106 protein-coding genes and 5 tRNA genes (2 of these 111 cut by a window edge) are annotated in these 114,299 nt (G+C 60.2%); 79 read left to right on the forward strand and 32 right to left on the reverse strand.

Annotated elements, in window-relative coordinates:
• The 3 genes from ilvI to cra all read left to right on the forward strand — a co-directional run.
• On the forward strand, positions 1-1,484 hold the 3' portion of the coding sequence (ilvI, locus tag J9788_RS16435) for an acetolactate synthase 3 large subunit (protein WP_046898121.1). The gene continues 235 nt to the left of window position 1, outside the view; 1,484 of the gene's 1,719 nt are visible here — the last part of the coding sequence; its start codon lies beyond the left edge, outside the window; the stop codon is at positions 1,482-1,484.
• 2 nt (positions 1,485-1,486) lie between these two features.
• A complete protein-coding gene (gene ilvN, locus J9788_RS16440; RefSeq protein ID WP_004932806.1) occupies positions 1,487-1,978 on the forward strand; it encodes an acetolactate synthase small subunit in 492 nt (163 codons plus the stop codon).
• 218 nt (positions 1,979-2,196) lie between these two features.
• A complete protein-coding gene (cra, locus tag J9788_RS16445; protein ID WP_004932801.1) occupies positions 2,197-3,201 on the forward strand; it encodes a catabolite repressor/activator in 1,005 nt (334 codons plus the stop codon).
• A 34-nt stretch (positions 3,202-3,235) separates the two neighbouring features.
• Here the strand turns inward: cra and J9788_RS16450 are convergent, their stop codons facing one another.
• Complete coding sequence (locus J9788_RS16450) at positions 3,236-3,676, reverse strand: L-alanine exporter AlaE (RefSeq protein WP_182265286.1); 441 nt, start codon at positions 3,674-3,676, stop codon at positions 3,236-3,238.
• A gap of 863 nt (positions 3,677-4,539) precedes the next feature.
• On the opposite strand from J9788_RS16450, the gene mraZ reads away from it, so the two are divergent.
• From mraZ to lpxC, 16 genes are all read left to right on the forward strand, one after another.
• Positions 4,540-4,998 (forward strand): division/cell wall cluster transcriptional repressor MraZ, encoded by a 459-nt coding sequence (gene mraZ, locus J9788_RS16455; protein WP_004932796.1) that lies wholly within the window; start codon positions 4,540-4,542, stop codon positions 4,996-4,998.
• A 2-nt stretch (positions 4,999-5,000) separates the two neighbouring features.
• Positions 5,001-5,942, forward strand: coding sequence for a 16S rRNA (cytosine(1402)-N(4))-methyltransferase RsmH (gene rsmH / locus J9788_RS16460; protein WP_004932794.1), 942 nt, complete (start codon positions 5,001-5,003; stop codon positions 5,940-5,942).
• Complete coding sequence (gene ftsL / locus J9788_RS16465) at positions 5,939-6,259, forward strand: cell division protein FtsL (RefSeq protein ID WP_033651674.1); 321 nt, start codon at positions 5,939-5,941, stop codon at positions 6,257-6,259. The genes rsmH and ftsL overlap by 4 nt, the downstream gene beginning before the upstream one ends.
• A gap of 42 nt (positions 6,260-6,301) precedes the next feature.
• Entirely contained in the window at positions 6,302-8,065 is a 1,764-nt protein-coding gene (locus J9788_RS16470) for a peptidoglycan glycosyltransferase FtsI (protein ID WP_004932790.1), read from the forward strand.
• Positions 8,052-9,539, forward strand: a complete 1,488-nt coding sequence (gene murE / locus J9788_RS16475; protein WP_038873471.1) for a UDP-N-acetylmuramoyl-L-alanyl-D-glutamate--2,6-diaminopimelate ligase — start codon at positions 8,052-8,054, stop codon at positions 9,537-9,539. Before J9788_RS16470 ends, murE begins: the two co-directional genes overlap by 14 nt.
• Entirely contained in the window at positions 9,536-10,897 is a 1,362-nt protein-coding gene (gene murF / locus J9788_RS16480; protein ID WP_182265287.1) for a UDP-N-acetylmuramoyl-tripeptide--D-alanyl-D-alanine ligase, read from the forward strand. Before murE ends, murF begins: the two co-directional genes overlap by 4 nt.
• Positions 10,891-11,973, forward strand: a complete 1,083-nt coding sequence (gene mraY / locus J9788_RS16485) for a phospho-N-acetylmuramoyl-pentapeptide-transferase (protein WP_004932782.1) — start codon at positions 10,891-10,893, stop codon at positions 11,971-11,973. The genes murF and mraY overlap by 7 nt, the downstream gene beginning before the upstream one ends.
• Before the next feature lie 2 nt (positions 11,974-11,975).
• Positions 11,976-13,295, forward strand: coding sequence for a UDP-N-acetylmuramoyl-L-alanine--D-glutamate ligase (murD, locus tag J9788_RS16490; protein ID WP_182265288.1), 1,320 nt, complete (start codon positions 11,976-11,978; stop codon positions 13,293-13,295).
• Complete coding sequence (ftsW, locus tag J9788_RS16495; protein WP_015376649.1) at positions 13,292-14,494, forward strand: cell division protein FtsW; 1,203 nt, start codon at positions 13,292-13,294, stop codon at positions 14,492-14,494. The genes murD and ftsW overlap by 4 nt, the downstream gene beginning before the upstream one ends.
• 3 nt (positions 14,495-14,497) lie before the next feature.
• The gene (gene murG, locus J9788_RS16500) at positions 14,498-15,562 is read left to right on the forward strand and encodes an undecaprenyldiphospho-muramoylpentapeptide beta-N-acetylglucosaminyltransferase (RefSeq protein ID WP_004932773.1); all 1,065 of its coding nucleotides are present in this window, start codon (positions 14,498-14,500) and stop codon (positions 15,560-15,562) included.
• Positions 15,563-15,646: 84 nt separating this feature from the next.
• The gene (murC, locus tag J9788_RS16505) at positions 15,647-17,122 is read left to right on the forward strand and encodes a UDP-N-acetylmuramate--L-alanine ligase (RefSeq protein ID WP_046898124.1); all 1,476 of its coding nucleotides are present in this window, start codon (positions 15,647-15,649) and stop codon (positions 17,120-17,122) included.
• Complete coding sequence (locus J9788_RS16510; protein ID WP_182265289.1) at positions 17,115-18,035, forward strand: D-alanine--D-alanine ligase; 921 nt, start codon at positions 17,115-17,117, stop codon at positions 18,033-18,035. The genes murC and J9788_RS16510 overlap by 8 nt, the downstream gene beginning before the upstream one ends.
• Position 18,036: 1 nt before the next feature.
• On the forward strand, positions 18,037-18,888 hold the full coding sequence (gene ftsQ / locus J9788_RS16515; RefSeq protein ID WP_004932761.1) for a cell division protein FtsQ: 852 nt from the start codon (positions 18,037-18,039) through the stop codon (positions 18,886-18,888).
• On the forward strand, positions 18,885-20,141 hold the full coding sequence (gene ftsA / locus J9788_RS16520; RefSeq protein WP_004932758.1) for a cell division protein FtsA: 1,257 nt from the start codon (positions 18,885-18,887) through the stop codon (positions 20,139-20,141). The genes ftsQ and ftsA overlap by 4 nt, the downstream gene beginning before the upstream one ends.
• Positions 20,142-20,215: 74 nt before the next feature.
• Positions 20,216-21,370 (forward strand): cell division protein FtsZ, encoded by a 1,155-nt coding sequence (gene ftsZ / locus J9788_RS16525; RefSeq protein ID WP_004932757.1) that lies wholly within the window; start codon positions 20,216-20,218, stop codon positions 21,368-21,370.
• 103 nt (positions 21,371-21,473) lie between these two features.
• The gene (gene lpxC, locus J9788_RS16530; RefSeq protein WP_025159644.1) at positions 21,474-22,391 is read left to right on the forward strand and encodes a UDP-3-O-acyl-N-acetylglucosamine deacetylase; all 918 of its coding nucleotides are present in this window, start codon (positions 21,474-21,476) and stop codon (positions 22,389-22,391) included.
• Positions 22,392-22,504: 113 nt separating this feature from the next.
• Here lpxC and J9788_RS16535 read toward each other — a convergent pair whose 3' ends face one another.
• A complete protein-coding gene (locus J9788_RS16535; RefSeq protein ID WP_046898125.1) occupies positions 22,505-23,020 on the reverse strand; it encodes a DUF721 domain-containing protein in 516 nt (171 codons plus the stop codon).
• 26 nt (positions 23,021-23,046) lie between these two features.
• Between J9788_RS16535 and secM the strand changes: the two genes are divergently transcribed.
• The 3 genes from secM to mutT all read left to right on the forward strand — a co-directional run bounded on the left by secM (position 23,047) and on the right by mutT (position 26,853).
• Positions 23,047-23,577, forward strand: a complete 531-nt coding sequence (gene secM / locus J9788_RS16540) for a secA translation cis-regulator SecM (RefSeq protein ID WP_033641856.1) — start codon at positions 23,047-23,049, stop codon at positions 23,575-23,577.
• Between the two features lie 82 nt (positions 23,578-23,659).
• Positions 23,660-26,368, forward strand: coding sequence for a preprotein translocase subunit SecA (gene secA, locus J9788_RS16545; protein ID WP_046898126.1), 2,709 nt, complete (start codon positions 23,660-23,662; stop codon positions 26,366-26,368).
• 80 nt (positions 26,369-26,448) lie between these two features.
• Positions 26,449-26,853 carry an 8-oxo-dGTP diphosphatase MutT gene (gene mutT / locus J9788_RS16550; RefSeq protein WP_046898127.1) on the forward strand — a complete coding sequence of 135 codons (405 nt, stop codon included), beginning with the start codon at positions 26,449-26,451 and terminating at the stop codon, positions 26,851-26,853.
• Between the two features lie 39 nt (positions 26,854-26,892).
• Here the strand turns inward: mutT and yacG are convergent, their stop codons facing one another.
• From yacG to coaE, 3 genes are read right to left on the reverse strand one after another with little or no spacing between them, the layout of a single operon-like run.
• Positions 26,893-27,084 carry a DNA gyrase inhibitor YacG gene (yacG, locus tag J9788_RS16555; protein ID WP_025301578.1) on the reverse strand — a complete coding sequence of 64 codons (192 nt, stop codon included), beginning with the start codon at positions 27,082-27,084 and terminating at the stop codon, positions 26,893-26,895.
• Positions 27,085-27,135: 51 nt separating this feature from the next.
• A complete protein-coding gene (gene zapD / locus J9788_RS16560; protein ID WP_033641859.1) occupies positions 27,136-27,888 on the reverse strand; it encodes a cell division protein ZapD in 753 nt (250 codons plus the stop codon).
• A gap of 5 nt (positions 27,889-27,893) precedes the next feature.
• Positions 27,894-28,508, reverse strand: a complete 615-nt coding sequence (gene coaE, locus J9788_RS16565) for a dephospho-CoA kinase (protein WP_046898128.1) — start codon at positions 28,506-28,508, stop codon at positions 27,894-27,896.
• Between the two features lie 362 nt (positions 28,509-28,870).
• On the opposite strand from coaE, the gene J9788_RS16570 reads away from it, so the two are divergent.
• A complete protein-coding gene (locus J9788_RS16570; protein ID WP_015376656.1) occupies positions 28,871-29,914 on the forward strand; it encodes a GMP reductase in 1,044 nt (347 codons plus the stop codon).
• A gap of 54 nt (positions 29,915-29,968) precedes the next feature.
• On the opposite strand, the gene hofC is transcribed toward J9788_RS16570, so the two are convergent.
• From hofC to nadC, 4 genes are all read right to left on the reverse strand, one after another.
• Positions 29,969-31,168, reverse strand: coding sequence for a protein transport protein HofC (hofC, locus tag J9788_RS16575; RefSeq protein WP_033651666.1), 1,200 nt, complete (start codon positions 31,166-31,168; stop codon positions 29,969-29,971).
• The gene (gspE, locus tag J9788_RS16580; RefSeq protein WP_046898129.1) at positions 31,165-32,607 is read right to left on the reverse strand and encodes a type II secretion system protein GspE; all 1,443 of its coding nucleotides are present in this window, start codon (positions 32,605-32,607) and stop codon (positions 31,165-31,167) included. Before gspE ends, hofC begins: the two co-directional genes overlap by 4 nt.
• Before the next feature lie 5 nt (positions 32,608-32,612).
• Positions 32,613-33,050, reverse strand: a complete 438-nt coding sequence (gene ppdD, locus J9788_RS16585; RefSeq protein WP_046898130.1) for a prepilin peptidase-dependent pilin — start codon at positions 33,048-33,050, stop codon at positions 32,613-32,615.
• A 189-nt stretch (positions 33,051-33,239) separates the two neighbouring features.
• Complete coding sequence (gene nadC, locus J9788_RS16590; protein ID WP_046898131.1) at positions 33,240-34,130, reverse strand: carboxylating nicotinate-nucleotide diphosphorylase; 891 nt, start codon at positions 34,128-34,130, stop codon at positions 33,240-33,242.
• 84 nt (positions 34,131-34,214) lie between these two features.
• Here nadC and ampD point away from each other — a divergent pair, with 84 nt between their 5' ends.
• On the forward strand, positions 34,215-34,811 hold the full coding sequence (gene ampD / locus J9788_RS16595; RefSeq protein WP_025301585.1) for a 1,6-anhydro-N-acetylmuramyl-L-alanine amidase AmpD: 597 nt from the start codon (positions 34,215-34,217) through the stop codon (positions 34,809-34,811).
• Complete coding sequence (gene ampE / locus J9788_RS16600) at positions 34,811-35,665, forward strand: beta-lactamase regulator AmpE (protein ID WP_046898132.1); 855 nt, start codon at positions 34,811-34,813, stop codon at positions 35,663-35,665. Before ampD ends, ampE begins: the two co-directional genes overlap by 1 nt.
• A gap of 62 nt (positions 35,666-35,727) precedes the next feature.
• On the opposite strand, the gene hemL is transcribed toward ampE, so the two are convergent.
• Positions 35,728-37,017, reverse strand: a complete 1,290-nt coding sequence (gene hemL / locus J9788_RS16605; RefSeq protein ID WP_015376661.1) for a glutamate-1-semialdehyde 2,1-aminomutase — start codon at positions 37,015-37,017, stop codon at positions 35,728-35,730.
• A gap of 174 nt (positions 37,018-37,191) precedes the next feature.
• On the opposite strand from hemL, the gene clcA reads away from it, so the two are divergent.
• Positions 37,192-38,631: a H(+)/Cl(-) exchange transporter ClcA gene (gene clcA / locus J9788_RS16610; RefSeq protein ID WP_046898133.1), complete on the forward strand. Its 1,440-nt coding sequence runs from the start codon at positions 37,192-37,194 to the stop codon at positions 38,629-38,631.
• Between the two features lie 89 nt (positions 38,632-38,720).
• Positions 38,721-39,065 carry an iron-sulfur cluster insertion protein ErpA gene (erpA, locus tag J9788_RS16615; protein WP_033641865.1) on the forward strand — a complete coding sequence of 115 codons (345 nt, stop codon included), beginning with the start codon at positions 38,721-38,723 and terminating at the stop codon, positions 39,063-39,065.
• 56 nt (positions 39,066-39,121) lie between these two features.
• Here the strand turns inward: erpA and J9788_RS16620 are convergent, their stop codons facing one another.
• The 4 genes from J9788_RS16620 to mtnN all read right to left on the reverse strand — a co-directional run bounded on the left by J9788_RS16620 (position 39,122) and on the right by mtnN (position 41,680).
• Positions 39,122-39,355: a hypothetical protein gene (locus tag J9788_RS16620; protein ID WP_052759944.1), complete on the reverse strand. Its 234-nt coding sequence runs from the start codon at positions 39,353-39,355 to the stop codon at positions 39,122-39,124.
• Between the two features lie 201 nt (positions 39,356-39,556).
• Positions 39,557-40,171 carry a TRIC cation channel family protein gene (locus J9788_RS16625; RefSeq protein ID WP_033641866.1) on the reverse strand — a complete coding sequence of 205 codons (615 nt, stop codon included), beginning with the start codon at positions 40,169-40,171 and terminating at the stop codon, positions 39,557-39,559.
• A complete protein-coding gene (gene btuF, locus J9788_RS16630; RefSeq protein ID WP_046898135.1) occupies positions 40,171-40,977 on the reverse strand; it encodes a vitamin B12 ABC transporter substrate-binding protein BtuF in 807 nt (268 codons plus the stop codon). Before btuF ends, J9788_RS16625 begins: the two co-directional genes overlap by 1 nt.
• Position 40,978: 1 nt before the next feature.
• A complete protein-coding gene (gene mtnN / locus J9788_RS16635; RefSeq protein WP_046898136.1) occupies positions 40,979-41,680 on the reverse strand; it encodes a 5'-methylthioadenosine/S-adenosylhomocysteine nucleosidase in 702 nt (233 codons plus the stop codon).
• Between the two features lie 129 nt (positions 41,681-41,809).
• On the opposite strand from mtnN, the gene dgt reads away from it, so the two are divergent.
• Together dgt and degP are read left to right on the forward strand one after the other, a co-directional pair.
• The gene (gene dgt / locus J9788_RS16640; RefSeq protein WP_046898137.1) at positions 41,810-43,327 is read left to right on the forward strand and encodes a dGTPase; all 1,518 of its coding nucleotides are present in this window, start codon (positions 41,810-41,812) and stop codon (positions 43,325-43,327) included.
• A 181-nt stretch (positions 43,328-43,508) separates the two neighbouring features.
• Positions 43,509-44,951, forward strand: coding sequence for a serine endoprotease DegP (gene degP, locus J9788_RS16645; RefSeq protein WP_033651660.1), 1,443 nt, complete (start codon positions 43,509-43,511; stop codon positions 44,949-44,951).
• Positions 44,952-45,019: 68 nt separating this feature from the next.
• Here the strand turns inward: degP and barA are convergent, their stop codons facing one another.
• Positions 45,020-47,746: a two-component sensor histidine kinase BarA gene (gene barA / locus J9788_RS16650; protein ID WP_046898138.1), complete on the reverse strand. Its 2,727-nt coding sequence runs from the start codon at positions 47,744-47,746 to the stop codon at positions 45,020-45,022.
• 66 nt (positions 47,747-47,812) lie between these two features.
• Between barA and rlmD the strand changes: the two genes are divergently transcribed.
• The 8 genes from rlmD to J9788_RS16690 all read left to right on the forward strand — a co-directional run bounded on the left by rlmD (position 47,813) and on the right by J9788_RS16690 (position 58,767).
• The gene (rlmD, locus tag J9788_RS16655; protein ID WP_094143829.1) at positions 47,813-49,162 is read left to right on the forward strand and encodes a 23S rRNA (uracil(1939)-C(5))-methyltransferase RlmD; all 1,350 of its coding nucleotides are present in this window, start codon (positions 47,813-47,815) and stop codon (positions 49,160-49,162) included.
• 9 nt (positions 49,163-49,171) lie between these two features.
• Positions 49,172-51,403 carry a GTP diphosphokinase gene (gene relA, locus J9788_RS16660; RefSeq protein WP_182265290.1) on the forward strand — a complete coding sequence of 744 codons (2,232 nt, stop codon included), beginning with the start codon at positions 49,172-49,174 and terminating at the stop codon, positions 51,401-51,403.
• A 99-nt stretch (positions 51,404-51,502) separates the two neighbouring features.
• Positions 51,503-52,297 carry a nucleoside triphosphate pyrophosphohydrolase gene (mazG, locus tag J9788_RS16665; RefSeq protein WP_116286807.1) on the forward strand — a complete coding sequence of 265 codons (795 nt, stop codon included), beginning with the start codon at positions 51,503-51,505 and terminating at the stop codon, positions 52,295-52,297.
• A 351-nt stretch (positions 52,298-52,648) separates the two neighbouring features.
• The gene (gene pyrG / locus J9788_RS16670; protein ID WP_004932674.1) at positions 52,649-54,286 is read left to right on the forward strand and encodes a glutamine hydrolyzing CTP synthase; all 1,638 of its coding nucleotides are present in this window, start codon (positions 52,649-52,651) and stop codon (positions 54,284-54,286) included.
• Positions 54,287-54,367: 81 nt separating this feature from the next.
• Positions 54,368-55,663: a phosphopyruvate hydratase gene (eno, locus tag J9788_RS16675; RefSeq protein ID WP_004932670.1), complete on the forward strand. Its 1,296-nt coding sequence runs from the start codon at positions 54,368-54,370 to the stop codon at positions 55,661-55,663.
• A 285-nt stretch (positions 55,664-55,948) separates the two neighbouring features.
• Positions 55,949-57,139: an FAD/NAD(P)-binding oxidoreductase gene (locus J9788_RS16680; RefSeq protein ID WP_182265291.1), complete on the forward strand. Its 1,191-nt coding sequence runs from the start codon at positions 55,949-55,951 to the stop codon at positions 57,137-57,139.
• On the forward strand, positions 57,136-57,540 hold the full coding sequence (locus J9788_RS16685; RefSeq protein WP_080350208.1) for a hypothetical protein: 405 nt from the start codon (positions 57,136-57,138) through the stop codon (positions 57,538-57,540). The genes J9788_RS16680 and J9788_RS16685 overlap by 4 nt, the downstream gene beginning before the upstream one ends.
• 30 nt (positions 57,541-57,570) lie before the next feature.
• Complete coding sequence (locus J9788_RS16690; RefSeq protein WP_182265292.1) at positions 57,571-58,767, forward strand: methionine gamma-lyase; 1,197 nt, start codon at positions 57,571-57,573, stop codon at positions 58,765-58,767.
• Positions 58,768-58,803: 36 nt separating this feature from the next.
• On the opposite strand, the gene J9788_RS16695 is transcribed toward J9788_RS16690, so the two are convergent.
• The 4 genes from J9788_RS16695 to J9788_RS16710 all read right to left on the reverse strand — a co-directional run bounded on the left by J9788_RS16695 (position 58,804) and on the right by J9788_RS16710 (position 65,240).
• Positions 58,804-60,198 carry an amino acid permease gene (locus J9788_RS16695; RefSeq protein ID WP_033652933.1) on the reverse strand — a complete coding sequence of 465 codons (1,395 nt, stop codon included), beginning with the start codon at positions 60,196-60,198 and terminating at the stop codon, positions 58,804-58,806.
• A gap of 102 nt (positions 60,199-60,300) precedes the next feature.
• Positions 60,301-61,836, reverse strand: coding sequence for a histidine ammonia-lyase (gene hutH / locus J9788_RS16700; protein ID WP_025301604.1), 1,536 nt, complete (start codon positions 61,834-61,836; stop codon positions 60,301-60,303).
• Complete coding sequence (gene hutU, locus J9788_RS16705) at positions 61,833-63,524, reverse strand: urocanate hydratase (RefSeq protein WP_015376677.1); 1,692 nt, start codon at positions 63,522-63,524, stop codon at positions 61,833-61,835. Before hutU ends, hutH begins: the two co-directional genes overlap by 4 nt.
• A gap of 375 nt (positions 63,525-63,899) precedes the next feature.
• Entirely contained in the window at positions 63,900-65,240 is a 1,341-nt protein-coding gene (locus tag J9788_RS16710) for an aromatic acid/H+ symport family MFS transporter (RefSeq protein WP_033641877.1), read from the reverse strand.
• Positions 65,241-65,567: 327 nt separating this feature from the next.
• On the opposite strand from J9788_RS16710, the gene queE reads away from it, so the two are divergent.
• Positions 65,568-66,239, forward strand: a complete 672-nt coding sequence (queE, locus tag J9788_RS16715; RefSeq protein ID WP_033641878.1) for a 7-carboxy-7-deazaguanine synthase QueE — start codon at positions 65,568-65,570, stop codon at positions 66,237-66,239.
• Positions 66,240-66,282: 43 nt separating this feature from the next.
• Complete coding sequence (locus tag J9788_RS16720; RefSeq protein WP_052759946.1) at positions 66,283-66,792, forward strand: GNAT family N-acetyltransferase; 510 nt, start codon at positions 66,283-66,285, stop codon at positions 66,790-66,792.
• Between the two features lie 26 nt (positions 66,793-66,818).
• Here J9788_RS16720 and queD read toward each other — a convergent pair whose 3' ends face one another.
• Positions 66,819-67,178, reverse strand: coding sequence for a 6-carboxytetrahydropterin synthase QueD (gene queD, locus J9788_RS16725; protein WP_004932638.1), 360 nt, complete (start codon positions 67,176-67,178; stop codon positions 66,819-66,821).
• Between the two features lie 436 nt (positions 67,179-67,614).
• Between queD and cysJ the strand changes: the two genes are divergently transcribed.
• The 3 genes from cysJ to J9788_RS16740 all read left to right on the forward strand — a co-directional run bounded on the left by cysJ (position 67,615) and on the right by J9788_RS16740 (position 71,925).
• Positions 67,615-69,414 (forward strand): NADPH-dependent assimilatory sulfite reductase flavoprotein subunit, encoded by a 1,800-nt coding sequence (gene cysJ / locus J9788_RS16730; protein ID WP_182265293.1) that lies wholly within the window; start codon positions 67,615-67,617, stop codon positions 69,412-69,414.
• Positions 69,414-71,129 (forward strand): assimilatory sulfite reductase (NADPH) hemoprotein subunit, encoded by a 1,716-nt coding sequence (gene cysI, locus J9788_RS16735; protein ID WP_182265294.1) that lies wholly within the window; start codon positions 69,414-69,416, stop codon positions 71,127-71,129. Before cysJ ends, cysI begins: the two co-directional genes overlap by 1 nt.
• A 61-nt stretch (positions 71,130-71,190) precedes the next feature.
• The gene (locus tag J9788_RS16740; RefSeq protein WP_046898150.1) at positions 71,191-71,925 is read left to right on the forward strand and encodes a phosphoadenylyl-sulfate reductase; all 735 of its coding nucleotides are present in this window, start codon (positions 71,191-71,193) and stop codon (positions 71,923-71,925) included.
• Positions 71,926-71,980: 55 nt separating this feature from the next.
• Here J9788_RS16740 and J9788_RS16745 read toward each other — a convergent pair whose 3' ends face one another.
• A complete protein-coding gene (locus J9788_RS16745) occupies positions 71,981-73,051 on the reverse strand; it encodes an aminopeptidase (protein WP_046898199.1) in 1,071 nt (356 codons plus the stop codon).
• A gap of 261 nt (positions 73,052-73,312) precedes the next feature.
• Between J9788_RS16745 and cysG the strand changes: the two genes are divergently transcribed.
• The 5 genes from cysG to J9788_RS16770 all read left to right on the forward strand — a co-directional run bounded on the left by cysG (position 73,313) and on the right by J9788_RS16770 (position 78,152).
• The gene (cysG, locus tag J9788_RS16750; protein ID WP_046898151.1) at positions 73,313-74,743 is read left to right on the forward strand and encodes a siroheme synthase CysG; all 1,431 of its coding nucleotides are present in this window, start codon (positions 73,313-73,315) and stop codon (positions 74,741-74,743) included.
• 22 nt (positions 74,744-74,765) lie between these two features.
• Positions 74,766-75,674, forward strand: coding sequence for a sulfate adenylyltransferase subunit CysD (gene cysD, locus J9788_RS16755; protein WP_033641883.1), 909 nt, complete (start codon positions 74,766-74,768; stop codon positions 75,672-75,674).
• A gap of 11 nt (positions 75,675-75,685) precedes the next feature.
• A complete protein-coding gene (gene cysN / locus J9788_RS16760; RefSeq protein ID WP_182265295.1) occupies positions 75,686-77,113 on the forward strand; it encodes a sulfate adenylyltransferase subunit CysN in 1,428 nt (475 codons plus the stop codon).
• On the forward strand, positions 77,052-77,741 hold the full coding sequence (cysC, locus tag J9788_RS16765) for an adenylyl-sulfate kinase (RefSeq protein WP_182265296.1): 690 nt from the start codon (positions 77,052-77,054) through the stop codon (positions 77,739-77,741). The genes cysN and cysC overlap by 62 nt, the downstream gene beginning before the upstream one ends.
• A gap of 84 nt (positions 77,742-77,825) precedes the next feature.
• Positions 77,826-78,152 (forward strand): DUF3561 family protein, encoded by a 327-nt coding sequence (locus J9788_RS16770; protein WP_033641885.1) that lies wholly within the window; start codon positions 77,826-77,828, stop codon positions 78,150-78,152.
• Between the two features lie 52 nt (positions 78,153-78,204).
• Here the strand turns inward: J9788_RS16770 and J9788_RS16775 are convergent, their stop codons facing one another.
• From J9788_RS16775 to J9788_RS16785, 3 genes are all read right to left on the reverse strand, one after another.
• Complete coding sequence (locus J9788_RS16775; protein WP_046898200.1) at positions 78,205-78,927, reverse strand: amino acid ABC transporter ATP-binding protein; 723 nt, start codon at positions 78,925-78,927, stop codon at positions 78,205-78,207.
• The gene (locus tag J9788_RS16780; RefSeq protein ID WP_042706788.1) at positions 78,911-79,630 is read right to left on the reverse strand and encodes an amino acid ABC transporter permease; all 720 of its coding nucleotides are present in this window, start codon (positions 79,628-79,630) and stop codon (positions 78,911-78,913) included. Before J9788_RS16780 ends, J9788_RS16775 begins: the two co-directional genes overlap by 17 nt.
• Before the next feature lie 114 nt (positions 79,631-79,744).
• Positions 79,745-80,515 carry a basic amino acid ABC transporter substrate-binding protein gene (locus J9788_RS16785; RefSeq protein WP_182265297.1) on the reverse strand — a complete coding sequence of 257 codons (771 nt, stop codon included), beginning with the start codon at positions 80,513-80,515 and terminating at the stop codon, positions 79,745-79,747.
• 403 nt (positions 80,516-80,918) lie between these two features.
• Between J9788_RS16785 and ftsB the strand changes: the two genes are divergently transcribed.
• The 8 genes from ftsB (at position 80,919) to rpoS (ending at position 87,221) form a co-directional block, all read left to right on the forward strand.
• Positions 80,919-81,239, forward strand: a complete 321-nt coding sequence (ftsB, locus tag J9788_RS16790) for a cell division protein FtsB (protein ID WP_016929043.1) — start codon at positions 80,919-80,921, stop codon at positions 81,237-81,239.
• Between the two features lie 3 nt (positions 81,240-81,242).
• Positions 81,243-81,950, forward strand: a complete 708-nt coding sequence (gene ispD / locus J9788_RS16795) for a 2-C-methyl-D-erythritol 4-phosphate cytidylyltransferase (protein WP_004932598.1) — start codon at positions 81,243-81,245, stop codon at positions 81,948-81,950.
• A gap of 10 nt (positions 81,951-81,960) precedes the next feature.
• The gene (gene ispF / locus J9788_RS16800; protein WP_004932594.1) at positions 81,961-82,434 is read left to right on the forward strand and encodes a 2-C-methyl-D-erythritol 2,4-cyclodiphosphate synthase; all 474 of its coding nucleotides are present in this window, start codon (positions 81,961-81,963) and stop codon (positions 82,432-82,434) included.
• 4 nt (positions 82,435-82,438) lie between these two features.
• Positions 82,439-83,485: a tRNA pseudouridine(13) synthase TruD gene (gene truD, locus J9788_RS16805; RefSeq protein WP_182265298.1), complete on the forward strand. Its 1,047-nt coding sequence runs from the start codon at positions 82,439-82,441 to the stop codon at positions 83,483-83,485.
• Entirely contained in the window at positions 83,466-84,227 is a 762-nt protein-coding gene (gene surE, locus J9788_RS16810) for a 5'/3'-nucleotidase SurE (protein WP_019455116.1), read from the forward strand. The genes truD and surE overlap by 20 nt, the downstream gene beginning before the upstream one ends.
• Positions 84,221-84,847, forward strand: a complete 627-nt coding sequence (locus tag J9788_RS16815) for a protein-L-isoaspartate(D-aspartate) O-methyltransferase (RefSeq protein ID WP_182265299.1) — start codon at positions 84,221-84,223, stop codon at positions 84,845-84,847. The genes surE and J9788_RS16815 overlap by 7 nt, the downstream gene beginning before the upstream one ends.
• Before the next feature lie 325 nt (positions 84,848-85,172).
• Positions 85,173-86,168 carry a murein hydrolase activator NlpD gene (gene nlpD / locus J9788_RS16820; RefSeq protein ID WP_176445967.1) on the forward strand — a complete coding sequence of 332 codons (996 nt, stop codon included), beginning with the start codon at positions 85,173-85,175 and terminating at the stop codon, positions 86,166-86,168.
• Positions 86,169-86,222: 54 nt separating this feature from the next.
• On the forward strand, positions 86,223-87,221 hold the full coding sequence (gene rpoS / locus J9788_RS16825; protein WP_019455119.1) for an RNA polymerase sigma factor RpoS: 999 nt from the start codon (positions 86,223-86,225) through the stop codon (positions 87,219-87,221).
• Between the two features lie 79 nt (positions 87,222-87,300).
• On the opposite strand, the gene mutS is transcribed toward rpoS, so the two are convergent.
• Positions 87,301-89,856: a DNA mismatch repair protein MutS gene (gene mutS, locus J9788_RS16830; RefSeq protein ID WP_182265300.1), complete on the reverse strand. Its 2,556-nt coding sequence runs from the start codon at positions 89,854-89,856 to the stop codon at positions 87,301-87,303.
• Between the two features lie 828 nt (positions 89,857-90,684).
• Between mutS and J9788_RS16835 the strand changes: the two genes are divergently transcribed.
• The 5 genes from J9788_RS16835 (at position 90,685) to chbG (ending at position 95,579) form a co-directional block, all read left to right on the forward strand.
• Positions 90,685-91,002: a PTS sugar transporter subunit IIB gene (locus J9788_RS16835; protein WP_182265301.1), complete on the forward strand. Its 318-nt coding sequence runs from the start codon at positions 90,685-90,687 to the stop codon at positions 91,000-91,002.
• A 12-nt stretch (positions 91,003-91,014) separates the two neighbouring features.
• A complete protein-coding gene (gene chbC / locus J9788_RS16840) occupies positions 91,015-92,376 on the forward strand; it encodes a PTS N,N'-diacetylchitobiose transporter subunit IIC (RefSeq protein WP_063918187.1) in 1,362 nt (453 codons plus the stop codon).
• Positions 92,377-92,419: 43 nt separating this feature from the next.
• The gene (locus J9788_RS16845) at positions 92,420-93,805 is read left to right on the forward strand and encodes a glycoside hydrolase family 1 protein (protein ID WP_182265302.1); all 1,386 of its coding nucleotides are present in this window, start codon (positions 92,420-92,422) and stop codon (positions 93,803-93,805) included.
• 15 nt (positions 93,806-93,820) lie between these two features.
• Positions 93,821-94,669, forward strand: coding sequence for a transcriptional regulator ChbR (gene chbR / locus J9788_RS16850; protein WP_046898162.1), 849 nt, complete (start codon positions 93,821-93,823; stop codon positions 94,667-94,669).
• A gap of 148 nt (positions 94,670-94,817) precedes the next feature.
• Positions 94,818-95,579 carry a chitin disaccharide deacetylase gene (chbG, locus tag J9788_RS16855; RefSeq protein ID WP_182265303.1) on the forward strand — a complete coding sequence of 254 codons (762 nt, stop codon included), beginning with the start codon at positions 94,818-94,820 and terminating at the stop codon, positions 95,577-95,579.
• Positions 95,580-95,588: 9 nt separating this feature from the next.
• Here chbG and J9788_RS16860 read toward each other — a convergent pair whose 3' ends face one another.
• The gene (locus tag J9788_RS16860; RefSeq protein ID WP_182265304.1) at positions 95,589-96,968 is read right to left on the reverse strand and encodes an MFS transporter; all 1,380 of its coding nucleotides are present in this window, start codon (positions 96,966-96,968) and stop codon (positions 95,589-95,591) included.
• A gap of 243 nt (positions 96,969-97,211) precedes the next feature.
• On the opposite strand from J9788_RS16860, the gene pncC reads away from it, so the two are divergent.
• The 3 genes from pncC (at position 97,212) to recX (ending at position 99,452) form a co-directional block, all read left to right on the forward strand.
• Positions 97,212-97,700, forward strand: a complete 489-nt coding sequence (gene pncC, locus J9788_RS16865; RefSeq protein WP_046898165.1) for a nicotinamide-nucleotide amidase — start codon at positions 97,212-97,214, stop codon at positions 97,698-97,700.
• Positions 97,701-97,811: 111 nt separating this feature from the next.
• A complete protein-coding gene (recA, locus tag J9788_RS16870; RefSeq protein ID WP_004932541.1) occupies positions 97,812-98,876 on the forward strand; it encodes a recombinase RecA in 1,065 nt (354 codons plus the stop codon).
• 60 nt (positions 98,877-98,936) lie between these two features.
• Positions 98,937-99,452 (forward strand): recombination regulator RecX, encoded by a 516-nt coding sequence (gene recX, locus J9788_RS16875; RefSeq protein ID WP_033651636.1) that lies wholly within the window; start codon positions 98,937-98,939, stop codon positions 99,450-99,452.
• A gap of 40 nt (positions 99,453-99,492) precedes the next feature.
• Here recX and J9788_RS16880 read toward each other — a convergent pair whose 3' ends face one another.
• The gene (locus J9788_RS16880) at positions 99,493-99,636 is read right to left on the reverse strand and encodes a hypothetical protein (RefSeq protein WP_162180460.1); all 144 of its coding nucleotides are present in this window, start codon (positions 99,634-99,636) and stop codon (positions 99,493-99,495) included.
• On the opposite strand from J9788_RS16880, the gene alaS reads away from it, so the two are divergent.
• The 11 genes from alaS (at position 99,586) to luxS (ending at position 107,326) form a co-directional block, all read left to right on the forward strand.
• Positions 99,586-102,213, forward strand: a complete 2,628-nt coding sequence (gene alaS / locus J9788_RS16885; RefSeq protein WP_046898166.1) for an alanine--tRNA ligase — start codon at positions 99,586-99,588, stop codon at positions 102,211-102,213. The genes J9788_RS16880 and alaS overlap by 51 nt on opposite strands.
• A 252-nt stretch (positions 102,214-102,465) precedes the next feature.
• The gene (csrA, locus tag J9788_RS16890; protein ID WP_004091602.1) at positions 102,466-102,651 is read left to right on the forward strand and encodes a carbon storage regulator CsrA; all 186 of its coding nucleotides are present in this window, start codon (positions 102,466-102,468) and stop codon (positions 102,649-102,651) included.
• 310 nt (positions 102,652-102,961) lie between these two features.
• Positions 102,962-103,054: transfer RNA gene (locus tag J9788_RS16895), tRNA-Ser, on the forward strand.
• A gap of 3 nt (positions 103,055-103,057) precedes the next feature.
• Positions 103,058-103,134: transfer RNA gene (locus tag J9788_RS16900), tRNA-Arg, on the forward strand.
• A gap of 61 nt (positions 103,135-103,195) precedes the next feature.
• Positions 103,196-103,272, forward strand: a tRNA-Arg gene (locus tag J9788_RS16905).
• A 190-nt stretch (positions 103,273-103,462) separates the two neighbouring features.
• Positions 103,463-103,539, forward strand: a tRNA-Arg gene (locus J9788_RS16910).
• 75 nt (positions 103,540-103,614) lie between these two features.
• Positions 103,615-103,691 (forward strand) — tRNA-Arg (locus J9788_RS16915).
• Between the two features lie 316 nt (positions 103,692-104,007).
• Positions 104,008-104,574: a fructose-1-phosphate/6-phosphogluconate phosphatase gene (yqaB, locus tag J9788_RS16920; protein WP_033641908.1), complete on the forward strand. Its 567-nt coding sequence runs from the start codon at positions 104,008-104,010 to the stop codon at positions 104,572-104,574.
• Positions 104,571-104,999, forward strand: coding sequence for a YqaA family protein (locus tag J9788_RS16925; protein ID WP_046898167.1), 429 nt, complete (start codon positions 104,571-104,573; stop codon positions 104,997-104,999). Before yqaB ends, J9788_RS16925 begins: the two co-directional genes overlap by 4 nt.
• A gap of 82 nt (positions 105,000-105,081) precedes the next feature.
• Entirely contained in the window at positions 105,082-106,644 is a 1,563-nt protein-coding gene (gene gshA, locus J9788_RS16930) for a glutamate--cysteine ligase (protein WP_046898168.1), read from the forward strand.
• A gap of 166 nt (positions 106,645-106,810) precedes the next feature.
• A complete protein-coding gene (gene luxS, locus J9788_RS16935; RefSeq protein ID WP_004932513.1) occupies positions 106,811-107,326 on the forward strand; it encodes an S-ribosylhomocysteine lyase in 516 nt (171 codons plus the stop codon).
• Positions 107,327-107,392: 66 nt separating this feature from the next.
• On the opposite strand, the gene J9788_RS16940 is transcribed toward luxS, so the two are convergent.
• Positions 107,393-108,682 (reverse strand): HlyC/CorC family transporter, encoded by a 1,290-nt coding sequence (locus J9788_RS16940; protein WP_046898169.1) that lies wholly within the window; start codon positions 108,680-108,682, stop codon positions 107,393-107,395.
• 42 nt (positions 108,683-108,724) lie between these two features.
• Positions 108,725-109,516: an inner membrane protein YpjD gene (locus J9788_RS16945; RefSeq protein ID WP_004932506.1), complete on the reverse strand. Its 792-nt coding sequence runs from the start codon at positions 109,514-109,516 to the stop codon at positions 108,725-108,727.
• A 169-nt stretch (positions 109,517-109,685) separates the two neighbouring features.
• Here J9788_RS16945 and ffh point away from each other — a divergent pair, with 169 nt between their 5' ends.
• From ffh to rplS, 5 genes are all read left to right on the forward strand, one after another.
• The gene (gene ffh / locus J9788_RS16950; RefSeq protein ID WP_004932504.1) at positions 109,686-111,047 is read left to right on the forward strand and encodes a signal recognition particle protein; all 1,362 of its coding nucleotides are present in this window, start codon (positions 109,686-109,688) and stop codon (positions 111,045-111,047) included.
• Positions 111,048-111,261: 214 nt separating this feature from the next.
• On the forward strand, positions 111,262-111,510 hold the full coding sequence (gene rpsP, locus J9788_RS16955; RefSeq protein WP_004932501.1) for a 30S ribosomal protein S16: 249 nt from the start codon (positions 111,262-111,264) through the stop codon (positions 111,508-111,510).
• A gap of 18 nt (positions 111,511-111,528) precedes the next feature.
• Positions 111,529-112,077, forward strand: a complete 549-nt coding sequence (gene rimM, locus J9788_RS16960; protein ID WP_004932489.1) for a ribosome maturation factor RimM — start codon at positions 111,529-111,531, stop codon at positions 112,075-112,077.
• Positions 112,078-112,129: 52 nt separating this feature from the next.
• A complete protein-coding gene (gene trmD / locus J9788_RS16965) occupies positions 112,130-112,897 on the forward strand; it encodes a tRNA (guanosine(37)-N1)-methyltransferase TrmD (RefSeq protein ID WP_004932485.1) in 768 nt (255 codons plus the stop codon).
• Positions 112,898-112,945: 48 nt separating this feature from the next.
• Positions 112,946-113,302, forward strand: coding sequence for a 50S ribosomal protein L19 (rplS, locus tag J9788_RS16970; protein ID WP_015376707.1), 357 nt, complete (start codon positions 112,946-112,948; stop codon positions 113,300-113,302).
• Between the two features lie 142 nt (positions 113,303-113,444).
• Here rplS and J9788_RS16975 read toward each other — a convergent pair whose 3' ends face one another.
• The 3 genes from J9788_RS16975 to J9788_RS16985 all read right to left on the reverse strand — a co-directional run.
• A complete protein-coding gene (locus J9788_RS16975) occupies positions 113,445-113,672 on the reverse strand; it encodes an ogr/Delta-like zinc finger family protein (protein WP_182265305.1) in 228 nt (75 codons plus the stop codon).
• A 64-nt stretch (positions 113,673-113,736) separates the two neighbouring features.
• A complete protein-coding gene (locus J9788_RS16980; protein ID WP_182265306.1) occupies positions 113,737-114,252 on the reverse strand; it encodes a lysozyme in 516 nt (171 codons plus the stop codon).
• A protein-coding gene (locus J9788_RS16985) for a holin (RefSeq protein ID WP_033652732.1) crosses the window boundary here: on the reverse strand, positions 114,236-114,299 show its final stretch. It continues 158 nt past the right edge of the window; only the last 64 of its 222 coding nucleotides appear in the window; its start codon lies off the right edge, out of view — the gene reads right to left on this strand; its stop codon occupies positions 114,236-114,238. The genes J9788_RS16980 and J9788_RS16985 overlap by 17 nt, the downstream gene beginning before the upstream one ends.

Raw genomic sequence — 114,299 nt, forward strand, 5'->3', positions numbered from 1 at the left:
CCACCAACGCCATTACCGGTATCGCTACCGCTTATATGGACTCGATCCCGATGGTCGTCCTGTCGGGGCAGGTGCCCAGCTCGCTGATCGGCTACGACGCCTTCCAGGAGTGCGATATGGTGGGGATTTCTCGGCCGGTGGTGAAACACAGCTTCCTGGTGAAACGTACCGAAGACATTCCGGCGGTGTTGAAAAAGGCCTTTTACCTGGCCTCCAGCGGCCGCCCCGGCCCGGTGGTGATCGACCTGCCGAAAGACATCGTCGGCCCGGCGGTGCGGATGCCTTATGCCTATCCGCAGGACGTGAGCATGCGTTCTTATAACCCGACGGTGCAGGGCCACCGCGGGCAAATCAAACGCGCGCTGCAAACCATTCTGGCGGCCAAAAAGCCGGTGATGTACGTCGGCGGCGGCGCGATCAACGCCGGCTGCGAAGCCGAACTGTTGGCGTTGGCGGAGCAGCTGAATCTGCCGGTGACCAGCAGCCTGATGGGGTTGGGGGCCTTCCCCGGCACCCATCGCCAGAGCGTCGGCATGCTCGGCATGCACGGCACCTATGAAGCCAATAAAACCATGCATCATGCCGACGTGATCTTCGCCGTCGGCGTGCGTTTCGACGATCGTACGACCAACAATCTGGCCAAATACTGTCCGGACGCCACCGTGCTGCACATCGATATCGATCCGACCTCGATCTCCAAAACGGTGGACGCTGATATCCCGATCGTCGGCGATGCCAGGCAGGTGCTGGTGCAGATGCTGGAACTGCTGGCGCAGGACGAGAAAGCGCAGGATCACGATGCGCTGCGCGATTGGTGGCAGTCTATCGAGCAGTGGCGCGCCCGCGACTGCCTGGGCTACGACAAAAACAGCGGCACCATCAAGCCGCAGGCGGTGATTGAAACCCTGCATCGCCTGACCAAAGGCGACGCCTATGTGACCTCGGACGTGGGCCAACACCAGATGTTCGCCGCGCTCTATTATCCGTTCGACAAACCGCGCCGTTGGATCAACTCCGGCGGCCTCGGCACCATGGGCTTCGGCCTGCCGGCGGCATTGGGCGTCAAGCTGGCGCTGCCGGAGGAAACCGTGGTGTGCGTGACCGGCGACGGCAGCATTCAGATGAATATTCAGGAGCTGTCCACCGCGCTGCAATATAACCTGCCGGTGGTGGTGGTGAACCTCAACAACCGCTATCTGGGCATGGTCAAGCAGTGGCAGGACATGATTTATTCCGGCCGTCATTCGCAGTCTTACATGGATTCGCTGCCGGACTTCGTCAAGCTGGCCGAGGCTTACGGCCATGTCGGCATCGCCATCCGCACGCCGGATGAGCTGGAAAGCAAGCTGGCGCAGGCGCTGGCGGAAAAAGAGCGGCTGGTGTTTGTCGACGTGACCGTCGATGAAACCGAACATGTCTACCCGATGCAGATCCGCGGCGGAAGCATGGACGAAATGTGGCTTAGCAAAACGGAGAGGACCTGATCATGCGCCGTATTTTATCTGTCTTGCTGGAAAACGAATCCGGCGCCCTGTCACGCGTGGTGGGGTTGTTCTCCCAGCGCGGTTACAACATCGAGAGCCTGACGGTGGCGCCGACCGACGATCCGACGCTGTCGCGCATGACTATCCAGACCGTCGGCGACGAGAAAGTGCTGGAGCAGATTGAGAAGCAGTTGCACAAGCTGGTGGACGTGTTGCGCGTCAGCGAGCTGGTGCAGGGCGCTCACGTTGAACGCGAGATCATGCTGGTGAAGCTGCAGGCCAGCGGCTACGGCCGTGAAGAGGTGAAGCGCTGCGCCGACATTTTCCGTGGCCAGATCGTCGATGTGACGGCGACGCTGTATACGGTGCAGTTGGCCGGCACCAGCGACAAGCTGGACGCCTTCCTGAGCGCGGTGCGTGAAGTGGCGGAGATTGTGGAAGTGGCGCGTTCCGGCGTGGTCGGCGTGTCGCGCGGCGATAAAATCATGCGCTGAGCGCGGTCTGGCGGCGAATAATCGGGGGCGCGGCGTGGCTGCGCCCTTTGTTTTTCGGCCTTTTTTGCCCGATTGCCGGCACCTTTCGGCAAAAGCGGTTGCTAGGCAGTGTTTTCTGCTGTTAGATCGCAGAGGCTGGATTGAATAACCGCACGGGATGCCATGGTTAATCCGAGCACAGCCTTCACTTCTATTTTCAGCGTCATTAAGGGGTTAATGTGAAACTGGATGAAATCGCGCGTCTCGCGGGCGTTTCGCGCACGACGGCCAGTTATGTCATCAACGGCAAGGCGAAGCAGTATCGTGTCAGCGATAAAACCGTCGAGAAAGTGATGGCCGTGGTCAGGGAGCATAACTATCACCCGAATGCCGTCGCGGCGGGGCTGCGCGCCGGGCGCACCCGTTCTATCGGCCTGGTGATCCCGGATCTGGAAAATACCAGCTATACCCGCATCGCCAACTACCTGGAGCGCCAGGCGCGCCAGCGGGGTTACCAATTGCTGATCGCCTGTTCCGAAGATCAGCCGGACAACGAAATGCGCTGCATTGAGCACCTGCTGCAGCGTCAGGTGGACGCCATCATCGTATCCACCGCCTTGCCGCCGGAGCATCCTTTCTATCAACGCTGGGCCAACGATCCGCTGCCGATCATCGCGCTGGACCGCGCGCTGGATCGCGAGCATTTCATCAGCGTTGTGGGCGCCGATCAGGAAGACGCTTTTGCATTGGCGCAGGAGCTGCGCACCTTCCCGGCGGAGTCGGTGCTGTACCTGGGCGCCTTGCCGGAGCTTTCGGTCAGCTTCCTGCGTGAGCAGGGCTTCCGCCAGGCCTGGCAAGAGGATCCCCGCCACGTCGATTACCTGTACGCCAACAGCTACGAACGCGAAGCCGCCGGCGCGCTGTTTGCCGAATGGCTGAAAACGCACCCGATGCCGCAGGCGCTGTTTACCACGTCGTTCTCTTTATTGCAGGGCGTGATGGACGTGACGCTGAAGCAACGCGGCCGCTTGCCGACCGATCTGGCGATCGCCACCTTCGGCGATCATGAACTGTTGGATTTCCTTGAGTGCCCGGTATTGGCGGTAGCGCAGCGCCACCGCGACGTGGCCGAGCGCGTGCTGGAACTGGTGCTGGCCAGCCTGGACGAACCGCGTAAACCCAAACCGGGGCTGACGCGCATTCGCCGCAATCTGTTCCGCCGCGGCAGTCTGAGCCGCAAGTAGTTTGCCTGACAGGGGCCCGCGTTGGCGGGCCCCTTTAGACGTAACCCACCACCCGAAACAGCCGCCGGCAGTATTCCAGGAAGTAACCATACACCACGCCCATCGCCATGGAGACCAGCGCATTGCTGGTTACCGCCGCCAGCATTTGTTGGCCGTCGGCGCCCACGCTCCATAAAATTGCAGCATAAACCGGCGACTGGAAGCTGACATAGGCCAGCAGATCGGCGAGATTGCGCAGCAGGAACTGGCCGTGCGGGCAACGGCGCGCAGTGCGGATAAACAGATCGCGATAGCGGCCATAAGGCCAGGCGATCAGAATGTTGACCGGGATCGACAACAGGCGTGAAGAGAGGGATTGCTGGAAGCTCATGCCGGAGATCAACACTTCAATCGCCATACCGGCGATAAAGCAGTACACCACCAGTGCAAACGTATCGGCAGCGGCGCTGCGCCAGTGTGCGGCGGGCGAAAGCATGCACTTCTCCTTTTGTGTTAATGTGTTGTTGATTTGTTTGTGTTTGGTTGTTAATTCTGGTTTTTTGCTTTTTATATAGTTTACTAATCTAGTTTGTGTTTTTTAACTAGATTTATATTTTTATTTTTAACATTTGTTCGGTTTTTGTCCCGCTGAACCGGGGCACAGGAAGGGGCGGAGAGATTAAAATCGGTGTTTTTAAATAAACCTATTAAAAACATGCTGTTGCGATTTTTTGTGTCCGCAGGGGGATTTTTCCGGCAAAAATTGTGGAAATAAAGGTGTAAGAAAATGAAACCATAATTGTAAACAGGTGTTTTGGGAATAATCTTACCAAATTGATTTAAATCGAAATTACTTCTGCTCGTAATATCCGAGCCATTTATTTTCGCCGTGCTCTCATCACGGCGGTGAAAATTGAAGTAAAATAGCGCGCAGTTTCACGGTGAATAACGATTGAGCGTTATTAACTCAAGGAGTTATGGCCTTATTCTGCGGTCGACTCGTCAGGCGCCGAGCCTTGGCGCGCGCGGGGCGGCAGCGGTTACAGCCCTGAGATTGCCGAGCTGAAAAATGAGACATGGCTTGCAGAAGGAAGTAATGAGTTAATTAATCGCCAGTTCGTCAGGTTTTTAATCAGATTCTTTCCGCTTAGAAAATTCTCTCCGTTTATCATGGTGTTAATTTTTAATCGTCGAATAATCAGAGTTTCTTTCGCGAGTCAGCTCCCAAAATGACCAGAGAAATATTGCCAAAGCGCTGGCGCTCTGGCTTGACAAGGTTTTCATACCCTCCGTAAACTCCATTGTGTGGGAATTTGTGGGGTAAAGTGGTGAAAACGGTCACTAAGGGGTAGCTCAGGAATGTTCCGTGGAGCGACGATGGTCAACCTCGACAGCAAAGGGCGGCTCGCCGTACCTACCCGATATCGGGAATTGCTCAACGAGGAATCGCAAGGCCAAATGGTCTGTACCATTGACCTCCATCAGCCCTGCCTGCTGCTTTATCCTTTGCCCGAATGGGAAATTATTGAACAAAAATTATCACGTCTGTCGAGCATGAATCCCGCCGAGCGCCGCGTTCAGCGCCTGCTGTTGGGACATGCCAGTGAGTGTCAGATGGATAGTGCCGGTCGTTTGCTGTTAGCCAGTACGCTGCGGCAACACGCCGGGCTCACGAAAGAAGTGATGCTGGTCGGTCAGTTCAACAAGTTTGAACTGTGGGATGAACAGACCTGGTATCAACAAGTCAAGGATGATATTGACGCTGAACAGTCGACTCAGGAACCGTTGTCTGAGCGGCTACAGGACTTGTCGCTATAAGCATGTTGGAAAACTATAAACACACCACCGTCCTGCTGGACGAAGCCGTCAACGGCCTCAATATCCGCAGCAACGGCATATATATCGACGGTACTTTTGGTCGCGGTGGCCATTCTCGTCTGATTCTGTCCCAGCTGGGGCCGGAAGGGCGCTTGCTGGCAATTGACCGTGACCCTCAGGCGATTGCAGCCGCCAAATCTATTGAAGATCCTCGTTTTACCATCGTACACGGCCCATTTTCCGAGTTGTCGCACTATGTGCGGGAGCGCGAGCTGGTGGGCAAGATCGACGGCGTTCTGCTCGATCTGGGCGTTTCCTCGCCGCAGCTTGACGACGCGGAGCGCGGGTTCTCCTTTATGCGCGACGGTCCGCTGGACATGCGCATGGATCCGTCCACCGGCCTGTCCGCCGCGGAATGGCTGATGAAGGCCGAAGCGGACGACATCGCCTGGGTGCTGAAAACCTTCGGCGAAGAGCGTTTCGCCAAGCGCATCGCGCGCGCCATCGTCGAAAGAAACCGCGTGGAGCCGATGACGCGCACCAAAGAGCTGGCGGATCTGATCGCCGATGCCAGCCCGTTCCGTGAAAAGCACAAGCATCCGGCGACGCGCAGCTTCCAGGCGATCCGCATTTATATCAACAGCGAGCTGGAAGAGATCGAGCGTGCGCTCGACGGCGCGCTGGAAGTGCTGGCCCCGCAGGGCCGTTTGTCGATCATCAGCTTCCACTCGCTGGAAGACCGCATCGTCAAACGCTTTATGCGACACCACAGCCGCGGCGCCCAGGTGCCGGCCGGCATTCCGTTGACCGAGGAGCAACTGCGCGGCATGGGCGGGCGAACGCTGAAAGCGCTGGGCAAAATGATGCCGTCGGAAGCGGAAGTAGCGGACAACCCGCGTGCGCGCAGCTCGGTGCTGCGCATTGCTGAGAGGATGCCCGCGTGATTGGCAACGAACGTCACGGCCTGGTCGGGGTGATTGGCGGCGATCTGCTGCGCAACGCCAAGATCCCCATGATTTTACTGATTGCGTCACTGGTCTCCGCGATTTTCGTGGTGACCACCGCGCACCGCACCCGCCTGCTGACCGCCGAACGCGAGCAGCTGGTTCTGGAGCGCGATGCGCTGGATATCGAGTGGCGCAACCTGATTTTAGAAGAGAACGCCCTCGGCGATCACAGCCGGGTTGAACGTATCGCGACAGAAAAACTGCAGATGCAACACGTTGATCCATCGCAGGAAAATATCATCGTTAAACAATGAATGGTTTAACCGGAATAATGACACGGAGTAGAAAGGAAACGCATGAAAGCAGCGCGCCCCGGTAAGTTGAGACGCCAGGAAGATCAGGCCAGCTTTGTCAGCTGGCGTTTTGCGTTGCTGTGCGGCTGCATTTTGCTGGCGATGGTTGGCCTGATGCTGCGCGTCGCGTACCTGCAGGTCATCAACCCCGATCGTCTGGTGAAAGAAGGCGACATGCGTTCGCTGCGCGTGCAGGAAGTGCCGACCGCGCGCGGCATGATCAGCGATCGCGCTGGCCGTCCGTTGGCGGTCAGCGTGCCGGTGAATGCGGTGTGGGCCGATCCGAAAGAGCTGAACGAACGCGGCGGCATCACGCTGGACAGCCGTTGGAAAGCGCTTTCCGATGCGCTCAACATCCCGCTGGACCAGCTTTCCAACCGCATCAACGCCAACCCGAAAGGGCGCTTCGTTTATCTGGCGCGCCAGGTTAACCCGGCGATCGGCGATTACATCCACAAACTCAAGCTGCCGGGGATCTACCTGCGGCAGGAGTCGCGCCGTTACTACCCGGCGGGGCAGGTGACGTCGCACATCATCGGCGTGACCAACATCGACGGGCAAGGCATCGAAGGCGTCGAGAAGAGCTTCGATCGCTGGCTGACCGGGCAACCGGGCGAGAGAACGGTGCGCAAGGACCGCTTCGGCCGAGTGATTGAAGATATCTCCTCCGTCGACAGCCAGGCGGCGCATAACCTGGTGCTGAGCGTCGATGAGCGCCTGCAGGCGCTGGTGTATCGCGAGCTGAACAACGCCGTGGCGTTCAACAAGGCCGAATCGGGCACTGCGGTGCTGATCGACGTGAACACCGGCGAAGTGCTGGCGATGGCCAACAGCCCGTCTTACAACCCGAACAACATGGCCGGTACGCCGAAAGAAACCATGCGTAACCGCGCTATCACCGATATTTTTGAACCCGGTTCAACCGTGAAGCCAATGGTGGTGATGACCGCGCTGCAAAACGGCGTGGTGCGAGAAAACAGCGTGCTGAACACCATCCCGTACCGCATTCAGGGCCACGAGATCAAAGACGTGGCGCGGTACTCGGAGCTGTCATTGACCGGGATCTTGCAGAAGTCGAGTAACGTCGGTGTTTCAAAGCTGGCGTTAGCGATGCCGTCCTCAGCGTTAGTAGATACTTACTCTCGTTTTGGGCTGGGAAAAGCGACCAATTTGGGGCTGGTCGGAGAAAGCAGTGGCATATACCCAAAAAAACAACGGTGGTCTGACATAGAGAGGGCCACCTTCTCTTTCGGCTACGGGCTGATGGTAACTCCGTTACAGTTGGCGCGAGTCTATGCAACGATCGGCAGTCTGGGCGTGTATCGCCCATTGTCGATCACCAAGGTTGACCCTCCGGTCGCCGGCGAACGCGTTTTCCCTGAACCTCTGGTGCGCACCGTGGTGCACATGATGGAAAGCGTGGCCTTGCCGGGCGGCGGCGGCGTGAAAGCCGCCATCAAGGGATACCGTATCGCCATCAAAACCGGTACCGCGAAAAAAGTGGGCCCGGACGGCAAATACGTCAACCGATACATCGCTTATACCGCCGGCGTCGCGCCGGCAAGTAACCCCCGTTTTGCCCTGGTGGTCGTCATCAACGACCCGCAGGGTGGGAAATACTATGGTGGCGCAATCTCCGCGCCGGTGTTCGGCGCCATCATGGGCGGCGTCTTGCGCACCATGAACGTCGAGCCTGACGCGTTGCCCACCGGTGACAAAAGCGAATTAGTGATTAACAAGAAAGAGGGTTCAGGTGGCAGATCGTAATTTGCGCGACTTACTCGCCCCGTGGGTGCCGACGGCGCCCGGGCGCGCGCTGCGGGAAATGACATTAGACAGCCGTGTGGCGGCTGCCGGGGATCTGTTTGTCGCCGTGGTCGGCCATCAAACGGATGGACGCCGCTATATTCCGCAGGCCATTGCGCAGGGCGTCGCCGCCGTGATCGCCGAAGCTGACGGTCAGGCCGAAGACGGCGCCATCGTTGAGATGCACGGCGTGCCGGTGATCTACCTGAGCCAACTGAACCAGCGCCTTTCCGCGCTGGCCGGGCGTTTTTACCATCAGCCGGGCGAGCGTCTGCGCTTGGTCGGCGTGACCGGCACCAACGGCAAAACCACCACCACACAGTTGTTGGCGCAGTGGAGCCAACTGCTGGGCGAAACCAGCGCGGTGATGGGCACTGTCGGCAACGGTCTGCTGGGCCAGGTCTGCCCGACCGAGAATACCACCGGTTCTGCGGTGGATGTTCAACACGTATTAAACGACTTGGCGGAACAGGGCGCGACCTTCGCCGCGATGGAAGTCTCATCCCACGGTTTGGTGCAACACCGGGTGGCGGCGCTGCCGTTCGCTGCCGCGGTCTTCACCAACCTGAGCCGCGATCACCTGGATTACCACGGTGACATGGCCAATTACGAAGCGGCCAAATGGTCGCTGTTCGCCGCCCACAATGTGGGGCAGGCGATCATCAACGCCGACGATGAAGTCGGCCAGCGCTGGCTGAGCAAGCTGCCGGATGCGGTGGCGGTGACGATGCAGGGCAACCTGCAGCCGGGCTGTCACGGCCGCTGGCTGAAAACCACGGCGGTCGATTATCACGACAACGGCGCCACGGTTCGGTTCAGCTCCAGCTGGGGCGACGGCGAGATCGAAAGCCGCCTGATGGGCGCTTTCAACGTCAGCAATCTGCTGTTGGCATTGGCGACGCTGCTGTCGCTGGGCTACCCGCTGGAGGCGCTGGTGGAAACCGGCAACCGTCTGCAGCCGGTCTGCGGCCGCATGGAAGTGTTCAACGCGCCGGGCAAACCGACGGTCGTGGTGGATTACGCCCACACGCCGGATGCGCTGGAGAAAGCGCTGGAAGCGGCGCGCCTGCACTGCCAGGGGCAGCTGTGGTGCGTCTTCGGCTGCGGCGGCGATCGCGACAAGGGCAAGCGTCCGCTGATGGGCGGCATCGCCGAGCAGTTCGCCGATCGCGTGGTGATCACCGATGACAACCCGCGTACCGAAGAGCCGCGCGCGATTATCAACGATATCCTGACCGGATTGCTGGACGCCGGGCAGGCGCTGGTGATCCACGGCCGCGCCGAAGCGGTGACCAGCGCCATCATGCAGGCGCAGGAGCAGGATGTGGTGTTGGTGGCGGGCAAAGGCCATGAAGATTATCAGCTGGTGGGCAACCGCCGCCTGGATTACTCCGACCGCACGACGGTCGCCCGACTGCTGGGGGTGTTGGCATGATCCCTGTCTCTCTTCAGACACTGGCTGAGGTATTGAGCGCTGAACCGATCGGCGCCGATTGCCAAATTGTCGAGGTGACGACAGACACCCGCAAGGTGACCGCCGGTTGCCTGTTTGTGGCGCTGAAAGGCGAGCGTTTCGACGCGCACGACTTCGCGGCGGATGCCGTAGCCGCAGGCGCCGGGGCGTTGCTGGTCAGTAAGCGCTTATTGGTGGACGTGCCGCAGCTGGTGGTGAAAGACACCCGTCTGGCGCTGGGGCAGCTTGGCGCCTGGGTGCGTCAGCAGGTGCCGGCGCGCGTGGTGGCGCTGACCGGTTCCTCGGGCAAGACATCGGTGAAAGAAATGACCGCCGCCATTCTGCGTGAATGCGGCGAAGTGCTGTATACCGCCGGCAACTTCAATAACGACATCGGCGTGCCGTTGACGCTGTTGCGTCTGGAGCCGCAGCATGATTTTGCCGTGATAGAGCTGGGCGCTAACCACATTGGCGAAATTGCTTACACCACCGCATTGACGCGTCCGCAGACCGCTTTGGTGAACAACCTGGCGGCGGCGCACCTGGAAGGCTTCGGCTCGCTGGCCGGCGTCGCCCAGGCGAAAGGTGAAATCTTTACCGGCCTGCCGGCCGACGGCGTGGCGATCATCAACGCCGATAACAACGACTGGCCGCACTGGCAGAGCATGCTGGGCGGCAAAACCGTCTGGCGCTTCTCGCCGCAGGCGGCCAAAGGCGTGGACTTCTTCGCGGACGACGTGCGGGTGAACGGCGCAGGCACGCAGTTTACGCTGCACAGCCCGTTCGGCACCGCCGAGATCGCACTGCCGCTGCCGGGGCGCCACAACGTGGCCAACGCGCTGGCGGCCACGGCGCTGGCGATGTCGGTGGGCGCCACCCTGGAAGCGGTGCGTCAGGGGTTAAAACAATTGCAGGCGGTGCCGGGGCGTTTGTTCCCGGTGGCGCTGGCCGAAGGCAAGCTGCTGCTGGACGACAGCTACAACGCCAACGTCGGGTCGATGACCGCGGCGGCGCAGGTGCTGGCGGAGATGCCGGGCTACCGCGTGATGGTGGTCGGCGATATGGCCGAGCTGGGCGCAGAAGCGGAAGAGTGCCACCGTCAGGTGGGTGAAGCCGCCCGCCAGGCCGGGGTCGATAAAGTGATCAGCGTCGGCGGGTTGAGCCGCGTGCTGAGCGAGGCTTCCGGCAACGGCGAACATTATCAGGACAAGACAGCAGTGATCGCGCGCGTGGCGGAATTACTGTCGGAACATGCGGTCATCACCGTGTTAATCAAAGGTTCACGTAGTGCCGCAATGGAGCAGGTAGTACGCGCGTTACAGGAGAAAGCACCATGTTAGTTTGGCTGGCCGAGCATTTGGTCAAGTATTACTCAGGCTTCAACGTCTTTTCTTATCTGACGTTCCGAGCCATTGTCAGCCTGCTGACCGCGCTGTTCCTGTCGCTGTGGATGGGCCCGCGGGTGATCAAGCGTCTGCAAGAAATGTCCTTCGGCCAGGTGGTGCGTAACGACGGCCCCGAGTCGCACTTCAGCAAACGCGGCACGCCGACCATGGGCGGCATCATGATCCTGACCTCCATCACCATTTCGGTGCTGATGTGGGCCTATCCGTCCAACCCGTATGTCTGGTGCGTGCTGTTTGTGCTGGTGGGTTACGGCATTGTCGGTTTCGTCGATGACTACCGCAAGGTGGTGCGTAAGGACACCAAAGGACTGATCGCCCGCTGGAAGTATTTCTGGCAGTCGGTGATTGCGCTGATTGTCGCATTCGCCATGTACGCCGTAGGAAAAGACACGCCAGCCACCGAGCTGGTTGTGCCGTTCTTTAAGGACGTGATGCCGCAGTTGGGCTTGCTGTACATCCTGCTGGCCTATTTCGTCATCGTCGGCACCAGCAACGCGGTCAACCTGACCGACGGTCTGGACGGCCTGGCGATTATGCCGACGGTATTCGTGGCGGCCGGTTTCGCGCTGGTGGCCTGGGCGACCGGTAACATGAACTTCGCCAACTACCTGCATATTCCGTATCTGCGTCATGCCGGTGAGTTGGTGATCGTCTGCACCGCCATCGTCGGCGCCGGCCTCGGGTTCCTGTGGTTCAACACCTACCCGGCTCAGGTGTTTATGGGCGACGTCGGTTCGCTGGCGCTGGGCGGCGCGCTGGGCACCATCGCGGTGCTGCTGCGCCAGGAGTTCTTGTTGGTGATCATGGGCGGCGTGTTCGTGGTAGAGACGCTGTCGGTGATCCTGCAGGTGGGATCGTTCAAGCTGCGCGGACAACGCATTTTCCGCATGGCGCCGATTCACCACCACTATGAATTGAAAGGCTGGCCGGAGCCGCGCGTGATCGTGCGCTTCTGGATCATTTCGCTGATGCTGGTGCTGATTGGCCTGGCAACGCTGAAGGTGCGTTAATCATGGCAGACTATCAGGGTAGAAAAGTCGTCATCATCGGGTTGGGCCTCACCGGCCTGTCCTGTGTCGATTTCTTCATGGCGCGCGGCGTGACGCCGCGCGTGATGGATACCCGTATCGCGCCGCCAGGGTTGGACAAACTGCCTGAAAGCGTGGAGCGCCATCTGGGCGATCTGAACCAGGACTGGCTGCTGGCGGCGGATCTGATCGTCGCCAGCCCGGGCGTCGCGCTGGCGACCCCGGCATTGAGCGCCGCGGCGGAAGCCGGCGTGGAAATCGTCGGCGACGTCGAACTGTTCTGCCGCGAGGCGCAGGCGCCGATCGTGGCGATTACCGGCTCCAACGGCAAGAGCACCGTCACCACCCTGGTGGGCGAGATGGCGAAAGCCGCCGGTTGGGCGGTGGGCGTGGGCGGCAATATCGGCCTGCCGGCGCTGAGCCTGTTGCGTCAGGAATGTCAGCTGTATGTGCTGGAGCTGTCCAGCTTCCAGCTGGAAACGACGTATAGCCTGCGGGCGGCGGCGGCGACCATCCTGAACGTGACCGAAGATCATATGGATCGCTATCCGTTCGGCCTGCAGCAGTATCGCGGCGCCAAGCTGCGCGTGTATGAAAACGCCGCGGTGTGCGTGGTGAACGCGGACGATGCGCTGACCATGCCGGTGCGCGGCGCCGACGAACGCTGCGTCAGCTTCGGGGCGGACGTGGGCGACTATCACCTGAACCGTCAGCAGGGGGAAACCTGGCTGCGGGTGCGCGGTGAGAAGGTGCTGAACACGCGCGAGATGAAGCTGACCGGCCGCCACAATTACACCAACGCTCTGGCGGCGCTGGCGCTGGCGGATGCGGTCAATATCCCGCGTGCCTCCAGCCTGAAGGCGCTGACCACCTTCACCGGCCTGGCGCACCGCTTCCAGCTGGCCTGGGAGAACAACGGCGTGCGTTGGATCAACGATTCCAAAGCCACCAACGTCGGCAGCACCGAAGCGGCGCTGAACGGCCTGCAGGTGGACGGCACGCTGCATCTGCTGCTGGGCGGCGACGGCAAGTCCGCCGATTTCTCGCCGCTGGCGCGCTATCTGCAGGGCGACAACGTGCGTTTGTATTGCTTTGGCCGCGACGGCGCCCAGCTGGCGCAGCTGCGGCCGGAAGTGGCGACGCTGACCGAGACCATGGAGCAGGCGATGCGCACCATCGCCGGCCGCGTACAGCCCGGCGATATGGTGCTGTTGTCGCCGGCCTGCGCCAGTCTCGATCAGTTCCGTAATTTTGAAGTGCGCGGCGATGAGTTCGCCCGCCTGGCGCAGGAGCTTGGCGGATGAAACTACGCTTGCCGAACTTCGGGCTGACAGAACGGCTGAAAGACTGGGTGACCGGCGCGCGCGACAACGACGCGGTCAACATGGTGCTGTACGATCGCACCCTGCTGTGGCTGACCTTCGGGTTGGCGATCATCGGCTTCGTGATGGTGACCTCGGCGTCGATGCCGATCGGCCAACGCCTGGCGGACGATCCGTTCCTGTTCGCCAAACGCGATGCGCTGTACCTCGGCCTGGCGTTCGGCCTGTCGCTGGTGACGCTGCGCATCCCGATGGAAGTTTGGCAGCGCTACAGCAACGTGATGCTGCTGATGTCGATCGTGATGCTGCTGATCGTCCTGGTGGTGGGGAGCTCGGTGAACGGGGCCTCGCGCTGGATCGCGCTCGGCCCGCTGCGTATTCAGCCAGCGGAGCTGTCCAAGCTGTCGCTGTTCTGCTACCTGGCGAGCTATCTGGTGCGCAAGGTGGAAGAGGTGCGCAGCAACTTCTGGGGCTTCTGCAAGCCGATGGGCGTCATGGTGGTGCTGGCGGTGCTGCTGCTGGCGCAGCCGGACCTCGGCACCGTGGTGGTGCTGTTCATCACCACGCTGGCGATGCTGTTCCTGGCCGGTGCGAAAATGTGGCAGTTCCTGGCGATCATCGGCTCCGGCGTGTTCGCCGTGGTGCTGCTGATTATCGCGGAACCGTACCGTATGCGCCGCGTGACCTCGTTCTGGAACCCGTGGGCCGACCCGTTCGGCAGCGGCTACCAGTTGACCCAGTCGCTGATGGCGTTCGGTCGCGGCGAGTTCTGGGGGCAGGGGCTCGGCAACTCGGTGCAGAAACTGGAGTATTTGCCGGAAGCGCACACCGACTTCATCTTCTCCATTTTGGGTGAAGAACTGGGCTATATCGGTGTGGTTTTAGCCCTGTTAATGGTATTCTTCGTCGCTTTTCGCGCGATGTCCATCGGGCGCCGCGCGCTGGAGATCGACCAACGCTTCTCCGGCTTCTTGGCCTGCGCGATCGGCGTGTGGTTCAGCTTCCAGGCGCTGGTTAACGTCGGCGCCGCCGCAGGCATGCTGCCGACCAAAGGTCTGACGCTGCCGCTGATCAGTTACGGCGGCTCGAGCTTGCTGATTATGTCGACGGCGATCGTGCTGTTGCTGCGAATTGATTATGAAACGCGCCTGACCAAGGCTCAGGCGTTTGTGAAGAGGTAAGGGATGAGCGGGAAACCTAAGCGTTTAATGGTGATGGCAGGCGGTACCGGCGGGCACGTGTTCCCGGGGCTGGCGGTCGCGCATCATCTGATGGCGCAGGGCTGGCAGGTGCGTTGGCTCGGAACCGCAGACCGTATGGAAGCCGATCTGGTGCCGAAGCATGGGATCGAGATTGATTTTATCCGCATCTCCGGCCTGCGCGGCAAGGGCCTGAAGGCCCAGCTGACCGCGCCATTGCGCATCTGGCAGGCGGTGCGCCAGGCGAAAGCCATCATGCGCAGTTATCAACCGGATGTGGTGCTGGGGATGGGCGGTTACGTTTCCGGCCCCGGCGGCCTGGCGGCCTGGCAGTGCGGCATCCCGGTGGTGTTGCATGAGCAGAATGGCATCGCCGGCCTGACCAACCGCTGGCTGGCGCGCATCGCCGCCAAAGTGATGCAGGCCTTCCCCGGCGCGTTCCCGAACGCCGAGGTGGTGGGCAACCCGGTGCGTACCGACGTGCTGGCGCTGCCGTTGCCGGCGGAGCGGTTGCAAGGGCGCGAAGGCCCGATCCGCGTGCTGGTGATTGGCGGAAGTCAGGGCGCCCGCGTGCTGAATCAGACTGTTCCTGAAGTCGCGGCGCGTTTGGGCGATAGAATTACGCTCTGGCATCAGGTGGGCAAGGGCGCGCTGGAAACGGTGCTGCGCGACTACGAGAGGGTAGGGCAGACGCAGCACAAGGTGACCGAGTTCATCGACGACATGGCCGCCGCCTATGCCTGGGCCGACGTGGTGGTCTGCCGCTCCGGCGCGTTGACCGTCAGCGAAATCGCGGCGGCGGGGCTGCCGGCGATCTTCGTGCCGTTCATGCACAAGGATCGTCAACAGTACTGGAACGCACGCCCGCTGGAAGAAGCCGGCGCGGCGAAGATTATCGAACAGCCGCAGTTCAACGCCGATGTGGTGGCCGAACTGCTGGCGAGCTGGGATCGCAAGACGCTGCTGGCCATGGCCGAGAAAGCGCGCGCGGTCGCCATTCCGGACGCCACCGAGCGCGTGGCGGCGGAGCTGGTGCGGCTCGCCAAGTAACGAGTGCAGGGGTTCGGCGCGCCGAACCTGAATAAAAGCAATGTGATGTAGGGCCGGGGTACCGGATCCGGATTAGAGAGAGTGATGAATACACAACAACTGGCGAAACTACGTACTATCGTGCCTGAGATGCGTCGCGTCCGGCACATTCACTTTGTCGGCATCGGTGGCGCCGGCATGGGTGGTATCGCCGAAGTGTTGGCAAACGAAGGGTATCAGATCAGCGGCTCCGACCTGGCGCCGAATCCGGTGACCCAGCAGTTGAGCGCGCTCGGGGCGACGATTTATTTCAATCACCGTCCGGAAAACGTGCTGGATGCGAGCGTGGTGGTGGTTTCTACCGCCATCTCCGCCGACAACCCGGAGATCGTCGCCGCCCGTGAAGCGCGCATCCCGGTGATCCGCCGCGCTGAAATGCTGGCGGAGCTGATGCGTTTTCGCCACGGCATCGCTATCGCCGGCACGCACGGCAAAACCACCACCACGGCGATGGTCTCGAGCATTTACGCCGAAGCCCGCCTGGACCCGACCTTCGTTAACGGCGGGCTGGTGAAGGCGGCGGGCACCCACGCACGACTGGGGTCCAGCCGTTATCTGATCGCGGAAGCGGATGAGAGCGATGCGTCGTTCCTGCATCTGCAGCCGATGGTGGCCGTGGTCACCAACATCGAAGCCGACCACATGGACACCTACCAGGGTGACTTCGAGAACCTGAAGCAGACGTTTATCAATTTCTTGCACAACCTGCCGTTCTACGGTCGCGCGGTGATGTGCATCGACGATCCGGTGGTGCGTGAGCTGCTGCCGCGCGTGGGTCGCCATATCACCACCTACGGCTTCAGTGAAGATGCCGACGTGCGCATCGAAGACTACCGGCAGATTGGGCCGCAGGGGCACTTTACCCTGAGCCGTCAGGACAAACCGTTGCTGACGGTGACGCTGAACGCGCCGGGCCGCCACAATGCGTTGAACGCAGCGGCGGCGGTGGCGGTAGCGACCGAAGAAGGCATCGACGACGAAGATATCCTGCGCGCGCTGGCGGGCTTCCAGGGCACCGGGCGCCGCTTCGATTTTCTCGGCGAGTTTCCGCTGGAGCCGGTCAACGGCAAAACGGGCAGCGCGATGCTGGTGGACGATTACGGCCACCATCCGACCGAAGTGGACGCCACGCTGAAGGCGGCGCGCGCCGGTTGGCCGGACAAGCGTCTGGTGATGATCTTCCAGCCGCACCGCTACACGCGCACCCGCGATCTGTACGACGATTTCGCCAACGTGCTGTCGCAGGTGGATGTGCTGCTGATGCTCGACGTGTACGCCGCCGGCGAAGCGCCGATCCCGGGCGCGGACAGCCGCTCGCTGTGCCGCACCATCCGCAGCCGCGGCAAGCTGGATCCGATCCTGGTTTCCGATGCCGATACCGTGCCGGAAACCCTGGCGCAGCTGCTGCAGGATGACGATTTGGTGCTGGTGCAAGGCGCCGGCAACGTGGGCAAAATCGCCCGTAAATTGGCCGAGCTGAAGCTGCAGCCGCCGAAGAAAGAGGAGGAGCACCATGGCTGATAAAGTTGCAGTTCTGCTGGGCGGCACCTCCGCTGAACGTGACGTTTCTCTGCAGTCCGGCGCCGCGGTGCTGGCCGGGTTGCGCGAAGCCGGTATCGATGCGCACGGCGTCGATACCCGCGATTTCCCGGTGACCCAGCTGAAAGAGCAGGGGTTCACCAAAGTGTTTATCGCGCTGCACGGCCGCGGCGGCGAGGACGGCACCCTGCAGGGGCTGCTGGAGTTCCTCGAGCTGCCTTATACCGGCAGCGGCGTGATGGCCTCGGCGCTGACCATGGACAAATGGCGCACCAAGATGGTGTGGCAGTCGATGGGCTTGCCGGTGGCGCCTTACGTGGCGCTGAATCGCCAGCTCTATCTCGGCGCCGAAAAAGCGGCGCTGCTGGCGCGCGTGGCGGATCTCGGCCTGCCGCTGATCGTCAAGCCGAGCCGTGAAGGCTCCAGCGTCGGCATGAGCAAGGTCACCGAAAGCGCGGCGTTGGCAGCGGCGCTGGAAGAAGCCTTCCGCCATGACGACGACGTGCTGGTGGAGAAGTGGTTGAGCGGCCCGGAATACACCGTGGCGATGCTGGGTGACCAGGTGTTGCCGTCGATCCGCATCCAGCCGGCCGGCGTGTTTTACGACTACCAGGCCAAGTACATTTCGGACGATACGCAGTACTTCTGCCCGAGCGGTTTGAGCGCCGAGCAGGAAGCCGAGATGGCGGCGTTGGCGCTGCGCGCCTACCGCGGTCTGGACTGCAGCGGCTGGGGCCGCGTCGACGTGATGCAAGACAGCGATGGCAGCTTCTATCTGCTTGAGGTGAACACCTCTCCGGGCATGACCAGTCATAGCCTGGTGCCGATGGCGGCGCGCCAGTTTGGATTAAGCTTCTCGCAGCTAGTGGCGAGAATTTTGGAGTTGGCCGACTGATATGTCGCAAGCTGCCCTGAATGCGCGCGATCGCGAGGTGGATAACGGCCCGCGCCGCAGCAATGGAACCCAGTTGGCGGGAATGATTTTCCTGCTGATGGTGTTGGGAACGGTCGTGTGGAGCGGTTGGGCGGTGCTTGGCTGGATGAAAGACGCCAGTCGCCTGCCGCTCTCAAGGCTGGTGGTGACCGGCGAGCGCCATTACACCACCAACGATGATATTCGTCAGGCGATCCTGGCGCTGGGCGCGCCCGGCACCTTTATGACGCAGGATGTGGACGTTATCCAGCAGCAGATCGAACGTCTGCCGTGGATCAAGCAGGCCAGCGTGCGCAAACAATGGCCGGATGAGCTGAAGATCCATCTGGTGGAGTATGTCCCGGTGGCACGCTGGAACGATTTGCACATGGTGGACGCCGAGGGCAAAGCGTTCAGCGTGCCGGCGGAGCGGGCGGGCAAGCAGAAGTTGCCGCTGCTCTACGGGCCGGAAGGGAGCGAGCAGGATGTGCTGGAAGGCTATCGGGCGATGAGCGCCACGTTGGCGGCCAGCAAATATACGCTGAAAATGGCGGCGATGACCGCGCGCCATTCCTGGCAGCTGGCGCTGGACAACGATGTCCGGCTTGAGCTGGGGCGCGATGACCGCAACGGGCGTTTGCAGCGGTTTATCGAGCTTTACCCGGTATTGCAGCAGCAGGGCCAGGCGGAGAGCAAGCGTGTCAGCTATGTCGATCTGCGCTACGAGTCCGGCGCTTCGGTAGGGTGGGCTCCGGTGTTGGTCGATCCGCAGGCGCTTGGCGGTCAGCAAAACAGTAATCAGCAACAGAATCAGGCACAGGCAAAACAACAATGATCAAGTCGACGGACAGAAAACTGGTAGTTGGACTGGAGATCGGTACTGCAAAAGTCTCCGCGTTGGTAGGGGAAGTTCTGCCCGATGGCATGGTCAACATTATCGGGGTGGGCAGCTGCCCGTCTCGCGGCATGGATAAGGGCGGCGTAAACGACCTGGAGTCGGTGGTGAAGTGCGTACAGCGCGCCATCGATCAGGCCGAGCTGATGGCGGACTGCCAGATCTCGTCGGTGTACCTGGCGCTGTCGGGCAAACACATCAGCTGCCAGAACGAAATCGGCATGGTGCCTATCTCGGAAGAGGAAGTGACGCAGGACGACGTGGAGAACGTGGTGCACACCGCCAAATCGGTGCGCGTGCGCGACGAACACCGCATCCTGCACGTGATTCCTCAGGAATACGCCATCGATTATCAGGAAGGCATCAAAAACCCGGTTGGGCTGTCCGGCGTGCGCATGCAGGCCAAGGTGCATCTGATTACCTGCCATAACGATATGGCGAAGAACATCGTCAAGGCCGTGGAACGTTGCGGCCTGAAAGTTGACCAACTTATTTTCGCCGGTCTGGCCGCGAGCTACGCGGTGCTGACCGAAGATGAACGCGAACTCGGCGTTTGCGTGGTGGATATCGGCGGCGGCACCATGGATATGGCGGTGTACACCGGCGGTGCGCTGCGCCACACCAAAGTGATCCCTTACGCCGGGAACGTGGTCACCAGCGATATCGCTTACGCCTTCGGCACGCCGCCGACCGACGCGGAAGCGATTAAAGTTCGACACGGTTGTGCGCTTGGGTCGATTGTTAGCAAGGATGAGAATGTAGAGGTGCCTAGCGTCGGGGGACGTCCTCCGCGCAGTCTGCAAAGACAGACGCTGGCTGAAGTCATTGAGCCACGCTACACCGAACTGTTGAATCTGGTTAACGATGAAATTTTGCAATTGCAGGAGCAACTGCGTCAGCAAGGGGTGAAGCATCATCTGGCGGCCGGTATCGTGCTGACCGGTGGCGCCGCCCAGATTGATGGCCTGGCAGCCTGTGCGCAACGGGTGTTCCACACCCAGGTACGCATCGGCCAACCCTTGAACATCACGGGTCTGACGGATTATGCGCAGGAGCCTTACTACTCGACGGCGGTAGGTCTGCTGCACTATGGAAAAGAGTCTCACCTGAGCGGTGAGACAGAAGTAGAAAAACGCGCCTCGGTGGGCAATTGGTTTAAACGCATCAATAGCTGGCTGAGAAAAGAGTTTTAATGTTTCAACAAAGAGATCATGCTGAGTAATCTTTTTATGATCTCGCAGCGACAGGCACAAAACGGAGAGAAACTATGTTTGAACCAATGGAACTAACCAATGACGCGGTGATTAAAGTCATCGGCGTCGGCGGCGGCGGTGGCAACGCCGTTGAACACATGGTGCGCGAGCGCATCGAAGGTGTTGAATTCTTCGCTGTGAACACGGACGCCCAGGCGCTCCGCAAAACGGCGGTTGGCCAAACCATCCAGATTGGTAGCGGTATTACCAAAGGTCTGGGTGCGGGCGCGAACCCGGAAGTGGGTCGCAATTCAGCGGAAGAAGACCGCGAAGCCCTGCGCGCAGCGCTGGACGGCGCAGACATGGTCTTCATCGCGGCCGGCATGGGCGGCGGTACCGGTACCGGTGCGGCGCCAGTGGTGGCTGAAGTGGCTAAAGATTTGGGTATTCTGACCGTGGCCGTGGTGACCAAGCCTTTCAACTTCGAAGGCAAAAAGCGCATGGCATTCGCGGAGCAGGGTATCGCTGAACTGTCCAAACACGTGGACTCGCTGATCACTATCCCGAACGACAAGCTGTTGAAAGTTCTGGGTCGCGGCATCTCCCTGCTGGACGCGTTCGGCGCGGCCAACGACGTGCTCAAAGGCGCGGTGCAGGGTATCGCCGAGCTGATCACCCGTCCGGGCCTGATGAACGTCGACTTCGCCGACGTGCGCACCGTGATGTCCGAAATGGGCTACGCGATGATGGGTTCCGGCGTGGCTTGCGGTGAAGACCGCGCCGAAGAAGCGGCCGAAATGGCGATCTCCAGCCCACTGCTGGAAGACATCGACCTGTCCGGCGCGCGCGGCGTCCTGGTCAACATCACCGCCGGCTTCGACCTGCGTCTGGATGAGTTCGAAACCGTGGGTAACACCATCCGTGCGTTCGCTTCCGACAACGCCACCGTGGTTATCGGTACCTCGCTGGATCCGGAAATGAACGACGAACTGCGCGTCACCGTGGTGGCAACCGGTATCGGTATGGACAAGCGTCCTGAAATCACCCTGGTGACCAATAAGCAGGCCAGCCAGCCGGTGATGGATCACCGTTACCAGCAGCACGGCATGTCGCCTCTGCCGCAGGAAGTGAAACCTGCCGCCAAGGTGGTCAACGACCAAGCTGCGCAGCCGAATAAAGAGCCCGACTATCTTGATATTCCAGCCTTCCTGCGTAAACAGGCAGACTAAGAATATCCTGAGAATTTGGAATCTCCGCTCTTTGTGCTAAACTGTCCCGCCAGCCTTGCTGTATGCTTGGCTGGTAGGATGGATAACATTGCGAGATAAAACGATGATCAAACAAAGGACATTAAAACGTATTGTTCAGGCGACTGGTGTCGGTTTGCATACCGGCAAGAAAGTCACGCTGACAATGCGCCCAGCGCCGGCTAATACCGGGGTCATCTATCGTCGCACTGACTTGAATCCACCGGTTGATTTTCCGGCTGATGCAAAATCCGTGCGTGATACCATGCTCTGTACTTGCCTGGTGAATGAGCATGACGTGCGTATTTCGACCGTTGAGCATCTTAACGCCGCGCTGGCTGGGCTGGGCATCGACAACATCGTCATCGAAGTCGACGCCGCTGAAATCCCAATCATGGACGGCAGCGCCAGTCCGTTCGTGTTCTTACTGCTGGATGCCGGCATCGAAGAACTGAACTCGGCGAAGAAATTCCTGCGTCTGAAAGAGACCGTACGCGTTGAAGATGGCGACAAGTGGGCCGAGCTGTCCCCGCATAACGGGTTCCGCCTGGACTTCACCATCGACTTCAACCACCCGGCCATCGACGCCAGCTCTCAGCGCTATCGTCTTGATTTCTCGGCTGAGTCTTTTGTGCGTCAAATCAGCCGTGCGCGCACCTTCGGGTTCATGCGTGATATCGAATACCTGCAGTCCCGCGGCCTGGCCCTGGGCGGCAGCTTCGACTGCGCCATCGTGGTAGACGACTACCGCGTGCTGAACGAAGACGGTCTGCGTTTCGAAGACGAATTCGTACGTCACAAAATGCTGGACGCCATCGGCGACCTGTTCATGTGCGGCCACAACATCATTGGCGCGTTCACCGCGTACAAGTCTGGTCACGCGTTGAACAACAAACTGCTGCAGGCCGTACTGGCCAAGCAGGAAGCGTGGGAATACGTGACCTTCCAGGACGAAGCCGAAATGCCATTGGCATTCAAGGCACCGTCTACCGTATTGGCGTAAGGTCTGCTTTCCTCGCCTGCGAATAACGGCAGGCGCATCCCCTGAGAGCCTGAGAATTCAGGCTCACGATGGTGTGATGTCGGCTGCCAGATGTTTTGCAGTTGTGTCGCTGATTACTTATCACGACTGGTTGTATTGGTACCCTCTCCGGCCAATGCAGCCAGCCGTTCCAATATCTTGCGCAGTTTCTCCGGGCTACGGCTCGCTAATCCTCTCAGCTCTTCCGCACTCTCCAGACTCAAATGCCGCATCGGCACGGGTTTTTCCGGCGCTTTTTCGGCGTTTTGCACCTGGTTGTTGCCTTTCGCCATCAAGGCCGGATTAATCCTGATGTCGATCGACGACAATGATGGTAGAATTTGCGCTCGTAGTGCAGACAGCAAAGCGGGTTGTTCGTAGCGCAAGCGCATCATCCAACTGGCATTTGCCGTTTCGAGCACTAAAATACCCTGTCGGAAATTCGCGACGCGGCACCAGGGATGCAGGGGAGCGGGCAACAGGCCCTTCACTGCACGGTTAAGCTTGAGCAGCGCCACCGCGCGTTGCTGGACGTTATGCAGCGGCCCTTTGCTGCCGGCAGACGCGTCGTCGAACAGGACATCTAATAATTGTGGACGGCTATCGCGCATAATGGGCTCCGGCGGATTATAAACTCGTGATCGGTATTCTAAATCGTTGGCGACAATTTGGCAGACGTTATTTCTGGCCCCATCTCCTGTTAGGGATGGTTGCGGCCACGCTTGGCGCGCCTTCCAATTTGTCCGGCGCACCCGATCAGGCCGCATTGCCGAGCACATCGTCCAGCCTTAACCGGCAAAATTCGGCCAACGGCACCTTCAACAGCCTGGCCCTGCTGCAGGACGCGCATCGCCGTCCTACCTTCAGCGTAGATTATTGGCAGCAACATGCGCTGCGCACCGTCATTCGTCACCTCTCTTTCGCGCTGGCGCCGCAGGCGGTTTATGCGCGGGTGCAGGAGAGCGAAGCCGAAGCGGAACCCCCTTTGCAGGTAGCGCAACTGGCGCTGCTTTCTACTCTCAACGCGCTGCTGACGCACGAGCCGAAGCCGCCGACCATCATTCGCCACACCCACCTTGAGGTGCTGCCAACGCTGGCGCGGCACCAGACCGGCCTGTGGGTGGCGCAGGTGCAGGGCATTCGCGCCGGGCCCGTCGCCCTCGTCTGATCTCGCCCTTTGGGCACAAAAACCATAAATAATAGCAAGTTGACTGCCGCGCTCGGCGGTCATGACAGAGATATCAAACATCATGTTAGTGAAATTATTAACCAAAGTTTTTGGCAGCCGTAACGATCGTACCCTGCGCCGCATGCGCAAAGTGGTTGAGCAGATCAACCGCATGGAACCGGACATGGAAAAGCTGTCCGATGACGAGCTGAAAGCGAAAACCAACGAATTCCGCGCGCGCCTGGAGAAGGGCGAATCGCTGGAAAGCCTGATCCCGGAAGCCTTCGCCGTGGTGCGTGAGGCGAGCAAGCGCGTGTTCGGCATGCGTCACTTTGACGTGCAGCTGCTGGGCGGCATGGTACTGAACGACCGCTGCATCGCCGAGATGCGCACCGGTGAAGGTAAAACCCTGACCGCGACGCTGCCGGCCTACCTGAACGCCCTGAGCGGCCGCGGCGTGCACGTCGTGACCGTCAACGACTATCTGGCGCAGCGCGACGCCGAAAACAACCGTCCGCTGTTCGAGTTCCTCGGTCTGAGCATCGGCATCAACCTGCCGGGCATGCCGGCGCCGGCCAAGCGCGAAGCTTACGCTGCCGACATCACCTACGGCACCAACAACGAGTACGGCTTCGACTACCTGCGCGACAACATGGCGTTCAGCCCGGAAGAGCGTGTGCAGCGCAAACTGCACTATGCGCTGGTGGATGAGGTGGACTCCATCCTGATCGATGAAGCGCGTACGCCGCTGATCATCTCCGGCCCGGCAGAAGACAGCTCCGAGATGTACATCAAGGTCAACAAGCTGATCCCTAAACTGATCCGCCAGGAAAAAGAAGACTCCGACACCTTCAAAGGTGAAGGGCACTTCTCGGTGGACGAGAAGGCGCGTCAGGTACACCTGACCGAACGCGGTCTGATCCTGATTGAAGAGATGCTGGTGGAAGCCGGCATCATGGATGAAGGCGAATCGCTGTACTCGCCGACCAACATCATGCTGATGCACCACGTTACCGCCGCGCTGCGCGCTCACGTGCTGTTCACCCGCGACGTGGATTACATCGTGAAAGACGGCGAAGTGATCATCGTCGATGAGCACACCGGCCGTACCATGCAGGGCCGCCGCTGGTCCGACGGTCTGCACCAGGCGGTGGAAGCCAAAGAAGGCGTGGAGATCCAGAACGAGAACCAGACGCTGGCTTCGATCACCTTCCAGAACTACTTCCGTCTGTATGAGAAGCTGGCCGGGATGACCGGTACCGCCGATACCGAAGCCTTCGAATTCAGCTCGATCTACAAGCTGGACACGATCGTGGTGCCAACCAACCGTCCGATGATCCGTAAAGACATGCCGGATCTGGTGTACATGACCGAGAAAGAGAAGATCGGCGCCATCATTGAAGACATCCGCGAGCGTACCGCCAAAGGCCAGCCGGTGCTGGTGGGGACTATCTCGATCGAGAAATCCGAAGTGGTGTCCCGAGAGCTGACCAAAGCGGGCATCGACCACAAGGTGTTGAACGCCAAATTCCACGCCATGGAAGCGGACATCGTCGCCCAGGCCGGCCAGAGCGGTGCGGTGACCATCGCCACCAACATGGCGGGCCGTGGTACCGATATCGTGCTGGGCGGCAGCTGGCAGGCCGAAGTGGCGCTGCTGGAAGAACCGACCGAAGAGCAGATCGAAGCCATCAAAGCCGCCTGGAAAGAGCGCCACGACGCGGTGCTGGCGGCGGGCGGCCTGCATATCATCGGCACCGAGCGCCATGAATCGCGCCGTATCGATAACCAGCTGCGCGGCCGTTCCGGTCGTCAGGGCGACGCCGGTTCATCCCGCTTCTACCTGTCGATGGAAGATGCCCTGATGCGTATCTTCGCCTCGGATCGCGTGTCCGGCATGATGCGTAAACTGGGCATGAAAGAAGGCGAAGCAATTGAGCACCCGTGGGTGACCAAGGCGATCGCCAACGCGCAGCGCAAAGTGGAAAGCCGCAACTTCGATATCCGTAAGCAACTGCTGGAATACGACGACGTCGCCAACGATCAGCGCCGCGCCATCTACAGCCAGCGTAATGAATTGCTGGACGTGTCCGACGTGAGCGAAACCATCGCCAGCATCCGCGAGGACGTGTTCAAGAGCACCATCGACAACTACATCACGCCGCAGTCGCTGGAAGAAGAGTGGGACATTCAGGGGCTGGAAGAGCGTCTGAAGAACGACTTCGATCTGGAGATGCCGATCGCCCAGTGGCTGGACAAAGAGCCGGAGCTGCACGAAGAGACGCTGCGCGAACGTATTCTGGAGAACGCCAAAGAGCAGTATCAGCGTAAGGAAGAAGTGGTCGGCAGCGAGATGATGCGCAACTTCGAGAAGGGCGTGATGCTGCAGACGCTGGATTCCCTGTGGAAAGAGCACCTGGCGGCGATGGACTACCTGCGTCAGGGCATCCACCTGCGCGGCTATGCGCAGAAGGATCCGAAGCAGGAGTACAAGCGCGAATCCTTCAACATGTTCGCCACCATGCTGGAATCGCTGAAATATGAAGTGATCAGCGTGCTGAGCAAGGTACAGGTGCGGATGCCGGAAGAGGTGGAAGCGCTGGAACAGCAGCGCCGTGAAGAGGCCGAGCGCCTGGCGCAGCAGCAACAGCTGAGCCACCACGACGAGAACGCGCTGGTGACCGAAGATCCGAACGCGCCGGCGACCGCCGAGCGCAAAGTGGGCCGCAACGATCCTTGCCCATGCGGTTCCGGCAAGAAATACAAGCAGTGCCACGGCCGCCTGCAGTAATGCCGGCCGCGGTTGACCGATAATACCCAGGGGTTCAGCTTGCTGAGCCCCTGTTTTTTGGCACCCATCAGGAGGGTGAGATGAAACATCTGAATATTGCCGTGGGCATCATCCGCAATGCTCAACGGGAGATCTTTATTACGCGCCGCGCCGCTGACGCGCACATGGCCGGATTCTGGGAGTTTCCTGGCGGCAAGATCGAGCAGGGTGAGACGCCGGAACAGGCGCTGAGCCGCGAGTTGCGCGAAGAGACCGGTATCGAAGCCGAGCGGGCCGAACTGCTGGAGGTGGTGGAACATCGTTTCAGCGATCGCATCGTGACGCTGAATTTTTATCTGGTGGAGCGTTGGGCGGGCGAGCCGTTTGGCCGTGAGGGGCAGCCGATGCGCTGGGTAAAACAGGCGGAGCTGCGTGAAGACGAGTTCCCGGAAGCCAACGCCGGCATTATCCAACTGCTGGTGGCGCAGGCTGGTGCCGCGCAATAGCACTATCGGCCTGGCGCGCGCCAGGCCTGCAAACGGCGACTAGCGGTCGTCGAGTTCGCTCCAGTCCTCACTTTCCGACAGATCGCTGTTGCTCGGAATGCGCTTCTCTTCATCGGCCCACTCGCCAAGATCGATCAGCTGGCAGCGCTTGCTGCAAAATGGCCGGAACGGGCTGACTTCGCCCCAAACCACGCCGGTGCCACAGGTTGGGCATTTCACTACGGTCGTCATAACGGTTCCTTACGCCTTCTGGCGGTGCTGAGAAGGCTTGCTTTCATGAGTTCAACAACAGGCCAGTTCGAACGTCAGGCGTTCAGGCACCATGCCATGTTCGCTGTCCAACGGCAGGAAACGAATGGCATAACGCGTCTTGTGGCCGGAAATTTGCGGATAAAGCTGCGGTGCCAGATGGAGGCGCAGGCGCAGCAGATCCGCCCCTTCGGCGTTGTCCTGGAAAAAACCGTTCAGGCTGATTTGATTGCGGAACGGCCCCGACTGACGGATCAGATCCAGCACCATGATCAGCGCCTGGTTCAGCGGATCCAGCGACTGCAGCCAGGCGGCGACGTCGGCATCGCGATCCTGCTGCGGCGCGTGCATCCACATGTGCAGGGTCGGCAGATCGAAGCTGCAGCAGCCGCCGGGAATGTTCAGACGCTGGCGCACCAGGCCGATCAGCCGGTCTTCACGCAGTGCCTGACCGAGGCGCGGTGCCGCCATCAGCGCCGATGAACGCGACTTCAACTGGCCGCGCAACTGCTCGATCAATGCCATATCCACGCCCGGCACATCGGCCCAGGCCAACAGTTTTTGCTGTTGACGCTCCAGCTCTTTGAGCAGTTCGGTGCGTACCTCGCCGCGCTCCAGCACGTCCAGCAAATCGGAGACGGTGCGGAAAAAGGTAAGGGCGATGGCGGTTTCGCTCAGGGCGCGCTGGCCGTGCAGCTGTTGCAGTAAAAACTCGATGCGCAGCCAGGTGCGCATTTTTTCGTTCAGCGGGTGTTCAAAGAGAACGGTTGGGGAAACATCACTCATGCAGTTTAATCCTGTTGGGGCGCTGTTGCCGCCAGTTCAAGGTAGCGACGATGCAGTGCGGCGACCCGTGGCTCTATCCCCTGAGCGGCGCCGCTGTTGTCAATAATGTCATCCGCAACGGCGAGGCGCTGCTGGCGCGTGGCCTGGGCGGCGAGAATGCTCTGCGCTTGCTCGCGGCTGATGCCGTCGCGCGCGATGGTGCGAGCCAACTGGGTTTCGGTGTCGACGTCGATCACCAGCACCCGATCGGCGCAATCCTGCAGGCCGTTTTCCACCAGCAGCGGCACGACCCACAGCGCGTACGGGCTGGTGGCCTGCGCCAGTTGGCGCTGGGTCTCGCGGTGTATCAGCGGATGCAGCAGCTGGTTCAGCCAGGTTTTGTCATCGGGATGGCTGAAGATGCGCTGACGCAGCGCAGCGCGGTTGAGCGCGCCGTCCGGCAGCAACATTTCATGACCAAATCGCTCGGCGATCGCGGCCAAGGCAGGGGTGCCCGGCTCAACGACCTGACGGGCGATCACGTCGGCATCGACAATGGCTGCGCCGTGGCGCGCAAAGGCGTTCGCAACGGTCGTTTTGCCGCTGCCTATGCCCCCGGTCAACGCAACAATGTAGGCCATGGTGTTAGGTGCATCCGATGTTCATAAAAAAATAATAGACGAATCATAAAGCGATCGCGCAGAAGTGCAAGTCGGCAGGCGGCGCTTGCGCCTCGGCCCCGTTTGGGCGGCGAGAAAAAGCGCAGCGGCACGGCAGAAATGAGCGGGCAATCACACTGCGATTATGCAGGTAAATTTGTCGGATTGTAGCGTAAATAAAGGCGAATTCGCAGTCTTGTTCGGCGATTATTAGCGCGTATTATAACGTCACTGGAACTGGCATTAATCTCGCCGTCATCTTTCCGCGCCACGGGAAAGCCGTCGGGCAGAGGTTCGAATATCCTCCTTGCGATCCGTCGCCATTAACCAGGAAATCATAAGTCATGCGTATTGAAGAAGATTTGAAGTTAGGCTTTAAAGACGTGTTGATCCGCCCTAAGCGTTCCACGTTGAAAAGCCGTTCCGAGGTTGAACTGGAACGTCAGTTTACCTTCAAGCATTCAGGTTGCAGCTGGTCCGGCGTGCCGATTATCGCCGCCAACATGGACACGGTGGGCACCTTCCGCATGGCCGAGGCCCTGGCTTCTTTCGACGTTCTCACCGCGGTACACAAACATTACAGTGTCGAGCAATGGGCTGACTTCGTGCAGCGCATGCCGGAATCGGTGCTGCGCCACGTGATGGTGTCCACCGGCACCTCCGAAGCCGACTTCGCCAAAATGCAGCAGATCCTGGCCCTGTCTCCGGCGCTGAAATTCATCTGTATCGATGTGGCCAACGGCTACTCTGAACACTTCGTCGCCTTCCTGCAGAAAGCGCGCGAAGCCTGCCCGAATCACGTCATCTGCGCCGGCAACGTAGTGACCGGCGAGATGGTGGAAGAGTTGATCCTCTCCGGCGCCGACATCGTTAAAGTCGGCATCGGGCCGGGATCGGTATGCACCACCCGCGTGAAGACCGGCGTGGGCTATCCGCAGCTGTCGGCGGTGATCGAATGCGCCGATGCGGCCCACGGGCTGGGCGGCCAAATCGTCAGCGACGGCGGTTGCTCGGTGCCGGGCGATGTCGCCAAAGCCTTCGGCGGCGGCGCGGACTTCGTGATGCTGGGCGGCATGCTGGCCGGCCACGACGAGTGCGAAGGCACCGTGGTGGAAGAGAACGGCGAGAAATTCATGCTGTTCTACGGCATGAGCTCCGAGTCAGCGATGAAGCGCCACGTCGGCGGCGTGGCGGAGTATCGCGCGGCCGAAGGCAAAACTGTCAAGCTGCCGCTGCGGGGCGAGGTGGAGTTCACCGTGCGCGATATCCTCGGCGGCCTGCGTTCTGCCTGCACCTACGTCGGCGCCGAGCGTTTGAAAGAGCTGACCAAGCGCACCACCTTTATCCGCGTGGCGGAGCAGGAAAACCGCGTCTTCGGCAGCAAATAAGCCGCACCTTGCATTCGGGCGCAGTGCATCGCAGCGCCCGCTATCCTTTTACCCTTATCCCAACACGCTGCCCAGTTGAAAGATAGGCAGGTACATGGCGATCACCAAAGCGCCGACAATCCCACCTACCACCAGCATCAGCAGCGGCTCCAGCGTTTGCGCCAGCGTATCGGCCAGCTCGTGCGTCTGCCGTTCATACCACTGCGCCAATTTATCCAGCAAGGCGTCCAGCGAACCGGACTCTTCGCCCACCCGCACCAACTGCCGGCACAGCGGCGGAAACAGCGGTTGCAGGCCCAGGGCATGATGAAAGGCTTCGCCTTCGGCGATCTGCCGTTGCACCTGCTCCAGCGCCTGTTTGTACAGCAGATGGTCAGCCGCCAGCGCCGCCGCGTTCAACCCTTCCACCAGCGTCAGCCCGGCGCGTTGGGTCATGGTCAGGATGCGAAATGTTTGGCTCAGCGCGCCGCCGCTCACCAGCCGGGCGATCAGCGGCAGGCGCAGCAAGAGTGCCTGTTCACGTCTGCGCCACGGCGGGCGCGGGTGCAGCCAGCGGCCATAGCCGAACAGCGACGCGCCCAGCAGCAACGCCAGATAGGGGCCGGTGGCGATCAACTGCGCAGACAATGCCAGCAACCCTTGGGTAAACCAGGGCAGCGGCGCATCGAACGATTGATAAACCTTGGCGAATTCCGGCAGCACCATCACCAGCATCAACACGCTGACCATCAGCGCCACCGCGCAGATGAAGAGGGGATAACGCAGCGCTTTGGTCACCTTGCGGCGCAGCAGCAACTGGGCCTCCTGTTGTTGCGCCAGCTGCAGGCAGCAGCGATCGAGGTTGCCGGTCAGTTCACCGATGGCGATCAGCTGGCGATAGATCAGGGGAAAAATCCCCGGTTGTTCGGCGAGGGTTTCGGAAAGCGGTTGCCCTTCGCGCACCTGGTCGGCCAGCTGGCGCAGCAGGCAGCGCCAGGCTGCCGAAGGATGCTCTGCTGCCAGCAACTGCAGCGCATTGACCAGCGGCAACCCCGCCTGCAGCAGAGTGGCGAGCTGGCGGGTGAAGTGGATTAACGGTTCTCCACGCCATTGGCCGGGCGTAACGCGTTTGCCGTGCCCGATTCGGCACGGTTGCAGGCCTTGTTCGATCAGCAACCGGCTCACCTGCCGTTTTTCCTCGCTCATCAGTTCGCCGCGGCGTAAGGCGCCCTGTGCGTCGAAAGCCTGCCAAAGAAACAACCGGCGCGCTTTCATGGTGCGGCTATGCCAGGCTGGACGACGTCGATCACGCGGTACAGTTCTTCCAGCGAGGTCGTGCCTTCGGCGGCCAGCGCCAGGCCCGCCTGCAGCAGCGAAAGCTGCCCCTGTTCGCGGGCGATATCCGCCAGCAGACTGGGAGCGGCGTTCGCCAGCAATGCCGCCTGTATTTCCGGCGTAATGGCCAACAGTTCATACACGCCGATGCGCCCATAGTAACCGCCGAAGCAATGCTCGCAGCCATCGGCGCGCCAGACGGTCAGCGGTTCCGGCCAGATCGCGCTGGGAAAATGCGTCGGCTGGCTGTGCGGATAGCGGCAGTGGCGGCACAGTCTGCGCACCAACCGCTGCGCGACGACCAGCTTCAGGCAGCCGGCGAGCAGGTAGCCGGGGATCCCCATGTGCATCAGCCGCGTCAGGGTTTCGCCGGTGGAGTTGGTATGCAGCGTCGACAGCACCAGGTGGCCGGTTTGCGCGGCCTTGACCGCGATCTCGGCGGTTTCCGCATCGCGGATCTCGCCGATCATGATGACGTCTGGATCCTGGCGCAGCAGGGCGCGCAGCACCCGGGCGAAGCTCAGCTCGGTTTTGGCGTTGATCTGAGTCTGATTAACGCCGAACAGCGGGATCTCGACCGGATCCTCGACGCTGCACAGGTTGCTCTGCGCATCGTTCAACTGGCGCAGACCGCTGTACAGCGTCACCGTTTTGCCGCTGCCGGTCGGGCCGGTCACCAGGATCAACCCTTGCGGGCAGGCCAGCGCCGTCGCATAGCGCGCCAGATCCGCCCGGCTCATGCCTAACTGATCCAGCGGCAGTTCTTGTTGCTCGCCCTGCTGAACGCGCAGCACCACCTTTTCGCCGTGCAGCGTCGGCAGGGTGGCGATACGCATGGCATAGCGCGCGCTGTCCAGCGTCAGGCTGAGCTGCCCGTCCTGAGGCTGACGGCGCTCGGCGATATCCAGCTGGCCGAGGATCTTCAGCCGGGCGATGAGGCGCGCGGCCAGCTGCGGCGGCGGTGAGGCGAGGGTTTGCAGCACGCCGTCGATGCGCAGACGAATACGAAAATGCTGCCGAAAGGGCTCGAAGTGGATGTCCGAGGCGCGGCGCTGGATGGCCAGGCGCAGCGTCTGGTTGATGAATTGCACCACCGGCGCATCGCCGTCGTCGGGGTAGGCGATATCGGTCGTGTCCTCTTCGGCCGCCAGCGGCGCCGAGAGCGGTTCGTGGCGCTGGTTAAGCGCCAGCTCCAACCTGGCCGCCGGCCATTGTTCCAGATGGATGCGTTTGCCGGTGGCGAAACGCAGCGCCGCCAGCAGCCCCTGCGGCGCTTCTTCGCTGAGCGCGACCGTCAGTGTGGTCGGGTCTTCGCTCAGCGCCAGCGCCTGATAGCGCCGACACAGGGTGTGAACCTCTTCGCTGATTTGCGCGTTCATCGCCGTTACTCCGCCGCGTCGTCGAAGCGGAAGACTTCCCGGCATACCTCAACCAGCGTCGCGTTTTCGCTGCTGCACAGCCGGGTCCAGCGGGTCAGCCCATCGGCGTTCGACTTGGGGGTTAACGCCACCGCCAGCCCCTGCAGCGTTTGGGCGCCGGTCAGCGTGATTACGCCTTTAACGACTTTCACCCCGCTGACATAACGCGACGCGCCGCTGGTGGGAATGCCTTTGCTGCCGGCTTCACAGCCGGCGGGCGCGCCTTCATCCAGCACGCACAGCTCGACCGCCAGCTTATACGGCGCCATGGTTTGCAGCATGTCGGTCATCGCCGCTTTCTGGATGTAGCGCTGATAGGCGGGAATGCCGATGGCGCTGAGGATGGCGATGATGGCGATCACCACCATCAGTTCGATCAGGCTAAAGCCGCGTTGCGTTTCCATGCGTTGTTTCCTCCATAAGGGTGTGGAAAACAACGGTAGCGGTTTGCGCGGGGGAACGGCGAGCGGGTTTTACGCGTTTCTCGGCGAACTTCCATCAGTATTGATGTCGTTTGCAGCGGAGGGAAAAACGGTGCGAGGGGCTTCGCAAATCTGCGGTAACGCCCCCGGCGGCGGCCGGGGGCGAGGGGATCATTTGAAGCGCATCGACAGATCGAGCGCGGTCACATGCTTGGTCAGCGCGCCGACCGAAATGTAATCCACGCCGGTCTCGGCGAAGGTGCGCAGCGTCTCGCTGGTGACGTTGCCGGACACTTCCAGCTGGGCGCGGCCCTGGGTTTGGGCGACCGCCTGACGCATCATCTCGACGCTGAAGTTGTCCAGCATGATGATGTCGGCGCCGGCGTCCAGCGCCTGCTGCAGTTCATCGAGCGACTCGACTTCCACTTCCACCGGCACGTCGGCGTGCAGCCAGAAGGCTTTTTCCACCGCGTTTTTGATCGAGCCGGAGGCGATGATGTGGTTTTCCTTGATCAGGAAGGCATCGGACAGCCCCAGCCGATGGTTGCTGCCGCCCCCACACAGCACGGCGTATTTCAGCGCGGTGCGCAGGCCGGGCAAGGTCTTGCGGGTATCGAGCAGGCGAGTCTGGGTGCCTTCCAGCAGAGCCACGTAGCGGCTGACCTCGGTCGCCACGCCGGAGAGCATCTGCACGAAGTTCAGCGCGGTGCGCTCGCCGGTCAACAGCACCCGCGCAGGGCCGCGCAGCCGGCAAAGCGGTTGGTTCGGTATCAGACGGTCGCCGTCTGCCACCAGCCACTCCACCTGCACCTGGTTGCCCAACTGAATAAAGACTTCGTTCAGCCAGCGGCGGCCGCAGAACACGCCGGCTTCGCGGGTAATGACGGTGGCTTCGGCCTGCTTGTCCGCCGATAACAATTGCGCGGTAATATCGCGCCCGGCGTTAACTTCACCTCCCAGGTCTTCGCGCAGCGCCTGGGCGACGGCATAGGGAATATCACTTTCAATACGTTCAAGAAGCTCGGTGCGGCGACGGTCGGCACTGTAGCGGCGTGTCGGCATGGAAAACTCCGAAATGGACGGTTAGTTCGTAGGGGAACATGCTACTCTGTTGCAGGAATAAGTACCACCGCAGAGAGGTGTCTGATGCAGTTGGAAAATGGCTGGATTGTCGGGGTGACGCGAGTGGTTTCGCCGCACTGCGATCGGCGCCCGGATGACGAGCCGCCCTCGCTGCTGGTCATCCATAACATCAGCCTGCCGCCCGGCGAATTCGGTGGCCCCTATATCGACCAGCTGTTCACCGGCACGCTAGATCCCGCGCAGCACCCTTATTTCGCCGAGATCCATCAGCTGCGAGTGTCTGCGCACTGCCTGATCCGCCGCGACGGGGAGATCGTGCAGTATGTGCCCTTCGACCAGCGCGCGTGGCACGCGGGCGTTTCTCTGTATCAGGGGCGCGAACGGTGCAACGATTTCTCCATCGGCATCGAGCTGGAAGGCACCGACCAGTTAGCCTACACCGAGGCGCAATATCGCACGCTGCAGGCGGTCACCGCACTGCTGGCCGAACATTATCCGCCGTTGGCGGCGCATATCGCCGGGCATTGCGATATCGCCCCCGGCCGCAAAACCGATCCCGGGCCGGCGTTCGATTGGGATCGCTATCTGGCATCTCTGGAACAACGCGGCGCGCCCGCCGACGCTATGCTTGAGACAAGAAAAAGGGAGAGGAATCGCTAATGACGCTGTTTACGCTGTTGCTGGTTTTGGCCTGGGAGCGCCTGTTCAAGCTGGGGGAACACTGGCAGCTGGATCACCGTCTTGAAGTGGTGTTTCAGCGGCTGCATCGGGTTTCGCTGGCGCAGACGCTGGCGATGACCGCCGCCTGGATGGTGATCGTCTGGGGCGTTCTGTGGTTGTCGCACGGGTTATTCTTCGGCGTGGTGACGCTGCTGCTGTGGATCGTCATCGATCTGCTGTGCGTCGGCGCCGGCATCAAGCGCAAACACTATCGCGCCTACCTGAAAGCGGCGCGGCAGGGGGATACCCATGCCAGCGATCAGATGGCGGAAGAGCTGGCGTTGATCCACGGTTTGCCGGTGGACTGCAGTGAAGAGCTGCGCCTGCGCGAGCTGCAAAACGCGCTGCTGTGGATCAACTTCCGTTATTACCTGGCGCCGCTGTTCTGGTTCGTGGTCTTTGGGCCGTACGGGCCGATCGCGCTGGCGGGATATGCCTTCCTGCGCGCCTATCAAACCTGGCTGGCGCGCCACAATACGCCGCTGGAGCGTTCGCAGTCGGGCATCGATCAGCTGCTGAACTGGCTGGACTGGATCCCGGTGCGTTTGGCCGGGGTGGCCTATGCGTTGTTCGGCCACGGCGAGCGCGCGCTGCCGGCCTGGTTCGCCTCGCTCGGGGATCGGCATTCGTCGTCGTATCAGGTGTTGACGCGGCTGGCGCAGTTCTCGCTGGCGCGCGATCCGCATATGGACCCGGTGCAAACGCCGCGGGCGGCGGTGACGCTGGCGCGCAAGGTGACGATGATCATCGTGGTGGTGGTGGCGCTGTTGACCATTTACGGCACGCTGCTGTAAACCGCCGTGAAAAACAAAACGGGCGCCTCGGCGCCCGTTTCTTTTTTGCCATCCGGCCGGGATTACAGCTTGGCGAAGCAGCGACGCGCGGCGTCGATGGTGCGCTGGATGTCTTCCTTGCTGTGCGCCACGGACATGAAGCCCGCTTCGAAGGCGGACGGCGCGAGATACACCCCCTCTTCCAGCATCAGGTGGAAGAAGCGCTTGAAGCGTTCCACGTCGCACTGCATCACGTCCTGGTAGCAGGTGACCGCCGGCGCGTCGGTGAAGAACAGGCCGAACATGCCGCCGACGTTGTTGACCACCAACGGAATATTCTCTTCCTGCGCCGCGTGCAGCAGGCCAGCGGCCAGCATCTCGGTCAGTTCGGTCAGCGTCTGATGCACGCCGACCTGCGACACTTCGGTCAGGCAAGCGTAGCCCGCCGCCATGGCGATCGGGTTGCCGGACAGGGTGCCCGCCTGGTAGACCGGGCCGGTCGGTGCCAGCGCGTCCATCACCTCGCGACGGCCGCCGAAGGCGCCCACCGGCATGCCGCCGCCGATGATTTTGCCGAGGCAGGTCAGATCCGGCTCGACGCCGTAATAGGATTGCGCGCCGGCCAGCGCGACGCGGAAGCCGGTCATCACTTCGTCGATGATCAAGAGCGCGCCGTACTTGTCGCACAGGGCGCGCAGGCCCGGCAGGAATTCCGGCAGCGGCGGCACGCAGTTCATGTTGCCGGCGACCGGCTCGACGATGATACAGGCGATCTCGGACGGGTACTGTTCGAAGGCGGCGCGCACCGAATCCAGATCGTTATAGGTGCAGGTCAGGGTGTGTTTGGCGAAGTCGGCCGGCACGCCCGGTGAGTTCGGCTGGCCGAGGGTCAGTGCGCCGGAGCCGGCTTTCACCAGCAGGCAGTCGGCGTGGCCGTGGTAGCAGCCTTCGAACTTGATGATTTTATCGCGGTTGGTGTAGCCGCGCGCCAGGCGGATGGCGCTCATGGTGGCTTCGGTGCCCGAGTTCACCATGCGCACCATATCCATCGTCGGCACCAGCTCGGTGACCAGCTGCGCCATTTTGACTTCCATCTCGGTCGGCGCGCCGAAGCTCAGGCCGCGCTGCGCCGCTTCGATCACCGCGTCGCGGATCGCCGGGTGGTTATGCCCCAGCACCATCGGCCCCCAGGAACCGACATAGTCGATATAGGCCTTGCCGTCGGCATCGAACAGGTAAGCCCCGTCTGCGCGCTCGATAAACAGCGGCACACCGCCCACGCCGGTGAATGCACGCACCGGAGAGTTTACCCCGCCGGGGATCAACTGTTGCGCCTGGGCGTACAGACTTTCGGACTTGCTGTGTAGGCTCATAAATCGGCTCCTGGATTCTCTTTTGAATGATTTGACCGCGCTATTCTAGAGGAGAGCGCCGCGTTATGAAACGATCACAGTCAGATACCATTAACGGCAGCGCCCGCCGCCGGGTTGGGGTAGAATAACCGCCTTGCCTATTTGTATTACAAATTACCTGACGAATCACTCGCGATGACAGAATCACAATCACAGCCAGTCGGGACGTTGAGCCCGCGTCTTAGCCGCAGCGATGCGGTGCGCCAGTTTATCCGCCGCGATAAAACGCCGGTGGCGATCCTGTTGATGGCCGCGCTGGTGGGGACGCTGGCCGGTTTGCTCGGCGTGGCCTTCGATAAAGCGGTGGCGTGGGTGCAGCAGCAGCGGCTGGCTTCGCTGGCGCAGGTCGCCGACTTCTGGATCCTGGTGTGGCCGCTGGCGTTTATCTTGTCCGCCGCGCTGGCGGCGCTGGGTTATTACCTGGTGCGGCGCTTTGCGCCTGAGGCGGGCGGTTCGGGCATTCCTGAGATCGAAGGCGCGCTGGAGGAGCTGCGGCCGGTGCGCTGGTGGCGCGTGATACCGGTGAAATTCATCGGCGGCATGGGAACGCTGGGGGCGGGCATGGTGCTGGGGCGCGAAGGGCCTACGGTGCAGATGGGCGGCAACGTCGGGCGCATGGTATTGGACGTGCTGCGCATTCGCGGCGCCGAGGCGCGCCATTCGCTGCTGGCGACCGGGGCCGCCGCCGGGCTGTCCGCCGCGTTCAACGCGCCGCTGGCCGGCATTCTGTTTATCATCGAAGAGATGCGGCCGCAGTTTCGCTACAACCTGATCTCGATTAAAGCGGTGTTTATCGGCGTTATCATGTCGAGCGTGGTGTTCCAGCTGTTCAACGGCCAAGGCTCGGTGATCGCGGTCGGCAAACTCGCCTCGGCGCCCATCAACACCTTGTGGCTCTATCTGGTGTTGGGCGCGATATTCGGCGCGGTGGGCGTGGGATTCAACGCGCTGATCTTTCGCACTCAGGACATGTTCGCGCGCCTGCACGGCGGCAGAATGCGCAATGTGCTGCTGATGGGCGGGCTGCTCGGCGGCGTGTGCGGCATTCTGGGGCTGATCCAGCCGGAGGCGGCGGGCGGCGGCTTTGGGCTGATCCCGATCGCTGCGGCGGGCAATTACAGCGTCGGCATGTTGATGTTCATTTTCATTACCCGCATCTTCACCACGCTGCTGTGCTTCGGTTCCGGCGCGCCGGGCGGCATCTTTGCGCCGATGTTGGCGCTGGGCACGCTGTTCGGCACCGCCTTCGGGCTGGCGGGGGCGCATTTGTTCCCGCAGTACGGCATCGAGGCGGGCACTTTCGCCATCGCCGGCATGGGGGCGTTGTTCGCCGCCACGGTGCGCGCCCCGCTGACCGGCATCGTGTTGGTGCTGGAAATGACCGACAACTACCAGCTGATTTTACCGATGATCATCACCTGCCTCGGCGCTACGGTGGTGGCGCAGCTGCTCGGTGGCAAGCCGTTGTATTCGTCGATCCTGGCGCGCACCCTGCAACGACAGGAGGCGCAGTTGGCGCGGGAAGCGGCGGAGAAAACAAGTAAAGAAAATACAACAAATGCGGTGAATACTTGAACGCAACACTCAGGTATCGGATAATCGTTAATATTAATCAGGCAGCCCTGGTCGCGATCTGATGCTGAACAATGTTGGGAGTAAAGAGTATGAGTGATGAAACGGCACTGCCCCTGCAATTTACCGAGGCAGCAGCAAACAAGGTCAAGTACCTGATTGCTGACGAAGAAAATCCGAACCTGAAGTTGCGGGTTTACATTACCGGCGGCGGCTGCAGCGGATTCCAGTACGGCTTCACTTTTGACGACAAGGTCAACGATGGCGACATGACCATCGAGAAGCAGGGCGTGGCGCTGGTGGTCGATCCGATGAGCCTGCAGTATCTGGTTGGCGGTTCGGTGGACTACACCGAAGGGCTGGAAGGATCGCGCTTCGTGGTGACCAACCCAAATGCCAAAACCACCTGCGGTTGCGGTTCGTCGTTCAGCATCTGAGTTTGCCTGTCAGAATATCAACCCGCTCGCTTTCCGGCCGGCGGGTTTTTTTATGTCTACCATTCCACCAGGATCACTTCCGCGCCGCTCTCCTGCGTCGGTGGGGTGCGGATGACCTTCGGTTGAGCCGCCGCATGGCTGCATTCGGCCTGTGGCGCAGCGGCTTCGAGGCGCACGGCGCATTGCGGTTCAATGGTCAGGGTAACGCCGATCTGGCCGCTGACGGCATCGGCATAGACGGCGCCACTCAGCAGGGCGCCACAGCAGGCAAGCAGAATTTTTTTCATCATTGCGGGAATAGCCATCCGTAAGCCATCTTGTGATGACTTATCGGCAAAAAGTTAAAAAGTTTTAACAGCGCGGGGAAAGCATTAACCTGAGGGTTACAGAATTTTACATCGTCACTACGCTATTTTTCGGGTGAAAATAATACCACCGAACCCGTTTTTAGTCTAATAAATCACCAGGTCGCCGCCCCGCAGGGCGGCGGCTCAGCGTTCGAGAATAAAGGCGGGCAGCTTGAGGTGCCAGCGGATGGCCGCCAGCCGAATGGCCAGCGTGATGACCATACCCAGCATCATGGCCTGTTGCAGCGGCATGTTGAAGGTGTAAAACGCCGTGGCGTGCGCGATGCCGCCGATGATGCAGGCGGTGGCGTAAATTTCGGTGCGCAGGATCATCGGGATCTCGCGCGCCAGCACGTCGCGGATAATGCCGCCGCCGACGCCGGTGATCACCCCCATGCAGATCGCCACCAGCGGGCCGGTGCCGGCCGCGAAAGCCTTGTTGACGCCGATGCCGACGAACACCGCCAGCCCGACGGCGTCGAGCACCGGCAGCACCCATTTCGGCAGGCGGCGCGGCTGGCGCACCAGCAACAGCGTCAAGACGCAGGTGATCATCGCCACCACCAGATCGGTGGGATCCTTGACCCAGAACACCGGGCCGTTGGCCAGCGCCATATCGCGGATGGTGCCGCCGCCAACCGCGGTGACCACGCCCAACACCAACACGCCGAACGGATCCATGCGCAGCTTGCCGGCCAGCAGTACGCCGGAGACAGCGAACACCGCCGTGCCGAGAATATCCAGCCAGAACACCAGCATCAGCGGATCTCCGCCAGCTGGCGGCACAGCTGCTGCGCCGCCAACAGCAGCCGCGGCCCACCGCGATTGAACCAGTCTTCGTTCAGCGCGATCACCGGTACCTGCAGCTGAGGCGCCCAGAAGGCTTTCACATTGGCGGCCTCTTTCGCGCCGCCGGTGATGACGATGGCCTGGGGTTGGCGCGCCAGCACCTGCTCGCGGCTGATCTGCGGCCAAGGCGTGCGGCTGTCGGCGAAGACGTTCTGCGCGCCGCACAGCGCCAACACCTGGCTCTGCAGCGTGGCGCTGGAGCTGGTGAACAACGGCTGGGTGCCGAACTGCAGCAACACGCGTCGCGGAGGATTATCGGCGTACTGTTGCCTGAGAGCAGCGAACTGACGGCGAAGGCCGGCGGCGGCCTGATGCGCCTGGTCCGGGTGCGGGCTGTATTGCGCCAGCTTATCCAGCAAGCCGGCGATCCCTTCGAGATTATCGGCGTCCGCATAGAAGATCGGAATGCCGAATGCGGCGAGCTGATCCAGCACGCGCTGCGGATTACCGCCGCGCCAGGCGAGGATCAGATCCGGCTTGAGCGCCAGCACCCGCTCCAGGTTGATGCCCTGCCAGGAGGCCACCTGCTCCAGCCTGGCGGCCTGCGGCGGATAATCGGAATAGGCGCTCGCCGCCACCAGCACCTCGCCCATGCCGGCGGCATAGGCGAGTTCGGTCGCATTGGGCGCCAGGCTGATCACTCGCTGGGCGGCCCCGGCCGGCAGGGCCAGCCAGAACGCCAGCAGCCAGAGCGCCGAGGTGAAGCGCCGCCTCACATCAACCGCGCTTGGCCAGGGTTTGCAGCATGGCGTTGACCATCAGCGTAGACTGCTTGGCCGCTACCACCAGGAACTCGTCAAAGCTCATGTGCGACTCGCTGTCGGCGACGTCGGAAATGGCGCGCACCACCACGAACGGCGTGCCGAACAGATGGCAGACGTGGGCGATCGCCGCGGCTTCCATTTCCACGGCGGCGACGCGCGGGAAGGTGGCGCGGATGCGCGCCAGCGGCTCGGCGCCGTTGATGAAGGCGTCACCGCTGCAGATCAGGCCGCGCACCGCGTGCAGCTCCAGCTGTTTGATGCAGCTTTCCGCCAGCGCGATCAGCGCGTCGTCGGCGACGAACGCCGCCGGGCAGCCGGCCATCTGGCCCGGCTCGTAGCCGAAGGCGGTGACGTCGGCGTCGTGGTAGCGCACTTCTTCCGACACTACGATGTCGCCCACGCGCAGCGTGCTGGCCAGGCCGCCGGCGGAGCCGGTATTGATCACCACGTCCGGGCTGCAGTGCTCCAGCAGCAGGGTGGTGCCCATGGCTGCGGAGACTTTGCCGATGCCGGATTTCAGCAGGGCCACTTCAACGCCGCCGATCTGGCCGGTGTAGATTTCGCAGCCCGCGCGCTGGATGGTTTGACGGTTTTCGATTTGATCGCGCAGCAGGGTGACTTCCTGCTCCATTGCGCCGATGATGCCTACTTTCATAAATAACACTCGCTGATTGGCCGTGAGAATTGCGGCATAGTCTATCATGGCTGTGTATCAGAGATAATGCGTTGCATCCGCCGCCGGGAATTGTTATCACGGGGGCAGGGCGCAACGGCGGAGAAACAGATGTCCGGGATCGACTTCAAGCAAAAAATCAGCTTCCAACGGCCTTTCAGCAAACCGATCGAGGCCGAGGAAGAGTACGACATCGTGCGGCAGTTCGAGAGCGATCGCGGGCGCATCGTCAACTCGGCCGCCATCCGCCGTTTGCAGCAAAAAACCCAGGTGTTTCCGCTCGAGCGCAACGCGGCGGTGCGCAGCCGCCTGACGCACTCGATGGAGGTGCAGCAGGTCGGGCGCCATATCGCCAAAGAGATCCTCAACCGCTTCAAACAGGCGGGGAAGATCGATGAATTCGGCCTGACCCGGCTGCTCGATCCGTTTGAGAGCATCGTGGAAATGGCCTGTCTGATGCACGATATCGGCAATCCGCCGTTCGGTCACTTCGGTGAGTCGGCGATCAACGACTGGTTTGCCCAGCGCCTCGATCCCGCCAGCTGCGGCAGCGAACCTGGCAGCCACGATCGCTGCCAGGTCGCGGCGCTGCGCCTGCATGAAGGGGAGAGCGATCTGAACCGGCTGCGCAGCCGGATCCGTCAGGATCTCAGCCACTTCGAGGGTAACGCCCAGGCGATCCGCATGGTGTACAGCTTGTTGAAGCTCAACCTGACCTACGCGCAGGTCGGCTGCATTTTGAAATACACCCGCCCGGCTTATTGGGCGGGCGATATTCCCGCCAGCCACAGCTATCTGATGAAAAAGCCCGGTTACTATCTGGCGGAAGAGGCCTTTGTCGATCGGCTGCGGCGCGAGCTGCACATGGGCGAGTTCGATCGTTTCCCGCTGACCTATATTATGGAGGCCGCCGATGATATCTCGTACTGCGTGGCCGATCTGGAAGACGCGGTGGAGAAGAGCATTTTCACCGTCGAGCAGCTGTATCAGCACCTGATTCAGGAGTGGGGCGAGGTGGCGCCGGGCGATCTGTTCGACAAGACCGTCGCCAGCGCGTTTCGCAAGATCGATCGCGGCGGCGCGCGGCGCAGCGCAGAAGATCAGTTCTTCATGTATCTGCGGGTGTTTACCGTGGCGCGGCTGGTGCCGCACGCGGCGCAGCGCTTTATCGACAATCTGGACGCGGTTTATCAGGGCAGTTTCAATCAGGCGCTGCTGGAGGATTCCAGCCCGGCCTATCGGCTGCTGAAAATATTTAAAAATGTGGCGTTCAAGCATGTGTTCAACCACCCGGAGGTCGAGCAGCTCGAGCTGCAAGGCTACCGGGTGATCAGCGGCCTGCTGGACATTTACAGCCCGCTGCTGGCGATGTCGCTGGCGGACTTCAGCCGGTTGGTGCGCGAGGACAGCCATCGCGCCTACCCGATCGAAACGCGCCTGTTCCACAAGCTGTCCACCAAGCATCGGCTGGCTTATGTGGAAGCGGTAGAAGGGTTGCAGCATTTATCGCCGGAGCAGCAAACCATTCGGGAATATTATTTCCGCGCGCGTTTATTGCAGGACTATATCAGCGGAATGACCGACCTTTATGCCTATGATGAATATCGTCGATTAATGGCGGCGGAATAATTAAGCGGAGGAATAATTATCAGCAATTCCAACCGGTTGGCTGTCTCGAGTTTTGTAAAGACGAACAATATTTGTTTACTATTGCCAATCATCTGTGCCGGAACTTCGGGCTATTAATTAACTCTGAATAAGCACGCAAGACAGCCATTCTTTTTTGAACGACTTTATAAGAGACACACAGATGAAAAAAACCGCATTAGTTCTGAGCGCACTGGCATTCAGCATCGGTATGGCGATGGGCCCGGTAACGGCCAGCGCCGCTGAAACCGCGTCTTCCAGCACCCAGCAGTTGCCGAGCCTGGCACCGATGCTGGAGAAGGTGATGCCTTCCGTCGTGAGCATTAACGTTGAGGGCAGCACCACGGTCAATACGCCGCGCATGCCGCAACAGTTCCAACAGTTCTTCGGTGAAGATTCGCCGTTCTGCCAGGACGGTTCGCCGTTCCAGGGCTCGCCGATGTGTCAGGGCGCTGAACAGCCCGGACCGGATGGCCAGCAGCCGCAGGGCACGCAGCAGAAATTCCAGGCGCTGGGCGCCGGGGTGGTCATCGATGCCGCCAAGGGCTATGTGGTGACCAACAATCACGTGGTGGACAACGCCAACAAGATCCAGGTGCAGCTGAGCGACGGTCGCCGTTTCGACGCCAAAGTGATCGGCAAGGATCCGCGTTCCGACATCGCCCTGATCCAGCTGAAAGACTTCAAGAATCTGACGGCGATCAAGATGGCGGACTCCGATCAGCTGCGCGTCGGCGATTACACCGTGGCGATCGGCAACCCGTACGGGCTGGGTGAAACCGCCACCTCGGGCATCGTGTCCGCCCTGGGGCGCAGCGGCCTGAACATCGAAAACTACGAAAACTTTATCCAGACCGATGCGGCGATCAACCGCGGCAACTCCGGCGGCGCGCTGGTTAACCTGAACGGCGAGCTGATCGGCATCAACACCGCGATCCTGGCGCCGGACGGCGGCAACATCGGCATCGGCTTCGCCATTCCGAGCAATATGGTGAAAAACCTGACGGCGCAAATGGTCGAGTATGGCCAGGTGAAACGCGGCGAGCTGGGCATCATGGGCACCGAGCTGAACTCGGAGCTGGCCAAGGCGATGAAGGTCGACGCGCAGCGTGGCGCCTTCGTCAGCCAGGTAATGCCGAAATCTTCCGCCGCGAAGGCGGGCATCAAGGCCGGCGACGTGATCGTCACCATGAACGGCAAGGCCATCTCCAGCTTCGCCTCGTTCCGGGCAGAGATTGGCACGCTGCCGGTCGGCAGCAAGATGTCGCTGGGCATTATCCGCGACGGCAAGCCGGTAACGATTGACGTCACGCTGGAGCAAAGCGCGCAGACCCAGGTGGCCTCGGGCAATATCTACACCGGCATTGAAGGCGCCGAGCTGAGCAATACCCAGGTCGGCAACGTGAAAGGCGTTAAGGTCGACAGCGTGAAAGCCGGCAGCGCCGCCGCGCGTATCGGCCTGAAAAAGGGCGACGTGATCCTGGGCGTGAACCAACAGCCGATCCAGAACCTGGGCGAGCTGCGTAAAATCCTCGACAGCAAACCGTCGGTGCTGGCGTTGAATATTCAGCGCGGCGATAGCCAGCTGTACCTGCTGGCGCAGTGATAAACGTCAGGCGCTAAAAGCAACAAAGGCACGCTACGGCGTGCCTTTTTGCATTATGGCCTGAGGATTCAGGCCGGTTGCGCCAGATGCGCGCGCGCCGCGTGGATCACCAGTTCAATCTCATCCAACAGCTCCAGCCACTCCGGCTCCAGTTCGTCGTTGGTGATGCCCTGGCGCAGCTGCCGCTCGAGGTAGAAACACAGCTGCTTGAGGCGCGGCACGCCGCTGTAGCTGCAGCTGCCATGCAGCTTATGGACCAGGTCGAGGATCTCGTCGTCGTGTTGCCCCTCGAGCAGCGCCTGCACCCGTTCGCGCACCTGCGGCAGGAAATCGAGCAGCATTTGCAGCAGATCGCGCGCCAGATCCGGCTTATTGGCCGCCTGGCGCAGCGCCAGCGGCCAGTCGAGCGACAGCGGGGCATCGTCGGCGACGGCGTTTTCCACGTCGCCGCTGTGGTAGCGCGACAGCACGCGGGTCAGCATTTTCTCGTCGATCGGCTTGGCCAGGTAGTCGTCCATCCCCGCCTGCAGCAGATGCTCGCGTTCGCCGCTGGCGGCATGGGCAGTGACGGCGACGATCGGGGTGGAGTTGTGGTGCGGCAGTTGGCGGATCAGTTCGCTGGCGTGAATGCCGTCCATCTTCGGCATTTGAATGTCCATCAGGATCAGATCCAGCACGTTGTTGCGCGCCAGCGCCAGCGCTTCCTCACCGCTCTCGCACAGCAGCGTTTTTTCCACCTGTTCGCCCAGCAGCGTGCCGATCAGCTTCAGGTTGGCCGGGTTGTCGTCGACCGCCATCACCGTCAGCGGCAGGCGTTTACGCTCAGGCGGGGCGGCAAGCCGATCGGGCGTCTCCATTCTCAGCAGCGGGAACAGACGCGTGCTGGTGATAGGCTTGATCAGGCAACCGAGCGCGCCTTGTTGCTTAAGCAGCTCGGCGTCGATCTGCGCCTGGCACGGCAGCGCCAGAATGACCCGATCGGCCAGCTTGAGCGAGGCCAACAATTTGTCCTGGTGCTGCGCCATGTTGTCGCGGAACGGGATCGGCACGCCGGCCAGCAGGAAGTCATAGTGGCCTTGTGGCAGTTGACCCAACGTCGGCGAGTGGGTAATCACCAACTGCGTGACGCTGAGCATGTTGAGCGTCGCCTGCGCCGCCGTCGGGTTGGACTCGATGTAGGCGAGCGTTTTGCCGTTCAGATCCGGCAGGCTCGGCGCCAGCGACAGCATGCCTTCGTTCAGATCGAGCGTGATGTGGAACCAGAAGGTCGAGCCACGGTTCAACTGGCTGTGGAAGCAGATATCGCCGCCCATCTCCTTCACCAGTTTTTGCGTGATCACCAGCCCCAGCCCGGTACCGCCGTGGCGGCGGGAGATGCTGGCGTCAGCCTGGCGGAACGCCTGGAACAGCTGCGACTGCTGGCGTTCGGAGATGCCGATGCCGGTGTCGTGGATCTGCACTTCCACTTCCACCCGGCGCTCCAGCTGTTTGCGCAGCTCGACGCGAATATCGATATTGCCGGTTTCGGTGAACTTGATGGCGTTGCCCAGCAGGTTGGTGATGATTTGCTGCAGGCGCAGCGAGTCGCCGATCACCTGCTCCGGCACGTCGTTGTGCACATCCAGCGTCAGCTCCAACCCTTTGTCATGTGCGCTGGGGGCCAGCAGCACCACCACTTCGTCCAGCGTTTCGCGCAGGGCGAACGGAATATGCTCCAGCACCAGTTTGCCGGCCTCCAGCTTGGAGAAGTCCAGCACGTCATTGATGATGGTCAGCAGGTTGTTGGCCGAGCGCTCGATGGTCTGCAAATAGTCGGTCTGGGTCGCGCTCAGATCGGTTTTCAGCATCTGGCGGGTAAAACCGATCACACCGTTGAGCGGGGTACGCAGCTCGTGCGACATGTTGGCCAGGAATTCGGACTTGATGCGCGCCGCCTCCTGCGCGCGTTTTTTCGCCAGATCCAGTTCGACGTTCTGGATCTCCATCTGCTCCAGCGTTTCACGCAGGTCGGACGTGGCCTGATCGATGTTCTGCTGCATCTCTTCGTGATAGGCGGTGAGCGACATCGCCATCGAGTTGATGCCGTTCTTCAGCATGTGCAGCTCGCCGAGCATGTAGCCCTCCACGCGGCTGTCGAGCTGGCCGCGGCGGATGCGATCGACGGTGTTCACCATGTTGCGGATCGGGCCGGTCACGTCGCGCATCAGGCGGTAAGCGAACAGGATGGCGATGCACATGCACAGCAGCAGCAGCAGGGTGGAGACGAACACCTCTTTATACTGCTGCAGCCGCACCGACTGCAGATCCAGCTCGATCGCCACATAGCCCAGGTTGTTGTCGGGGTGGCTGCCGCCGTCGGCGGTTTCATCCGGATACTGATTTTCCGACAGGATCGGCGTGCGCAGGATCAGCGAATCGCCGCGCCGGGTGAGCATCAGTTCGGTGGGCAACGGCACGCCTTTCGGCAACTGCAGCTGGGCGAAGTTGTGGTGATAATTGGAGGTGACGAACAGGTTGTTCTGCGCATCGAACACGGTGATCGAGCGCACGATGTCCGAATGGCGGCGGTGCAGCAGGCTGACCAGTTGCCTGACCGATTCGCGGCTGCGGAACGTCATGCCGTACTCGCTGGCTACCGCCAGCGGCTCGATGATGCTGGCGCCGGCGTCGACCAATTGCTCCTGCAGCTCGTTATAGCGGTGCACCACGAAGAAGGTGCTGAGCAGCAAACCAATCAGCAAGGTCGGGGCCAGAATCAGGATCATCATGCGCGCACGCAGGCTGTATTTGGTCATGGGATTCCAATGTGGGAGAATTGACAGCTGACACTAGCTTAATGAACCAGCACACAATCGACAAATATGGCGCAATTCTACTCTCCCAAACGCCGCGTGACGACCCGGCAGAGCTCACAAATCTTCACCGTGACGGTGAGCGATCTCGATCCTTTCGGCCAGGGCGTGGCGCGCCACGACGGCAAAGCGGTGTTCGTGCCGGGCGTATTGCCGGGCGAGCAGGCGGAAATCCAGCTGACCGAAGACAAGCGCCAGTTCGCCAAAGGCAAGCTCAAGCGCCTGCTGAGCCGCAGCCCGCAGCGGGTGGAGCCGCGCTGCCCGCATTTCGGCGTGTGCGGCGGCTGCCAGCAGCAACATGCGGATGAGGCGCTGCAACAGCAGAGCAAGGCGGCGGCGCTGGTGCGCATGATCGCCCGCGAAACCGGAGTAACCCCGCAACAGGAACCGGTGATCGCCGGCCCGGAATACGGCTATCGCCGCCGCGCCCGTCTGAGCCTGGCGTGGCAGCCGAAGCTGCAGCGCCTGATGATGGGGTTTCGACAGGCGGCCTCCAGCGAGCTGGTGGCGGTGGAGCACTGCCCGGTGCTGCGCCCGGAGTTGGAGCAGCTGCTGGCGCCGGTGCGCGCCTGCCTGAGCGGGTTGCAGGCGGTGCGGCGGCTGGGGCATGTAGAGCTGGTGCTGGCGGATAACGGCCCGCTGCTGGTGCTGCGCCATCTCGACGCCCTGAAAGAGGCGGATCGCCAGGCGCTGTTGGCGTTTGGCGAGCGGGAAAAGGTCGCCGTTTATCTGGCGCCGGACAGCGAACGGGTGGAAAAACTGTGCGGTGAAACGCCGTATTATCAGGTTGACGGGCTACGCTTAGACTTCAGTCCGCGCGACTTTATTCAGGTTAATGATGCCGTAAACCAACAAATGGTGGCGCAGGCCCTTGAATGGCTCGACATTCAACCCAATGATCGGGTGCTGGACCTGTTCTGCGGCATGGGGAATTTCACCCTGCCGCTGGCGCGCCGCGCCGCTGCGGTGGTGGGCATCGAAGGTGTTGCCACGCTGGTAGCGAATGGGCAATATAATGCACATAAGAATAAGCTGAATAATGCGTCGTTCTTCCATGAGAATCTGGAGGACGACGTTGAGCGGCAACCTTGGGCAGCACAAGGGTTTGATAAGGTGATGCTGGATCCCGCCCGCGCCGGTGCGGCCGGGGTGATGTCACACATTGTAAAACTGGCGCCGGCACGGGTGGTGTATGTTTCCTGTAACCCCACCACGCTGGCTCGCGACAGCAAAGTGCTGTTGAACGCCGGTTATCGTCTTGCGCGCGTGCGGATGTTGGATATGTTTCCGCACACGGGGCATCTTGAATCAATGGCGCTGTTTATCAACGAGCGCGCGCCAGAGGTCGCTGCAAAGTAGGGAGAAGTTATGGTTGCGGTAAGAAGTGCACATCTGAATACGGCGGGTGAGTTCGCTCTCGATGAGTGGATCGCCGGCTTGGGGCTACCCAACCCGCAGTCATGTGAGCGATTGGCCGCAACCTGGCGTTATTGTGAGCAGCAGACCCAAAACCATCCCGACGCCTCGCTGCTGTTGTGGCGCGGCCTGGAGATGGTGGAAATTCTCTCGACGCTGAGCATGGACAACGACAGCATGCGCGCCGCGCTGCTGTTCCCGCTGGTGGATGCCGGCATTGTGCAGGAAGAGATCCTGACGGATACGTTCGGCAAGGGCATCGTCGCCTTGGTGCATGGCGTGCGGGACATGGACGCCATTCGCCAACTGAAAGCCACCCAAAACGACTCGATGGCCTCCGAACAGGTTGACAATGTGCGCCGCATGCTGCTGGCGATGGTGGAGGATTTCCGCTGCGTCGTCATCAAGCTGGCGGAGCGCATCGCCCACCTGCGCGAGGTGAAAGACGCGCCGGAAGACGAACGCGTGCTGGCGGCGAAAGAGTGTTCCAACATCTATGCGCCGTTGGCTAACCGGCTCGGCATCGGCCAGCTGAAGTGGGAGCTGGAGGATTTCTGCTTCCGCTACCTGCACCCGGAAGAATACAAGCGCATCGCCAAGCTGCTGCATGAGCGCCGCATCGATCGCGAACAGTTCATCGACGATTTCGTCGCCGGGCTGCGCGCCGAGATGGCCAAAGAAGGCATTCGGGTGGAGATCTACGGCCGGCCGAAACACATCTACAGCATCTGGCGCAAGATGCAGAAAAAGCACCTGGCGTTCGACGAACTGTTCGACGTGCGCGCGGTGCGCATCGTGGCGGAGCGTCTGCAGGATTGCTATGCGGCATTGGGCATCGTGCATACCCACTTCCGCCATCTGCCGGATGAGTTCGACGACTACGTCGCCAACCCCAAACCCAACGGCTACCAGTCGATCCACACCGTGGTGCTGGGGCCGCGCGGCAAAACCGTCGAGATTCAGATCCGCACCCGGCAAATGCACGAAGACGCCGAACTGGGGGTGGCCGCGCACTGGAAGTACAAAGAGGGCGCGGGGGTTACCGTGCGCTCCGGCTACGAAGAGCGCATCGCCTGGCTGCGTAAGCTGATCGCCTGGCAGGAAGAGATGGCGGACTCCGGCGAGATGCTCGACGAAGTGCGCAGCCAGGTGTTCGACGATCGGGTCTATGTCTTTACCCCGAAAGGCGACGTGGTGGATCTGCCGGCCGGCTCCACGCCGCTCGATTTCGCCTACCACATTCACAGCGACGTTGGTCACCGCTGCATCGGCGCCAAGATCGGCGGCCGCATCGTGCCGTTTACCTATCAGCTGAAGATGGGCGATCAAATTGAGATCATCACCCAGAAACAGCCGAACCCGAGCCGCGACTGGCTGAACCCGAACCTGGGCTACGTGACCACCAGCCGCGGGCGCTCGAAGATCCACAACTGGTTCCGCAAGCAGGATCGCGACAAGAACATTCTTGCCGGCCGCCAGATGCTGGACAACGAACTGGAACACCTCGGCATCAGCCTGAAAGAGGCCGAGAAGCTGCTGATCCCGCGCTACAACATGAACTCGCTGGACGAGGTGCTGGCGGCGATCGGCGGCGGGGACATTCGCCTGAACCAGATGGTGAATTACCTGCAGGGCAAGTTCAACAAGCCGAGCGCCGAAGAGCAGGATCGTGAGGCGCTGCGCCAGCTGGTGCAGCAGAAAGCGCCGCCGCCGGCCCGCAACAAGGATAACGGCCGCGTGGTGGTGGAGGGCGTGGGCAACCTGATGCACCACATCGCCCGCTGCTGCCAGCCGATCCCGGGCGACGACATCGTCGGCTTTATCACCCAGGGGCGCGGCATCTCGATCCACCGTGCGGACTGCGATCAGCTGGCCGATTTGCAATCGCATGCGCCGGAGCGCATCGTCGATGCGGTGTGGGGCGAAAGCTACTCCAGCGGTTATTCGCTGGTGGTGCGCGTGATGGCCAACGATCGCAGCGGCTTGCTGCGCGATATCACCACTATTCTGGCCAACGAAAAGGTCAACGTGCTGGGCGTCGCCAGCCGCAGCGACACCAAGAAACAGCTGGCCACCATCGACATGGATATCGAAATCTACAACCAGCAGGTGCTGGGGCGGGTGTTGGCGAAGCTGAACCAGCTGCCGGACGTGATAGACGCCAAGCGTCTGCACGGCAACTAACTCCTGCGCCTTTCGGGCCGCATCCGAGATCGATGCGGCCCGAACTCCATCAATTCCGGCGGACATGTCCGTGCGCCCCCATTTTCTCAGAGATTTTTTATGACCCAATCCACTCCGCTGCAGCGCCTGCTGAACATCATGAAAACGCTGCGCGACCCGCAGAACGGTTGTTCATGGGACCGCAAGCAAACCTTCGCCACCATTGCGCCCTACACGCTGGAAGAGACTTACGAAGTGCTGGACGCCATCGAACGGCAGGACTACGCCGATCTGCGCGACGAACTGGGCGACTTGCTGTTCCAGGTGGTGTTCTACGCCCAGATGGGGCAGGAACAGGGGCTGTTCGATTTTGATGAGGTGTGCACCGCCATCAGCGACAAGCTGGAGCGCCGTCATCCGCACATCTTCGGCGACGCCGAGGGAGGAGACAGCGAAGCCGTGGCGGCGCGCTGGGAGCAGCTCAAGGCCGGCGAGCGCGCCGAAAAAGCGCTGCACTCGGTGCTGGACGACATTCCGCAGGCGTTGCCGGCGTTGATGAAGGCGCACAAGATCCAAAAGCGCTGCGCCTCGGTCGGCTTCGACTGGAACACCCTGGGCCCGGTGCTGGACAAAGTGTATGAAGAGATCGACGAAGTGATGCACGAAGCCCGCCAGGCGGTGGTCGATGAGAGCAAGCTGGAAGAGGAGATCGGCGATCTGCTGTTCGCCACGGTGAACCTCTCGCGCCATTTGGGCCACAAGGCCGAGAACGCATTGCAGGCGGCCAACCGCAAGTTCGAGCGCCGTTTCCGCGAGGTGGAGGCGATCGTCAAGCAACGCGGGCTGCGGCTTGAAGACGCCACGCTGGAGCAGATGGAAGACGCCTGGCAGCAGGTGAAGCGCCAGGAAAGTTGAATCGCTGCAACGACAATGTTGATCGCAAACAAGGTTCACTCAGGCTGAAACGGTTAAGCTTACGGTCAGGTCACAGGCGCAGGGCTGCCGTCGGCAGCAAAAGGCCAACAAACTGAAATCTAAGGTGTTTTATCGCTCGAGAGGGGCGGTAAAAAGAAATTTTCTCCGCTAACTCTTTGTATTTACTGGAGGGTTTTGGGCGCGCCGGCGGAGTAAACCCTGATGAACACGGGAGGGCGGCCGAGATGATGGACAGCAAAACGATCGTTTGTAGGTCAGGAGAGGTTCGGGTATACTACTTTCCCGTCCTGGTTCTTCCATCGTCTTTAAACCTAAACTCTCAGGTTCAGCATGACAACTAATTATATTTTTGTGACCGGCGGGGTCGTATCCTCTCTGGGTAAAGGCATTGCCGCAGCCTCTCTGGCGGCTATTCTTGAAGCCCGTGGCCTCAACGTTACCATCATGAAACTGGACCCGTACATCAACGTGGATCCGGGCACCATGAGCCCGATTCAGCATGGGGAAGTTTTCGTCACCGAAGACGGCGCAGAAACCGATCTGGATTTGGGTCACTACGAGCGCTTCATCCGCACCAAAATGTCGCGTCGCAACAACTTCACCACCGGCCGCATCTACTCCGACGTGCTGCGTAAAGAGCGCCGCGGCGACTATCTGGGCGCGACCGTGCAGGTCATTCCGCACATCACCAACGCGATCAAAGAACGCATCATCGAAGGCGGCGAAGGCCACGATGTGGTGCTGGTGGAAATCGGCGGCACCGTCGGCGATATCGAATCGCTGCCGTTCCTCGAAGCCATCCGTCAGATGGCGGTGGAAGTGGGCCGCGAGCACACCCTGTACATGCACCTGACGCTGGTGCCGTACATGGCGGCGGCGGGCGAAGTGAAAACCAAGCCGACCCAGCATTCCGTAAAAGAGCTGCTTTCCATCGGTATTCAGCCTGATGTGCTGATTTGCCGTTCCGACCGCGCGGTTCCTGCTAACGAACGCGCTAAAATCGCGCTTTTCTGCAACGTGCCGGAAAAAGCGGTTATCTCTCTGAAAGACGTTGATTCTATTTATAAAATCCCAGGCCTATTGAAATCTCAGGGGCTGGACGATTATATTTGTAAACGATTCAGCCTGAACGCGCCGGAAGCCAACCTGGCCGAATGGGAACAGGTGATCTACGAAGAAGCCAATCCGGGCGGCGAAGTGACCATCGGTATGGTCGGCAAATACGTTGAACTGCCGGACGCCTACAAGTCGGTGATCGAAGCGCTGAAGCATGGCGGGCTGAAAAACCGTCTGACCGTGAACATCAAGCTGATCGACTCGCAGGACGTGGAAACCCGCGGCGTGGAAGTGCTGAAAGGGCTGGACGCGATCCTGATCCCGGGCGGCTTCGGCTATCGCGGCGTGGAAGGCAAAGTGATGACCGCACGCTATGCGCGCGAGAACAACATTCCTTACCTGGGCATTTGCCTGGGCATGCAGGTGGCGTTGATGGAGTTCGCTCGCAACGTGGCGGGGATGGAGAACGCCAACTCCACCGAGTTTATGCCAGACTGTAAGTACCCGGTGGTGGCGTTGATCACCGAATGGCGCGATGAAGACGGCAACGTCGAAGTGCGCAGCGAAGAAAGCGATTTGGGCGGCACGATGCGCGTAGGTGGCCAACAGTGCAACCTGAGCGACAACAGCCTGGTGCGTCAGCTGTACGGCGAACCGACCATTGTCGAGCGTCATCGTCACCGTTACGAAGTTAACAACATGCTGTTGAAGCAGATCGAAGCCGCAGGGCTGCGTGTCGCCGGTCGTTCCGCCGACAACAAGCTGGTCGAGATCATTGAACTGCCGAATCACCCGTGGTTTGTGGCCTGTCAATTCCACCCGGAATTTACATCGACGCCGCGTGATGGGCATCCGCTGTTCGCCGGCTTCGTGAAAGCCGCAGGCGAGCATCAGAAGCGCCAGGTGAAATAAAATATTTGGTAGGCGGCGCGCGGTGAGAACCGCGCGCTGTTTGTCTGGAGTTTTAGTTTAACTTGTACTGAGGAAAACCTAATGTCCAAAATCGTTAAAGTCATCGGTCGTGAAATCATCGACTCCCGCGGTAACCCGACTGTTGAAGCCGAAGTTCATCTGGAAGGCGGTTTCGTCGGCCTGGCTGCTGCGCCGTCAGGTGCTTCTACCGGTTCCCGCGAAGCGCTGGAACTGCGTGACGGTGACAAGTCTCGTTTCCTGGGTAAAGGCGTACTGAAAGCCGTTGCTGCAGTAAACGGTCCGATTGCTCAGGCAGTACTGGGTAAAGATGCCAAAGACCAGGCGAACATCGACAAGATCATGATCGAGCTGGACGGCACCGAAAACAAATCCAACTTCGGCGCCAACGCCATTCTGGCGGTTTCCCTGGCAGCAGCGAAAGCGGCTGCAGCCTCTAAAGGCATGCCGCTGTACGAGCACATCGCTGAACTGAACGGCACCCCAGGCAAATTCTCCATGCCACTGCCGATGATGAACATCATCAACGGCGGCGAGCACGCTGACAACAACGTCGACATTCAGGAATTCATGATTCAGCCGGTTGGCGCGAAGACCCTGAAAGAAGCGGTGCGCATCGGTTCCGAAGTGTTCCACCACCTGGCGAAAGTTCTGAAAGCCAAAGGCATGAACACCGCCGTGGGCGACGAAGGCGGCTATGCGCCAAACCTGGGCTCCAACGCCGAAGCGCTGGCCGTTATCGCTGAAGCGGTAAAAGCGGCGGGCTACGAGCTGGGCAAAGACGTCACTCTGGCGATGGACTGCGCGGCTTCCGAATTCTACAAAGACGGTAAATACGTGCTGGCCGGCGAAGGCAACAAAGCCTTCACTTCCGAAGAGTTCACTCACTTCCTGGAAGAGCTGACCAAACAGTACCCAATCGTGTCTATCGAAGACGGCCTGGATGAATCCGACTGGGCGGGCTTCGCTTACCAGACCAAAGTGCTGGGCGACAAAATCCAGCTGGTGGGCGACGATCTGTTCGTAACCAACACCAAGATCCTGAAAGAAGGCATCGAGAAAGGCATCGCTAACTCCATCCTGATCAAGTTCAACCAGATCGGTTCTCTGACCGAAACCCTGGCAGCTATCAAGATGGCGAAAGACGCCGGCTACACCGCGGTGATCTCTCACCGTTCCGGTGAAACCGAAGACGCGACCATCGCTGACCTGGCGGTAGGGACTGCGGCTGGCCAGATCAAAACCGGTTCCATGAGCCGTTCTGACCGCGTTGCCAAGTACAACCAACTGATCCGTATCGAAGAAGCGCTGGGTGACCGTGCGCCGTTCAACGGCCTGAAAGAAGTTAAAGGCCAGTAAGTTCGACCGATTCGGTTGCTAAATAAAAACCCGCCGCGGCGGGTTTTTTTATGGCTGACGTACCGATGTTAACCCTGCTTTATTTATTAACAATCGCTGCGTTTACCCTAATAAATTTATTGTGCAGTTTTCTTGCCGGTTTTTATATTCCGTTTTTATTTGCTTTATAATTATTCGTTACTAGACTGCCAATAAGGCGGCGTTATTTTTTTTCTTGCCGTTAAATATCGCCATCATCGTAATGCGTTCTTTCATACTGCCGGGTTTCGGCTGGGGGAGGGCCAGATGCGACAGCGAGTCGTCATTGTCGGCGGTGGAACCGGCGGCACCATGCTAGCCAATCTGCTGGCCGTGAAATTACACTGGGAAATTCTCAATAATAAAGTTGAGTTATTAATGATTTCGGATTCGCCGCTGCATTATTACAAGCCGGCGTTTATGTATGTGGCATTCAATAATTTTTTCAAGCAGGAGCTCACGCGTTCACAGCGGAGTTTATTGCGGCCGGGAATACAGTTTGTCGTCGATAAAGCGGAATCTTTTGATTTAAAACAGCGGTATATCATTACGCAAAGCGGCAAGCATTATCCGTATGACTTTCTGGTTTTTGCTACCGGCTGTGTGCCCTGGCCGGAGCGCATCGAAGGGTTGGCGCAGGCGGGCGATCATTTCTACCAGTATCAGGCCGCGCGGCGGTTGGCGCATAAGCTGGCGACGATCGAGAAAGGCCGCATTTTCATCACCGTGTCCTTCCCTGAAACGCCTAATGTGCCCCATCAGTGTGGCATCGCGCCGATCGAAACCACCCTGATGCTGGACGACTACCTGCGGCGGCGCGGCGTGCGCAAGGCGGTGGAGATCGTTTATACCTACCCAACCATTTCTCAACTGCTGCGCAACTGTCTGTTTTTACAGCGCCCGACCGGCGAAGCGCTGCCCGCCATTTTTGCCGCACGCGACATTCGCCACCAGCGTGGGTTTACCCTCAGCCGGGTGGACGCTCAGCGCAACATCGCCTATTCCGCCGAGGGGGAAGAACAGCCGTTCGACATTCTGATGGCGACGCCGCCCATCCGTGCAGTGGAGGCGGTGCGCAATACCGGACTGAGCGACATTCAAAACGGCGAAGGGTGGCTGCCGACCGATCATCAAACGCTACAGGTCTACGGCCAGCAGGGCGTGTATGTCATAGGCGATACCGTGGATTTACCGGTCAGCAAGGCCGGCGGTTCTTGCCACAATCAGGCGCCGGTCATTGCCGACAACATCGCGGCGGAAATGCGACTGGGACAACCTGTGAGCCATTACGACGGCAAGGTGCAGGCGGTCGCGCAAATGGGGCTGAATGCCGGCATGCCGCTGGTGTACGACTATCGTCACGACGTACTGCCGACGCCAGCCACCAAGGCGGGCGGCATGCTGCGCAACGGGTTTAACCGCGGCCTTTACTGGGCCACGGTAAGGGGGCTGATATGACGGAAAGCACGGTGCATGCGGCTGACCTGCAATCATTGGCGGCGTTGCTCGAGAAATTGCAGCCGCTGCTGGCGGGCGGCCGGTTGGATAACGTGGTCGATCTGTTGTCGCTGCTGTCGGACGTGGTGGACATCGCCGACAACGCGCTGGTGGAGAAACTGGCCGGCGTCTTTGAAGGTTTGGTGACCATCGGTTGGGAAGGTGGAACGGCGCTGCAGATGGCGCACAGCGAGCTGCAGTTGAATCCTCCGCCGGCCAGTTTTCGCGCGCTGTACGCCTTGCTGAAGCAGCCGGATACTCTGCTGGGGTTGACGCTGCTGCTGCGTACTTTACAAATCATCGGCCAGCGCACGCGAGACAGCGCATTGCCGCCGGCCCTTCCGGATGAATCAACAAATTAGGCTTCACCCACTCAGGTAAGGAGTTGTGTTATGTCCGCTACAGCAGTTGGCCACGACTTTGCCACCCGTGCTATCCATTACGGCTACGATCCTCAGCGCTATCAGGGGGCACTGTCTCCGCCGGTGTTTATGAGCTCTACGTTTGCTTTCCCCACTGCGGAATACGGCGGCGCGTGCTTTGCCGGCACCGAGCCGGGGTACTTTTACTCGCGCATCGCCAATCCGACGTTAAGCCTGCTCGAGCAACGCGTCGCCAACCTGGAGGAGGGGGAGGCGGCGGTGGCGTTCGCTTCCGGCATGGGGGCGATCACCGCCTGTTGCTGGACGCTGCTCAGACCAGGCGATGAGCTGATTGTCGACGAAACCGTGTATGGTTGCACCTTCAGCTACTTTCATCATGGTCTGGCGCGCTTTGGCGTCAAGATAACCCACGTTGATCTGACCCGGCCGGAGCGGCTGGCGGCGGCCATTGGACCGCGTACCCGCCTGGTGTATTGCGAAACGCCGGCCAATCCCAATATGCGTTTGATCGATATCGCCGCCGTAGCGGAGATTGCCCATCGGCATCAGGCGCTGTTGCTGGTGGACAACACCTATTGCACGCCCTATCTGCAGCGGCCTTTGGCGTTAGGCGCCGATATCGTGGTGCACTCGGCGACCAAGTACCTCGGCGGACACGGCGATCTCCTGGCCGGAATAGCGGTGACGCGTCAGGCGTTGGCCGAGGCGATCCGTCTGGAGGGGCTAAAGGACATGACCGGGGCGGTGCTGTCGGCGCAGGATGCCGCGCTGGTGCTGCGCGGGATGAAAACCCTGCCGCTGCGCATGGAGCGTCATTGCGATAACGCGCAGCGCCTGGCGGAGATGTTGGCGGAGCATCCGGCGGTCGAGCGGGTATATTACCCCGGCCTGGCGAACTTCCCGCAGCATGCGTTGGCGCAGCGGCAAATGGCGCGCCCCGGCGGCATGCTGGCGTTTGAGCTGCGGGGTGGCCTGCGTGCGGGCATTTGCTTCCTCAACGCGCTGCAGCTCATCTTGCGCGCGGTCAGCCTGGGCGATTGCGAAAGCCTGGCGCAACACCCGGCCAGCATGACGCACTCGGCCTACACGCCGGAAGAGCGGAAACGGCACCACATCAGCGAGGGGCTGGTGCGGTTGTCCGCCGGGCTGGAGGCGTTTGACGATCTGCAGGCGGATATCCTGCAGGCGTTGGCGCAGGCGCAATAAAAAACCCGCCGCAGCGGGTTTTAGCAGAAGCGAGCGTTACATCTGTTGCGTCGCCGCGGTCACCGGCGAACCGCCGCCTTTCTTGCGCACCCACAGCCAGTAAGCCACGGTGAGTAAAGCGATCCACACCAGCCCAACGTACAGCGCGATGCGGCTCTCTTCGAAATAGCCGAGCAGGCCGATGACGAATGCCATAAAGGCGGTCGCCAAGGCCGGCGCGACCGGCCACCACGGCACCGGGAAGCTCAACTGACGCGTTTCTTCCGGCGACAGCGTGCGGCGCATCACGATCTGCGACAGCAGGATCATCAGCCACACCCAGACGGTGGCGAAGGTGGCGATCGAGGCGATGATCATGAAGACCTTCTCCGGGATCAGGTAGTTGAGCACCACCGCCAACAGCAGGGCGACTGACATCACCAGCACCGTCATCCACGGCACGCCGCTGGCGGTCAGCTTGGTGAAGCTACGCGGCGCCTGGCCGTCCTGCGCCATGCCGTACATCATGCGGCCGGCGCCGAAGATGTCGCTGTTGATGGCGGAAATGGCGGCGGTGATCACCACCACGTTCAGCACGTTGGCGGCGGAGCTGATGCCGAGGTTGCTGAAGATCTCAACGAACGGGCTACCGTTCTGGCCGATGCTGTTCCACGGATAGATCGCCATCAGCACTGTCAGCGTCAGCACGTAAAACAGCAGGATGCGCACCGGCACGGCGTTGATCGCCTTCGGCAGCACTTTGGCGGGGTCTTTCGCCTCGCTGGCGGTGATGCCGATGATCTCGATGCCGCCGAAGGCGAACATCACCACCGCCAGCGAAGCGACCACGCCGCCGATGCCGTTAGGCATAAAGCCGCCGTGTTGCCACAGGTTGCTGATGCCGGTGGCGTGTTGGGCTTGCCCGAAACCGAACAGCATTACCGCCGCGCCGCCGACGATCATCGCCACGATGGCGGCGACCTTGACCAGCGACAGCCAGAACTCCAGCTCGCCGAAGACCTTGACGCTGCACAGGTTGAGCGCGCCGATAAACAGGATGATGCTGAGCACCCAAACCCACTGAGCGACGTCCGGGAACCACAGCCCCATATAGATGCCGAAGGCGGTGACGTCCGCCAGGGCGACGATCACCATTTCAAAGGTGTAGGTCCAGCCGGTGAGGAACCCGGCCAGCGGGCCGAGATAGTGGCTGGCGTAGTGGCCGAACGAGCCGGAAACCGGCTGATGCACCGCCATTTCACCCAGCGCGCGCATCACCATGAATACCGCCGCGCCGCCCACCAGATAGGCCAGCAGCACCGCCGGGCCGGCCAGTTGGATGGCGCCGGCGGAGCCGTAGAACAGGCCGGTGCCGATCGCCGAGCCGAGAGCCATGAAACGGATATGCCGCGCGTTTAGTCCGCGTCTGAGTTGGGTCGTTTCGTTACGCATGTTGTTTCCCGTTAAGTGTTTGCCGAACAGGCACGCGCTGCCCGCACCGGGTGGAACGCACCCGGCGGGGCAGAACAAACTGCGTGATTCAGTGTGTGATGATTATGCCTGGCTAGGCAGCAGCGCCGCAGGCAGCAGCGATGTCAGGTGACCGGCCGCCAAGAGTTGGCTGGCGGCTTCAATGTCGGGGGCGAAGAAACGATCCTTGTCGTAGAAACTGACATGCTCGCGCAGCAGACGGCGCGCCTGCTCCAGACCTTCCGAGGTCTTCAGGCCGTTGCGGAAATCCAGGCCCTGGCAGGCGGCCAGCCATTCGACCGCCAGAATGCCGCGCACGTTGTCCGCCATGCTCCACAGACGGCGACCGGCGGCCGGCGCCATGGAGACGTGGTCTTCCTGGTTGGCGGAGGTCGGGATGCTGTCGACGCTCGACGGATGCGCCAGCGCTTTGTTTTCGCTGGCCAGCGCCGCGGCGGTGACCTGAGCGATCATGAAGCCGGAGTTCACGCCGCCGTTTTCCACCAGGAACGGCGGCAGTTGCGACATGTGTTTGTCCATCATCAGCGAGATGCGACGTTCGGACAGCGAACCGATTTCGGCGAACGCCAGCGCCAGGTTATCGGCGGCCATCGCCACCGGTTCGGCATGGAAGTTGCCGCCGGACAGCACGTCACCCTGCTCGGCGAACACCAGCGGGTTATCGGAGACGGCGTTGGCTTCGATCTCCAGCACCTCGGCGGCCTGGCGGATCTGCGTCAGGCAGGCGCCCATTACCTGCGGCTGGCAGCGCAGGGAGTAAGGATCCTGCACTTTTTCGCAGTTGCGGTGCGAGTCGGAGACTTCGCTGCGCGCGCCGAGCAGGTGGCGGTAGGCGAGGGCGGCGTCGATCTGGCCGCGCTGGCCGCGCACCTCATGGATACGCGCATCGAACGGGCTGCGGGAGCCCAGCGCCGCTTCCACCGTCAGGCTGCCCGCCACGGTCGCGGCGGCGAACAGGTCTTCCGCGTCGAACAGCCCGCGCAGCGCGAAGGCGGCGGAGACCTGGGTGCCGTTCAGCAGCGCCAGGCCCTCTTTCGCCGCCAGCGTCAGCGGTTTCAGACCGGCCTTGGCCAGCGCTTCGGTCGCCGGCAGCCATTGGCCCTGATGACGCGCCTGGCCTTCGCCCAGCAGCACCAGGCTCATGTGCGCCAGCGGCGCCAGGTCGCCGGAGGCGCCGACCGAGCCCTTCAGCGGGATATGCGGATAAACTTCGGCGTTGACCAGCGCGATCAGCGCCTGGATGACTTCCAGACGAATGCCGGAGAAGCCGCGCGACAGGCTGTTGATTTTCAGCACCATGATCAGGCGCACCAGATTGTCGTCGGTGGGCTCGCCCACGCCGGCGGCGTGTGACAGCACGATCGAACGCTGCAGGTTTTCCAAATCGTCGCGGGCGATGCGCGTCGAAGCCAGCAGGCCAAACCCGGTGTTGATGCCGTAAGTGGTGCGGTTTTCTTCAACGATGCGTTCCACGCAGGCCACGCTCTGCTGGATAGGGCCGTAGGCGTTGTCGTCCAGCGTCAGCGTCACCGGGTGTTGATACACGTCGCGTAGCTGGGCCAGCGTCAGTTTGCCTGGGCGAATAGTCAGCGCTTTCATGCTTTTTCTCCTTGGGTCGCGGCAACCATCGGCAGGTTCAGGCCTTGCTCACGGGCGCAGTCGATAGCGATATCGTAACCGGCGTCGGCGTGACGCATGACCCCGGTAGCCGGGTCATTGTGCAGGACGCGGGCGATGCGCTCGGCGGCTTCGTCGGTGCCGTCGCAGACGATCACCATGCCGGAGTGTTGGGAGAAGCCCATGCCGACGCCGCCGCCGTGGTGCAGGGAAACCCAGGTGGCGCCGCTGGCGGTATTCAGCAGCGCGTTCAGCAGCGGCCAGTCGGAAACGGCATCGGAACCGTCTTTCATCGCTTCGGTTTCACGGTTCGGGCTGGAAACGGAGCCGGAATCCAGGTGGTCGCGGCCGATGACGATCGGGGCGGACAGTTCGCCGCGGCGCACCATCTCGTTGAACGCCAGGCCCAGCTTGGCGCGCTGGCCGAGGCCAACCCAGCAGATGCGCGCCGGCAGGCCCTGGAAGCTGATGCGCTCGCGCGCCATGTCCAGCCAGCGGTGCAGGTGCTCGTCATCCGGGATCAGCTCTTTCACCATGGCGTCGGTTTTGTAGATGTCCTGCGGATCGCCGGACAGCGCCGCCCAGCGGAACGGCCCGATGCCGCGGCAGAACAGCGGACGGATGTAGGCCGGCACGAAGCCCGGGAAGTCGAAGGCGTTGTCGACGCCGGTTTCTTTCGCCATCTGGCGAATGTTGTTGCCGTAGTCGAAGGTCGGCACGCCCATCTGCTGGAACGCCAGCATGGCTTTGACGTGATCGGCCATCGATTGCTTGGCGGCGGCGACCACTTTGGCCGGCTCGGTTTGCGCGCGCTGGCGATACTCTTCCCAGCTCCAGCCCTTCGGCAGGTAGCCGTTCAGCGGATCGTGGGCGCTGGTCTGGTCGGTGACCATGTCCGGGCGCACGCCGCGGCGCACCAGCTCAGGCAGGATTTCCGCCGCGTTGCCGCACAGAGCGATGGAGATGGCTTTGCCTTCTGCGGTGTATTTTTTGATGCGGGCCAGCGCGTCGTCCAGATCTTTGGCCTGCTCATCGACGTAGCGGGTTTTCAGACGGAAATCGATGCGGCTCTGCTGACATTCGATGTTCAGCGAGCAGGCGCCCGCCAGCGTCGCGGCCAGCGGCTGGGCGCCGCCCATGCCGCCCAGACCGGCGGTCAGCACCCAGCGCCCCTGCAGACTGCCGTCGTAGTGCTGGCGGCCCGCTTCGACGAAGGTTTCATAGGTGCCCTGAACGATGCCCTGGCTGCCGATGTAGATCCAGCTGCCGGCGGTCATCTGGCCGTACATCGCCAGGCCTTTGGCGTCCAGCTCGTTGAAGTGTTCCCAGGTTGCCCAGTGCGGCACCAGGTTGGAGTTGGCGATCAGCACGCGCGGCGCGTTGCTGTGGGTTTTGAATACGCCGACCGGTTTGCCGGACTGCACCAGAAGGGTTTCGTCTTCTTCCAGCGTTTTCAGGGTTTCGACGATCTTGTCGTAGCAATCCCAGTCGCGCGCGGCGCGGCCGATGCCGCCGTACACCACCAGCTCGTGTGGGTTCTCCGCAACTTCAGGATCGAGGTTGTTCATCAGCATGCGTAACGGCGCTTCGGTCAGCCAGCTTTTTGCGTTTAATTGTGTGCCGCGTGGCGCGCGTACATCGACATTGCGAACTTTGTTATTTGTAGTCACAGCATTTTCCTCAAACAGTATCGGTGCAGATTCCATGCCGCGGTGGGGATGAGTACCACGGCATAACAATGCGTAGGGCTTATTAACATATACTTGTATGTACAAGCATATGCAACACTGACCAGTTGCCGCTGAAAAGTGGCATAAGAAAAAGTTATTTTCTTTTTATATCAGATTGATATGCGATTTTTTATCGCCGGTCTCAGGTACGGGAAGCCGGAGAAAAGTGAGCTGTTCGGCAAAAATGAATTAAAATTGACTCATTTTTGGGCGGCTAGTCACAATATTTTTACAGTCTGATTACAGTTGACGGCGGAGGATAAAAAAGCCCTATCGCCGCAGGAAGAAAGCCCGCCGTGGGCGGGCTTGCAAGGGTCAGGCGGCCGGCTGTAGCGTCGGTTTGCGGCTCATCTTGCACACCGTGGCGATGGCGGCGATCAGCGCCGGCACGCACAGGAACATCAGGATGCTCTGCACTTCCCACTGCATGGCCAGCAGTTGGGCGCCCATCATGGTGCCGGCGACGCCGCCGAAGCGGCCGATGCCCTGCATCCAGGCGATGCCGGTGGCGCGGCTGTGGGTCGGGTAGAAGGTCGCCGCCAGCGTTTGCAGCCCGGACTGCGCGCCGTTCATGGTGACGCCCATCAGGAAGATGAAGGCGCCCAGCAGCACGATCTGTTTATCCTCGGTGGCCATCGCCACGATCAGCAGGGCGGTGACGACAAAGCCGCTCGAGACGACTTTGTGCGCATTCCAGCGGTCCATCAACCAGCCGGCCACCAGGATGCCCAGCGTGCCGCCGAAGGTGAACAGCGAGGTGAGCATCGCCGATTGCTCCAACTGATAGCCCAATCCCTGCATCAGGATCGGCATCCAGCTCAGCAACACGTAGTAGATCACCAGCCCCATAAAGTAGGTCAGCCACAGCATCAGCGTGCCGAGCAGGTAAGGGCGGCTGAACAGCAGGCCGACGCTGGTCTTGGTCTGCGCCAGCTTCTCTTCGTACAGGTAAAAACGCGTCACGCCGTCGAGGCTCCGGCTAACGAAGCGCTGCGCGATGCGCTTGATCTTCGCCGCATCCTGGCCGCGGTTAACCATATATTTGACCGACTCCGGCAGCAGCAGGATCAGCAGGACAGTCAAGACCAGCGGGGCGATGGCGCCGAGCAGCAGCACGCTGTGCCAGCCGTAGTTCGGGATCAGCCACGATGAAATGGCGCCGCCGCCGGCCGCGCCCAGCGGAAAACCGCAGTACATGGTGTTGATCGCCAGCGAACGGCAGCGCTGCGGTGCGTATTCGGAGATCAAGGTAATGGCGTTGGGCATCGCCGCCCCCAGCCCGAGGCCGGTGAGGAAGCGCCACAGCGTCAGGCTGTTGAGCGAACCGGCATAGGCGGTGGCCAGGCTCGACAGGCCGAAGAACAGACAGGAAAACACCAGCACGCGCTTGCGGCCGATGCGGTCGGAGATCGGCCCGGCGATCAGCGCGCCGAGCGACAGCCCCAGCAGCGCAGCGCTCAGCACCGGTCCAAGATCCTGCTTCACGATGCCCCAGTCTTTGGCGACCGAGGGGGCGATATAGCCCATGGCGGCGGTATCGAAACCGTCGATGGCGAGGATCAGAAATCCGAGAATGATCAGTGTCCAGTGAAACAGCGAAAACTTGCTGTCGTCGATGGCCTGTTGAATGTTTAACTCGCTGGTGGAATGAGTCATGGCACCCTCTAAACGCAGATGTAGTCGTGATGGATGGAACGTGGCCGAAACTGGCGCTCGGCTTGTGTTTGCTTGTATATACATCTGCGCGTCGGCGCTTTATGTCAAATATAATTATCTTATTTGTTAACTGCGTGTTGTTTTCTGTGGAGCAGGTTGCACCGCCGATGAAAGGCCAAAGACCGGTTAACAAATTAAATGAACGCCCTTGGCGGTGAGATATGCTGACGGCGGCGCGGAGGATAAAATTTAATACAATTTTGGCCGTTTGGTCGCCGGGCCGGAATCTGCGATAATCGCTTTTTACTTTTCCAGATTGAGAAACCGATGCAGTACCCGATCAACGAGATGTTCCAAACCTTGCAGGGCGAAGGCTTTTTCACCGGCGTTCCGGCCATTTTCATCCGCCTGCAGGGCTGCCCGGTAGGGTGCAGCTGGTGCGACACCAAACATACCTGGGAAAAGGAAGCCCATCGGGAAGTAGACCTGCAACGGATCCTGGTCAAAACAGAAGAGAGCGACGCCTGGGGCAATGCCGGCGCCGAGCAGCTGTTGGCGGTGATGCGCCAACAAGGTTACACCGCGCGCCATGTGGTGATCACCGGCGGTGAACCCTGCATCTACGATCTGGCGCCGTTGACCGAGCTGTTCGAACAGCACGGCTACCGTTGCCAGATTGAAACCAGCGGCACCCACGAAATTCGCTGTTCCGCCAACACCTGGGTGACGGTTTCGCCCAAGGTGAATATGCGCGGCGGCATGAAGGTGCTGGATCAGGCGCTGCGGCGCGCCGACGAGGTGAAGCATCCGGTGGCGCGCGAGCGCGATATCGAGGCGCTGGATGCGCTGCTGGCGACGCTGCAGGACGATAAGGCGCGCATTATCGCGCTGCAGCCGATCAGCCAGAAAGAAGAGGCGACCCGCCTGTGCATCGAAACCTGCATTGCGCGCAATTGGCGGCTGTCGATGCAGACCCACAAATATCTGAATATCGCCTGAGTTTTTTATTGGCCGCAGGCCTTCGAACGGGACGGGAGTTACGGTGAAAATTGTATCGCGTGCATTCGAGGCGGTGACGGAAGCGGAATTGCGGTCGATTCGCTCGCTGTTGTCTGACGCTTTCCCCGAGATAACCGACGGATTTTATCGGCGGCAGGTGCCGGCTTGCCTGGTGACCGCCACGGAAGGCGAGGCGATCGTCGGCCAACTGGCGGTGCATGAGCGGCCGGTGTTGATTGACGGTGAGGCCGAGGTGATCGGCATCATCGGGCTGGTGGCCGTGGCACACACGCATCGGCGCCGCGGCGTGGCCGCAAACATGCTGGTGAAGGCGCATGACTATTTGCGCAGTAAAGGGATCGCGTATTCCATACTGTTTGCGGTAAGCGAAAAGTACTATACCGGCGCCGGCTATCGGGCGATGGAAAACGAGACGGCGTTCATTGAGGATGGCGAGAGCAAAACGTTTGTCTATCGAGGGGGAATGGCGCTGAGCCTGTCGGAAAGGCCCTGGACGACGCGGCGTCTGGATCTGCAAGGCGAGGTAGTGTGAGGGTATCTGCACATACCCTCACGGCATCAACCTTTATATACGCATCCCGCCGTACAGGTCTCTTTCACCATCACCGCAGTCAGTTCCGGTAACTGGGGCTTGAGCTGCTGCCAAATCCAGGCGGCGAGCACTTCGCTGGTGGGATTTTCCAATCCTGGAATATCGTTCAGATAATGGTGATCCAGCCGCTCCCAGATCGGGGAAAACACAGCCTTGAGCTCGGCGAAATCCATCACCCAACCGGTGTGGGGATCCACTTCACCGGTCACTTCCAGACGCACCATAAACGAATGCCCATGCAGACGGCCGCATTTGTGGCCCTCCGGCACATGCGGCAAACGGTGTGCGGCTTCAAACTGAAAATCTTTAAACAGCGTGGTTGCCATTATTACGGCCTCATTGACTCAAAAACCGCCGCATAGTACCGGAAAGCGCGTCTGCTTGCCATTTATACCGTTATGGTCTACCGCCACGGCAAACGCATCCGGTTAACACTTTTTTTGTTTGGTGTCTGCGGCACCTATCGGCTGGGGTTATGAGCCGAAATGTTGAACGGTGAAAAAATGATGAAAAAAAGCGCTTTATTTTCATCTGGATAAAAAACTTTGTTTAACGGTTTAAGCGTTATCCCTTACCGGAAAAACAGCTTAGTCATTTTGGTTATGATTTATTGCTATCCCTTATTTAATCGTTGCTATTCTGCTCGGTAACCTTACAAACTCTCCTGATCTTTTCCGCACGCCCGACGCAGCGAAGAGACAGCGACTGACACTGGCGCGCGCCTGGCAGGAAAGGCGCTAAGTATAGGAAATAAGTACAGCAATGACGACTCAGGCTCCTCCAACATCTTTGCTCCCGCTGACGCCCGAACAGCTGGCACGCCTGCAGGCGACGATCGGCGATTATTCGCCGACGCAGCTGGCGTGGCTGTCCGGCTATTTTTGGGGCATGGTCAATCAACAGCCAGGAGCCGTGGCCATTGCGCCCGCCGCCCCTGCCGCCGCCGGCATCACCATCATTTCTGCTTCGCAGACCGGCAATGCGCGCCGCCTGGCGGAGCAGCTGCGCGACGATTTGCTGGCCGCCAATCTGAACGCCACGCTGATCAGCGCCGGCGATTACAAGTTCAAACAGATAGCGCAAGAGCGCCTGCTGGTGATCGTCGCCTCCACGCAAGGGGAGGGCGAGCCGGCGGAAGAAGCGGTGGCGCTGCATAAATACCTGTTCTCGAAAAAGGCGCCGAAACTGAGTGACACCGCGTTTGCGGTGTTCGGGCTGGGCGACACCTCTTATGAGAATTTCTGTCAGTCCGGTAAAGATTTCGACGCCAAGTTGGCCGAACTGGGCGCCGAGCGCCTGGTGGAGCGCGTGGATGCCGACGTGGAGTATCAGGAACTGGCCGCCGCCTGGCGCAAACAGGTGGTGTCGGTGCTGAAGGCGCGCGCGCCGGCGGAAAGCGCCGCGCCGGGCACGTTGGCCAGCGGCGCGGTCGACCTGATCGACAGCAGCCCGTACAGCAAGGAACAACCGCTCACCGCCCAACTGGCGGTCAAGCAGAAAATTACCGGCCGCGCGTCCGATAAAGACGTGCGCCATATCGAGATAGACCTGGGCGATTCCGGCCTGCGCTACCAGCCGGGCGATGCGCTCGGCGTATGGTTCGACAACGATCCGGCGCTGGTGGACGAACTGGTGCAGCTACTGTGGCTGAAAGGCGACGAACCGGTCGAGGTGGAAGGACAGACTCTGCCGCTGGCGCAGGCGCTGCGCAGCCATTTCGAACTGACGCAGAACACCACGCCGATCGTCGATAAATACGCCGCGCTGTCGCGCGACGAAACGCTGATCGGTCTGTTGGCGGATAAAGCCGCGCTGCAGCAGTATGCGCACAACACGCCGATCGTCGACATGGTGCGCCAGGCGCCGGCGGATCTGAGCGCCGAACAGCTGGTCGGGCTGCTGCGTCCGCTGACGCCGCGCCTGTACTCCATCGCCTCTTCACAGGCGGAAAATGAGAACGAAGTGCACATCACCGTGGGCGTCGTGCGTTACGACATCGACGGGCGCGCTCGCAGCGGCGGCGCCTCCGGTTTCCTGGCGGATCGCCTGGAGGAGGACGGCGACGTGCGGGTGTTTATCGAGCACAACGACAACTTCCGTCTGCCGGCCAACCCGGAAACGCCAGTGATCATGATCGGCCCGGGCACCGGCATCGCGCCGTTCCGCGCCTTTATGCAGCAGCGCGACGCCGACGGCGCCGGCGGCAAAAACTGGCTGTTCTTCGGCAACCCGCACTTTACCGAAGATTTCCTGTACCAGGTTGAATGGCAGCGCTACGTGAAAGACGGCCTGCTCACCCGCATCGATCTGGCCTGGTCCCGCGACCAGCAACATAAAATATACGTACAAGACAAACTGCGCGAACAGGGCGCGGAAGTGTGGCGCTGGATTCAGGAAGGCGCGCACATTTACGTCTGCGGCGATGCCAATCGCATGGCGAAAGACGTGGAACACACATTACTGGAACTGGTGGCCGAGCACGGTGGCATGGATACCGAGCAGGCGGATGAATTTTTAAGTGAGCTGCGCCTTGAGCGCCGTTATCAGCGAGATGTTTACTGATGAGTGATAAACACCCCGGGCCTTTGGTAGTCGAAGGCAAACTGGCCGATGCGGAGCGCATGAAGAAGGAGAGCAACTTCTTGCGCGGCACCATCGCCGAAGATTTGAACGACGGTCTGACCGGCGGCTTCAACGGCGACAACTTCCTGCTGATCCGTTTTCACGGCATGTACCAGCAGGATGACCGCGACATTCGCGCCGAACGCGCCGAGCAGAAGCTGGAGCCGCGCCACGCCATGATGCTGCGCTGCCGCCTGCCGGGCGGCGTCATCAGTCCGCAGCAGTGGCTGGGCATCGACAAGTTCGCGCAGGAAAGCACGCTGTACGGCAGCATTCGCATCACCAACCGCCAGACGTTCCAGTTTCATGGCATCCTGAAAGGCAACGTCAAACCGGTGCATCAGTTGCTGAATCGCCTGGGGCTGGACGCGCTGGCGACCGCCAACGACGTGAACCGCAACGTGCTGTGCACCTCCAACCCGGTGGAGTCCGAGCTGCATCAGGAAGCCTACGAGTGGGCGAAGAAGATCTCCGAACACCTGCTGCCGCGCACCCGCGCCTACGCAGAGGTGTGGCTGGATCAGGAAAAGGTGGCCACCACCGACGAAGAGCCAATTCTGGGGCCGACCTACCTGCCGCGTAAATTCAAAACCACGGTGGTGATCCCGCCGCAGAACGACGTCGATCTGCACGCCAACGACATGAACTTCGTGGCGATCGCCGAAAACGGCAAGCTGGTGGGCTTCAACCTGCTGGTGGGCGGCGGGCTGTCTATCGAGCACGGCAACAAGAAAACCTACGCGCGTCAGGCCAGCGAGTTCGGTTACATTCCGCTCGAGCATACGCTGGCGGTGGCGGAAGCGGTGGTGACCACGCAGCGCGACTGGGGCAACCGTACCGATCGCAAGAACGCCAAGACCAAATACACGCTGGAGCGCGTCGGCGTGGACGTTTTCCGCACCGAAGTGGAAAAGCGCGCCGGCATCACCTTCGCGCCGATCCGGCCGTATGAATTCACCGGCCGCGGCGATCGCATCGGTTGGGTGAAGGGTATCGACGATCAGTGGCATCTGACGCTGTTTATCGAGAACGGTCGCCTGCTGGACTATCCGGGGCGTCCGCTGAAGACCGGCATGGCGGAGATCGCCAAGATCCATAAAGGCGACTTCCGCCTGACGGCGAACCAAAACGTGATCATCGCCGGCGTGCCGGAAAGCGAGAAGGCGAAGATTGAAGCCCTGGCGCGCGAACATGGTCTGATCGACGACCAGATCAGCGAGCAACGCAAAAACTCGATGGCCTGCGTGTCTTTCCCGACCTGCCCGCTGGCGATGGCGGAGGCCGAGCGCTTCTTGCCGCAGTTCGTCACCAAGGTCGAGGGGATCATGCATCGGCACGGGATGGGCGACGAGCATATCGTGCTGCGCATCACCGGCTGCCCGAACGGCTGCGGCCGCGCGCTGCTGGCGGAGCTGGGGCTGGTGGGCAAGGCGGTCGGCCGCTATAACCTGCATTTGGGCGGCAACCGTGAAGGCACGCGCATTCCGCGCATGTACCGCGAGAACATCAACGAAGACGAGATCCTGAGCGAGGTAGACCTGTTGGTGGGGCGCTGGGCAAAGGAACGTAACGCCGGCGAGGGCTTCGGCGACTTCACCGTGCGCGCGGGCATCGTCAAACCGGTGCTGGATCCGGCGCGGGATTTCTGGGAGTGAGGCCGGGCGGCCTCTGGGCAGAGGGGGCGCACAGGCAATTTCAAGCATCAGGAGAGACAACATGGCTGAATTCGATCTGGCGGCGCTGAACGCGTTGCCTAAATCCGGGCAGGCGCTGGCATTGGCGGTGGTCAACGGCCAACTGGAGACCCTCAGCGCCGAACAGCGCGTTGAATGGGCGCTGGCGCATCTGCCCGGCGAGTTCGTACTCTCGTCCAGTTTCGGCATTCAGGCGGCGGTGTGTCTGCACCTGGTGACGCGCATCCGGCCGGATATCCCGGTGATCCTGACCGACACCGGTTACCTGTTCCCGGAAACCTACCGCTTTATCGATCAACTGGCCGACCAGCTGAAGCTGAATCTGCAGGTGTTCCGCGCGGAGCAGTCTCCCGCCTGGCAAGAGGCGCGCTATGGCAAACTGTGGGAGCAGGGTGTGGAAGGGATTGAAAAATACAACCAGATCAACAAGGTCGAGCCGATGAACCGCGCGCTGGAGACGCTGGGCGCGCAGAGCTGGTTCGCCGGCCTGCGGCGCGAGCAGTCCGGCAGCCGCGCCAATCTGCCGGTACTGGCGGTGCAGCGTGGGGTGTTCAAGATCCTGCCGATCATCGACTGGGACAACCGCAAGATTTACCAGTATCTGACCGAACACGGGCTGAGTTATCACCCGCTGTGGGAGCAGGGTTACCTGTCGGTAGGCGATACCCACACCACTCAAAAGTGGGAGCCGGGCATGAGCGAGGAAGAGACGCGCTTCTTTGGCCTGAAGCGCGAGTGCGGTCTGCACGAAGGCTAAACGACGCGAATGACATCACAGGGCTCAGCAATGCTGGGCCCTGTTTTTTTACGGGCTACTTTTTCTTTTGCGCTTTCGGCGGGTGCGCCTGCGCCAGCTCTTTGATCAAGGGCAGCAGGATCTGCACGCTGTCGCGGCTGCGTTTGTCGATCCGCCCCGGCAGGTAGCGATCCAGATATTGCAGGTTGTCGTATTGCGGGCGGTGCCAGGTGATGCCCTGCGGGAAGTGCGGGCTGACGGCGCGCTGCTGGTAACCGTCCTTGTCGCCCAGCGACCAGTTGGTGGCCTCCACCGACAAGACCGGGATGCCTGCGGCGTCGAACACCTCTTGATCGGAACAGCAGCCGGTGCCTTGCGGATGCTGCGCGTTGCCTGGGTTGGTGGCGGCGGCGATGCCGTAGCGGTGGGCGATATCCAGCGCGCGATCGCGGGAGCGCTTCGCCATCTGCGGCGGCGTGTTGCGCCCGGCGTTGAAGTACAGACGATCGCCGGTGATCAGGCTGTCGAGATTGATCACCAGCACGGTGTTGCTTTTCTCTTCCGCGCTCATGCGCTGCAGGTAGTTCTGCGCGCCCAGCGAACCGATCTCTTCAGCGCTGGTGGCGACGAAGCGCAGGCCGTAGGCGGTGGGGATATCCTTCAGGCGTTCCGCCAGCTCCAGCATCACGCCGATGCCGGAGGCGTTGTCGTCGACGCCCTGCAGCGTCAGGCCGCCGAGATTGTTATCCAGATCCTCGTCGCTCTGCGGCGTATAGGTGTCGAAGTGGGCGACGACCACGATTTGTTTCGGGCTGTCGCCGTTGCGGGCGGCGATCACCGAGCTGGCGGTGACGTTATTCCAGTTCTTCTTGCCGTCTTTGCTGGTGTAGAGATAGCGCGTGTTGACGCTGCGAATATCGCTTTGGTAACCCATCTTGCTGAACTGCTGCTTCAGGTAGTCGGCGGTGAGCAGTTCGGCTGGGCTGCCCGCCATGCGGCCGGGGAAGTAAGTGGCGATGTGGCGGGTCTGTTCGGCGGCGAAACGGCCCATAGGCGCGTCTTTTGCGGGCTGTGCGGCACACACGCTGAAGACGCCGCCGAGTGCGAGGGCCAGCAGGCTGGTCTTCAGGTAAAAACGGGAAAACATACCGAAAAATCCTTCTTTGCTATCGGCGCTGCCGATCATTTTTCTTCGGCGCCCAGTATGAGACGACGGGCGGCATTACACAATTTCCCTGTCTCTTAATTTTCGCGCGAACGCGCAAATCGCCGTCGCGATGAGCATGGTTTGCCTCCTGCGCTGCGGCCTATATTCCATAAAGGAACTAATCATTCCTTTTCGTCATTTCAGAGGCTAAATCTCAGCCCGTATAGTCACACTATCTTTCTGTTATATGAAAAGGCTGTTGTGGACTATCTACCAATATTCGCCGACCTGAAACAACGTCCGGTGCTGGTCGTTGGCGGTGGGGACGTGGCGGCGCGCAAAGTCTTCCTGCTTCAGCGCGCCGGGGCTGAAATACGGATAGTTGCGCAGTCGCTCTCACCGGAACTGGAACAACAACGTCAGCAAGGGCGGGTGCTCTGGCTGGGGAAAACCTTTGATCCGCAGCAGTTGGACGACGTGTTTCTGGCGATCGCCGCCACGGACGACAATGCGCTGAACGCTGCGGTGTTCGCCGAGGCGGATAAACGACGGGTGCTGGCCAACGTGGTGGACGATCAGCCGCGCTGTTCGTTCATCTTCCCGTCGATCATCGATCGTTCGCCGCTGGTGGTGGCCGTATCGTCCAGCGGCCAGGCGCCGGTGCTGGCGCGGTTGCTGCGCGAAAAGCTGGAGGCGTTGCTGCCCGCCAGTTTGGGGCAGATGGCGCAGGTGGCGGGCCGCTGGCGCGGCCAGGTCAAACAGCGGTTGGCTTCGATCGGCGAACGTCGCCGTTTCTGGGAAAAAACCTTCGGCGGCCGTTTCGCCACGCTGGTGGCCAACGGCCAGACGGCGCAGGCGGAACGGCAGCTGGAGCAGGATTTACACCGCTTCGCCGCAGGCGATGAGGGCGCACAGGGCGAGATAGCCCTGGTGGGCGCCGGGCCGGGCGACGTGGGGCTGTTGACCCTGCGCGGGCTGCAGGTGATGCAGCAGGCGGACGTGGTGCTGTATGACCATCTGGTCAGCGGCGAGATCCTCGATCTGGTGCGGCGCGACGCCGAGCGCATCTGCGTGGGCAAGCGCGCCGGCGCGCACTCGGTGATCCAGGAAGAGACCAACCGGCTGCTGGTGGAGCTGGCGCAGCAGGGCAAACGGGTGGTGCGCCTCAAGGGCGGCGATCCGTTCATCTTTGGCCGCGGCGGCGAAGAGCTGCAGGTGGCCGCCGCCGCCGGCATTCCGTTCCAGGTGGTGCCGGGCGTCACGGCCGCCGCGGGGGCGACCGCCTACGCAGGCATTCCGCTGACGCACCGCGACCACGCGCAGAGTGTGACCTTTATCACCGGCCACTGCCGCCCCGACGGCGATGGCCTGGACTGGGCCGATCTGGCCCGGGCGCGGCAGACGCTGGCTATCTACATGGGCACCATGAAGGCGGCGGATATCAGCCAGCGCCTGATCGCCCACGGTCGCGACGCCGCGACGCCGGTGGCGGTGATCAGCCGCGGCACACGCGCCGATCAGCAGGTGCAGATCGGCACGCTGGAACAACTGGAATATCTGGCCCAACGGGCGCCGTTGCCGGCGCTGCTGGTGATCGGCGAAGTGGTGGAACTGCATCACCAAATCGCCTGGTTCGGGCATCAATCGCAGACGGAAGGGGCCGCGCGCCCGGCCGTCGTGAATTTGGCATAGGCAAGGCTTTTAAGGACCTGTTATGGACGAAAAACGACTCACTCATTTGCGGCAATTGGAGGCGGAGAGTATCCATATCATCCGTGAAGTCGCCGCTGAATTCGCCAATCCGGTGATGCTGTATTCCATCGGCAAAGACTCTTCCGTGATGCTGCATCTGGCGCGCAAGGCGTTCTTCCCCGGCACGCTGCCGTTCCCGCTGCTGCACGTCGATACCGGCTGGAAGTTCCGCGAAATGTACGAATTCCGCGATCGTACCGCGAAGGAGTACGGCTTCGAGCTGCTGGTGCATAAAAACCCGGAAGGGGTGGCGATGGGCATTAACCCGTTCGTGCACGGCAGCGCCAAGCATACCGACATCATGAAGACCGAGGGCCTGAAGCAGGCGTTGAACAAGTATGGTTTCGACGCCGCCTTCGGCGGTGCGCGGCGCGACGAGGAGAAATCGCGCGCCAAAGAGCGCATCTATTCGTTCCGCGATCGCTTCCATCGCTGGGATCCGAAAAACCAGCGGCCGGAGCTGTGGCACAACTACAACGGCCAGATCAACAAAGGGGAGAGCATCCGCGTCTTCCCGCTGTCGAACTGGACCGAGCTGGATATCTGGCAGTACATCTTCCTGGAAAACATCGACATCGTGCCGCTGTATCTGGCGAAACCGCGCCCGGTGGTGGAGCGCGACGGCATGCTGATGATGGTGGACGACGATCGCATCGATCTGCAGCCGGGTGAAGTGATCAGCCAGCGCATGGTGCGCTTCCGCACGCTGGGGTGCTGGCCGCTGACCGGTGCGGTGGACTCGCAGGCGCAAACCCTGCCGGAGATCATCGAAGAGATGCTGGTCTCCACCACCAGCGAACGCCAGGGGCGGATGATCGATCGCGATCAGTCCGGCTCGATGGAGCTGAAAAAGCGTCAAGGGTATTTCTAAGGAGCCGCCGGATGAACAACGCAATTGCACAACAAATCGCTGACCAGGGCGGCGTCGAGTCCTATCTGCACGCGCAGCAGCACAAGAGCCTGCTGCGCTTTCTGACCTGCGGCAGCGTCGACGACGGCAAAAGCACCCTGATCGGCCGCCTGCTGCACGATACCCGCCAGATCTACGAGGATCAGCTGTCGACGCTGCACAGCGACAGCAAACGCATCGGCACCCAGGGCGAGAAGCTCGATCTGGCACTGCTGGTGGACGGTCTGCAGGCCGAGCGCGAGCAGGGCATCACCATCGATGTGGCCTATCGCTACTTCTCGACCGAAAAACGCAAGTTTATCATCGCCGATACCCCGGGGCATGAGCAGTACACCCGCAACATGGCCACCGGTGCCTCTACCTGCGATCTGGCGATCCTGCTGATCGACGCGCGTAAAGGGGTGCTGGATCAGACTCGCCGCCACAGCTTTATCGCGACCCTGCTGGGCATTCGCCATCTGGTGGTCGCGGTAAACAAAATGGATCTGGTGGACTATCAGGAAGCGGTGTTCGAGCAGTTCAAACAGGATTACCTGACCTTCGCCCAGCAGCTGCCAGGCGATCTGGACATCAAGTTCGTGCCGCTGTCGGCGCTGGACGGCGACAACGTGGCGAGCGAAAGCGCCCATATGCCGTGGTACAGCGGCCCGACGCTGCTGGAAGTGCTGGAGAGCGTTGACGTGGTCAGCGAGCGAGAAAACCAGCCGCTGCGCTTCCCGGTGCAGTACGTCAACCGCCCGAACCTCGATTTTCGCGGCTATGCCGGTACGCTGTCCGCCGGCGTGGTGCGGGTGGGGCAACGCATCAAAGTGCTGCCTTCCGGCGTGGAGTCCAGCGTGGCGCGCATCGTGACCTTCGACGGCGATCTGCCAGAGGCGGTGCCGGGTGAAGCGATTACGCTGGTGCTGAAGGATGAAGTGGACATCAGCCGCGGCGATCTGCTGGTCGACGCCGGCGAAAGTCTGCAGGCGGCGCAGAGCGCGCTGGTGGACGTGGTGTGGATGGCTGAGCAGCCGCTGGTGCCGGGCCAGAGCTACGACATCAAGATCGCCGGTAAAAAGACCCGTGCACGCGTGGAGAGCTTCCGCCATCAGGTGGAGATCAATACGCTGGCGCAGCATCCGGCCGACACGTTGCCGCTCAATGGCATCGGATTGGTGGAACTGACCTTCGACGAACCGCTGGTGCTGGACAGCTACCAGAGCAATCACGACACCGGCGGGCTGATCTTCATCGATCGCATGAGCAACGTCACGGTGGGCGCCGGGCTGGTGCGTGAAACGCTGCAGGCCGCATCGGTGGCGCGCGGCGAATTCAGCGCCTTCGAGCTGGAGCTGAATGCGCTGGTGCGCAAGCACTTCCCGCACTGGGGCGCGCGCGATCTGCTCGGTGGCCGATAAGGTGGCCGTTGAACTGAGGGCGACCGGGCCGGACGACGAAAATGTGGTTTGGCATTCGCACGCGGTGACGCGCGCGGATCGCGAAGCGCGCAACGGCCATCGCGGCGCGGTGCTGTGGTTTACCGGGCTGTCCGGCTCGGGCAAATCCACCGTCGCCGGCGCGCTGGAGCAGGCGCTGCATGGGCTCGGCGTCAGCACCTACCTGCTGGACGGCGATAACGTGCGCCACGGCCTGTGCCGCGATCTCGGCTTCTCCGACGAGGATCGGCGCGAGAACATTCGCAGGGTGGGGGAAGTGGCCAAGCTGATGGTGGACGCCGGGCTGGTGGTGCTGACCGCATTCATTTCGCCGCACCGCGCCGAACGGCAGATGGTGCGTGAGATGCTCGGCGACGATCGCTTTATCGAGGTGTTTGTCGATACGCCGTTGGCGATCTGCGAGGCGCGCGATCCGAAGGGATTGTATAAGAAAGCGCGCGCCGGCGAGCTGCGCAATTTCACCGGTATCGACGCGGTTTACGAGGCGCCGCAACAGCCGGAAATCCACCTTGATGGCCAACAATTGGTAACAAATTTGATTGCGCAATTGTTAGACGTGTTGCGTGGTCAGGCTATTATCAAACCCTGAATTCAAAAAAAGCGTGTGGCGTTTTTCGCCATGCGCTTTTTACTCTAAGCCGCCGCAGAGCGAGCCGAATAACCAGGGATCACTATGCAAAATGTCACGCCTATCTTGATCGACTCCAAGCAGTCAAAACAGGAGAAAGAGGAGCCTTCTTATTCTTTCCTGGGCGGCGTCAGCGGCTTTGTTTTCTACTGGCTGGCGTTCGCGTTGCCGTTTTTGGTTTACGGTTCCAACACGCTGTTTTTCCTGCTTTATACCTGGCCATTCTTCCTGGCGCTAATGCCGCTGTCGGTGCTGATCGGCATCACCCTCAGCATGTTGCTGCGCGGCCGTCTGATCTTGACGCTGCTGCTGACCGGCGCCGTTGTGCTGTGCCTGTTCTGGCTGGTGTTCAGCTTCCTGACCGGGTGGTGAGAGAGTGGGCGCCGATGCCGGCGCCCGCAGGATTGCAAAGCCGTGCCGAAGGTTACAAAACTTTGCTCAAAAATGCCTGAGTGCGCGGATTGGACGGGTGACTGAAGATCTGCTGCGGTTCCCCTTCTTCCTGAATGATCCCCTGATCGATAAACAGTACCCGGTCGGCCACCTCGCGGGCAAAGCCCATCTCATGCGTGACGACCACCATGGTCATGCCCTCATGGGCCAGCGATTTCATCACCGCCAACACTTCGCCCACCAGCTCCGGATCGAGCGCGGAGGTCGGCTCGTCGAACAGCATGATTTTCGGCTCCATCGCCAGCGCGCGGGCGATCGCTACCCGCTGCTGCTGGCCGCCGGACAGGCTGTTGGGATAGGCGTCGATTTTGTCGAGCAGGCCGACCTTGCGCAGCAGCTGTTCCGCTTGCGCGATGGCTTCGGCGCGCGGCAGTTTTTTCACGCTTACCGGCGCCATGATGATGTTTTCCAACACCGTCATGTGCGGGAACAGGTTAAAGCGTTGGAACACCATGCCCACGCTTTCACGCATCTTGTTCAGGTCGGTTTTCTGATCGTGGACGGCGAAGCCATTCACCTCTATCTCGCCGCCGGAGAGCGTTTCCAGCGCGTTGATGCAGCGCAGGAAGGTGCTTTTACCGGAGCCGGAGGGGCCGATGACGCACACCACTTCGTTGGCGGCGATCCGGCAGGAAATGCCGCGCAGCACGTGGCTTTCACCGAACTGTTTTTGCAGGTTATGTACGCGAATCACTTTTACCAAACCTCTTTTCCATGTGTTGCACCAGCAGCGAGAGCAGGAAGGTGATGACCCAATAGACCAGCGAAATGGTCAGGTAGGGCTCCCAATAGGTGGCGTAGGCGCCGGAGACGGTGCGGGCGGCATAGGCCAGATCCGCCAGACCGATGGCGGAGGCCAGCGATGAATCCTTGACGATGGCGATGGCGTTGTTGCCCAGCGGCGGCAGCATGCGCCGGAAGGCTTGCGGCAAGATAACCTGGCGCATGGTCTTGCCGTAGCTCATGCCCAACGAACGCGAGGCCTCCATCTGGCCGCGGTCGATCGATTGGATCCCGGCGCGGAAGATCTCCGACACATAGGCGCCGGCATTGAGCGTGATCGCCACCACGCAGGAGAGAAAGGCGCCGTAGTCGGCGCGCAGCGCGCGGGCGAAGTCGACGCTCATCAGGCCGCTGGTGACCAGCAGGCCGTCGCGCGGGTTGATGAACAGCGGCACCAGCGCAAAGTGCACCACCATGATCTGCACGAACAGCGGGGTGCCGCGAAAGGCGCTGATGTAGATGCGCACCGGCCACTGAACGCCGTAATGCAGGATGGGTTTCCAGATGCCGTGCGGCGCCTGCGCCAAGCGCCCCAGACCGAGGATCAATCCCCAGGTGGTGCCCAGCAGCACGCAGATAATGGTGCATTTGATGGTCATCCAGGCGCCTTCCATAAACAGCGGCGCGTATTCCTGGATGATCTCCCAGCGGAAGTTCAAGGGGTATTCCTTCTTGGTATGCTGAAACGGTGGCGCGCCGACAGCCTTGCGGGCGCCGGCGGCAGGGCATTATTCCGCCGGCAGCGTCGGTACGTTGCTGTCGAACCAGGCTTGGTAGATCTTGGCGTAGGTGCCGTCGGCGATGATTTTCTTCAGGCCGGTGTTGATTTTGTTGCGCAGCTCATCGTTGCCTTTGGCGACGGCGATGCCGAAATACTGACGTTCGAACCTGGCGTCGGGCACCAGCTTGAAGGCTTTCTCAGGGTGGGTTTTGATATAGAACTTGGCCACGCCGACGTCGCCGACCGCCGCGCCGATGCCGTCTTCATAAAGCTCTTGCAGCATCAGTGGGGTATTGTCGAAGCGTTTGATGGCGGTGCTGTTTTTGCCCAGCACGTCGGACACCACGATGTCGCCGGTGCTGGAGTTGACCACGCCGACCTTCAGCGCTTTCAACGCGGCAATGGAGTCTACCTTCGAGTCTTGCGGCACCACGATGGCCTGCTCAGCCGGGAAGTAAGGCGCAGAAAAATCAACCATTTGTTTGCGTTTATCGGTGATGGTGATGCCGGAGATGATGATATCGCGATCGCCGGAATTCAGCGTGGCGAAGATCCCTTCCCACGGTGTATTGATCAGTTTTATCTGGAAACCTTCGGCCTTGGCTACCGCTTTGATAATGTCGATGTCGAAACCTTCCAGCTGCTTTTGGCTGTTTTCAAACTCGAACGGCCGATAGGTGCCGCCGGAGCCGACGACGTAGGTAGGTTCAGCCGCCAGCGCGGCGGTGGAGAAGGTGGCGGCCAGGCAGGCGCCGATCAGAACTAAACGTTTTAACATCGCGATCCCCGATAATGAATGGTTATATATTGGAATTATTTATGCACTATGAGTGCATAAAAATAAGCTTCAATGAATGAAAGTGCAACCACTGCATGACGATTCTTCTCTCTATGGTGTTAAATATTCACTTTTTGCTTTGCTGTGGCGTAAGCGACGGGTCAGGAAGCGGTGGTGCAGTGATTCTTGCTGCATAATGGGGGAAGGACAGTGTGCGTGTCAGCGGAAAACGCGGCGCGCGCGCCGGACTAAAGCGGCTTTTTTTGCCGCTTTCGCAGTGGAATTAGGCGATAAACACGGGAATCCTTCATCCGTATTCTGAATTTGGCGTTGAAATGCCGCTCTCAGTGTGGAGTCCAACGAGAAGTTGTGGGATGATTGGTCGGTTTTTCAGGGGGCGGAGATGGGAAAACTTACGCTGCTATTGCTGGCATTGCTCGGTTGGTTACAGTATTCACTGTGGCTGGGCAAAAATGGTATTCACGATTACGTGCGGGTCAATGAAGACGTTGCGGTCCAACAGGGCAACAACGCGAAGTTGAAAGCGCGTAACGATCAGCTGTTTGCCGAAATCGATGATTTGAACGGCGGTCAGGAAGCGATCGAAGAGCGAGCGCGTAATGAGCTGGGCATGATCAAGCCCGGTGAGACTTTCTATCGTCTGGTTCCTGACCAATCCAGACGCAACGCGGCGTCTTCCTCGCAAAATAACGCACAAAAATAACGCATGAATCACTCCGCAGGCACCTTTCCCTCGGTGATTGCCGTCCTGCCCGCTGCCGGTATCGGCAGCCGCATGCAGGCGGAATGCCCGAAGCAATATTTAACCATCGGCCGGCACAGCATCGTCGAACACGCTATCCATGCCCTGTTGCGCCACCCGCGCATTGAACGGGTGATCGTGGCGATCGGCCCGGAAGATCGTCAGTTCGAACGGCTGCCCATCGCTCAGGATCCGCGGGTGACCGTCACCGAGGGCGGCAAACAGCGCGCCGATTCGGTGATGGCCGGGCTGAAGCTCGCGGGTGATGCGGACTGGGTGCTGGTACACGACGCTGCGCGCCCCTGTCTGCACGCCGACGATCTCGAGCGCCTGCTGGCGATCACCGCACACAGCAAGGTGGGCGGCATTCTCGCCGCGCCGGTGCGCGACACCATGAAGCGCGCCGAACCTGGCCGCGACACCATCGCCCACACCGTTGAACGGCAGGATCTGTGGCACGCGCTGACGCCGCAGCTGTTTCCGCTGCCGCTGCTCAAGCAGTGCCTGCAGCGCGCGCTGGATGAAGGCGCGAACGTCACCGACGAAGCCTCGGCGCTGGAGCATTGCGGTTATCATCCGCTGCTGATCGCCGGCCGGGCGGATAACATTAAAGTAACGCGGCCGGAGGATTTGGCGCTGGCGGCGTTCTATTTGACTCAGTTGGACAATTAAGGAGCGCACCATGCGTATCGGTCACGGTTTTGACGTACATAAATTCGGCGGCGAAGGCCCGTTGGTGATCGGCGGTGTTCGCATCCCTTACGACAAAGGCTTGCTGGCCCACTCCGACGGCGACGTTGCGCTGCACGCCGCGACCGACGCCTTGCTAGGCGCGGCGGCGCTGGGCGATATCGGCAAGCTGTTCCCCGATACCGATCCGGCCTTCAAGGGCGCGGACAGCCGCGAGCTGCTGCGCGAAGCCTGGAAGCGCATCCGCGCCAAAGGGTACCGCCTCGGCAACCTCGATATCACGATTATTGCCCAGGCGCCGAAAATGGCGCCGCACATCCCGCAGATGCGCGTCTTCCTGGCGGAAGATCTGCAGTGCCATATGGATGACGTCAACGTGAAGGCCACGACCACCGAGCAGCTCGGCTTCACCGGGCGCGGCGAGGGCATCGCCTGCGAAGCGGTCGCCTTGCTGATCAAGGAATAACCGCATGGATATGGCGAATCTGACCTGGCTGCATGGCCGGCCGCAGAGCACCGGGGTGTTGAAAGCCAATCCGGAAGACTTCGTGGTGGTGGAAGACCTGGGCTTTGCGCCGGACGGCGAAGGCGAGCACGTGCTGGTGAACATCCGTAAAAACGGCTGCAATACCCAGTTCGTGGCCGACTATCTGGCGCGCTTCGCCAGTATTCACGCCCGTTCCGTCAGCTATGCGGGTTTGAAGGATCGCCACGCGGTGACCGAACAGTGGTTCTGCCTGCATATGCCGGGCAAAGACACGCCGGATTTCTCACAGTTTGCGCTGGAAGGCTGCGAGGTGCTCTCGTTCGCCCGCCACCTGCGCAAAATGCGCATCGGCAATCTGAAGGGCAACCACTTTACGCTGGTGCTGCGCCAGATTTCCGATCGTCAGGACGTTGAGCGCCGCCTGCAGGCTATCGCCGCGCAGGGCGTGCCAAACTATTTCGGCAGCCAACGCTTCGGCCGCGGCGGCAACAATCTGGTGATGGCGCGCCGCTGGGCGAACGACGAAATCCGCGTTAAAGAGCGCAGCAAGCGCAGCTTCTACCTTTCCGCCAGCCGCAGTGCGCTGTTCAATCTGATAACCGGCCGGCGCCTGGCCGACGGCCTGCAGCGCACCGTGCTGGAGGGGGATGCCCTGCAGTTGAGCGGCCGCGGCAGCTGGTTCGTCGCCAAAGCCGATGAGCTGGAGACGTTGCAACAGCGGCTGGATGCCGGCGAGCTGGCGATCACGGCTTCCTTGCCGGGCGACGGTGAGCCAGGCACCGCCGGCCAAGCCTTGGCTTTTGAACAACAATGCTTGGCGGAACAACCGGAATTGCTTACGCTTTTAAAGCGCGAGCGTGTCGAACCCGCTCGCCGGGCCCTGCTGTTGCAGCCGCAAAATTTGCAGTGGAACTGGTGGGATGACGTTACTGTGGAACTGCGCTTCTGGCTGCCGGCAGGCAGCTTTGCTACCAGCGTGGTTCGCGAAATCATGCAGCAGGATAACAGTGATGCGGATATTGCTGAGTAACGATGACGGCGTCAGCGCACCGGGTATTCAGGCGTTGGCGGCGGCGCTGCGGGAGTTTGCCGAGGTGCAAGTGGTGGCGCCGGATCGTAACCGCAGCGGTTCTTCCAATGCCCTGACGCTGGAGTCGCCGCTGCGTACGCAGACGCTGGCCAACGGCGATATCGCGGTGCTGCAGGGGACGCCGACCGACTGTGTCTATCTTGGCGTCAACGCGCTGATGCGCCCGGCGCCGGACATCGTGGTCTCCGGCATCAACGCCGGGCCGAATTTGGGCGACGACGTCATCTATTCCGGCACCGTCGCGGCGGCGATGGAGGGCCGGCACCTGGGGCTGCCCGCGCTGGCGGTGTCGCTGAACGGCCATCAGCATTATGCGACCGCCGCCGTCATTACCTGCCGCATCCTGCGCGCGCTGCAGCGCGAGCCGTTGCGTACCGGAAAAATCCTGAATATCAACGTGCCGGATCTGCCGCTGGCGGAGATTAAAGGCCTGCGCGTCACCCGCTGCGGTAGCCGTCATCCTGCCGATAAGGTCTTCTGCCAGCAGGATCCGCGCGGACAAAATCTCTACTGGATCGGGCCGCCTGGTGATAAATTTGATGCCGGGCCGGATACCGACTTTGCGGCGGTGGAACAAGGCTATGTGGCGATCACGCCGCTGCAGGTGGATTTGACCGCCTACGCGGCGCAGGAAGTCGTGAAAACATGGTTAACCAAGGCAGAGGTTAGCGGGGAATGGTGAACAAGCGTATGCAAACATTGCTGGCGCAGCTGCGTCAGCAAGGGATCCGGGACGAAAAGCTGCTGCGAGCGATCGAAGCGGTGCCGCGCGAGCGTTTTGTCGACGAAGCGCTGGATCACAAAGCCTACGAAAACACTGCATTACCGATCGGTTCCGGCCAGACCATTTCTCAGCCCTATATGGTGGCGCGGATGACCGAGCTGCTGAATCTGAAGCCCACTTCACGGGTGCTGGAGATCGGCACCGGTTCCGGTTATCAAACCGCTATCCTGGCGCATCTGGTGCAACACGTTTGTTCCGTCGAGCGCATCAAGGGGCTGCAGTGGCAGGCCAAGCGCCGCCTGAAGCAGCTCGATCTTCATAATGTTTCCACTCGCCACGGCGACGGCTGGCAGGGCTGGGCGTCGCGCGGCCCGTTCGATGCGATCATCGTCACTGCCGCGCCGCCTGAGATCCCACAGGCGCTGGTTGAGCAGTTGGACGACGGCGGCATTTTGGTGTTGCCGGTGGGCGAGCAGGCCCAAACCCTCAAACGCATTCAGCGTCATGGCAACGATTTCGTGGTCGACGCGGTGGAAGCGGTGCGTTTTGTGCCGCTGGTGAAAGGCGAATTGGCCTAGCGATTGTCTGATTTTTAGACCGCCCGCAAAATCTGTTGCACTTTCATCACGTGCGGATAAGGTTTTCTCGTTCCAATCAGGCTAATTTTCACTAGAATTGGCCTTTCTACGTAGTTGTCTTATGGTGCGGCAACGTCAATGTGGTTAGCATTGGCGCGCGTTTTGATGCTCCGGCGGGAGATGACCTGGCGTTCAGGGATCGGCCGGCGGCGCCTTTACATCGCAGAAACTGGGAAGTGGCAAAAGCTCGGCTACGATGTAAAGGGTATTTTGGATATATCACTGATATTGCTGTCATGGGGGAAGCATGAGCACGGGAAGCCCAATGATTACGTTACGCCGGGTTGCGGTGTGTACGATGGTAAGTTTGTGGTTGGCGGGTTGTACAAACACGGCCTCGACGTCAGCCCCTATCAGCAGCGTGGGCGGTGGCGCCGTTCCAACCGGCAATAATAATGGCGGGGCACAGCAGACCGGCCCTGAGGGCCGCATTGTCTATAACCGCAGTTATAACGCTATCCCTAAAGGGAGCTACAGCGGCGGCGACACCTATACGGTCAAGCGCGGTGACACGCTGTTCTACATCGCCTGGATCACCGGCAACGATTTCCGCGACCTGGCGCAGCGCAACAATATTCCCGAGCCTTACAGCCTGAATGTTGGCCAAACCATTCAACTTGGTAATGGTTCTGCCAATGGCGGCGGCGGTATGCTGGCGACGACTGACGCGACCAAAGGCGGTGTTCCGAAGCCACCTTCCAGCGCCCAGATCCAGACGGCAACGGTTGATTCTCAATCAACTAACGCGTATTCTGAAAACTCGGGTAAACAGAATGTAGGTAAGATGTTACCTGCAGCGGGCGCCGCAGCGGTTGGGACCGCGACTGCGCCTGTTACCGCACCGGAAGCCGCTCCACCAGTGAGCAGCACCGTCAGCAATAGCGCTCCTGTCAGTACCTGGAGATGGCCGACTGACGGCAAGATTATTGATAACTTTTCCTCATCAGAAGGTGGGAATAAGGGCGTCGATATCGCCGGTTCCCGTGGGCAGCCTATCTTCGCTACCGCCGATGGTCGCGTAGTGTATGCCGGCAACGCTTTACGGGGTTACGGTAATCTAATCATCATCAAACATAATGATGATTACCTGAGCGCCTACGCTCATAACGACACAATGCTGGTCCGGGAACAACAAGAAGTGAAGGCGGGTCAAAAAATAGCCACCATGGGTAGCACCGGTACCAGTTCAGTACGTTTGCATTTTGAAATTCGTTACAAGGGGAAATCCGTAAACCCGCTGCGTTATCTTCCGCAGCGATAGATTGGGCAGAATACGCTGAGATTCTGCTCGCGGTATCACGGGTAGGAGCAGCATATGAGCCAAAATACGCTGAAAGTTAACGAGTTACATGATGATGCGGATTTCGACGAGAATGGAGCTGAGGCCGAGTCGTTTGATGAAAAAGCGCTGGTAGAAGAAGAGGCCAGCGAGAACGATTTAGCGGAAGAAGAGCTGTTGTCTCAAGGCGTTACGCAACGCGTATTGGATGCGACGCAGCTCTATCTGGGTGAGATCGGTTATTCACCTCTGCTGACCGCAGAGGAAGAGGTCTATTTTGCGCGGCGTGCTCTGCGCGGTGACGTGCCGTCCCGCCGTCGCATGATTGAAAGCAACCTGCGGCTGGTGGTGAAAATCGCCCGCCGCTACAGCAACCGCGGTCTGGCGCTGCTGGATCTGATCGAAGAGGGTAACCTCGGTCTGATCCGCGCGGTGGAAAAATTCGACCCGGAACGCGGTTTCCGTTTCTCCACTTACGCAACCTGGTGGATCCGTCAGACGATTGAACGGGCGATCATGAACCAAACCCGCACCATTCGTTTGCCTATCCATATCGTCAAAGAACTGAATGTTTATCTGCGCACCGCGCGCGAGCTTTCCCATAAACTGGATCATGAACCGAGCGCTGAAGAGATTGCCGAGCAACTCGACAAGCCGGTGGATGACGTCAGCCGCATGCTGCGCCTGAATGAGCGCATCACCTCGGTGGATACGCCGCTGGGCGGGGATTCGGAGAAAGCGCTGCTGGACATTCTGGCCGACGAGAAGGACAACGGGCCTGAAGACACCACGCAAGACGACGATATGAAGCAAAGCATCGTCAAATGGCTGTTCGAACTGAACGCCAAACAGCGTGAAGTGTTGGCGCGTCGTTTCGGCCTGTTGGGCTATGAAGCGGCGACGCTAGAAGACGTGGGCCGGGAGATTGGCCTGACGCGTGAACGCGTCCGTCAGATTCAGGTTGAAGGTTTGCGCCGCCTGCGTGAGATTCTGCAGATGCAGGGCCTGAGCATTGAGGCGCTGTTCCGCGAATAACGCCGGTTGTTGAACCGCATCAAATAAAAACGGTGAGCATGATGCTCACCGTTTTTTTATGCCCGCGTGTGACGTCTGACTACACCATATTTTTCAGCCGGTAGATCCATTCCAGCGCCTGGCGCGGCGACAGGGAATCCGGATCCAGCGCCTCCAGGGCTTCTACCGCCGGCGAAGTCTCTTCCTGCAACAGCGTCATCTGGGTGGCATCGACGCTGCCCGACGCGGTGTGGCTGGAGATGGATTCCAGCTCGCGCAGTTTCTGGCGGGCGCGCTTGATGACGTCGCGCGGCACGCCGGCCAGCGCGGCGACCGCCAGGCCATAGCTTTTGCTGGCGGCACCGTCCTGCACGCTGTGCATAAAAGCGATGGTGTCGCCGTGCTCAAGCGCGTCCAGATGCACGTTGACCACGCCTTCCATTTTTTCCGGCAGGGTTGTCAGCTCGAAGTAGTGGGTGGCGAACAGCGTCATTGCCTTGATGCGGTTAGCCAGGTTCTCGGCGCAGGCCCAGGCCAGCGACAGGCCGTCGTAGGTGGAGGTGCCACGGCCGATTTCATCCATCAACACCAGGCTGTGCTCGGTGGCGTTGTGCAGGATGTTGGCGGTTTCGGTCATCTCCACCATGAAGGTGGAACGGCCGGAAGCCAGATCGTCCGCCGCGCCGACGCGGGTGAAGATGCGATCCACTGGGCCGATGGTGGCTTTGGCTGCTGGAACGTAGCTGCCGATGTGCGCCATCAGCACAATCAGCGCCGTTTGCCGCATATAGGTGCTTTTACCGCCCATGTTCGGGCCGGTGATGATCAGCATGCGGCGCTGTGGCGACAGGGAGAGCGGGTTGGAGATAAACGGTTCGCTCAGCACCTGCTCCACCACCGGGTGGCGGCCTTCGGTGATGCGGATCCCCGGCTGCTCGCTCATGACCGGGCAGGCGTAGTTCAGGGTGTCGGCGCGCTCGGCCAGGTTGGCCAGCACGTCCAGCTCGGCCAGCGCGGCGGCGCTTTGCTGCAGTTCCGCCAGGTGTGGCAGCAGCAGATCGAACAGCTCGTCGTACAGGTTTTTCTCAATTGCCAGCGCTTTGCCCTTGGAGGTGAGTACCTTGTCTTCGTACTCTTTCAATTCCGGGATGATGTAGCGCTCGGCGTTTTTCAGCGTCTGGCGACGTACATAGTGGATCGGCACCAGATGGCTCTGACCGCGGCTCACCTGAATGTAGTAGCCGTGTACGCCGTTGAAGCCGACCTTGAGCGTATCCAGCCCCAGCTTTTCACGCTCGCGGATCTCCAGCCGATCGAGGTAGTCGCTGGCGCCGTCGGCCAGGGCGCGCCACTCGTCCAGCTCGCTGTTGTAACCGGGGGCGATCACGCCGCCGTCGCGCACCAGCACCGGCGGCGATTCAATGATCGCGCGTTCCAGCAGTTCGCGCAGCTCGTCGAACTGGCCCACCTGAGATAGCAGTTGCTGCACATGCGGCGTATCCACATCTTGCAGCAGCGCGCGGATGTCCGGCAGTTGCTGGAAAGCATGACGCATGCGGGCCAGATCGCGCGGACGCGCGGTGCGCAGCGCCAGGCGCGCCAAAATTCGCTCCTGATCGCCCACCTGGCGCAGCGAAGGCTGCAGATCGGCGAACCGTTCCTGCAATGCGCCGATCGCCTGTTGGCGGGCGGTCAGCACCTTGATGTCTCGGGTCGGCATGTGCAGCCAGCGTTTCAGCATGCGGCTGCCCATCGGCGTGACTGTGCGATCGAGGATCGCCGCCAGCGTGTTGTCGCTGCCGCCGGACAGGCTCTGCGTCAGCTCCAGGTTGCGGCGGGTGGCGGCGTCCATGATGATGCCGTCCTGCTGACGTTCCATGGTGATGCCGCGAATGTGCGGCAGCGAAGTGCGCTGGGTATCTTTCACGTACTGCAACAGACAGCCGGCGGCGCGCAGCGCCTGATGCGCCTGTTCGACGCCGAAGCCGGTCAAATCGCGGGTGCCGAACTGCAGGTTGAGTTGTTGGCGTGCGGTCTCCAGTTCGAATTCCCACAGCGGACGGCGGCGCAGGCCGTGGCGCTGTTCGATCAGCGCCATTTGTTCGAAGGTTTCCGGGTAGAGCAGCTCGGCCGGATTGGTGCGCTGCAGCTCGGCGGCCATAGTTTCCAGATCCTGCGGCTCGGCGACGCGGAAGCGGCCGGAGCTCACGTCCAGCGTGGCGTAACCGAAGCCGCGCGCATCCTGCCAGATCGCCGCCAGCAGGTTGTCCTGGCGCTCTTGCAGCAGCGCTTCGTCGGTGATGGTGCCGGGGGTGACGATGCGCACCACTTTGCGCTCGACCGGCCCTTTACTGGTGGCCGGATCGCCGATCTGCTCACAGATGGCGACGGACTCGCCGAGCTGCACCAGCTTGGCCAGGTAGTTCTCCACCGCGTGGTGCGGCACGCCGGCCATCGGGATCGGCTCGCCCGCCGAGGCGCCGCGTTTGGTCAGCGAGATATCCAGCAGTTGGGAAGCGCGCTTGGCGTCGTCGTAAAACAGCTCGTAGAAGTCGCCCATGCGGTAGAACAGCAGGATTTCAGGATGCTGGGCCTTGAGGCGCAGGTACTGCTGCATCATCGGCGTGTGCGAATCGAGTTTATCGGTGCTATTCATGCGATTATTTTTCCAATCCATTGAATGTAAAGGGAACTGTGATTTTCATTGTCGTCATTCGCTATCACATTGTTTCAGCAGGCGTCGCCCACTCAGCGCTTGGCGGGCGGCGCAAATCAAATCATCAAAACGCCAAACGGCGCGCTCAAACCCGAGGTTTGCACAGACGCTTATACTAGCCCAGCGGGCAATCGGCTGTCACAGGTAAAAATGGGAAGCGCTGCGCAAGGCGGGTTTGAAACGCGGCGAGATTGTTGTTCGCCTGCGGGCAACAACGCAAGTGGCCGCCCGCTGAGGCGGCGTAGAGGTTATTGCGCGCCGTTTCCCGGTTTTTACCTCTATTACCCCAACCGCAGAAACCATTCCGTGGCGCTGGCCACGGTGATTGAGTTGCTGCGTCTGCCCACGTAATCCTCTTCACCAGCCATCGCGTTCGGATGGCAGCAGGCGAATCAAGCTTGAACTATTTTTATTCCCTTTTCGTTTGTTCAGGCGCAAATAAACCCTTAAATTCCCGGCGAGTTTATAACTTGCTGTTTATAATTGCTATTTGATTATTTATTACGAATATTCTGAGTTTTTATCGGTTATTTGAGAGCCCGGTCACACTATTTTTTTGTGCGAAATGTGAAGAGAGTCAATCCATCAGGTCAATGAGAGACGGTTCTGTGTCCTTCTGGCTTACCGATCCTTTTTTCATGCTCCGTATACTGTCTGTAACCAGGGCAACGTGACGGAAATTTTCATAAGGAATGTGCGTGAAGCAATCGTGATTGCATCTGGCATACAAATAACACCGGGTTTTTTTGATTATCTGAGGTGCTTGGTATGGAAAAGAAAAAAATCTATCTGTTTTGTTCTGCCGGTATGTCCACTTCCCTGTTGGTATCAAAAATGAAGGCGCAGGCCGAAAAATATGAAGTGCCGGTGATCATCGCCGCCTATCCGGAAGCGCTGGCCGCGGAGAAGGGCGTTGAAGCGGATCTGATCCTGCTGGGGCCGCAGATCGCCTACACCCTGCCGGAAGTGCAGAAACAGTTGCCCAATAAACCTGTTGAAGTCATCGATCCGCAGCTGTACGGCAAGGTCGATGGGCTGGGCGTGCTGAAGGCCGCGGTGGCCGCCATCAAAAAAGCCAACCAATAACAGGAGGCCGCCGTGAATACCCTCATTGCCTCGCTCGAGAAGGTTATCCTGCCTTTCGCCGTAAAAATCGGTAAGCAGCCCCACGTCAACGCCATCAAAAACGGCTTTATCCGTCTGATGCCGCTGACCTTGACCGGGGCGATGTTCGTGTTGATCAACAACGTGTTCCTGAGCTTTGGCGAGGGATCGTTCTTCTATTCGCTGGGCGTGCGATTGGACGCCTCCACCATCGAGACGCTTAACGGCCTGAAGAGCATCGGCGGCAGCGTTTACAACGGTACGCTGGGGATCATGTCCCTGATGACGCCGTTCTTTATCAGCATGGCGTTGGCCGAAGAGCGCAAGGTCGATCCGCTGGCCTCGGCACTGCTGGCGGTGGCGGCCTTCATGACCGTCACGCCGTTCAACGTCGGCGAGGCCTATGCGGTGGGCGCCAACTGGCTGGGCGGCGCCAACATCATTTCCGGTATGGTGATCGGGTTGGCGGTGGCTGAGATGTTTGCTTTCATCGTGCGGCGCAACTGGGTGATCAGCCTGCCGGACAGCGTGCCGGCTTCGGTGTCGCGTTCTTTCTCGGCACTGATCCCCGGCTTCATCATCCTCTCCATCATGGGGCTGGTGGCGTTCGCGCTGGCGCATTGGGGCACCAACTTCCACCAGATCATCATGGACGGCATTTCGGCGCCGCTGGCCAAGATGGGCAGCGTGGTGGGTTGGGTGTACGTGCTGTTCTCTTCGCTGCTGTGGTTCTTTGGGGTGCACGGCTCCATGGCGCTGGCGGCGCTGGACAGCGGCATCATGACACCGTTCGCGCTGGAAAACGTGGAGCTGTACAACAAATACGGTTCTGTCGAAGCGGCGGTGGCCGCCGGTAAAGAGTTCCACATGTGGGCGAAACCGTTCGTCGACTCCTATATCTACCTCGGCGGCACCGGCTCGACGCTGGGTCTGATCATCGCCATCTTCATCGCCTCGCGCCGCGAAGATTACCGCCAGGTCGCCAAGTTGGCGACGCCATCCGGCATTTTCCAGATCAACGAGCCGATCCTGTTTGGCCTGCCGGTGATCATGAACCCGGTGATGTTCATTCCGTTTATTCTGGTACAGCCGGTGCTGACCATTATCACTTCGCTGGCTTATTACTCCGGGCTGATCCCGCCGATCACCAACATCGCGCCCTGGACCATGCCGGTTGGCCTGGGGGCGTTCTTCAACACCAACGGCAGCATCATGGCCATGTTGCTGAGCCTGTTCAACCTGGCGGTCGCCACCGTGATTTACCTGCCGTTCGTGGCGATCTCCAACAAGGCGCAGAGCCAGATCGATGCGGCGACAGAAAGCGAAGAAGACATCGCCAACGCGCTGAAATTCTAACTGTGGAACGGGGCGGCGCGGCCGCCCCGCGAGGGACGCGAGTATGGAATATCAATTTGCCGACGGGTTCTGGTGGGGCAGCGCCACCTCCGCGCCGCAGTCTGAAGGGGCGGCCGCGCGGGACGGCAAGAGCCGCAACATCTTCGACTATTGGTACGAGATCGCGCCCGAGCGCTTTCACGATCGGGTGGGGCCGGCCGAGGCCTCGACCTTTTATGACCATTTCCGCACCGACATCGGGCTGCTCAAAACGTTGGGCCACAATACCTTCAGAACGTCGATCTCGTGGTCGCGGCTGATCCCGGACGGCGACGGCGAGGTGAACCCGCAGGCGGTGGCCTTCTATAACGCGATGATCGACGAGCTGCTGGCGCAGGGCATCACCCCGTTTATCAATCTCTATCACTTCGATATGCCGCTGTGCATGCAGCAGCGCGGCGGCTGGGAAAGCCGGGCGGTGGTCGAAGCCTACGCGCGTTACGCCGATACCTGTTTCGGCCTGTTTGGCGATCGGGTTACCCACTGGTTCACCTTCAACGAGCCGATCGTGCCGGTAGAGGCCGGTTACCTGAATGACTTGCACTACCCTTGCGTGGTGGACTTCAAACGGGCGGTCACCGTGGCGTATCACAGCGTGCTGGCGCACGCCATGGCAGTGCAGCGTTTCAGAGCGCGCGGGTTGCCGGGGAGCATCGGCATCATTCTGAATCTGAGCCCGACCTATCCGCGCTCCGATGCGCCGGAGGATCTGCAGGCCGCACACGACGCCGATCTGCTGCTCAATCGCAGCTTTCTCGATCCGGTCGCCAAGGGGCGTTATCCGACGCCGCTGCTGCACCTGTTGGAGCAGCATGGGCTGATGCCACACTGCGAGCCGCAGGACGCGCAACTGATCGAAGGCGGCGTGGTGGATATCCTCGGCGTCAACTACTACCAGCCGCGCAGGGTGCAGGCGAAAGCGGGGCGCCGCGCCGGGGAGCCGATCGCGCTGCCGGAGGACTTGTTCAGTTACTATGCAATGCCGGGCCGCAAAATCAATCCGCATCGCGGCTGGGAGATCTATGAGAAGGGGTTGTACGACATCCTGATGGACCTGAAAGAGAACTACGGCAATCTGCCCTGTTATATTTCGGAAAACGGCATGGGCGTCGAGGGCGAAGAAGCGTTTATCGGCGCCGATGGGCGGGTGGAGGACGATTACCGCATCGAGTTTATTCGCGATCACCTGAAGTGGCTGCACCGCGCGCTGGCGGAAGGCTCGCAGTGCAAGGGCTATCATCTGTGGACCTTTATCGACTGCTGGTCTTGGCTGAACGCCTACAAGAATCGTTATGGGCTGGTGCGGCTGGACCGGGCGGAGCAGCGGCGCACCATCAAAAAAAGCGGCTACTGGTTTGCCGAGGCGGCCAGACGCAACGGATTTGACTAACGGGAGGCCGGCGCCGTGTCCGATAACCCAATTTCGCTGAGTGTGAACGACGTGAAGCTGATTCGCGAGCAGGATTTCTTTAACTGCAAAGACTTTCACCTGTTCATCTACAACAAGGTGGAAAGCGCCACCGGGCTGCATCAGCATGACTATTACGAATTCACCATCGTGCTGAGCGGCAAATGCTATCAGGAGATCAACGGCAAGCGGGTGCTGCTGGAACGCGGGGATTTCGTCTTTATCCCCATCGGCTCTTACCACCAGAGCTTTTACGAGTTCGGCGCGACGAAAATCTTCAACGTGGCGGTCAGCAAAGCGTTTTTTGAAGAGCACTATTTGCAGCAACTGCCGCGCTGTTTTGTCGCCTCGCAGGCCTACAGCCTGAGAAGCGAGTTTTTAGCCTATATCGAATCGGTGGTGAGTTCGCCGCAGTTTCGCGAGGACGATTTCGCCGAATTCCTCGAAACGCTGACCTTCTACGTGATCAGCCGTATTCGTCACTATAAAGAAGACACCGACGGCGGCGATGATATCCCGCAGTGGCTGAAAAACACCCTGGCCGGCATGCATGACAAGGCGATGTTCGGCGAGCGGGCGTTGGCGAACATGGTGGCGCTGTCGGGGAAAACTCAGGAGTACCTGACCCGGGCGATGCGGCGTTACTACCAGAAGACGCCGATGCAGGTGATCAATGAGATCCGCATCAACTTCGCCAAGACGCAGCTGGAGGTCACCAACTATTCGGTCTCCGACATCGCCTTTGATTCCGGCTATGGCGATGTCAGCCTGTTCATTAAAAACTTCAAGCGGCTCACCGACGTGACCCCAGGCAACTACCGAAAAAAGTGTTACGGCCCTCTTTAGGGCCGCTCCCGATCAGTATCAACGCCGATATGCCGATGAGCTTCAGGGTGCCGGTCGGTTAATCATTTGATTTTTATCTTAGCGAAGGGGAATGCCGCACCGGTCGGTCGGCCCTCCTTTGCCAAAAATTTATCCCGCGGGAGCCACTATGGAAAAACTACTGATCGTGAATGCCGACGATTTCGGTCTGAGCAAAGGGCAGAACTATGGCGTTATCGAGGCGTATCAGCATGGCGTCGTTTCCTCCACCACGGCGATGGTGAACGGCGGCGGTGCGGAGCATGCTGCAGCGCTCAGCCGGCAATATCCCGGATTGCCGATCGGGCTGCACTTCGTTTTGACCCATGGCAGGCCGTTGGGCGCCATGCCTTCGCTGGTCAACGAGCGCGGCGAACTGGGCAAATGGCTGTGGCGCCGCGCCGAGGCCGGCGAGTTGCCGCTGGACGAGATTCAGGAAGAGCTGCAGCACCAGTTCGCGCGGTTCGTGACGCTGTTCGGCAGGCCGCCGACGCACATTGACAGCCACCACCATGTGCATATGCAGCCGCAGATTTACCCGCTGGTGGAGGCGTTCGCGCTGGCGCATGATCTGCCGCTGCGCATCGATCGCGAAGAGGCGAAACGGCGCGACATTGCGTTGCAGACTCCCTGCAGCACCGACGCGTTTGACGCGGGATTCTACGGTGAAATGATTTCCGAAGCCTTGTTCTTGCAGCGGTTGGCGCGCGCCGACGAGCAGGGCGCAGAATCATTGGAAATGATGTGCCACCCGGCCTTCCTCGACGCGACGATCCTGCAGAGCCAATACTGCCATCCGCGCCTCTCCGAGCTGGATGTGTTGACCGCGCCGACGCTGAAAGCGGCGATCGCCGAACGCGGTTTTCTGCTGGGCTCTTTCCGGGATCTGTAACGCAGTCATTTACAGCATGGCGTGCGCCTTTTTCAGGCCGGTGTCTTCTTCCGGATCCGCCCCCTGAGCTGAGGGTTCCGCCTCCTGTTCTTCGGGCTGCTGCTGCTCGACATCGGGCGCTGCTTCCGGCGGCGGCATGGTGTCGTGAATGATCTGCTCATCGAAGGTTGGATTGAGCGCCGGCGACAGCGGCGAGCTGGCGAGGCTGTCCGGCAGCGCAATATGCGGCACCGGCGCGTCCTGCGCCAGCTGCGGTTCCTCTGCTTTGGCCGTCCGGCTCAGGGCTGCCAGCAGCACGCCGCACAGGGCGAAGAAGGCGTACAGAATATTGCCGCCAAGCGGCTCGATCAGCGCGCCGACCGCCAACGGCCCGATGCTGGCGCCGACGCCGAACGCCATCAGCAGACAGGCGGCCAGCGAGACGCGGCGCTCCGGCTCGATCAGATCGTTGGCCAGCGCCACCGCGAGCGGGTAAAGCGTAAACTGCAGCATGCTGACGACGAATCCTACCGCCAGCAGCAGCGGAAAATCGATGTGCGGCAGCAGCGCCAGCGGCAGCGCCGCCACGATCAGCAGAATGGCGTTGAGGCGCATCAGCAAGGGGCGGTTATAGCGATCCGACAGCCAACTGAGCGGGAATTGCGCCACCAGCCCGGCGAAGATGGAGAGCGCCATGAACAGGCCGGTTTGCTGAGTGGTTAAGGATTGCAGGCTGGCGTAGACCGGCGCCAGGCCGTAAAACGAGCCCACCACCATGCCGATCACCAGCGTGGTAGCCAGCACCTTGGGAATGGCGCCGACAAAGTAACGCAGCTCCATCGGCGCCGGCGACATGTGGCGCGCATTGGTGCGGGTGGTGAGAGCGATGGGCACCAGACAAAGCGCGAAGCACAGCGCGATCACCAGCAGCGTGGCGATGCCCAGATTGCTTTGCAGCATCAGCACTATCTGGCCCAGCGACATGCCGAGATAGGTCGCCGCCATATAGAAGCCGAACACCATGCCGCGCTGATTGGATTCCGCCTGGTCGTTCAACCAGCTCTCCAGCACCATGTACTGACACATCATGCATAGGCCGATCACCAGGCGCAGCGCGACCCAGGCGGGAATGAACTCCGTCAGGCCGTGGCCCAGCACCGCGGCGGTGATGATGCCGGCGCAGGCCACGTAGGCGCGGATATGCCCGACGCGGGCGATGAGAAAGTGGCCGACCTTGCCGCCGATCACCAGCCCGATGTAGTTGGCGGCGATGATGGCGCCGATCAGCGCGCTGCTGACGTGAATGGAGGTCAGCCGCAGCGAGACGTAGGTAGTGAGCAGGCCCGAGCCCAACAGCAGCAGCAGGGTGGTGGTGTACAACGGCAAAAATACGCCCAACGTTTTTTTCACTCTATCATCCTAATCTCTTCTGGTGCGCCCTGAGACCGCCGCCGCAGCGTGCCGCCTCCGTGATGTTCCTTGTGCTGGTGCGCCGCCGCTCGATGGGGCGCTTCTTTTGATACTAGCAGCTTGGCCGGGCGCTTAAAACCGCACCTCCTGCGAGGCGCTGCGCATTTCTGCGCACCAGCCGCCGCGCCGCCTTGATAAATGCTACTATCGGGCGCATATACCTGAATTCGCGAGGGAGGGGTTATGAGTCAAAACCAACTGCGCCGGCTCAGCGTGCTGGCAGGGGAAAAACTGAAGGCGCAGGGCCGCTGGATCACCTGCGCGGAATCCTGCACCGGCGGCGGCATCGCCAAGGCCATTACCGATGTTGCGGGGAGCTCCGCCTATTTCGATCGCGGATTCGTGACCTACAGCAATGCGGCGAAGCATGATCTGCTGGGGGTGAGCGAAGCGACGTTGGCGGCGCACGGCGCGGTCAGCGAAGAGGTGGTGCGCGAGATGGCCATAGGGGCGCTGCGTGCGGCGAAGGCCGATCTGGCGCTGTCGGTGAGCGGCATCGCCGGCCCGGACGGCGGCAGCGCGGAAAAGCCGGTCGGCACCGTGTGGTTCGGCTTCGCCGGCAGCGATGGCCGGGGGCTGTCGCGCAAGATGCAATTCGAGGGCGACCGCGACGCGGTGCGGCTGCAGGCGACGATTTTCGCGCTGCAAACCGCCATCGACGAATTTTTGTAAATTAGGCTTGATACTGTATGACCATACAGTATAATTAGTGACATTTCCTGCACAACATACATTCAGTGGCAGTGTGGGGTAACACCGGCATTGCGAAACGAAGGAGCAAAAATGGCTATTGATGAGAACAAGCAAAAGGCGTTAGCTGCGGCACTGGGCCAGATTGAGAAACAGTTCGGCAAAGGCTCCATCATGCGCCTGGGTGAAGACCGTTCCATGGACGTGGAAACCATCTCCACCGGCTCACTGTCACTCGATATCGCTCTGGGCGCCGGCGGCCTGCCGATGGGCCGCATCGTCGAAATCTACGGCCCGGAATCGTCCGGTAAAACCACCCTGACGCTGCAGGTGATCGCCGCCGCGCAGCGCGAAGGCAAAACCTGTGCGTTCATCGATGCCGAGCACGCGCTGGATCCTATCTATGCGAAGAAGCTGGGCGTCGATATCGACAACTTGCTGTGCTCCCAGCCGGACACCGGCGAGCAGGCGCTGGAAATCTGTGATGCGCTGACCCGCTCCGGCGCGGTTGACGTCATCATCGTCGATTCCGTGGCGGCGTTGACGCCGAAGGCGGAAATCGAAGGTGAAATCGGCGATTCGCACATGGGGTTGGCGGCGCGCATGATGAGCCAGGCGATGCGTAAGCTGGCCGGCAACCTGAAAAACGCCAATACCCTGCTGATCTTCATCAACCAGATCCGTATGAAAATTGGTGTGATGTTCGGCAACCCGGAAACCACTACCGGTGGTAACGCTCTGAAGTTCTATGCTTCGGTGCGTCTGGATATCCGTCGTATCGGTGCCATCAAAGAGGGCGACGAAGTGGTGGGCAGCGAAACCCGCGTGAAAGTGGTGAAGAACAAAATCGCTGCGCCGTTCAAACAGGCTGAGTTCCAAATCATGTACGGCGAAGGCATCAACAGCCGTGGCGAGCTGGTCGATCTGGGCGTGAAGCACAAGATGATCGAAAAAGCCGGTGCCTGGTACAGCTATAACGGCGAGAAGATCGGTCAGGGCAAGGCGAATGCCTGTAACTTCCTGAAAGAAAACCCGGCTATCGCCGCCGAGCTGGATAAGAAACTGCGCGACCTGCTGCTGCACAGCGGCGGTGAGCTGGTAGCTGCCTCCGGTGACGACTTCGAAGATGACGAAGCGGAAACCAGCGAGCAGTTTTAATCGCTGAAGATGTGCGCTGCCGTTTATGTGGCGCACATCCCCTGAATTCAGGCTTGAATGATGAATGACTTGCTAAGCCGCGCCATGCGCCTGCTGTCGCAACGCGATCATAGTGAAGCTGAACTGCGCCGCAAACTTGCGGCGCAGCCGTTTGTGGCGAAAGCCCGGTTTGGCGGCAAGGGGCCGCATGCGCCGACATCGCCGCCGCCGGTAGCCGAAGAGCCGGTAGATCCCGCGCTGATCGATCAGGTTATCGTCTACTGTTACCAGCACAACTGGCTGGACGATAAGCGTTTCGCCCACAGCTACATCGGCAGCCGCAGCCGCAAAGGTTATGGCGCGCAGCGCATCCGCAGCGAACTGATGCAAAAGGGCGTGGATAAAGCGCTGGTGCAGGACGCGTTGGCGGAATGCGATATCGACTGGTGTGAACAGGCGAAACAGGTGGCGCAGCGAAAATTTGGCGATGCGTTGCCAACCGACTGGAAAGAGAAAGCCAAAGTGCAGCGTTATCTGCTCTATCGCGGCTTCTTCCAAGAAGAAATTCAGTCAATTTACCGTGATTTTGCGCAATGAGCGCACACGGGGTTTTACTTCCCTCTGAAGAAAATTTATCTTATCCCCACTTTTTGTTCGTGAGCTGGTTGTCATCGTCGGGATGACGCGCCACCGGCTCACGTGTCGTTATTCTAGCCTTTCCAGGAAAATTATGAGCAAGAGCACCGCTGAGATCCGTCAAGCGTTTCTCGATTTCTTTCATAGTAAGGGTCATCAGGTTGTAGCAAGCAGCTCCCTGGTGCCTAACAATGATCCGACATTGCTGTTTACCAATGCCGGCATGAACCAATTTAAGGATGTTTTCCTGGGGCTCGACAAACGCGCCTATTCCCGCGCCACCACCTCGCAGCGCTGCGTGCGCGCAGGCGGCAAGCATAACGACCTGGAAAACGTCGGTTATACCGCTCGTCACCACACCTTCTTTGAAATGCTGGGCAACTTCAGCTTCGGCGATTACTTCAAGCACGACGCTATCAGCTACGCGTGGGAACTGCTGACCGGTGAAAACTGGTTCAACCTGCCGAAAGAGAGACTGTGGGTCACCGTGTATGAAACCGATGACGAAGCCTTCGACATCTGGCAGAAGCAAATCGGCGTACCGGCCGAGCGCATTATCCGCATCGGCGATAACAAGGGCGCGCCTTTCGCTTCAGATAACTTCTGGCAGATGGGTGATACCGGCCCATGCGGCCCGTGCACCGAGATTTTCTACGATCACGGCGATCACATCTGGGGCGGCCCTCCGGGCAGCCCGGAAGAAGACGGCGACCGCTACATCGAGATCTGGAACATCGTTTTCATGCAGTTCAACCGTCAGTCCGACGGCACCATGCTGCCGCTGCCGAAACCTTCGGTGGATACCGGTATGGGTCTGGAGCGTATCGCGGCGGTGTTGCAGCATGTGAACTCCAACTATGAGATCGACCTGTTCCGCACCCTGATCGCCGCCGTGGCGAAAGTGACCGGCGCGACCGATCTGGACAACAAATCCCTGCGCGTTATCGCCGACCACATTCGTTCCTGCGCCTTCCTGGTGTCGGACGGCGTGATCCCGTCTAACGAAAACCGCGGCTACGTGCTGCGCCGTATCATTCGTCGCGCGATCCGCCATGGCAACATGCTGGGTGCGAAAGACACCTTCTTCTACAAGCTGGTGGCGCCGCTGATCGAAGTGATGGGCCCGGCGGCCGACGAGCTGAAACGCCAGCAATCGCTGGTGGAGCAGGTGCTGAAAACCGAAGAAGAGCAGTTTGCTCGCACGCTGGAGCGTGGGCTGGCGCTGTTGGACGAAGAGCTGGCCAAGCTGCAGGGCGATACCCTGGACGGCGAGACCGCTTTCCGTCTGTACGACACCTACGGCTTCCCGGTGGATCTGACCGCAGACGTCTGCCGCGAGCGCGGTCTGAAAGTCGACGAAGTGGGCTTTGAAGAAGCGATGGAAGCGCAGCGCCGCCGCGCGCGCGAATCCAGCGGTTTCGGCGCCGACTACAACAGCCTGATCCGCGTGGACGGCAGCAGCCAGTTCAGCGGCTATGATCATGACGAGCAGCAGGCGAAGGTGATCGCGCTGTTCCGTGATGGCCAGCCGGTCGAGCAGATCAACGCCGGCGAAGAGGCGGTGGTGGTGCTGGACGAGACGCCGTTCTACGGTGAATCCGGCGGCCAGGTCGGCGATAAAGGCGTGCTGAAAGCCGCCGGCGCAGAATTTGTGGTCAACGACACCCAGAAATACGGCCAGGCTATCGGCCATCAAGGCAAGCTGGCGCAGGGTTCGCTGAAGCTGAACGATCGCGTTGACGCGCAGATCGATACCGAGCGTCGCAACAGCATCCGTCTGAACCACTCCGCAACCCACCTGTTGCACGCCGCGTTGCGCCAAACGTTGGGTGAGCACGTTGCGCAGAAAGGCTCGCTGGTTAACGACAAATACCTGCGCTTCGACTTCTCGCATTTCGAAGCGATGAAGCCGGAACAAATCCGCGCGGTGGAAGATCTGGTTAACCAGCAGGTGCGTCGTAACCTGCCGGTGCAGACCGAGCTGATGGCGTTGGAAGACGCCAAAGAGAAGGGCGCAATGGCGCTGTTCGGTGAGAAGTACGACGACAACGTGCGCGTGCTGACCATGGGCGACTTCTCCACCGAGCTGTGCGGCGGCACCCACGCCAGCCGCACCGGCGATATCGGTCTGTTCCGCATTCTGAGCGAGTCGGGCACCGCGGCGGGCATCCGCCGTATTGAAGCGGTGACCGGCGCTGGCGCTATCGCTACGCTGCATCAGCAAAGCGATTTGTTGCAAGACGTTGCTCAGTTGGTGAAGGGCGACAGCAACAACCTGACCGATAAAGTGCGCTCGGTGCTCGATCGCACGCGCGTGCTGGAAAAAGAACTGCAGCAACTGAAGGATCAGCAGGCGGCGCAGGAAAGCGCGTCGCTGTCCAGCCAGGCGAAAGTGGTTAACGGCGTGAAGCTGTTGGTCAGCCAGTTGGACAATGTCGAAGCCAAAATGCTGCGCACCATGGTGGATGACCTGAAAAATCAATTGGGTTCGGCCATTATCGTGTTGGCGACGACGGCTGATGACAAAGTCAGCCTGGTCGCGGGCGTGACCAAGGATCTGACTGACCGCGTGAAAGCCGGCGAGTTGATCGGCAACGTGGCGCAGCAGGTCGGCGGCAAGGGCGGTGGTCGCCCTGATATGGCGATGGCGGGGGGGACGGATATCAACGCCCTGCCAGCGGCGTTAAACAGCGTAGAAGCCTGGGTGGCCTCAAAGCTGTGAACATAAATAAATAGCACGGACAAACGCCATAATACTTTGTTGATTATGGCGTTTTCATACTGTGCTAACACAATTTAGTTACAATTGCGGGAACAAAGTTTTTCTGGTCGGCTAAACTTACCATTATCTGAGGTGGGACCAAGTCTGCTTACACTTATTGTGGATTGCGCGGCTTACGTTTTCACCACATATGATGGATAATGACGGGGAAACTGAGAGACCCGACTCTTTTAATCTTTCAAGGAGCAAAGAATGTTAATTCTGACTCGTCGAGTTGGTGAAACCCTCATGATTGGCGATGAGGTTACGGTCACTGTGCTAGGGGTAAAAGGCAACCAGGTGCGTATTGGTGTGAACGCCCCCAAAGAGGTTTCAGTTCACCGTGAAGAAATCTATCAGCGCATTCAGGCAGAGAAGTCTCAGCAGACGACTTACTGATTCCGAAGCAGCGTCTCGTTGCCAGACGAGACGCTACTGCATCGTTTTACCCACTTCTTTCGTTCTCCCCTCTATTTTTCGTGATTATTTTCCCGGTTAGTTTCCTGCTTTATTGCTGCAGACGTTGCGGTTGCCTGTTGATAAAACGCCCTTTTTGCCGTGAAATCGCCCATGTTGGGTGTGAATTGTGCAAACGCACATGAGTTGGGAAAAATTGTTTGACTTAAAAGTCGGAGAAAGTAATATGTGCGCCACGCAGTGCCGATGAGCTTCTCCAAAGCAAGTTAGGCACAATTCGAAAGAAGCGTATGGTGAGGTGGCCGAGAGGCTGAAGGCGCTCCCCTGCTAAGGGAGTATGCGGTCAAAAGCTGCATCCGGGGTTCGAATCCCCGCCTCACCGCCATTTGCATCCGTAGCTCAGCTGGATAGAGTACTCGGCTACGAACCGAGCGGTCGGAGGTTCGAATCCTCCCGGATGCACCATATTTTGCAGTATGGTGGGGTAGTAACAACGTACCATACGGTATCAAAAAAGAATTCCTGTGCATCCGTAGCTCAGCTGGATAGAGTACTCGGCTACGAACCGAGCGGTCGGAGGTTCGAATCCTCCCGGATGCACCATTCTTAATCTCACTCGTCGCGAAGAGAAATCTTCAAGCGGGTGGAAGAAAAGAAAGTGTTCCCAGGGAGGATAACGTTGCTTCAGCAACGGCCCGCAGGGTAAGGCGCTAGCGCCGAATCATCCTCCCGGATGCACCATTCTTCAAGTCTGGCTTTATTAGCAAAGCCGGCACGCGGTAAAAATAGTAATGCATCCGTAGCTCAGCTGGATAGAGTACTCGGCTACGAACCGAGCGGTCGGAGGTTCGAATCCTCCCGGATGCACCATCTAAGAGAAGCCCGCCTTAGCGGGTTTTTGCTTTTCTGTTATTCGTGAAACAGGCAAGCGGCAAAAGCAGTCATGCATCCGTAGCTCAGCTGGATAGAGTACTCGGCTACGAACCGAGCGGTCGGAGGTTCGAATCCTCCCGGATGCACCATGTTTAACTCCCCGTATCGCGAAGAGAAATCTTCAAGTGGGTGGGAGAAAAGAAAGTGTCCTTGGGGAGGATAACGTTGCTTTAGCAACGGCCCGCAGGGTGAGGCGTTGGCGCCGAATCATCCTCCCGGATGCACCATCTAAGAGAAACCCGCTTTGGCGGGTTTTTCGCTTTTCAGCATTTCGCTATTCTCTCTTCACCCCTTTCTTTCTTTGCACCCGATCGATCACAGCACATTCCGCTATGACGCAGTCAGCGACAACCCAACGGCTTTACGCTAAAGTAGTTTTCTTTCCTCAACGATCATGGAGTAACGATGTACGACCGCTATCAGGGTCTTATTTTCGACATGGACGGCACGATTCTGGACACTGAGCCAACGCACCGTAAAGCGTGGCGCGAAGTGCTGTCCCGTTATGGCATGACGTTTGATGAAGCGGCAATGGTGGCGCTGAGCGGTTCACCGACCTGGCGCATCGCTCAGGCGATTATCGCCAGCCATCAGGCCGATCTCGATCCCCATCACCTGGCGGCGGAGAAAACGCGCGCGGTGGAAGCGATGCTGCTGGATAGCGTGCGTCCATTGCCATTGATCGAGGTGGTGAAATCCTATCATGGCCGCCGTCCGATGGCGGTCGGCACCGGCAGCGAGCACCGCATGGCGGAAATGCTGCTGCGTCATCTCGGCCTGTTCAACTGCTTCGACGCGATCGTCGGTGCGGACGACGTGCAGCGCCATAAACCGGAGCCGGATACCTTCCTGCGCTGTGCCGAACTGATCGGCGTGCCGCCGGAAAAATGCGTGGTGTTTGAAGACGCCGAGTTTGGCATTCAGGCGGCGAAAAATGCCGGCATGGCTGTGGTAGACGTTCGTACGCTGTGAGTAGTACGCTAGCCATAATATCGTTATTTGGCAGCAGCTTCCTCAGTGCGACGCTGCTGCCGGGAAATTCAGAAATCGTTCTGGTCGCCTTGCTGACCCAGAGTCGCGTCTCGCCGGAGTTGCTGGTGCTGGCCGCGACCCTGGGCAACACTCTTGGCGGGTTGACCAATGTCATTATCGGGCGCCTGTTACCGGCGTTGAAACCACAGCGGGGGCTGGCAACGGCGCTCGGGTGGCTGCAACGCTTTGGCCCGGCTGCGCTGTTGCTCAGCTGGGTGCCGGTGGTGGGCGATTTGTTGTGCGTGTTGGCAGGTTGGCTGCGCATGCCCTGGGGCTCTGTCGCGCTGTTTCTGTGTATCGGAAAGGCGCTGCGTTACATCGTTTTGGCTATGATAACGGTACAGGGCATCGCCTGGTGGCAGTAACCAAGTGAATATAACTCAATATTCTCTCGGATGCGGATTCAGTATGCTTACGAGTTATTGTTTTTAGAAGCGGGAGGTCAATTTGATCCCGGACGTATCACAGGCGCTTTCTTGGTTGGAAGCCCATCCCCAGGCATTAAAAGGCATTCGTCGCGGCATCGAGCGTGAAACGCTGCGAGTCACGCCGAACGGCACCTTGGCGACCACCGGGCATCCGGAAAAGCTGGGGGCGGCATTGACGCACCATTGGATCACCACGGATTTCGCCGAGGCGCTGTTAGAGTTCATTACGCCGGTTGATGACAATATCGATCACCTGCTGACGTTCCTGCGCGATATTCATCGCTACGTGGCGCGCAACATTGGCGATGAGCGCATGTGGCCGCTCAGCATGCCGTGCTTTATCGAAGCCGAGCAGGACATCGAGCTGGCGCAGTTCGGTTCGTCGAACATCGGCCGCATGAAGACGCTGTACCGTGAAGGGCTGAAGAATCGCTATGGCGCGCTGATGCAGACCATTTCCGGCGTGCACTACAACTTCTCGTTGCCGCTGGAGTTTTGGCAGGCCTGGGCCGGCGTGCAGGACGCAGAAAGCGGTAAAGAGCAGATCTCGGCCGGTTATTTCCGCCTGATCCGCAACTATTACCGTTTCGGCTGGGTGATCCCGTATCTGTTCGGCGCATCGCCGGCCATTTGTTCTTCGTTCCTCAAAGGGCGCGAGACCACTCTGCCGTTCGAGCGCACCGAGCAGGGGATGTGCTACCTGCCGTACGCCACTTCGCTGCGCTTGAGCGACTTGGGTTATACCAATAAATCGCAGAGTAATCTGGGCATCACCTTCAACGATCTGCACAGCTATGTGGCCGGTTTGAAGCGGGCGATCGCCACGCCTTCCGAAGAGTTCGCCAAGCTGGGCGTGAAAGAGGGCGATCGCTACCTGCAGTTGAACAGCAACGTGCTGCAAATCGAGAACGAGCTGTATGCGCCGATCCGGCCAAAGCGCGTGACCCAAAGCGGCGAGACGCCGTCGGACGCGCTGCTGCGCGGCGGTATCGAATACATTGAAGTGCGTTCGCTGGATATCAACCCGTTCTCGCCGATCGGCGTGGATGCGGTGCAGGCGCGTTTCCTGGATCTGTTCCTGGTGTGGTGCGCGCTGGCGGATGCACCGGAGATGAGCAGCGATGAGCTGCTGTGCACGCGCAAGAACTGGAACCGGGTGATTCTGGAAGGGCGCAAACCGGGTCAGACCATCGGCATCGGCTGTGGCGCCAGCCATGAGCCGCTGGATAAAGTCGGCAAGGCGCTGTTCACCGATCTGCGTCGGGTGGCGGAAGTGCTGGACGGCGAAGCCGGCGATCGTCAATACCAGCAGGTGTGCGATGAACTGGTCGCCGCGTTCGACGACCCTGAATTGACCTTCTCCGCGCGCATTCTCAAGGCGATGAAGGCGGAAGGCACCGGGCGCGTCGGTTTGCAGTTGGCGGAGCAGTATCGCCAGACATTGCTGGAAGAACCGTTGGAAATCCTGAACGAAGCCGAGCTGGATAAAGAGCGGGAAGCCTCGTGGCAGCGTCAACGCGACATAGAAGCCAATGATACGCTAAGCTTTGAAGCGTTCCTGAAGCAAAACGGCGGAAGCTGAAAAAGAAAAAGGCCACATCAATGTGGCCAAATATGCATCTCTGATGACAGGGATGATGATAACAAATGCGCGTCTTTCACATACTCAGACTCGCAGGGTTGGAAAAGGTTTCCCGGTTAGGAAAAAAAGTTTCGAAATAAATGCTCTTTTACGAGGAGGTAGCGAAATGCCATTGCTGGATAGCTTTACCGTCGATCATACCCGTATGGCAGCTCCGGCTGTCCGCGTTGCAAAAACCATGAAAACGCCTCATGGCGATACCATCACGGTGTTTGATCTGCGCTTTTGCCGCCCGAACCTGGAAGTGATGCCCGAGCGCGGCATTCACACGCTGGAGCACCTGTTCGCCGGCTTTATGCGTGACCACCTGAACGGCCAGGGCGTGGAAATTATCGACATCTCCCCGATGGGCTGTCGCACCGGTTTCTACATGAGCCTGATCGGCGTGCCGGAAGAGCAGCGCGTTGCCGATGCCTGGAAAGCGGCGATGGCCGACGTGCTGAAAGTGACCGACCAGCGCAAGATCCCTGAGCTTAACGAGTACCAGTGCGGCACCTACCATATGCACTCGCTGGAAGAAGCGCAGGAAATCGCCAAGCACATTCTGGATAACGGCGTGGTGGTGAACCACAACGACGAGCTGGCGCTGCCGAAAGAGAAGCTGCAGGAATTGCATATCTAGTCGTGCGTGGCCCGCAGAGATAAAAAAAGACGCGATTTCGCGTCTTTTTTACGTTCTGGCCGAGGACTAATGATGGCCGACGCTGGACTGCAGCGAGGTGATCGGCGTGACCCGCACCTGTTTAATCATGTTGCCCTGCACGTCGAGGATGTCGATATCGTAATGACCGATGCGCACCCGGGTGCCGATGTCGGGGATCTCTTCCAGCTCTTCCAGCAGCATGCCGTTGACGGTACGAGCCTCGTTGGCCGGCAAGGTCCAGTTGAAGGCCTTGTTCAGCTCGCGCACGTTGGCGGTGCCGTCGATCAAGACCGAACCGTCGCTCTGCGGCGTGACTTCTTCCGCCAGCGTGGGTGACATCGAGGTGGTGAAATCGCCCACGATCTCCTCGAGGATGTCTTCCACCGTGACCAGGCCCTGAATGTCGCCGTACTCGTCGACCACGATGCCGACCTTCTCTTTGTTGCGCTGGAATTTCACCAGCTGCACGTTGAGCGGCGTGCCTTCCGGAACGAAATAGATCTCATCGGCGGCGCGCAGCAGGTTCTCTTTGTTGAACTCTTTTTTCTCGGTCATCAGGCGATAGGCTTCGCGCACGCGCAGCATGCCGATCGCATCGTCCAGCGAGCTGCGATACAGCACGATGCGGCCATGCGGCGAGTGGGTCAGCTGGCGCATGATCGACTTCCAGTCGTCGTTGACGTCGATGCCGACGATCTCGGTGCGCGGCACCATGATGTCGTTGACCGTCACCTTTTCCAGATCCAGCACCGAGATCAGCATGTCCTGATTGCGGCGGGAGATCTGCGACTGGGATTCGCGCACGATGGTGCGCAGCTCATCCTTGCTGACGGCGTCGCTGATGCGCACGTTGGTGCGAATGCCGAACAGGCGCAAGGTCAGGCTAGTGATGCCGTTGAGCAGCCAGACCAGCGGGAACATCACCTTTTGCAACGGCGCCAGCAGGACGCTGCTGGGGAAGGCGATGCGTTCCGGATAGAGTGCGGCGAAGGTCTTCGGCAGCACTTCGGCGAACAGCAGCACGGCGAAAGTCAGTATGCCGGTCGCAATCGCCACGCCGAGATCGCCATACAGCCGCATGCCGACGATGGTCGCCAGCGCCGAAGCGAGGATGTTGACCAGGTTGTTGCCGATCAGCACCAGGCCGATCAGCCGATCCGGTTTTTGCAGCAGCTTCTCGACCCGACGCGCCGAGCGGTTGCCCTGTTTGGACAGGTGACGCAGGCGATAACGGTTGAGCGTCATCATGCCGGTTTCGGAGGCGGAGAAGTAAGCGGAGACCACGATCATGATCACCAGGATAATGATGAGGGTCCCCGTCGACACATGCTCCAATGCAGTATTCCTTATAGAGAGGGAGAATTGAGCCAGGCTGGCCTAGCGCACCATCACCTGCTGAATCAGACGGCTGCCGAAGTAGGCGAGCGTCAGCAGGAAGGCGCCGGCGAAGCTGAACCAGACGACGCGGCGGCCGCGCCAGCCCTCATGGTAGTGGCCCCACAACAGCACGATATACACGAACCAGGCCATGATCGACAGCACGGCTTTATGCACGTTCTCTTTGCTGAACAGATTATCCATGTACAGCAGGCCGGTGCACAGGGTGAGCGTCAGCAGCACCACGCCGATCTGGGTGATATGGAACATCTTGCGCTCAATGCTCATCAGCGGCGGCATGTCGGCGCTGAAGGTCAGCTTCTTGTTTTTCAACAGGTAGTCGAGCCAGGCGAGCTGCAAGGCATAGAGCGCAGCGATGATCAGGGTGGCGTAAGAGAACAGCGCCAGGCCGATATGCACCATCAGTTCCGGGCTGGCCTCCAGGTGAGTGATGAACTCGCCGGGCATAAAGCTGGCGAAGGCCAGGTTGATCATCGCGAAGCTGTAGACAATTGGCAGCAGGAACCAGCCGCGATCGCGCGAAGCGACGAAGGTCATCACCGAGCAGATGATCAGGCTGACGATGGAACCAATGTTCAGCAGGCTGAGATTCTGCCCGGCGCTGACGTCAAAGATGCGCTGCTGCAGCGCGATGGCGTGGCAAATCAGCGCGACCACCGCCGAGACGAGGGCAAGCCGACGGTATGCGCTGTTCTTCCGCAACAAACTGGGAATGATCAGTCCAAGGCTGAGCAGGTAGGCCATCAAAGCCACAATGGAGAAAACTGGCATAGCGTTTAATTTTGCTTCGGCGTGGTTAATTGGAGTGTCAGTATAACGTTGCGCGCGTTTCACTCCAACCTATCTCCAACGCTGAGGCAGAGATCCTGCTCGCTTCGTGTTATCATCGGCGCAATTGTGTCGCCGGAGCGGCCTGTCATTACACGTTGAGCATGAGACGATGTTTGAAAATTTAACCGATCGATTGTCGCGCACGTTGCGCAATATCAGCGGCCGCGGGCGGCTGACCGAAGAAAATATCAAGGAAACCCTGCGTGAAGTGCGTATGGCTTTGCTGGAAGCGGACGTTGCGCTGCCGGTGGTGCGCGACTTCATCAACCGCGTAAAAGAGAGCGCGGTTGGCCATGAAGTCAACAAGAGCCTGACGCCGGGGCAGGAGTTCGTCAAGATCGTCAAGGGCGAGCTGATCGCCGCGATGGGCGAAGTCAACACCGAGCTGAACCTAGCGGCACAGCCGCCGGCGGTGGTGCTGATGGCGGGCCTGCAGGGCGCCGGTAAAACCACCAGCGTCGGTAAGCTCGGCAAGTTCCTGAAAGAAAAACAGAAGAAGAAAGTGTTGGTGGTTTCCGCGGACGTTTATCGCCCAGCGGCGATCAAACAGCTGGAAACGCTGGCGGAAGGTGTCGGCATCGATTTCTTCCCGTCCGACGTCAAAGAAAAACCGATCGACATCGTCAACCGCGCGTTGCAGCAGGCCAAGCTGAAGTTCTATGACGTACTGATCGTCGATACCGCCGGCCGTCTGCACGTTGACGAAGCGATGATGGACGAGATCAAACAGGTGCACGCGGCCATCAAGCCGGTGGAAACCCTGTTCGTGGTCGACGCCATGACCGGCCAGGACGCCGCCAATACCGCCAAGGCGTTTAACGAAGCGCTGCCGCTGACCGGCGTGGTGCTGACCAAGGTCGACGGCGATGCGCGCGGCGGCGCGGCGCTGTCCATCCGCCACATCACCGGCAAGCCGATCAAGTTCCTCGGCGTCGGCGAGAAGACCGAAGCGCTGGAGCCGTTCTATCCGGATCGCGTGGCGTCACGCATCCTGGGCATGGGCGACGTGCTGTCGCTGATCGAAGATATCGAAAGCAAGGTCGACCGCGAGCAGGCGGAGAAACTGGCCAACAAGCTGAAGAAGGGCGACGGTTTCGATCTGACCGACTTCCTGGAGCAGCTCAAGCAGATGCGCAACATGGGCGGCATGGCCAATATGCTGAGCAAGCTGCCGGGCGCGGGCCAGCTGCCGGATAACGTCAAGTCGCAGATGGACGACAAAGTGTTGGTGCGCATGGAGGCGATCATCAATTCGATGACGCTGAAAGAGCGCGCCAAACCGGAAATCATCAAGGGCTCGCGCAAGCGCCGCATCGCGATGGGGGCCGGCATGCAGGTGCAGGACGTCAACCGCTTGCTGAAGCAGTTCGACGAAATGCAGCGTATGATGAAGAAGATGAAGAAAGGCGGCATGGCGAAGATGATGCGCGGCATGAAAGGCATGATGCCGCCGGGCTTCCCAGGCCGCTGACGGGCCTCCGCACGCCGAGTGCGGGCGCTTTCAGCATTCGCCGTTCGCGGTGAAAACCGCCCGAAATTTGACAGGCTGCAAAAGTTGTCCCCTGCGATCGACGCTTTAGATTGCTTTTTGCGCCAAAATGAGTAAAATTTTCGGGCTTTTTATATTGCAACCGGGCCCCGTCCCTCAATGGGGCCCGGCTGTTTTATTAACTAAAGAGGATGTTATGGTAACAATTCGTTTGGCACGTGGCGGCGCTAAAAAGCGTCCGTTCTATCAAGTAGTAGTGACCGACAGCCGCAACGCTCGTGATGGTCGTTTCATCGAGCGCGTAGGCTTCTTCAACCCGATCGCTTCCGGTCAGGCTGAAGCACTGCGTCTGGACCTGGACCGCATCGAGCACTGGGTTGGTCTGGGTGCAACCGTTTCTGATCGCGTTCACGCGCTGATCAAAGACGCTAAGAAAGCAGCTTAATCTGTCGCGGTGGTGGCAATGAGCAAGCAACTCAAACCGGTAGCGCCGATCGCGCCGATTGTACTCGGTAAAATGGGGTCCGCTTACGGCATTCGTGGTTGGCTCAGAGTGTTTTCATCCACCGAGAACGCCGAAAGCATTTTTGACTATCAGCCGTGGTTTATCCAGCAGGCGGGTCAGTGGCAGCATATCGAGTTGGAAGACTGGAAGCGCCACAGTCAGGATCTGATCATCAAAGTCAAAGGCATTGACGATCGGGACGCGGCGAATCTGCTGACTAATCGCGAGATTATGGTGGATTCCGATCAACTTCCTCCGTTGGAGGGTGATGATTACTACTGGAAAGACCTGATGGGCTGCCAGGTAGTCACCTCCGCCGGCTACGAGCTGGGTAAAGTCATCGATATGATGGAAACCGGCTCGAACGATGTGATGGTTGTGAAAGCGAACCTGAAAGATGCGTTCGGCATGAAGGAGCGGTTGATTCCGTTTCTTCATGGGCAGGTTATCAAGAAAGTCGATCTCACTGCCCGCGTGATTGAGGCAGATTGGGATCCTGGTTTTTGACCCCCGGATCAAACGGTCGAAGCAAGTGGAATAACGGTAAGGGGATTGGCTTGTGTTCATCGGTATTGTAAGCCTGTTTCCTGAGATGTTCCGCGCTATCACCGATTACGGGGTGACTGGCCGGGCAGTAAAAAATGGCCTGCTGAGCGTGCAGTGTTGGAGTCCGCGCGACTTCACCTACGACCGGCATCGTACCGTGGACGATCGCCCTTACGGCGGCGGCCCGGGAATGCTGATGATGGTGCAACCTTTACGGGAAGCCATTCATGCGGCGAAAGCAGCGGCAGGCGAGGGAGCAAAGGTGATTTATCTGTCACCTCAGGGGCGCAAGCTGGATCAAACCGGCGTGTGCGAACTGGCGGCCAATCAGAAGATGATTCTGGTGTGCGGCCGTTACGAAGGGATAGACGAGCGCGTAATCCAAACCGAAATTGACGAAGAATGGTCAATCGGCGATTACGTTCTCAGCGGCGGGGAACTGCCGGCGATGACCCTGATTGATTCAGTCGCCCGTTTCATACCGGGTGTGCTGGGCCATCAGGCCTCAGCGGAGGAAGACTCCTTCGCCGACGGATTGCTGGACTGCCCGCACTATACCCGCCCCGAGGTGTTGGAAGGGATGGAGGTACCGCCGGTTCTGCTGTCGGGCAACCATGCCGAGATACGTCGCTGGCGCTTAAAGCAGTCGCTGGGCCGAACCTGGCTTAGAAGACCTGAACTTCTAGAAAGCCTAGCTCTGACTGACGAGCAAGCGGTGTTGCTGGCTGAGTTCCAACGGGAACATCAGGCCAGGCAACAGGACTATGAAGGAAACGTCTGACATCAGACGGGACCGAAATATCAGTTTACCTAGGGTAAGAGACATATTATGAGCAACATTATTAAGCAACTTGAACAAGAGCAGATGAAACAAGACGTACCTGCATTCCGTCCGGGTGATTCCGTGGAAGTGAAGGTATGGGTCGTTGAAGGTAGCAAAAAACGTCTGCAGGCATTCGAGGGCGTGGTTATCGCTATCCGTAACCGCGGTCTGCACTCTGCATTCACTGTTCGTAAGATTTCCAACGGCGAAGGTGTTGAGCGCGTATTCCAGACTCACTCCCCAGTAATCGACAGCATTACTGTTAAACGTCGTGGTGCCGTTCGTAAAGCTAAACTGTACTACCTGCGTGAACGTACTGGTAAGGCTGCTCGTATCAAAGAGCGTCTGAACCGCGTTAACTAACGCTGCATCCAAAAGTTAATAGTTATCAGGGGTTGGCCTATGCCAACCCCTTTTTTTATCTGAAAATCCGGCTGCGTTGCATTTGCGAGATTTGGCCACGTTGTAGCGACATTAAAAAGCCTGCATAAGCAGGCTTTTTGCATTACAGCACTGCGGCGCTGTGTTTCTGCTGACTCTCCGGCGGGTGAGGCTGCGCCGGGATAATGTCATCGCCAGGTTTGACGATCACCCGCGCGACGGACTCGTGCGTGGCGAACGTGCAGCTGCAATTGATGTTGCGGCATTGATGGTAACGCTCTTTGGTCGACTCGCTCAGATAGCGGCTGGAGCGAGTGTGGGCCACGTGACCGCATAATGGACAGTGCATCATAAGAACCCCCTTGAACAAATTAAGTGAAATTGTTGTGGCATCACCACTTAGGCGAGCGAGCCCGTCATGATGAGGCAATACCTTGCAAGCACAGTGCGCGTTCCTTGGCGCGTCGCTGTTCCAGCCCCTTGTTTTTCTTTCCATTTACATAAACCCAGCGTGGCAACTGATCGCAGGCCTGCTGCCACTGACCCTGCTGCAGCAGCGCGACCAGCGTGGAATGGCAGGCGGCGCTGATACCCACGTTGAAGGCGAAGGCGATCACCGCATCATAGGTTTCTTGCGAGAGCGTTTGCGGCAGACAGGCGGCCATGCCGCGCTCGGTGCGGCGAACATCGTCTACCAAATCCACAGCGGCTTTCCGTTCATCTATCGCCTTGCCCGGGATGACGCCGGCGGTGTGCCCAATGCCCTGTGTCCATACCCCGGCGTTGCACTGGTAAGGAGACAGTCGGCAACCTTCGAGATCGGCGATCAGCCTGAGGCCGGTTGCTGAGGTTTGCAGCTCGCCGAACGATGGCAACCACACGGCGATGGCTAAAACGGCGGCGACGCTGCAGCGTTTAACGATTGCACTCATCGAAAATTTTCCTCCGTGATGCCGCATTGCGCTCAATAGCCTTCAAG

It is taken from the genome of Serratia sp. X10, assembly GCF_017811775.1.
GTDB lineage: Bacteria > Pseudomonadota > Gammaproteobacteria > Enterobacterales > Enterobacteriaceae > Serratia > Serratia ureilytica.

Excerpts from the sequence above, each read along its gene's own strand:
- ilvN (WP_004932806.1), top strand. The coding sequence starts at position 1,487 with ATGCGCCGTATTTTATCTGTCTTGCTGGAAAACGAATCCGGCGCCCTG.
- J9788_RS16450 (WP_182265286.1), bottom strand. The coding sequence starts at position 3,676 with ATGCTTTCGCCCGCCGCACACTGGCGCAGCGCCGCTGCCGATACGTTT.
- mraZ (WP_004932796.1), top strand. The coding sequence starts at position 4,540 with ATGTTCCGTGGAGCGACGATGGTCAACCTCGACAGCAAAGGGCGGCTC.
- rsmH (WP_004932794.1), top strand. The coding sequence starts at position 5,001 with ATGTTGGAAAACTATAAACACACCACCGTCCTGCTGGACGAAGCCGTC.
- J9788_RS16470 (WP_004932790.1), top strand. The coding sequence starts at position 6,302 with ATGAAAGCAGCGCGCCCCGGTAAGTTGAGACGCCAGGAAGATCAGGCC.
- murF (WP_182265287.1), top strand. The coding sequence starts at position 9,536 with ATGATCCCTGTCTCTCTTCAGACACTGGCTGAGGTATTGAGCGCTGAA.
- mraY (WP_004932782.1), top strand. The coding sequence starts at position 10,891 with ATGTTAGTTTGGCTGGCCGAGCATTTGGTCAAGTATTACTCAGGCTTC.
- murD (WP_182265288.1), top strand. The coding sequence starts at position 11,976 with ATGGCAGACTATCAGGGTAGAAAAGTCGTCATCATCGGGTTGGGCCTC.
- ftsW (WP_015376649.1), top strand. The coding sequence starts at position 13,292 with ATGAAACTACGCTTGCCGAACTTCGGGCTGACAGAACGGCTGAAAGAC.
- murG (WP_004932773.1), top strand. The coding sequence starts at position 14,498 with ATGAGCGGGAAACCTAAGCGTTTAATGGTGATGGCAGGCGGTACCGGC.
- murC (WP_046898124.1), top strand. The coding sequence starts at position 15,647 with ATGAATACACAACAACTGGCGAAACTACGTACTATCGTGCCTGAGATG.
- J9788_RS16510 (WP_182265289.1), top strand. The coding sequence starts at position 17,115 with ATGGCTGATAAAGTTGCAGTTCTGCTGGGCGGCACCTCCGCTGAACGT.
- ftsQ (WP_004932761.1), top strand. The coding sequence starts at position 18,037 with ATGTCGCAAGCTGCCCTGAATGCGCGCGATCGCGAGGTGGATAACGGC.
- ftsA (WP_004932758.1), top strand. The coding sequence starts at position 18,885 with ATGATCAAGTCGACGGACAGAAAACTGGTAGTTGGACTGGAGATCGGT.
- ftsZ (WP_004932757.1), top strand. The coding sequence starts at position 20,216 with ATGTTTGAACCAATGGAACTAACCAATGACGCGGTGATTAAAGTCATC.
- lpxC (WP_025159644.1), top strand. The coding sequence starts at position 21,474 with ATGATCAAACAAAGGACATTAAAACGTATTGTTCAGGCGACTGGTGTC.
- J9788_RS16535 (WP_046898125.1), bottom strand. The coding sequence starts at position 23,020 with ATGCGCGATAGCCGTCCACAATTATTAGATGTCCTGTTCGACGACGCG.
- secA (WP_046898126.1), top strand. The coding sequence starts at position 23,660 with ATGTTAGTGAAATTATTAACCAAAGTTTTTGGCAGCCGTAACGATCGT.
- mutT (WP_046898127.1), top strand. The coding sequence starts at position 26,449 with ATGAAACATCTGAATATTGCCGTGGGCATCATCCGCAATGCTCAACGG.
- yacG (WP_025301578.1), bottom strand. The coding sequence starts at position 27,084 with ATGACGACCGTAGTGAAATGCCCAACCTGTGGCACCGGCGTGGTTTGG.
- zapD (WP_033641859.1), bottom strand. The coding sequence starts at position 27,888 with ATGAGTGATGTTTCCCCAACCGTTCTCTTTGAACACCCGCTGAACGAA.
- coaE (WP_046898128.1), bottom strand. The coding sequence starts at position 28,508 with ATGGCCTACATTGTTGCGTTGACCGGGGGCATAGGCAGCGGCAAAACG.
- J9788_RS16570 (WP_015376656.1), top strand. The coding sequence starts at position 28,871 with ATGCGTATTGAAGAAGATTTGAAGTTAGGCTTTAAAGACGTGTTGATC.
- hofC (WP_033651666.1), bottom strand. The coding sequence starts at position 31,168 with ATGAAAGCGCGCCGGTTGTTTCTTTGGCAGGCTTTCGACGCACAGGGC.
- gspE (WP_046898129.1), bottom strand. The coding sequence starts at position 32,607 with ATGAACGCGCAAATCAGCGAAGAGGTTCACACCCTGTGTCGGCGCTAT.
- ppdD (WP_046898130.1), bottom strand. The coding sequence starts at position 33,050 with ATGGAAACGCAACGCGGCTTTAGCCTGATCGAACTGATGGTGGTGATC.
- nadC (WP_046898131.1), bottom strand. The coding sequence starts at position 34,130 with ATGCCGACACGCCGCTACAGTGCCGACCGTCGCCGCACCGAGCTTCTT.
- ampD (WP_025301585.1), top strand. The coding sequence starts at position 34,215 with ATGCAGTTGGAAAATGGCTGGATTGTCGGGGTGACGCGAGTGGTTTCG.
- ampE (WP_046898132.1), top strand. The coding sequence starts at position 34,811 with ATGACGCTGTTTACGCTGTTGCTGGTTTTGGCCTGGGAGCGCCTGTTC.
- hemL (WP_015376661.1), bottom strand. The coding sequence starts at position 37,017 with ATGAGCCTACACAGCAAGTCCGAAAGTCTGTACGCCCAGGCGCAACAG.
- clcA (WP_046898133.1), top strand. The coding sequence starts at position 37,192 with ATGACAGAATCACAATCACAGCCAGTCGGGACGTTGAGCCCGCGTCTT.
- erpA (WP_033641865.1), top strand. The coding sequence starts at position 38,721 with ATGAGTGATGAAACGGCACTGCCCCTGCAATTTACCGAGGCAGCAGCA.
- J9788_RS16620 (WP_052759944.1), bottom strand. The coding sequence starts at position 39,355 with ATGATGAAAAAAATTCTGCTTGCCTGCTGTGGCGCCCTGCTGAGTGGC.
- J9788_RS16625 (WP_033641866.1), bottom strand. The coding sequence starts at position 40,171 with ATGCTGGTGTTCTGGCTGGATATTCTCGGCACGGCGGTGTTCGCTGTC.
- mtnN (WP_046898136.1), bottom strand. The coding sequence starts at position 41,680 with ATGAAAGTAGGCATCATCGGCGCAATGGAGCAGGAAGTCACCCTGCTG.
- dgt (WP_046898137.1), top strand. The coding sequence starts at position 41,810 with ATGTCCGGGATCGACTTCAAGCAAAAAATCAGCTTCCAACGGCCTTTC.
- degP (WP_033651660.1), top strand. The coding sequence starts at position 43,509 with ATGAAAAAAACCGCATTAGTTCTGAGCGCACTGGCATTCAGCATCGGT.
- barA (WP_046898138.1), bottom strand. The coding sequence starts at position 47,746 with ATGACCAAATACAGCCTGCGTGCGCGCATGATGATCCTGATTCTGGCC.
- rlmD (WP_094143829.1), top strand. The coding sequence starts at position 47,813 with ATGGCGCAATTCTACTCTCCCAAACGCCGCGTGACGACCCGGCAGAGC.
- relA (WP_182265290.1), top strand. The coding sequence starts at position 49,172 with ATGGTTGCGGTAAGAAGTGCACATCTGAATACGGCGGGTGAGTTCGCT.
- mazG (WP_116286807.1), top strand. The coding sequence starts at position 51,503 with ATGACCCAATCCACTCCGCTGCAGCGCCTGCTGAACATCATGAAAACG.
- pyrG (WP_004932674.1), top strand. The coding sequence starts at position 52,649 with ATGACAACTAATTATATTTTTGTGACCGGCGGGGTCGTATCCTCTCTG.
- eno (WP_004932670.1), top strand. The coding sequence starts at position 54,368 with ATGTCCAAAATCGTTAAAGTCATCGGTCGTGAAATCATCGACTCCCGC.
- J9788_RS16680 (WP_182265291.1), top strand. The coding sequence starts at position 55,949 with ATGCGACAGCGAGTCGTCATTGTCGGCGGTGGAACCGGCGGCACCATG.
- J9788_RS16685 (WP_080350208.1), top strand. The coding sequence starts at position 57,136 with ATGACGGAAAGCACGGTGCATGCGGCTGACCTGCAATCATTGGCGGCG.
- J9788_RS16690 (WP_182265292.1), top strand. The coding sequence starts at position 57,571 with ATGTCCGCTACAGCAGTTGGCCACGACTTTGCCACCCGTGCTATCCAT.
- J9788_RS16695 (WP_033652933.1), bottom strand. The coding sequence starts at position 60,198 with ATGCGTAACGAAACGACCCAACTCAGACGCGGACTAAACGCGCGGCAT.
- hutH (WP_025301604.1), bottom strand. The coding sequence starts at position 61,836 with ATGAAAGCGCTGACTATTCGCCCAGGCAAACTGACGCTGGCCCAGCTA.
- J9788_RS16710 (WP_033641877.1), bottom strand. The coding sequence starts at position 65,240 with ATGACTCATTCCACCAGCGAGTTAAACATTCAACAGGCCATCGACGAC.
- queE (WP_033641878.1), top strand. The coding sequence starts at position 65,568 with ATGCAGTACCCGATCAACGAGATGTTCCAAACCTTGCAGGGCGAAGGC.
- queD (WP_004932638.1), bottom strand. The coding sequence starts at position 67,178 with ATGGCAACCACGCTGTTTAAAGATTTTCAGTTTGAAGCCGCACACCGT.
- cysJ (WP_182265293.1), top strand. The coding sequence starts at position 67,615 with ATGACGACTCAGGCTCCTCCAACATCTTTGCTCCCGCTGACGCCCGAA.
- cysI (WP_182265294.1), top strand. The coding sequence starts at position 69,414 with ATGAGTGATAAACACCCCGGGCCTTTGGTAGTCGAAGGCAAACTGGCC.
- J9788_RS16740 (WP_046898150.1), top strand. The coding sequence starts at position 71,191 with ATGGCTGAATTCGATCTGGCGGCGCTGAACGCGTTGCCTAAATCCGGG.
- J9788_RS16745 (WP_046898199.1), bottom strand. The coding sequence starts at position 73,051 with ATGTTTTCCCGTTTTTACCTGAAGACCAGCCTGCTGGCCCTCGCACTC.
- cysD (WP_033641883.1), top strand. The coding sequence starts at position 74,766 with ATGGACGAAAAACGACTCACTCATTTGCGGCAATTGGAGGCGGAGAGT.
- cysN (WP_182265295.1), top strand. The coding sequence starts at position 75,686 with ATGAACAACGCAATTGCACAACAAATCGCTGACCAGGGCGGCGTCGAG.
- cysC (WP_182265296.1), top strand. The coding sequence starts at position 77,052 with ATGCGCTGGTGCGCAAGCACTTCCCGCACTGGGGCGCGCGCGATCTGC.
- J9788_RS16770 (WP_033641885.1), top strand. The coding sequence starts at position 77,826 with ATGCAAAATGTCACGCCTATCTTGATCGACTCCAAGCAGTCAAAACAG.
- J9788_RS16780 (WP_042706788.1), bottom strand. The coding sequence starts at position 79,630 with ATGGAAGGCGCCTGGATGACCATCAAATGCACCATTATCTGCGTGCTG.
- J9788_RS16785 (WP_182265297.1), bottom strand. The coding sequence starts at position 80,515 with ATGTTAAAACGTTTAGTTCTGATCGGCGCCTGCCTGGCCGCCACCTTC.
- ftsB (WP_016929043.1), top strand. The coding sequence starts at position 80,919 with ATGGGAAAACTTACGCTGCTATTGCTGGCATTGCTCGGTTGGTTACAG.
- ispD (WP_004932598.1), top strand. The coding sequence starts at position 81,243 with ATGAATCACTCCGCAGGCACCTTTCCCTCGGTGATTGCCGTCCTGCCC.
- ispF (WP_004932594.1), top strand. The coding sequence starts at position 81,961 with ATGCGTATCGGTCACGGTTTTGACGTACATAAATTCGGCGGCGAAGGC.
- truD (WP_182265298.1), top strand. The coding sequence starts at position 82,439 with ATGGATATGGCGAATCTGACCTGGCTGCATGGCCGGCCGCAGAGCACC.
- surE (WP_019455116.1), top strand. The coding sequence starts at position 83,466 with ATGCGGATATTGCTGAGTAACGATGACGGCGTCAGCGCACCGGGTATT.
- J9788_RS16815 (WP_182265299.1), top strand. The coding sequence starts at position 84,221 with ATGGTGAACAAGCGTATGCAAACATTGCTGGCGCAGCTGCGTCAGCAA.
- nlpD (WP_176445967.1), top strand. The coding sequence starts at position 85,173 with ATGATTACGTTACGCCGGGTTGCGGTGTGTACGATGGTAAGTTTGTGG.
- rpoS (WP_019455119.1), top strand. The coding sequence starts at position 86,223 with ATGAGCCAAAATACGCTGAAAGTTAACGAGTTACATGATGATGCGGAT.
- mutS (WP_182265300.1), bottom strand. The coding sequence starts at position 89,856 with ATGAATAGCACCGATAAACTCGATTCGCACACGCCGATGATGCAGCAG.
- J9788_RS16835 (WP_182265301.1), top strand. The coding sequence starts at position 90,685 with ATGGAAAAGAAAAAAATCTATCTGTTTTGTTCTGCCGGTATGTCCACT.
- J9788_RS16845 (WP_182265302.1), top strand. The coding sequence starts at position 92,420 with ATGGAATATCAATTTGCCGACGGGTTCTGGTGGGGCAGCGCCACCTCC.
- chbG (WP_182265303.1), top strand. The coding sequence starts at position 94,818 with ATGGAAAAACTACTGATCGTGAATGCCGACGATTTCGGTCTGAGCAAA.
- pncC (WP_046898165.1), top strand. The coding sequence starts at position 97,212 with ATGAGTCAAAACCAACTGCGCCGGCTCAGCGTGCTGGCAGGGGAAAAA.
- recA (WP_004932541.1), top strand. The coding sequence starts at position 97,812 with ATGGCTATTGATGAGAACAAGCAAAAGGCGTTAGCTGCGGCACTGGGC.
- recX (WP_033651636.1), top strand. The coding sequence starts at position 98,937 with ATGAATGACTTGCTAAGCCGCGCCATGCGCCTGCTGTCGCAACGCGAT.
- alaS (WP_046898166.1), top strand. The coding sequence starts at position 99,586 with ATGAGCAAGAGCACCGCTGAGATCCGTCAAGCGTTTCTCGATTTCTTT.
- J9788_RS16880 (WP_162180460.1), bottom strand. The coding sequence starts at position 99,636 with ATGAAAGAAATCGAGAAACGCTTGACGGATCTCAGCGGTGCTCTTGCT.
- csrA (WP_004091602.1), top strand. The coding sequence starts at position 102,466 with ATGTTAATTCTGACTCGTCGAGTTGGTGAAACCCTCATGATTGGCGAT.
- yqaB (WP_033641908.1), top strand. The coding sequence starts at position 104,008 with ATGTACGACCGCTATCAGGGTCTTATTTTCGACATGGACGGCACGATT.
- luxS (WP_004932513.1), top strand. The coding sequence starts at position 106,811 with ATGCCATTGCTGGATAGCTTTACCGTCGATCATACCCGTATGGCAGCT.
- J9788_RS16945 (WP_004932506.1), bottom strand. The coding sequence starts at position 109,516 with ATGCCAGTTTTCTCCATTGTGGCTTTGATGGCCTACCTGCTCAGCCTT.
- ffh (WP_004932504.1), top strand. The coding sequence starts at position 109,686 with ATGTTTGAAAATTTAACCGATCGATTGTCGCGCACGTTGCGCAATATC.
- rpsP (WP_004932501.1), top strand. The coding sequence starts at position 111,262 with ATGGTAACAATTCGTTTGGCACGTGGCGGCGCTAAAAAGCGTCCGTTC.
- rimM (WP_004932489.1), top strand. The coding sequence starts at position 111,529 with ATGAGCAAGCAACTCAAACCGGTAGCGCCGATCGCGCCGATTGTACTC.
- rplS (WP_015376707.1), top strand. The coding sequence starts at position 112,946 with ATGAGCAACATTATTAAGCAACTTGAACAAGAGCAGATGAAACAAGAC.
- J9788_RS16975 (WP_182265305.1), bottom strand. The coding sequence starts at position 113,672 with ATGATGCACTGTCCATTATGCGGTCACGTGGCCCACACTCGCTCCAGC.
- J9788_RS16980 (WP_182265306.1), bottom strand. The coding sequence starts at position 114,252 with ATGAGTGCAATCGTTAAACGCTGCAGCGTCGCCGCCGTTTTAGCCATC.